General features: G+C 45.1%; 93 protein-coding genes and 2 pseudogenes (2 of these 95 running past the window's edge). 64 read left to right on the top strand and 31 right to left on the bottom strand.

All coding sequences use genetic code 11. The features are described from left to right. Positions 1–189: the 5' end (the start) of a vWA domain-containing protein gene (locus tag WA407_RS12920; RefSeq protein WP_254328714.1), read on the bottom strand. 1,899 nt of this gene lie to the left of the window's left edge; the window shows 189 of its 2,088 coding nt (coding positions 1–189); it begins with the start codon at positions 187–189; the stop codon falls past the left edge of the window. Positions 190–826: 637 nt separating this feature from the next. On the opposite strand from WA407_RS12920, the gene WA407_RS12925 reads away from it, so the two are divergent. The 18 genes from WA407_RS12925 (at position 827) to WA407_RS13010 (ending at position 21,604) form a co-directional block, all read left to right on the top strand. Next, complete coding sequence (locus tag WA407_RS12925) at positions 827–2,995, top strand: hypothetical protein (protein WP_023989860.1); 2,169 nt, start codon at positions 827–829, stop codon at positions 2,993–2,995. A 119-nt stretch (positions 2,996–3,114) separates the two neighbouring features. Beyond that, the gene (locus WA407_RS12930) at positions 3,115–3,540 is read left to right on the top strand and encodes a hypothetical protein (protein WP_025685506.1); all 426 of its coding nucleotides are present in this window, start codon (positions 3,115–3,117) and stop codon (positions 3,538–3,540) included. A 130-nt stretch (positions 3,541–3,670) separates the two neighbouring features. Continuing rightward, positions 3,671–4,120, top strand: a complete 450-nt coding sequence (locus tag WA407_RS12935) for a J domain-containing protein (RefSeq protein ID WP_336077497.1) — start codon at positions 3,671–3,673, stop codon at positions 4,118–4,120. Positions 4,121–4,152: 32 nt separating this feature from the next. Further along, entirely contained in the window at positions 4,153–4,701 is a 549-nt protein-coding gene (locus WA407_RS12940) for an FHA domain-containing protein (RefSeq protein WP_023989858.1), read from the top strand. Between the two features lie 65 nt (positions 4,702–4,766). Beyond that, a complete protein-coding gene (locus WA407_RS12945; protein WP_028542470.1) occupies positions 4,767–5,294 on the top strand; it encodes an FHA domain-containing protein in 528 nt (175 codons plus the stop codon). 35 nt (positions 5,295–5,329) lie between these two features. Beyond that, a complete protein-coding gene (locus WA407_RS12950; RefSeq protein WP_254328715.1) occupies positions 5,330–6,160 on the top strand; it encodes a PP2C family protein-serine/threonine phosphatase in 831 nt (276 codons plus the stop codon). Positions 6,161–6,182: 22 nt separating this feature from the next. Beyond that, positions 6,183–8,060 carry a serine/threonine protein phosphatase gene (locus WA407_RS12955; protein WP_254328716.1) on the top strand — a complete coding sequence of 626 codons (1,878 nt, stop codon included), beginning with the start codon at positions 6,183–6,185 and terminating at the stop codon, positions 8,058–8,060. A 47-nt stretch (positions 8,061–8,107) separates the two neighbouring features. Next, the gene (locus tag WA407_RS12960; protein ID WP_039272928.1) at positions 8,108–9,427 is read left to right on the top strand and encodes a hypothetical protein; all 1,320 of its coding nucleotides are present in this window, start codon (positions 8,108–8,110) and stop codon (positions 9,425–9,427) included. Beyond that, a complete protein-coding gene (locus WA407_RS12965) occupies positions 9,424–10,113 on the top strand; it encodes an iron-dependent peroxidase (protein ID WP_235308896.1) in 690 nt (229 codons plus the stop codon). Before WA407_RS12960 ends, WA407_RS12965 begins: the two co-directional genes overlap by 4 nt. A 31-nt stretch (positions 10,114–10,144) precedes the next feature. Beyond that, entirely contained in the window at positions 10,145–12,796 is a 2,652-nt protein-coding gene (locus tag WA407_RS12970) for a molecular chaperone (RefSeq protein ID WP_336077498.1), read from the top strand. Positions 12,797–12,858: 62 nt separating this feature from the next. Beyond that, a complete protein-coding gene (locus WA407_RS12975; protein WP_336077660.1) occupies positions 12,859–13,371 on the top strand; it encodes an RDD family protein in 513 nt (170 codons plus the stop codon). A 60-nt stretch (positions 13,372–13,431) separates the two neighbouring features. Continuing rightward, positions 13,432–13,584 (top strand): hypothetical protein, encoded by a 153-nt coding sequence (locus WA407_RS12980; RefSeq protein ID WP_235308902.1) that lies wholly within the window; start codon positions 13,432–13,434, stop codon positions 13,582–13,584. An 18-nt stretch (positions 13,585–13,602) separates the two neighbouring features. Next, positions 13,603–14,373: a DNA and RNA helicase gene (locus WA407_RS12985; protein ID WP_235308905.1), complete on the top strand. Its 771-nt coding sequence runs from the start codon at positions 13,603–13,605 to the stop codon at positions 14,371–14,373. A gap of 95 nt (positions 14,374–14,468) precedes the next feature. Further along, positions 14,469–15,086, top strand: a complete 618-nt coding sequence (locus WA407_RS12990) for a hypothetical protein (RefSeq protein WP_250260704.1) — start codon at positions 14,469–14,471, stop codon at positions 15,084–15,086. Next, entirely contained in the window at positions 15,083–16,507 is a 1,425-nt protein-coding gene (locus WA407_RS12995) for a phage baseplate assembly protein V (protein WP_235308909.1), read from the top strand. Before WA407_RS12990 ends, WA407_RS12995 begins: the two co-directional genes overlap by 4 nt. A gap of 26 nt (positions 16,508–16,533) precedes the next feature. Further along, entirely contained in the window at positions 16,534–16,956 is a 423-nt protein-coding gene (locus tag WA407_RS13000; protein ID WP_010347323.1) for a DUF4280 domain-containing protein, read from the top strand. A gap of 68 nt (positions 16,957–17,024) precedes the next feature. After that, positions 17,025–20,375 (top strand): ADP-ribosyltransferase, encoded by a 3,351-nt coding sequence (locus WA407_RS13005; protein WP_336077499.1) that lies wholly within the window; start codon positions 17,025–17,027, stop codon positions 20,373–20,375. Beyond that, positions 20,375–21,604 (top strand): ADP-ribosylglycohydrolase family protein, encoded by a 1,230-nt coding sequence (locus WA407_RS13010; RefSeq protein ID WP_235308915.1) that lies wholly within the window; start codon positions 20,375–20,377, stop codon positions 21,602–21,604. The genes WA407_RS13005 and WA407_RS13010 overlap by 1 nt, the downstream gene beginning before the upstream one ends. 1,362 nt (positions 21,605–22,966) lie before the next feature. On the opposite strand, the gene WA407_RS13015 is transcribed toward WA407_RS13010, so the two are convergent. Then, on the bottom strand, positions 22,967–23,998 hold the full coding sequence (locus tag WA407_RS13015; RefSeq protein WP_235308917.1) for a PocR ligand-binding domain-containing protein: 1,032 nt from the start codon (positions 23,996–23,998) through the stop codon (positions 22,967–22,969). A gap of 189 nt (positions 23,999–24,187) precedes the next feature. On the opposite strand from WA407_RS13015, the gene WA407_RS13020 reads away from it, so the two are divergent. From WA407_RS13020 to WA407_RS13035, 4 genes are all read left to right on the top strand, one after another. After that, positions 24,188–25,321 carry a glycerol dehydrogenase gene (locus WA407_RS13020; RefSeq protein ID WP_336077500.1) on the top strand — a complete coding sequence of 378 codons (1,134 nt, stop codon included), beginning with the start codon at positions 24,188–24,190 and terminating at the stop codon, positions 25,319–25,321. A gap of 1 nt (position 25,322) precedes the next feature. After that, the gene (gene dhaK / locus WA407_RS13025) at positions 25,323–27,083 is read left to right on the top strand and encodes a dihydroxyacetone kinase subunit DhaK (RefSeq protein WP_336077501.1); all 1,761 of its coding nucleotides are present in this window, start codon (positions 25,323–25,325) and stop codon (positions 27,081–27,083) included. A 226-nt stretch (positions 27,084–27,309) separates the two neighbouring features. Next, positions 27,310–27,561, top strand: a complete 252-nt coding sequence (locus tag WA407_RS13030; RefSeq protein WP_025723818.1) for a hypothetical protein — start codon at positions 27,310–27,312, stop codon at positions 27,559–27,561. A gap of 404 nt (positions 27,562–27,965) precedes the next feature. After that, on the top strand, positions 27,966–29,597 hold the full coding sequence (locus WA407_RS13035; protein WP_336077503.1) for a cellulase family glycosylhydrolase: 1,632 nt from the start codon (positions 27,966–27,968) through the stop codon (positions 29,595–29,597). Between the two features lie 321 nt (positions 29,598–29,918). On the opposite strand, the gene WA407_RS13040 is transcribed toward WA407_RS13035, so the two are convergent. Beyond that, complete coding sequence (locus WA407_RS13040) at positions 29,919–30,923, bottom strand: LLM class flavin-dependent oxidoreductase (protein ID WP_235308923.1); 1,005 nt, start codon at positions 30,921–30,923, stop codon at positions 29,919–29,921. A 152-nt stretch (positions 30,924–31,075) separates the two neighbouring features. On the opposite strand from WA407_RS13040, the gene WA407_RS13045 reads away from it, so the two are divergent. Further along, the gene (locus WA407_RS13045) at positions 31,076–31,399 is read left to right on the top strand and encodes a DUF3817 domain-containing protein (RefSeq protein ID WP_069290154.1); all 324 of its coding nucleotides are present in this window, start codon (positions 31,076–31,078) and stop codon (positions 31,397–31,399) included. A gap of 168 nt (positions 31,400–31,567) precedes the next feature. Here WA407_RS13045 and WA407_RS13050 read toward each other — a convergent pair whose 3' ends face one another. Then, positions 31,568–32,518, bottom strand: a complete 951-nt coding sequence (locus WA407_RS13050) for an acetylxylan esterase (protein ID WP_235308925.1) — start codon at positions 32,516–32,518, stop codon at positions 31,568–31,570. A 36-nt stretch (positions 32,519–32,554) separates the two neighbouring features. Further along, complete coding sequence (locus WA407_RS13055; protein WP_196245371.1) at positions 32,555–32,818, bottom strand: YkgJ family cysteine cluster protein; 264 nt, start codon at positions 32,816–32,818, stop codon at positions 32,555–32,557. Positions 32,819–33,119: 301 nt separating this feature from the next. Between WA407_RS13055 and WA407_RS13060 the strand changes: the two genes are divergently transcribed. Beyond that, complete coding sequence (locus WA407_RS13060; RefSeq protein ID WP_025686368.1) at positions 33,120–33,377, top strand: GlsB/YeaQ/YmgE family stress response membrane protein; 258 nt, start codon at positions 33,120–33,122, stop codon at positions 33,375–33,377. A 127-nt stretch (positions 33,378–33,504) separates the two neighbouring features. Here the strand turns inward: WA407_RS13060 and WA407_RS13065 are convergent, their stop codons facing one another. Then, a complete protein-coding gene (locus tag WA407_RS13065; RefSeq protein ID WP_336077504.1) occupies positions 33,505–34,806 on the bottom strand; it encodes an MFS transporter in 1,302 nt (433 codons plus the stop codon). A gap of 278 nt (positions 34,807–35,084) precedes the next feature. Here WA407_RS13065 and WA407_RS13070 point away from each other — a divergent pair, with 278 nt between their 5' ends. From WA407_RS13070 to WA407_RS13080, 3 genes are all read left to right on the top strand, one after another. Next, complete coding sequence (locus tag WA407_RS13070; protein WP_235308929.1) at positions 35,085–35,936, top strand: amino acid ABC transporter substrate-binding protein; 852 nt, start codon at positions 35,085–35,087, stop codon at positions 35,934–35,936. 73 nt (positions 35,937–36,009) lie between these two features. Next, on the top strand, positions 36,010–36,678 hold the full coding sequence (locus tag WA407_RS13075) for an amino acid ABC transporter permease (protein ID WP_023989825.1): 669 nt from the start codon (positions 36,010–36,012) through the stop codon (positions 36,676–36,678). A gap of 14 nt (positions 36,679–36,692) precedes the next feature. Then, positions 36,693–37,445, top strand: a complete 753-nt coding sequence (locus WA407_RS13080; RefSeq protein WP_336077505.1) for an amino acid ABC transporter ATP-binding protein — start codon at positions 36,693–36,695, stop codon at positions 37,443–37,445. Positions 37,446–37,565: 120 nt separating this feature from the next. Here WA407_RS13080 and WA407_RS13085 read toward each other — a convergent pair whose 3' ends face one another. The 3 genes from WA407_RS13085 to WA407_RS13095 form a co-directional block, all read right to left on the bottom strand. Next, positions 37,566–38,720 carry an MFS transporter gene (locus WA407_RS13085; protein ID WP_336077506.1) on the bottom strand — a complete coding sequence of 385 codons (1,155 nt, stop codon included), beginning with the start codon at positions 38,718–38,720 and terminating at the stop codon, positions 37,566–37,568. Between the two features lie 260 nt (positions 38,721–38,980). After that, positions 38,981–40,261, bottom strand: coding sequence for an AAA family ATPase (locus WA407_RS13090; protein ID WP_250239969.1), 1,281 nt, complete (start codon positions 40,259–40,261; stop codon positions 38,981–38,983). 1 nt (position 40,262) lies between these two features. Beyond that, positions 40,263–41,720, bottom strand: a complete 1,458-nt coding sequence (locus WA407_RS13095; protein WP_336077507.1) for an RtcB family protein — start codon at positions 41,718–41,720, stop codon at positions 40,263–40,265. Between the two features lie 542 nt (positions 41,721–42,262). Here WA407_RS13095 and WA407_RS13100 point away from each other — a divergent pair. From WA407_RS13100 to WA407_RS13120, 5 genes are all read left to right on the top strand, one after another. Further along, entirely contained in the window at positions 42,263–42,592 is a 330-nt protein-coding gene (locus WA407_RS13100; RefSeq protein WP_061828729.1) for an ArsR/SmtB family transcription factor, read from the top strand. 29 nt (positions 42,593–42,621) lie between these two features. Then, a complete protein-coding gene (locus WA407_RS13105; protein ID WP_235308936.1) occupies positions 42,622–44,403 on the top strand; it encodes a SulP family inorganic anion transporter in 1,782 nt (593 codons plus the stop codon). Between the two features lie 519 nt (positions 44,404–44,922). Continuing rightward, complete coding sequence (locus WA407_RS13110) at positions 44,923–46,536, top strand: S8 family serine peptidase (protein WP_336077508.1); 1,614 nt, start codon at positions 44,923–44,925, stop codon at positions 46,534–46,536. Positions 46,537–47,101: 565 nt separating this feature from the next. Further along, positions 47,102–52,606, top strand: coding sequence for a S8 family serine peptidase (locus tag WA407_RS13115; RefSeq protein ID WP_336077509.1), 5,505 nt, complete (start codon positions 47,102–47,104; stop codon positions 52,604–52,606). Positions 52,607–52,785: 179 nt separating this feature from the next. Continuing rightward, on the top strand, positions 52,786–53,133 hold the full coding sequence (locus WA407_RS13120; protein WP_023989817.1) for a prenylated flavin chaperone LpdD: 348 nt from the start codon (positions 52,786–52,788) through the stop codon (positions 53,131–53,133). An 11-nt stretch (positions 53,134–53,144) separates the two neighbouring features. Here the strand turns inward: WA407_RS13120 and WA407_RS13125 are convergent, their stop codons facing one another. Beyond that, the gene (locus tag WA407_RS13125) at positions 53,145–53,732 is read right to left on the bottom strand and encodes a hypothetical protein (protein ID WP_336077510.1); all 588 of its coding nucleotides are present in this window, start codon (positions 53,730–53,732) and stop codon (positions 53,145–53,147) included. A 223-nt stretch (positions 53,733–53,955) separates the two neighbouring features. Between WA407_RS13125 and WA407_RS13130 the strand changes: the two genes are divergently transcribed. Continuing rightward, complete coding sequence (locus tag WA407_RS13130) at positions 53,956–54,327, top strand: DUF4190 domain-containing protein (RefSeq protein ID WP_025720792.1); 372 nt, start codon at positions 53,956–53,958, stop codon at positions 54,325–54,327. Positions 54,328–54,420: 93 nt separating this feature from the next. Beyond that, positions 54,421–54,660, top strand: coding sequence for a hypothetical protein (locus WA407_RS13135; protein WP_336077511.1), 240 nt, complete (start codon positions 54,421–54,423; stop codon positions 54,658–54,660). Positions 54,661–54,833: 173 nt separating this feature from the next. Here WA407_RS13135 and WA407_RS13140 read toward each other — a convergent pair whose 3' ends face one another. Together WA407_RS13140 and fabV are read right to left on the bottom strand one after the other, a co-directional pair. Further along, positions 54,834–54,986 (bottom strand): DUF1540 domain-containing protein, encoded by a 153-nt coding sequence (locus WA407_RS13140; RefSeq protein ID WP_013311427.1) that lies wholly within the window; start codon positions 54,984–54,986, stop codon positions 54,834–54,836. Positions 54,987–55,284: 298 nt separating this feature from the next. Beyond that, positions 55,285–56,472, bottom strand: a complete 1,188-nt coding sequence (gene fabV, locus WA407_RS13145; RefSeq protein WP_336077512.1) for an enoyl-ACP reductase FabV — start codon at positions 56,470–56,472, stop codon at positions 55,285–55,287. Between the two features lie 189 nt (positions 56,473–56,661). Between fabV and WA407_RS13150 the strand changes: the two genes are divergently transcribed. From WA407_RS13150 to WA407_RS13170, 5 genes are all read left to right on the top strand, one after another. Continuing rightward, on the top strand, positions 56,662–62,382 hold the full coding sequence (locus WA407_RS13150) for a WIAG-tail domain (RefSeq protein ID WP_336077513.1): 5,721 nt from the start codon (positions 56,662–56,664) through the stop codon (positions 62,380–62,382). Positions 62,383–62,539: 157 nt separating this feature from the next. After that, positions 62,540–63,046, top strand: coding sequence for a hypothetical protein (locus WA407_RS13155; RefSeq protein WP_336077514.1), 507 nt, complete (start codon positions 62,540–62,542; stop codon positions 63,044–63,046). Between the two features lie 168 nt (positions 63,047–63,214). Beyond that, on the top strand, positions 63,215–63,925 hold the full coding sequence (locus WA407_RS13160; protein WP_061828739.1) for a response regulator transcription factor: 711 nt from the start codon (positions 63,215–63,217) through the stop codon (positions 63,923–63,925). A gap of 2 nt (positions 63,926–63,927) precedes the next feature. After that, the gene (locus tag WA407_RS13165; RefSeq protein ID WP_235308952.1) at positions 63,928–65,307 is read left to right on the top strand and encodes a sensor histidine kinase; all 1,380 of its coding nucleotides are present in this window, start codon (positions 63,928–63,930) and stop codon (positions 65,305–65,307) included. A gap of 214 nt (positions 65,308–65,521) precedes the next feature. Beyond that, positions 65,522–66,589 carry an ABC transporter ATP-binding protein gene (locus WA407_RS13170; protein ID WP_013311421.1) on the top strand — a complete coding sequence of 356 codons (1,068 nt, stop codon included), beginning with the start codon at positions 65,522–65,524 and terminating at the stop codon, positions 66,587–66,589. Between the two features lie 147 nt (positions 66,590–66,736). Here the strand turns inward: WA407_RS13170 and WA407_RS13175 are convergent, their stop codons facing one another. Further along, positions 66,737–68,020, bottom strand: a complete 1,284-nt coding sequence (locus WA407_RS13175; RefSeq protein WP_336077516.1) for a pectate lyase family protein — start codon at positions 68,018–68,020, stop codon at positions 66,737–66,739. A gap of 362 nt (positions 68,021–68,382) precedes the next feature. Between WA407_RS13175 and WA407_RS13180 the strand changes: the two genes are divergently transcribed. Continuing rightward, entirely contained in the window at positions 68,383–69,120 is a 738-nt protein-coding gene (locus tag WA407_RS13180) for a cyclase family protein (RefSeq protein WP_336077517.1), read from the top strand. A gap of 160 nt (positions 69,121–69,280) precedes the next feature. On the opposite strand, the gene WA407_RS13185 is transcribed toward WA407_RS13180, so the two are convergent. Beyond that, positions 69,281–69,694 carry a DUF4183 domain-containing protein gene (locus WA407_RS13185; protein WP_235308957.1) on the bottom strand — a complete coding sequence of 138 codons (414 nt, stop codon included), beginning with the start codon at positions 69,692–69,694 and terminating at the stop codon, positions 69,281–69,283. 447 nt (positions 69,695–70,141) lie between these two features. On the opposite strand from WA407_RS13185, the gene WA407_RS13190 reads away from it, so the two are divergent. From WA407_RS13190 to WA407_RS13205, 4 genes are all read left to right on the top strand, one after another. Then, positions 70,142–70,792 (top strand): DUF4183 domain-containing protein, encoded by a 651-nt coding sequence (locus WA407_RS13190; RefSeq protein WP_268820010.1) that lies wholly within the window; start codon positions 70,142–70,144, stop codon positions 70,790–70,792. Between the two features lie 439 nt (positions 70,793–71,231). Continuing rightward, positions 71,232–71,816, top strand: coding sequence for a TetR/AcrR family transcriptional regulator (locus WA407_RS13195; RefSeq protein WP_254328743.1), 585 nt, complete (start codon positions 71,232–71,234; stop codon positions 71,814–71,816). 73 nt (positions 71,817–71,889) lie between these two features. Beyond that, positions 71,890–72,471, top strand: a complete 582-nt coding sequence (locus WA407_RS13200; RefSeq protein ID WP_103049409.1) for an NAD(P)H-dependent oxidoreductase — start codon at positions 71,890–71,892, stop codon at positions 72,469–72,471. Continuing rightward, positions 72,429–72,623, top strand: coding sequence for a hypothetical protein (locus WA407_RS13205; RefSeq protein WP_254351073.1), 195 nt, complete (start codon positions 72,429–72,431; stop codon positions 72,621–72,623). The genes WA407_RS13200 and WA407_RS13205 overlap by 43 nt, the downstream gene beginning before the upstream one ends. On the opposite strand, the gene WA407_RS13210 is transcribed toward WA407_RS13205, so the two are convergent. From WA407_RS13210 to WA407_RS13220, 3 genes are all read right to left on the bottom strand, one after another. After that, positions 72,620–72,949 (bottom strand): hypothetical protein, encoded by a 330-nt coding sequence (locus WA407_RS13210; protein ID WP_061828748.1) that lies wholly within the window; start codon positions 72,947–72,949, stop codon positions 72,620–72,622. The genes WA407_RS13205 and WA407_RS13210 overlap by 4 nt on opposite strands. Before the next feature lie 271 nt (positions 72,950–73,220). Continuing rightward, the gene (locus tag WA407_RS13215; RefSeq protein WP_336077518.1) at positions 73,221–73,856 is read right to left on the bottom strand and encodes a LysE family translocator; all 636 of its coding nucleotides are present in this window, start codon (positions 73,854–73,856) and stop codon (positions 73,221–73,223) included. Positions 73,857–74,069: 213 nt separating this feature from the next. Further along, the gene (locus WA407_RS13220; RefSeq protein WP_254328744.1) at positions 74,070–75,263 is read right to left on the bottom strand and encodes a glycoside hydrolase family 5 protein; all 1,194 of its coding nucleotides are present in this window, start codon (positions 75,261–75,263) and stop codon (positions 74,070–74,072) included. Positions 75,264–75,601: 338 nt separating this feature from the next. Here WA407_RS13220 and WA407_RS13225 point away from each other — a divergent pair, with 338 nt between their 5' ends. The 10 genes from WA407_RS13225 to WA407_RS13270 all read left to right on the top strand — a co-directional run bounded on the left by WA407_RS13225 (position 75,602) and on the right by WA407_RS13270 (position 86,635). Then, entirely contained in the window at positions 75,602–76,624 is a 1,023-nt protein-coding gene (locus tag WA407_RS13225; protein ID WP_336077519.1) for a substrate-binding domain-containing protein, read from the top strand. Positions 76,625–76,957: 333 nt separating this feature from the next. After that, on the top strand, positions 76,958–78,196 hold the full coding sequence (locus WA407_RS13230) for a PTS ascorbate transporter subunit IIC (protein WP_336077520.1): 1,239 nt from the start codon (positions 76,958–76,960) through the stop codon (positions 78,194–78,196). Positions 78,197–78,270: 74 nt separating this feature from the next. After that, the gene (locus tag WA407_RS13235; RefSeq protein ID WP_023989787.1) at positions 78,271–78,612 is read left to right on the top strand and encodes a cupin domain-containing protein; all 342 of its coding nucleotides are present in this window, start codon (positions 78,271–78,273) and stop codon (positions 78,610–78,612) included. A gap of 216 nt (positions 78,613–78,828) precedes the next feature. Then, the gene (locus tag WA407_RS13240) at positions 78,829–79,272 is read left to right on the top strand and encodes a HEAT repeat domain-containing protein (RefSeq protein ID WP_013311410.1); all 444 of its coding nucleotides are present in this window, start codon (positions 78,829–78,831) and stop codon (positions 79,270–79,272) included. Between the two features lie 212 nt (positions 79,273–79,484). Next, positions 79,485–80,477, top strand: coding sequence for a Gfo/Idh/MocA family protein (locus WA407_RS13245; RefSeq protein WP_336077521.1), 993 nt, complete (start codon positions 79,485–79,487; stop codon positions 80,475–80,477). A 266-nt stretch (positions 80,478–80,743) separates the two neighbouring features. Next, the gene (locus WA407_RS13250) at positions 80,744–82,510 is read left to right on the top strand and encodes a cache domain-containing sensor histidine kinase (RefSeq protein ID WP_336077522.1); all 1,767 of its coding nucleotides are present in this window, start codon (positions 80,744–80,746) and stop codon (positions 82,508–82,510) included. Between the two features lie 2 nt (positions 82,511–82,512). After that, complete coding sequence (locus tag WA407_RS13255; RefSeq protein WP_025723251.1) at positions 82,513–83,313, top strand: response regulator; 801 nt, start codon at positions 82,513–82,515, stop codon at positions 83,311–83,313. A gap of 134 nt (positions 83,314–83,447) precedes the next feature. Then, positions 83,448–84,791, top strand: coding sequence for an extracellular solute-binding protein (locus WA407_RS13260; RefSeq protein ID WP_336077523.1), 1,344 nt, complete (start codon positions 83,448–83,450; stop codon positions 84,789–84,791). A gap of 26 nt (positions 84,792–84,817) precedes the next feature. After that, complete coding sequence (locus WA407_RS13265) at positions 84,818–85,699, top strand: carbohydrate ABC transporter permease (protein WP_039273005.1); 882 nt, start codon at positions 84,818–84,820, stop codon at positions 85,697–85,699. Between the two features lie 54 nt (positions 85,700–85,753). Further along, entirely contained in the window at positions 85,754–86,635 is an 882-nt protein-coding gene (locus WA407_RS13270; RefSeq protein ID WP_235308975.1) for a carbohydrate ABC transporter permease, read from the top strand. Positions 86,636–86,984: 349 nt separating this feature from the next. Here the strand turns inward: WA407_RS13270 and WA407_RS13275 are convergent, their stop codons facing one another. From WA407_RS13275 to WA407_RS13305, 7 genes are read right to left on the bottom strand one after another with little or no spacing between them, the layout of a single operon-like run. Next, a complete protein-coding gene (locus WA407_RS13275) occupies positions 86,985–87,518 on the bottom strand; it encodes an SMI1/KNR4 family protein (RefSeq protein ID WP_250266435.1) in 534 nt (177 codons plus the stop codon). Positions 87,519–87,547: 29 nt separating this feature from the next. Next, the gene (locus WA407_RS13280; RefSeq protein WP_336077524.1) at positions 87,548–90,685 is read right to left on the bottom strand and encodes an HNH endonuclease; all 3,138 of its coding nucleotides are present in this window, start codon (positions 90,683–90,685) and stop codon (positions 87,548–87,550) included. A 25-nt stretch (positions 90,686–90,710) separates the two neighbouring features. Further along, positions 90,711–91,166, bottom strand: a complete 456-nt coding sequence (locus WA407_RS13285; protein WP_023989777.1) for a DUF4280 domain-containing protein — start codon at positions 91,164–91,166, stop codon at positions 90,711–90,713. A gap of 31 nt (positions 91,167–91,197) precedes the next feature. Next, positions 91,198–91,827 (bottom strand): hypothetical protein, encoded by a 630-nt coding sequence (locus WA407_RS13290; RefSeq protein ID WP_336077525.1) that lies wholly within the window; start codon positions 91,825–91,827, stop codon positions 91,198–91,200. Between the two features lie 12 nt (positions 91,828–91,839). Beyond that, entirely contained in the window at positions 91,840–92,352 is a 513-nt protein-coding gene (locus WA407_RS13295; protein WP_336077526.1) for an imm11 family protein, read from the bottom strand. A gap of 12 nt (positions 92,353–92,364) precedes the next feature. Next, positions 92,365–93,468 (bottom strand): pentapeptide repeat-containing protein, encoded by a 1,104-nt coding sequence (locus WA407_RS13300; RefSeq protein WP_336077527.1) that lies wholly within the window; start codon positions 93,466–93,468, stop codon positions 92,365–92,367. 14 nt (positions 93,469–93,482) lie between these two features. Continuing rightward, positions 93,483–94,985, bottom strand: a complete 1,503-nt coding sequence (locus WA407_RS13305; RefSeq protein WP_336077528.1) for a hypothetical protein — start codon at positions 94,983–94,985, stop codon at positions 93,483–93,485. 280 nt (positions 94,986–95,265) lie between these two features. Here WA407_RS13305 and WA407_RS13310 point away from each other — a divergent pair, with 280 nt between their 5' ends. The 4 genes and pseudogenes from WA407_RS13310 to WA407_RS13325 all read left to right on the top strand — a co-directional run bounded on the left by WA407_RS13310 (position 95,266) and on the right by WA407_RS13325 (position 98,967). Then, positions 95,266–96,228, top strand: a complete 963-nt coding sequence (locus tag WA407_RS13310) for a helix-turn-helix transcriptional regulator (protein WP_336077529.1) — start codon at positions 95,266–95,268, stop codon at positions 96,226–96,228. Positions 96,229–96,337: 109 nt separating this feature from the next. Then, positions 96,338–96,964, top strand: a complete 627-nt coding sequence (locus WA407_RS13315; RefSeq protein WP_336077530.1) for a type 1 glutamine amidotransferase family protein — start codon at positions 96,338–96,340, stop codon at positions 96,962–96,964. 51 nt (positions 96,965–97,015) lie between these two features. Continuing rightward, a pseudogene (locus WA407_RS13320) lies at positions 97,016–97,539 on the top strand (VOC family protein). 306 nt (positions 97,540–97,845) lie between these two features. Then, positions 97,846–98,967, top strand: coding sequence for a serine hydrolase (locus tag WA407_RS13325; RefSeq protein ID WP_336077531.1), 1,122 nt, complete (start codon positions 97,846–97,848; stop codon positions 98,965–98,967). 504 nt (positions 98,968–99,471) lie between these two features. Here WA407_RS13325 and WA407_RS13330 read toward each other — a convergent pair. The 7 genes and pseudogenes from WA407_RS13330 to WA407_RS13360 form a co-directional block, all read right to left on the bottom strand. Next, a complete protein-coding gene (locus tag WA407_RS13330) occupies positions 99,472–99,831 on the bottom strand; it encodes a putative zinc-binding protein (protein WP_013311396.1) in 360 nt (119 codons plus the stop codon). Positions 99,832–100,090: 259 nt separating this feature from the next. Then, complete coding sequence (locus tag WA407_RS13335; RefSeq protein WP_336077533.1) at positions 100,091–100,423, bottom strand: Imm8 family immunity protein; 333 nt, start codon at positions 100,421–100,423, stop codon at positions 100,091–100,093. Positions 100,424–100,989: 566 nt separating this feature from the next. Beyond that, positions 100,990–101,565 (bottom strand): hypothetical protein, encoded by a 576-nt coding sequence (locus WA407_RS13340; protein ID WP_336077534.1) that lies wholly within the window; start codon positions 101,563–101,565, stop codon positions 100,990–100,992. Next, positions 101,558–102,499 carry a zincin-like metallopeptidase toxin domain-containing protein gene (locus WA407_RS13345; RefSeq protein WP_336077661.1) on the bottom strand — a complete coding sequence of 314 codons (942 nt, stop codon included), beginning with the start codon at positions 102,497–102,499 and terminating at the stop codon, positions 101,558–101,560. The genes WA407_RS13340 and WA407_RS13345 overlap by 8 nt, the downstream gene beginning before the upstream one ends. A 215-nt stretch (positions 102,500–102,714) precedes the next feature. Then, positions 102,715–104,699, bottom strand: a pseudogene (locus tag WA407_RS13350) (contractile injection system protein, VgrG/Pvc8 family); the annotation flags it as partial. 924 nt (positions 104,700–105,623) lie between these two features. Further along, the gene (locus WA407_RS13355) at positions 105,624–106,499 is read right to left on the bottom strand and encodes a copper amine oxidase N-terminal domain-containing protein (protein ID WP_336077535.1); all 876 of its coding nucleotides are present in this window, start codon (positions 106,497–106,499) and stop codon (positions 105,624–105,626) included. A 244-nt stretch (positions 106,500–106,743) separates the two neighbouring features. Next, on the bottom strand, positions 106,744–106,902 hold the full coding sequence (locus tag WA407_RS13360) for a hypothetical protein (RefSeq protein WP_336077536.1): 159 nt from the start codon (positions 106,900–106,902) through the stop codon (positions 106,744–106,746). A 359-nt stretch (positions 106,903–107,261) separates the two neighbouring features. Here WA407_RS13360 and WA407_RS13365 point away from each other — a divergent pair, with 359 nt between their 5' ends. The 6 genes from WA407_RS13365 to gdhA all read left to right on the top strand — a co-directional run. Continuing rightward, entirely contained in the window at positions 107,262–108,140 is an 879-nt protein-coding gene (locus WA407_RS13365; RefSeq protein ID WP_336077537.1) for an AraC family transcriptional regulator, read from the top strand. Positions 108,141–108,575: 435 nt separating this feature from the next. Continuing rightward, a complete protein-coding gene (locus tag WA407_RS13370; RefSeq protein ID WP_442952032.1) occupies positions 108,576–108,881 on the top strand; it encodes a hypothetical protein in 306 nt (101 codons plus the stop codon). A gap of 386 nt (positions 108,882–109,267) precedes the next feature. Next, complete coding sequence (locus tag WA407_RS13375; protein ID WP_336077539.1) at positions 109,268–110,662, top strand: TldD/PmbA family protein; 1,395 nt, start codon at positions 109,268–109,270, stop codon at positions 110,660–110,662. Positions 110,663–110,665: 3 nt separating this feature from the next. Next, positions 110,666–112,009, top strand: coding sequence for a TldD/PmbA family protein (locus WA407_RS13380; RefSeq protein WP_336077540.1), 1,344 nt, complete (start codon positions 110,666–110,668; stop codon positions 112,007–112,009). A 215-nt stretch (positions 112,010–112,224) separates the two neighbouring features. Next, a complete protein-coding gene (thrC, locus tag WA407_RS13385) occupies positions 112,225–113,616 on the top strand; it encodes a threonine synthase (protein ID WP_336077541.1) in 1,392 nt (463 codons plus the stop codon). Positions 113,617–113,996: 380 nt separating this feature from the next. Next, a protein-coding gene (gdhA, locus tag WA407_RS13390) for an NADP-specific glutamate dehydrogenase (RefSeq protein ID WP_235309024.1) crosses the window boundary here: on the top strand, positions 113,997–115,343 show its 5' portion. Its footprint extends 30 nt past the window's final position; 1,347 of the gene's 1,377 nt are visible here — the first part of the coding sequence; it begins with the start codon at positions 113,997–113,999; its stop codon lies beyond the right edge, outside the window.

Here is a 115,343-nt window from a genome sequence, read left to right on the forward strand (position 1 = left end):
AGGATCGGTATCCCTCATGGAATAACTGGTATCCAGTACAAAAACGGCATCATAACCCTCGATCGGGACAGCACCCAAAGATGCTGCATTAGCCTGATTTACTGTGCAAATGACCCCATTTAGGCTCATTTGTAAAAATAGTACAAAAGTCACGAAAACGATAATCCCTAGTTTCCTTATTCTGAACATAAGCTCCTCCATCGCCGAGGCCAACGTGGGGGGATCAGCTCTCCTAATCCTTGGGATATAAGGGATAAAGGATCAAAATAGCTGATAACCCTCACATTAGCCATGAATTTGATTCTTTTACGCTTATCAGAAATATCCAATGAACTTCTATCGGTAATTGAGTTCCATTTGTGAATATTTCCCTGAAGAAACAGGTCTAACATATCATAAAAATTACGTATTCACGCATAAAATGAGTCAAAATGCCCTGTTTCAATCTGAGACTACAGAAATTGACAAAACTGAAGGGTGCTTTGTATGATAGCTCTCGTATCAACGGCAAAAATTGGGATTGAAGTTAGGAATACGAAATCATAAATTTAAAATTTCTGTGTTATCTGACTTTTATTTTGGAAATACATCTCACTTGCATGCTTTGCCGTTAAAAGCCGAATAACGCTTCGGACCGATTTTCGAGGTTACATGCCTGTACCTTAAATGTGGTATAAGCTCAATCCTTTGACGAATTTAAATGTTAAGTAGGGGGGAGGAGGCAAAAGAACTAAAAATGAGTTTCGTCCGTTTCAAATTGGACATCCCATGTCCGTATATGGAGCAATGGACCTATAACTCATACTTTGTTCATTTGCCGACAGCGATGGAAATCATTTATCAAACCAACCGGACAATGCTTTTTGAAGAGATTAACCCGGAAAAGCTGGACCTGATCACCATTGTAGGTGATGTGAAGGGTATTGACAGCTTGAGCGATGAGAAGATCAAGGAAATTAATCAGCACCTTCTGGTGCGCAGCTTTGACGAATTTTTGGATAAGTTTTCACCGACCGTGTATTCGTTTTTTAACGCGGCCAATCAAAAAGTCGTCTACACCCTTAAAAAGCCAGAGGGAATTGATGAGGATAGCATTTCTGAAATTCGTGTAAATCAAAGTAATGATTTTCTGAAAATGTTGTTTACGCTCATTGATACCAAGCGCAGTCAAGGAATCACCAATGTAGATTTCAAATTTGAAAATCTGCTGGATATGATTTCACCGAAAAAGGTTATGGATGATATTCGTCAAGTCCGCAAAGAGATTCACTATATGTACGGTGAATACGACAAGCTGGATGATGGCGATCCGAAGAAACTCGACATGGGTGACAAGCTGAATGGAATGTTCGAGGAAGCGAGTCAGAACTATAACAACGTTATGGCTATGCTCCCACTGGCAATTGAGGACATCAAAACCCGCCTTCTGCTCGGTGGCGCCCAAGAGGAAAACTCCGGTGAGCTGATCCAGGTGGGTATGCTCTCCATTGGGGAAAGCGGCGAACTGAAAATTATTGAAGCGCCGAAGAGCGACAGCACTGAGCTGATGCTGTTGGATGAAAACAGCACTGGCGATCTCTCCCAAGTATTCGAAGAAGATTATAACTCCATCACAGATACGCCTTCTGACTATGTGAAGGATTTGGTGGTTCGCACATTTGTGCCACTGCCAGCTGTTCAGACGAAGGTGGATACAGCGGTTGAAGTTCAAAACTACAACACGTATCTGGAGTTCTATAAAAATGCCAAGGACGATTTCGTAAAGGCGGTTAAGCCGCTTGTAGAGAAAATCCTCGGTGTCAAAATGTTCTTCGATCAATATGCAACGAAGAGCAAAGGCATGCTGCCGACAATGCTGGTGGCGAACAACAAGTTGGACATGCTGGTGAAAAGCAGCAATATCCCGCGCCTGGAAACGTACCTGAACACTGTGAATGCTAAGAATGAATTCAGCGACACGATCTGGTTCGGTATCGTTCCATCTGTCGAGCTGGAGGCAGCCGGTAAGGTAAAGGTTTCACGTGAACGCTTCAAGGGTAACGAGAAGGTCGTTAAGCAGGGCGGAAATTCTATGGAATCGCTCTCGATGCTGCTGCAAGTCGTGAAGGATTACAAAATTCAAATGTTCTTTAACTTTGAATCCGGTGAAGAAACGACTTTCAACAGTATGGCGACAGCGGGCATCGACAAATATGTCGATAAATGCGCCAGTCTCGTTCGCAGAGAATATAGCGAATTTGCCATTCCTTGTGTACCGAACTTTACGATTATTCCGAAGGACAAATCGGGTGTCATTATCGACAGCAAAATGCTACAGACCGAAGACGGTGTACAGCTCTCTAAGGAGAAAGAGGATATTCTCAAGCTGTGGATCGAGGGCGTTTATGTGGGTGCAGCCTACGTTGCTGCTGGCTTGGTCGCTTCCTATCAGTGTCCTGAATACCTGCGTGAGACGTTTAAAACCGTCAATAAGAACTTCCCTGGCGTACGCTTCGACATCGAAGCAGGAGACAACAGCCTGCGCACGGTAACGACGATGGCCAAGGAAATCACCGGATTCACCAACACGATCAAGGATGCCATCAACCGTAAAAACTTCGGCTTTGTATTCTCGTCGGAGAATGCTCAGATCCAGGATAAGGATATCCGCCGGATTACCGTCTACAAGGCGAGAAGCATGGCGATGTCCGAGGACGGTTTTGACTCCATCTACAAGACGCTGGTCAGCACGTACATTGAACGTATTTTGCGCTACCAGACAGGGGACTTCAAACACGAAAATATCGTCCGCTTCTTCAGTAACAATCCGAGTAGCCAGAAGAGCAAGTGGCTGAGCAGCAGAGGATCTGTTAACTCGATCATTCAGGACGGAGACGATATGAGCTTCATTATTGATGAGAAAAGCAATATGTGCCATATCGATCTGGTCTTCAACGGTAATGTGAAGAACCTGGAAGTCATGATCACTAAGGGAACCAGCTCGGTCAAATCATGATCCGAGCACTACGAAAGATGTTAGAGGCGTTTCTATCCAGAACCGCCTTTATACATAAATCGCGGAGAAGCTTTGCATCTCCCGCCATCATATTACCTAATTTCAAGGAGGCAACACACATGGGATTCAGATTGAAAGTAGAAGGACAAGAAACAATCGAGCTGGGCTTGGATAACATCCAAACGGTTATTTATGACACCGATACACCGGACGATTCCAATGCACGCTCCACTGACGTAGGCTCCACGCTGCGCATCAGCGGTAAAATCATCACAGCAGTAGACGGTGACAGCGCGGATGACACGCTGAAACTGGCTTTGTGGTCTCTGGTTCCTGCTGAAAAAGCAGACAGCTACCGTAAAGTAACACTGGAAGTTATCGCAGCTGATCAAGTTGTGCGTAAAATCCACTTCCCGAATGCTTTCGTTGTAGACTACACCGAGCACTTCGGCGACACAGAAGGTGTAGGTGCATTTACACTCTACATCAAACAAAAGAAAGACAAAACCGAGCTGGCTACAATCGACGGCGGATATCCGGTTTAAGCTTAACGTCTTCACGTTAAGTGCAGCTTAAAAACACACTCACCCGGCACACAAGTGCAGGGTGGATAAATATTAAGAGGCCTACGGGTCTCTTAATATTTATTTTTTTCGGAGAGGGGAACATCACACAATGACCAACTACTATGAGCTGCTCGGTGTCAGCCGGGATGCTTCGGAGGCAGAGATTAAGCAGGCTTACCGTAAACTGGCCAAAAAGTATCATCCTGATACCAACCAGGGAAGCGAGGAAGCAACGCGCAAGTTCAAGCTGATTCACGAGGCTTACAATACCTTGCGTGACGAAGCATTGCGGCAGGCATACGATGCCGAGCTCATCCGAAAAACTGAGGGAGCTGGCGGGGAACAGCAAGAGAGAGGGAGAGGGTCTGCATCCTCCAGCGGTGAGCGTACGGCAGCCAAAGGATTCAATCCGGCTGATATAGGAACTGACTTTGAGCAATTTTTTGGTTTTCATCCGAAAACGAAGGAGGGCTCACCAGGGAAAAAAACGAAAAAACCCGGTGATCCGACGGATACCTCCGCGATGTTTAACCAATTTTTCGGTATTCGTAAAAAGTGATGATTTCAGGATAGAAATGGGGGAAGCAAGCAGTGAAAACGGCGCAGAACAGATGGGTTTTCATCATAGATGTTGCCATGTTCGGGCTGATGCTAGCGATCGCCTTTTATGTGTTTAATCGTACAGGCTACAGCGGTTTGAAAACCGTGGTCGCGATAGGTATTGGAATCGGCGTGCTTGTATACATATTGCGCAATCTGGTGTCCGTTGTACCCGTGGCCAAGCCAAAGGCACAGCGTCAACGGATTGCCAAGCTGGTGTTGATTGATGAAGAGGGCGAGTCCATTAAAGAATGGTATATCGAAGGCGAAACGTCGCTCTTAATTGGTAAAACAACGTCGCGTTCGGAGGCGGATATTGATTTGGTAGGTACAGACTATGCCTCCTTGGTAAGTGTGGAGCATGCGGTACTCAACCGGGTGAACAGCGACTGGTTTGTGGAGGATGTGGATTCCGGTAATGGTACAGGCTTGCGGTCTGCCAACGAAAGTGTAACCAAGAAGTTGGAAAGCGGTGAGCCATACCGGATTTACTCAGGTGATTTATTATATATTGCCAATACGAGACTGCTCGTTAAATAGATGAGGGCTACAAAATCCTCAGATAGCTAAAAAGACAATCATGACAATGGGGGAAGGAACCGACTATGAGTTTGACAAGATGCCCGAACGGACACATGTTCAGTACACGAAAGCACGGAAATACGTGTCCATATTGCAACACGGTAGTAAATATAGCTGCACCCAAGAGCGCGGAGCCAGCAGCGAAAACAAACGTCGCAGGAGATAACGACAAAACAATGCCGTATTTGGGCGAGACGGTGGGCATTCATCCGGTAACCGGATGGCTGGTATGCATCGAAGGAGCACAGGTGGGTCAGGATTATCGCATTATGGCGGAGAAAAACTTTATCGGGCGCGCAGAGGAAATGCATGTCCGCATTATCGGGGACAACACGATTTCCCGTAGAAATCATGCGGTCATTGTGTATGATCCGAAGAAACGTAACTTTTACTTGCTGCCAGGCGATTCATCAGGTTTGGCGTACCACAATAACGAGGCGGTATATTCACCAGCAGAGCTGGCTGCCTATGACGTGATTCAGCTGGGACATAGCAAATTTATCTTTATCCCGCTGTGTGGCGCCCATTTTGAGTGGGATAACGAAAACTAGGACGGAATTGGGCAATGGTGCAGGGAGGTAACGATATGCAACCTTATTTTGTTGTAAGTGGAGCTGCGGTACTATTCGCTGTTCTGCTCATGATCCGTATACGACTGACGCGAAGTTCCGGTAGCCGTATCATGAGTGGAATTGAGATCGGAAATGGTCAAACGATCGGGAGCCGGAGCGAGCAGGATGATTATTTCGCCAGTATGACGACACCTGTCGGTACGCTGGCTGTTGTCGCAGACGGTATCAGTGGGCTGGCCAATGGGCGTATGTCCAGCACCTTGGCTGTGACGACTTTTACGAAGGCGTTTGCCAAGCTGGAAGATGCAACGAATTTGAACGGATATTTTGCAGAGGCGGCAACTCAAAGTAATCGCGGCATTTTGCAAAATTTGAATGGACAGGGCGGAGGAACGACGCTGGCTGCGGTCATTGTGTGCGGCTATCAGCTGTATTACGGAGCGGTGGGCGACAGTCTGATTACGATTTACCGCAATGGTCATTTCCAGACAGTCAATTCCAAGCATACAGCAGAAACACTGCTGGAGGAACGAGTGCTTGCTGGACAAATGACTTCGGAGGAAGCCAAAACGAGTCCAGTGCGCAATCAACTGGTCAACTACTTGGGCTATGAGGGCTTTGAGAGCATGGAACTGGGTAATGCACCGATTCGTCTGTATTCAGGAGATCATGTGCTGCTGTGCAGCGATGGCATTCAGGAGGCGCTGACGGAGATTGAATTGGAAGAGATTATGCGCAAGGGTGGAACACCGCAGGAAACAGCGGATGCCATGATCGACGCCATTAATGATAAAGGCTTTAAAAGTCAGGATAATGCGACAGTACTTATTTTGGCGATAGGATGAAACAAGAAAGACGGGGGTAGCGATGCGCAAGGACAACAGCGATTTTAGTACCGCCTTTGTGTCGGAAGCGGGCTCTTACATAGACAACCGGGACTATTTTGCATTCATGGAGACGGACGACATGGCCTGTTATGTCCTCGCAGACGGTCTGGATTCGGATCAGGAGCTGCGCAGCGCAGAAATGGTTGTCAAAACGGTGCTGGAAAACTTCATGGAGAAGCCTTCCATGTCCAAACGGCGCTTGATGAGAGATCTGCGTGAAGCGCAGGAATGGCTGCAATTTGAAAGCCGTCGCGTTCGGCTCAAAGCCAGTCTGCTGATGGTAGTGACCAACTATAACAAAATGGTGTATGTTTCGTGCGGTAATGTGCGGCTATATCATTTTCGCAATGGAAGGCTTAATTTTCGCAGTAAGGATCATAGTCTGGCTCAGTCATTGGCAGATGATGGACGCATTCCAGACGAAGCGACCAGCACACATGAGGAACGAGGTAATCTGCTGGAATACTTGGGAAATCCGAATGGAGTTCATGCCCATTACGCCAAAAAGACCCAGCTTGCAGATGGAGATGTAATCCTGCTTGCCACCTCAGGGATGTGGGAGGACGTCGAGCTGGCGGAAATGCTGGGGGCGCTGGAGGAAGCGAAGGACCCGGTCATGCTGACGGACACCTTGGAAGAGGTTCTGCTAAGCAAACAGCACCGGACGGTGAATAATTACACGGCTGCGGCCATTTATGTAAATAAAGTTTTTCAGGAAAAGCCTAAAAACCGCCGCAAGTTGATCAAACGGATTTTGATTGCGTTGCTTGTCTTTATTGTTGTGGGCGGGGGAGCATGGATTACGCTGGCTCGTATGGCTGCGAATAAGGCAGCTGCACTGGAAACGATGATCGAATCAGCTCAAGCCGCAGATGATTATGCAAGGACAGGAGATTATGCGAAGGCGCTCAAGTCCTACAGCGAAGCGAAAAACGCGGCGGTTAAAATTAACGATAAGATTCATAAGCGACTGTATACAGCCGAGCAGAAACTATCTCAATTGCTGGTGGACGGAGACGGCTACGTGGAAAAGGCGGACTTTACCAAAGCTGAAGCCAGCTACGAGAAAGCACGGAAATGCGCCGGGCTATATCCACCGTTTAATGTGAAGGATATTGAGCATAAAATCGACCAATTGGACAGCTATGCCGAGACAGCGAGCTGGATGAAGGACGGAGATTTAAAATTTCAGGGCGGCGATTACACGAATGCGCTTAAGCTATACAAGAAAGCAAACAAAGCTGCGATGGAATCCGGTTATACGTCCGCGCAAAAAGAACTGGAGAAGAAAATTACCGAGGCCAACGATAAATTGACAGCTATTCAGCAGCAGCTCAAGGAGATTCAAGCTGGCAAACTTCAGGCCAAAGGGGATCGGATGATGAAGGATCTCGATTATGAAGGAGCCATTGATGCCTATAGCGGGGCACAGGAAATTTATCAGGAGATCGATAAGCTCGAAAGTGTTCTGGCATTGGAGCGGAGCATTGCCAAGGCGGAGGAAAAGCAGAGCGCGGAACAGCAGAAAAATGGTCAGCTTCCTGCTGGATTGGGATTGTCTGATGGAGCATTGAACGACACGGACGCAGGGGACACAGCGGGTGGAGCTTTATCTTCCGCTGCTGCAACCCCTGCTGCAGAATCGCAAACGAAGGCTGCGCCAACGGCTTCAGCGGGAACTACACCCGCGAAGAAGGAAGCCTCTTCGGCTGCAAAGAGCAGTGGTACAGGCGATGGAACTGCCCCTTCGGCCAAGGTGGATACCAACAAAGAGCAAGGAACTGCTGATTCCGCTTCTAAAGCAGCAGGGGCGTCTGATTCAGAGAACCAAGATCGGGCTGCTGCGAACGGAGGTTAAGTTTTTCATGTTCAATGAATGCTGGAGCCGGAAAGGAGTGAGACGTCGTGAAAGAGCTGGTACAGGACCGTTTGAGCAAGATGGACGATTTAGAGCAGAGACGTTTACTGAAAAATATGATGGCGGGGGTATTTATGAACCTCGTCGAATATCAGGAAGAAATGACCCGCCAGCTAGAACGGCGGGTATTTGAGGAAATTGAGAATACAGAAGAAAAGATTGATGTGTACGTGTCATTGACATCGCGTGAGGACTATGACCCGATTCATGAATTTTTATATCCTGTGTTACCGTCTGATACGGAGGAAAAGCAGATGGACATCAGCCGTGTGGCAGAGGTAGTACGCGAAGGCGGTGCGATGCCGTTGTTTACGCTTTTTCTTGAGATGGAGACCGAACGTATCTCAGCGCTGGTGCGCAGCAAACGAATTTTCTCAGGAATGTTGGTCACGGAAACCGGCAATTATCCGATTCGTTTTCGTCTGGAGCATAACCGTTCTTATATTTTGGAAATTGAGCAGTTATATCACACGTTTATGCAAAATGGCATGCCGTGGAAAACAATTAATCATCCGTACGCTTATAAGTTTGTGGACTGTGTATTGATTGGTGGAGACGGCGAGCCGGCCGCCCATGAAGAAATTCATGAAATTACAATTTCATTGGAGGAATTCGACGTTTTTAAGAAGGGCGACGTTTTTCCGCTTTGGAACATTGAAAGGCTATCTCTAAAGAACAGCGGTTTTCCTATACCCGCTATGGATCGTGTGAACTATGAGCATGTGCTGCCTTTGCGAAAAACAGGTCCTGAGCATGGTTATTTGATTGACGGGACTGAAGGCGATATCCGGTATATCAAGCGTACAGAAGAGGAACTGACGATTGTCACACCACGCGATAAGTCTGGCGAATGGAATGTGTTGAAGGTTACGAAGCCTGTTACAACGAGACTTAGTCGTCAGACTTATCCGTTATTGTCTAATCGGCGACAGGACAGCTTTTTGGGCCGCTATGCAGGGAAACAGGCCGTGATTGTCCGTGCCAAGGCGGAAATCATGCGCATCGTAAACTCGTTTGAAGCAGCGCAGGGGCTGGAGCTGGAACGTGTGGACATCTGGGGAGGTGCAGGGAGAAATGATGTAAGCAACCTTGTAACCAAAACCCAGACGTATCCGTTAAATCCGTTTGTCAGCGATAACGTACGGACAGAGGAAGGCAAGCAGATCATGCGTTTGGGGTTCAGACGTGGTTCTGACGATGTTTCGCCAACCGCGCCTGCTTATATTTTATCCGATTTAATGAGCTTTCTGGTATCGGAAGTGCAGATGTATTTTCCGGAGTACAAGTGTGAAGGAGAATGGGTGTGAATTACGTCTGGGATTTGCTCATGCGCGCGAGGGAACAGGGGCTGGATGTAGATAAATTCCGCTTCGTACCCGCTGTCAGCTACTCTCCGTATATGGAGCTTAGTCTGGCAGAGTTGAATACTTCCCATTTGGAGCAGGTAGTGGAAATCAATCCGTACTACCGCTTTTATTCTATTTTTCGGGATCTGTTTCCACCGGATGCTGAAGAGTATCTGGAGCTGAGAGAATCGCTATTTGATATTATGATGCATTTTCTGGCGGAAATGGACTTGTATCAAGGGATGAATCGGCGGGAGTACCATATCCGGTTTGTTCGGCGTGATATTGCAGAGGGCATTTTTGGCCTGAAGGTAAAGGAAGGCTTTGGACAATTAAACCGTGAGGATCAGGACGCGATTGCTGAAGGACTGCTGCGCCTGTATGAGACGGGAGAAGCCGTACATCTGCTAAAAGAAACGATGCGGCGCGTCTTTCATCGCTCAATCATTTACACCAATTGTGAGGAAAAAGACGAATTACTCATCTATATCGGCCAAGAGGAGACGCCATTGTCACGGATTAAAGTGGATTTGATTCTGGATTTGTTTCTTCCGGCACGTTTTACGACGGAATTGTATTGGACAAGTCATTTCGGCATTTTAGAGGAAGATCCTACGATGAAAATAGACGCTATCGCCCTCTATTAAGACTAAATGGCTAAGAAAGGACATGTGAACGATGAACGGACCTTATACATACAGGTTGCTAGACCCGCTCACCGATCGAAAAAGCATACGCTTCACGGCGAAATACACGCGGGCGGAATTGGAGCAAATGACGACCTTTCAGTTACGCGGAATATGCGATAAGGAACGACTGGTCGAGGGATTTGCCAATCGCCTGGCACGTGAAGAATTGATTCGCGTGATTTTGCGATTTCGGAGTGCGGAAGAGCATTTACTCATCACAAGGCCGAATCCTGGTGGTTTTGAACGCATGGAATCGGCACTACAGCGAAACTGGAACGACCGTCGGCAGGAGAGCAGCGGTATCCGGGTTCCCGCTAAAATCACACTGTATCAGGGTGTACGCACAGGTCGCATGGACAACTACCGGATCGAATCCGATTTGCCTTGGCTGAGCTCATCTAATGTGCTGCTGGTGAATGCGACAGGAGAACTGTGCGGTGTTTTGAATTTGGTGAAGGATGAGGGACGAACAGGCGTATATTATCTTTCTCGTCATCGCGACGCTGAACTGCGAGAGACGTCCAATCATAGTTATAGCCTGCTATTTCTGCGAAGACAGGAATCAGAATATTTTTATAACCTCTACTATGGAGATAAGCCAATGCTGCCGCTGAAGCTTCAAGGTCACCGGGTTCCGGTGGCAGAGCTGATCATTCGGGGCACGGAAACAACAGATGCGGTACTTGCGATTGATTTTGGCACCTCGAACACCACAGCAGGTGCCTATTTGGATAGTTCCTACGTTACGGCTCCTGATACAGGTATGAGCAGCACGGTAAGGCTGAACGCCATCAATTATGTGTCATTCCCCGGCCCAGAAGGGGCAGAAGGCGACTGGATTGAAGTATTGCCGACTGCTATTCGCGTCGCAGACTGCTCCAATGCAGAACATATCCTTTATGTATTTGGGGAGGATGCACTACGTGGATCTGACGTGGCAGGCAGCCGTGCGACAGTATTGCGGGGGATCAAGCGTTGGGTCAACGATTATAAGCGAATCGAGGAATTAATGGATTCCGAGGGGAATACGGCAACTGCTTCCCGCAGCGATATTTTAGCTGCTTTTATCCGTTATGTGATTGCTACAGCCGAGCAGCAATTTAAGTGTCGGTTCCGCAACCTGCACTTTTCTGCTCCGGTCAAGCTGCAGCCCCAGTTTATAGAGATGTTTAGCGATATTTTGCCGGATTACCAGATTGAAGCGGAGGATGCGTTGGACGAAGGGCTGGCTGTGCTGTACAACACGCTGGCAGACCAGATGGAACGAGGGACTTTTGCGGACGGTGAGGAGTATCAGGCACTTGTCATTGATTGTGGAGGAGGCACGACAGATTTGTCTTCCTGCCGATTCCGAATTGAGGACGGACGTATTGCTTACAAGCTGGATATTCACACAACGTATGAAAATGGGGATACCAATTTTGGTGGAAACAATCTGACGTATCGGATTATGCAGTTTATGAAAATTGTATTTGCAGGTTATTATGCTGCCGAGACTCGTTTGCCTGACACCGATATTGATGCCCTGATCGGCATTCCTTCGGGAGATTTATACCGTCATGTGGATGAGTTTGGTGTAGATGCTGTATATGCGGGACTGGAGGAACGCTACCGTGAGGCAGAGGCCATCTTGCCCACCGCGTTCAAACAGTATGAACATGCTACACGGGATGAATATCAGCGGGTACTGAGTAATTTTCATCTGTTATGGAGCGCGGCAGAAAATATGAAAAAGGAATTTTTTCTGCGTACGGGAATCTTGCGCAGCCGCTTCGAATCCGAGCAGGTATTATCTGCTGAAAGCGACCTGAACATTGCAGTGATGGACCGTTGGCTGGTATCAGTCATCGAGAACGGACGATTTCGTGATGAATATGGGTTGCCTGATGTGGTGTTTAACATTCGGGAGATACAGCAGCTTCTTAAGGCAGACATCTACAATATTGTGCGCAAGTTTCTGGATGAGTTTTATATGGAGGGGCGCTTGCAGGAATATTCGATTATCAAGCTAACCGGGCAGTCCTGCCGGATTGACGTATTTCGCGAAGCACTCAAGGAATTTGTACCGGGGCGCAGTATTGAGTTTCGTCAAAAGGCAGAGGACCTCAGCAGAGTACCTGAGTTGAAAATGGCCTGTCTGCGCGGGGCTATCCGTTACCTGAACGCTAAAAAAATGGGCACGATTGAGCCTGTCATTACCAATCATATTCCGGCTATTCCGTACACGGTCAGCGCATGGACACATACGGGTCGCGAGAAGGAGCTGATTGCGAGTTTGGAAAGCAACCGGGTACGCGGTTCTATTTCCCGGCCGTCTCATGCGGCTGAGGTAGAGTTCTTCCTAACGGCCGACGGCGGCAAGCTGCGTCAGCGTCATGTGTACCGTAGTCGGCCAGAAGCTTTTGAACCCATGCCGTATGAGGAAATTGCCGTGCTGTACGGGCGGGATATCCCGCAGGATGATACGGACTCCATCCGTAATGGGGAAACGAAATATTTTGTTTTTGTCGGAGATAGCCGCTGGGGCTTTTATGTAGTCCCGATTACCCGCCGAGATGAATTGCTGCATCTGGGACCCAAACGCTTTTTTGCTTTCGAAAATGATCTCTCCGAGCTGGATTTCTTTGACGGTACGAAATAGTAAATTAAGGATTTCACAAAATGCTGAAATCAGAAAAGTACACAACACTTGGAGGGGATAACGTGCTGTATGCAGGTTTTTGGAAACGAACTTTGGCTTATATCATCGATAGCCTTATTCTATGGTTTGTATTTATGATAATTGGATTGATCTGGCTTGTGATTCGGACCTTAGGGGATTGGGTACCGTCTCCGGCAGAAAGCTCTTTGCTCTCAGATGGATCGACTTATATTTTTACAATGAAAACAATAGGACAGACCTTGCTGAATTGGGGAGCTATATGGCTATATTATGCGCTTATGGAATCGTCCAAATGCAAAGCAACGGTGGGCAAGCTGGCTCTCGGCATCGTTGTGGTAGATGAGTTTAACCATAAGCTCAGCTTTGGACGTGCAAGTGCACGCTACTGGAGTAAGCTTCTATCAGTCATCATTTTGTTCGTCGGTTTTATTATGGCAGCCTTTACGGCGAGAAAACAGGCCCTCCACGATCTGATTGCCCGTACCTATGTTGTGGACAAACGCGAGTTGAAGTATATCCTTCGCGAGCAGGCTGGGCGCGGAGTTGGGATGTAAAGGTAGATAAATAGATTCTAAGATCATAATGAACCGTAGTCTTCAAACAGGGGGAGCAAGATGAATATACGCAGATTTTTAGAAAAGAATATTCGCCTATTTACTGGACTACTTGGAGTAAGCAAAGCTCAACCCATCGATGATGCAGTTCCTGTTCCACCTCCTGCGCCCGGTGTGAATCGGCTATCTGTTCCCCTAAATAAAGAAGAATAGAGAAAGGAGGGGAGCACCATGTTAACACATATCGTTCCGAAGTTTGAGAAGGGCCGTATTCTAAAAACCGAGATGCTGGAGAACCTGCGAGACTACCCACGCAGTTTTCTGGATATCCGGTATCAGGATTTTTCGGATGGTATTATCACCGGAATGAACGTAACTGTCGGGGAGAACACGCTGACCATTGGTAGAGGCATCGTGAAGCACAAGGATAGACTATACCTGCTGGAGCAGGAGCAGGAAGTGCCGTATGCGGCCACGGGGCGGCTATCGGTGTTGAAAATCAAATTTCAAGAAGAGCAATCCACTGCCGATTTTCAGCGTTATTTGGGTGAAATTGCTCTCGAAGAGGAACAAGTTAATCAGCGTGAGCTGGAATTAGGCAGATTTAAGCTCAAAACAGGCGCTCTATTACGATCTGATTATGTGGATTTTGCCGATTTGGCAACAGAGTTCAACACATTTAACCTTATTCAAGTACAACAGGCAGGTACAACTTTGCCGACGCTACCTTCCTGTATTTTCAAAATGTTCGCACGTGAGCTTATCAGTCGTGGAACGTCAGATCCACTTGATCTGTCCTTTGCGATGCTGTGTCTAAATCAAGGCTTTATTGAACGTGAAGCCGTTCTTCATTATTTGTCATCCCGATCAGGGACAGCTTACCGAGACTACGATTCCAGTAAGTTACATCAGGTCATGTCTCGTGTATTGGAGGAAAAAGGGGGACGCCGTATGAACATGGGTGTCGCTCGCTCAGGTGGTCAACGGATGCTGGTAGATTAGCAGTTTAGAGTCATAGTAGCTATTGAGTAAGAGAATCAATTTGGAAAACGGTCATATTATCGATGGGTTGATAATGAGGCCAAGGAGCTGATGATATGGAGTATATGGACGAGCAAATCTTAGCATTAATGAACTCATTAAAGCAAGAGAAGTTATCTGTATCTGTAAAAGACTGGTCAACGATTTCACTGCAGACGTTAATACATTTAAACGGTGAGACTGTTTCTTTAACTGAACGCATTTTGCTGAATGAGCGTATATCCATGACCATGCCGAAAACGTTTAAGAAAATGGAGGAAGAAGATGCTTTGTTAAAGTATCCATCTTGCCATCGACCGGGACTTATTTTTACGAATAATACGGGTACAACAAATCTTACATTTAACCATACATCAAGTGAGCTTTCGGAGTCCGAGATGGAGCCATTTAAAAATGAAATGGTCAATATTCTTAAAAATACAGAAAAGCTTATGGAATGGTACGGAGACGGCATTATCAATATTAAAAATCAGTTGGCTGGATATTGTGAATTTATAACGCCCACTTTGAGTACACCGCTCTACAATCTGGCTTGTTTTGTCACATTAGAGGAGCGTGCTCTTATCATTACTTTTAGCTGTATGGAAGAAGAGGTTAAACTGTGGCGGCCGATAGCAAAAGGTATGATGGGGTCTTTAGAAATTCAGGCCAACAGGGAAGGTGAACTAATATGAAGGTTTTAAGTACAACATACAGCAATGTGCAAATTACACCCTATCAATTAGTTAATCTACAGGAGTTGACAATTGAGAAGCAATTGAACCATCACACACGTTTAAAATTTACTGCTGTTGTACCCGAAGAACTGAAGGACACCTACGTAGAAATGACTGAGGCAGATTCTTTAATCGAGGTATCCCAGATTACAGAGGAAGGCGAGTATTTATTGATATTTAGTGGTACAGTGTTGGAGATTGAAGTGAAATTCGTACGAGGGGTATACTATCTTGAAGTTGAGGCTATATCTCATACCTACAAGCTTGACATATGTAAGAAGAGTCGTTCATTTCAAGATAAACATATGAAAATGGCTGGATTATTGAAGGTTATTGCTAACGATTATCCTGGAATTGATATTATTGACTCAGCAACCGCAGGAGCATCATTAAATCAACTAACAATACAGTACCGCGAAACAGATTGGGAATTTCTTAAACGGATCGCTTCACGTTATCATACATCTCTCATGCCAGCTTCTACGTTTAGCACCCCTAAATTCTATTTTGGTGTGGAAGAAGTTAATGCCCCAGTGAACTTGGAAAATTATCATTATACCATTAGTAAACGTATGTCTTCCTTCCGCTATTTTTCTGAAAATGGTACAGCTACTATCCAAGAAAACCATTTTATAGACTATATTGTAGAGACTAATCATGTCCTTGAACTAGGGAATCAGGTTACTTTTCATGGGAAAACCTTGTTTATATATAAAGCACTAACTGAAATGAGTAAAGGAATATTGAAGTGTATTTATACATTGACCTCACATGAAGGTCTTCGCCATAGGGAAATTTTTAATGAACAAATGATCGGTTTATCGTTGCAGGGTAAGGTTATAGCGCTTCAGAGAGACAGAGTTAAGGTGCATCTTGAAATAGATGTAGTTCAAGCTAAAGATAAAGCGCATTGGTTCCCTTATGCAACAGGTTATACAGCTGAAGGACATAGTGGATGGTACGTTATGCCTGAAATAGGTGATACTGTAAGAGTGTATTTTCCAGCACATCAGGAGCAAGAGGGTTTTGCTAGTAGTTCGGCCCGTCAAGATCGCACTAAAGATGGATACAACAAGATTGACAGTCCTGATACCAAGATTTTTCGTACACCGCATGGCAAGGAAATTCGAATGACACCTGATGAAATCGTAATTACAGGTAAAGATGGGGCCATTTTTATCCAGTTGAATCAAGGAAGTGGAATTCAGATTGTAAGTGACAAGGCTATCAGTTTTTCTGCTGGAGGAAATATTCATATGAGTGCCGGTAAAAAAATAAAAATTTCTGCTGGAGAGGAAGTTGCCCTATCTAGCCAGAGCAGCAACATCGTGCTCGGTGGTGATACTAGTGTAATCGGTAGTGAAGTGAAAACAAACTGATTGCTTAAAGTATAGGAGGTAGTAGGATGGCAGAAGAACAAATGATTTTACAGGCCAATTCAGCTGACAAGAAAGGTTACGTTGTTGCAGGAGCAATATTAAAATGTAGCTTTGGTACGCAACCGACGCGACTCAAGCGTCCATTTAGTCATGGAGTGTATATCAAGGATAAAGCGCAGATGAATGTGAGTGACTATTTGCCGGGTGATAATATTTCAGGTTTCGGACGTTGTTTCAGCCTTACTAATCCCGCAGTTTTAAATAGCAATATGGTTGATATTTACGGTGTGAAAAAAGCCCCCTGTATTCCAATGATTACAAAGCCATGGATAGGTGGAAAAAAAGATGTCTTGGTAGAAGGACAGGCTTCGCTAACAGACCAGTGTTCAAACTCATGTTTATACTGTGGGTTCATAAGTATTGAGAACGATGGCCAGAATTTGGATTGAATTTTTAATCCCAATAGATATTTTGCAATTTTTTTAGGTGATGTTGTAAGAGAGGGGGAATATACTCAGTGAGCCAAGTTGAGAAAATATCGAGTTATCAGAGTTTAGAATTTGTCGGTATTTATCCTATACAACATATAGAACAACTGCATATTGAACGAAATTTAAATGATCACGCCTTCCTACGAATTCGGGGGATTTTTCCAGAAGGAGAGCAGGCTCGTTTGATTCAAATGGAGGGTGCCTCCGAGTCTGTAGAAGTGTTTCAAAAAGATGAACTTGGTAAGCGTGTAAGGATATTATTTCATGGAGAAATTACGCATGTGGATTTGAAAACAGTTCGTGATATTTATTATATTGAGATAGAAGCGGTATCACATACGATTCAACTAGATATAAAGCCTATTACCCGATCCTTTCAAGATCAGAATCTAACCTATGATAAGTTACAAAGACAGATTCTTTCCAAGTATGAAGGATCGGATATTATTGATACTGTATCTCAAAATACCAAATTAGGAGAATTTACTCTACAATATAGAGAAACGGATTGGGCTTTTTTAAAACGTATGGCTTCCCGGTTCGGAGGTGTTTTGGTACCAGAAGTTGCTGCTGAAACACCTAAGTTTTGGTTCGGTATACCTGAAGGGAATGTAGGTGAATTAAATGAGGTGGTATACAGCACAAAACGAAGTTTTGCAGCAATAGGAGAAACAGAGGACACGATTGAGACATCAGCCTCATTACATATGACCTGTTATACTGTAGAAAGTGGACAGTATTTCCGACCGGGAGATCACCTGCGGTTTCGAGGCAAAGAGCTTGTTGTAACCCGGATTGTATCCAAAATACGAAGTGGATTACTATTGCATGAATACACATTGGTCCAGAGCGAGGGAATACATCAAAACCTCTATTGTAATGCCCAAATTTGTGGGGCGTCCTTGGAAGGTAAAGTTGTCGAGGTTATGGGAGACCAAGTGCGTGTACATCTGAGCATTGATGAACGACAAGATAAGAGCAAGGCAACGTGGTTTCCTTACGACACAGGATTCTCAGCAGAGGGGCATACCGGATGGTACGTTATGCCTGAGCTAGGTGATACAGTACAATTGCAATTTCCAAATGAACGAGAGTCGGAAGGATTTGTGAAGAGTTCTGTACGGCGTAGTAAGTCATCCACTCCCAAATTGACTGATCCTGACGTCAAGTATTGGGGGACAAACCGAGGTAAGGAACTGAAGCTAAGTCCATCTGAAGTTTTGGTGACGGCGAAGATGAGTAAGGTGTATATCCAACTAGATCAAAATGGAGTGCAAGTTCAAAGTGAAGGTGAACTGTCCATCTACGCTGGAAGGACGTTGACGTTGGATGCAGGTACTAAACTGAGTATGCAGGCTGGGGAGTCTATATATATGCAGGCAGCGAGAAGCAGTTTGATACTTGATGGAGAGACTGATTTTCGCTCATCTCAAGTCAATCTGGATGGAATTATAAAGCGTCCTGTATATGTTGCCGATCTAGCTCCTGTACCAGAACCTCCACTCATGACGGTACAAGCCTATAATGAAATGAAGGCATCTCAGAGCAAGCCTGCTCCTGGGAAAACCGTAGCCAAGATGAACCCGAAGTCGGGGATTTTGGACGGAATACTTAACAAGGTACAAACGTGTCTAAGTGTAGCAGGTATGATTCCCATAGTTGGATCTGTGGCAACGGCTTTAAATACGGGCGTAAACGTATATAAAAAGAATTATACGAAAGCAGGTTTATCGCTACTGGCAAGCGTACCTAAAAATGTTGCTCCTCCTAATCCATTGAATGCCCATTATCTATTGACTAATTCTTTACTAGCTCGTGGGGCTGCGGGGGATAAGAAAGCATTAGATGAATGGGTAAAGAGAGTGAATGCACTACCTAAACCACAAGAGAAAATCTCAGAGTATGAGAAAAGACAAAGGGAGCTAACAGCCACTTACCCTTCAAACCCTACATTGAAATGGATGAAGAAGAATATTCTAGTTCCTGGGGTTGATGGGATTAATTATTTTCTACTAGAAACTACTGCGGGTAAAGCAATTGAGCGTTTCAGTACTTCATCTGCTGCTGCTATTGGCAGTCCCGTAGAGTATGAGGTAGCATCAACGGGAAATGAAACGGTAGATAAAATAGGTGATTTTGCAGGGAACGTTGCGGGGAACTTTTTAACTCCGACTGGATCTGGTATCAAAGGGCAAGGATTTTATTCAGGTACAGTCAAAATTGCAGAAAGCACTTTGGCCACCAAAGCAGGACAAGCTGTTGAAAATAAATTAGCAAACGGTATAGGGAAAGTAATGAATAAAGAGGTATCCCAAAAGATTTCTAACGGGGTTCTTACAGGGAGCATATCTGGTGGATTACAATCTGTTGGCCTTTCTCTGACCCATGATCGCTCAAAGAGTGACGAATTAGCAGAAGCCTTAGTGACAGGGACGACACTTGGAGGGGCGTTTGGTGGAGCTTTTGCTGGATTAGGCCCTTTAGTGAAATCGAACATGGGAAAAGTGTACACATCGGCAAGACAACTCACAAGTAACGGCAAGACTGCTCAAATGCTATCGTTGCTCAAACAAAGAATGAAAGTTCAAGCTTCTCCCAAGATCAATCCAGCTAAAGCTATCTCCAATGAGGTGAAAGTTACTACCAAACCAGCCAGAGTTAGGCCTCGTCTTAGCACAGGCGGAACAGGCAAGTATAAGGTTACTTCTCCCGAGATTAATCAGACGGGATCTATCTCCAAAGGGAAGATTAATATAGCTGCCAAGCCATCCAGTTCAAGTATTAAACTTACAGCTCCCAAAGTGAGCAAACCACAGGAGATGCCGCTTGAAACTAAGGGGACGGGGAAAGTTGAAACTCATGATCCAATTCATAATCCCGAGAGTTGGATTAATTCGTTAAGCGAAGCTGAAATTAATGCGTTAATAAAATATAAAGGCAATGATATTTATAAGGAGTTAAATAGAGGGCTTCGGTACGACAGTTTGAATGAAAATCTTAAAAAATATGTACCATTATTAGATTCAGCAATAGTCAAAGGTATATTGTCAGAAGACATGATATTATACCGAGGTTTTAGTAGTAGAGAAATAGGGGATAATTGGAATAGGATTATGGAAATTCAATCCTTTAAGTATTCTGATGACGCTTTTGTCTCTACAAGTACAAATCCAGGTGTAGCAGAGATGTTTGCTATGGCTCACGATGATGGAATTTTTGCTATAATTAAAGTTAAAAAGGGTACTTCTGTAGCTAATATTGGGGCTCTTGATGACATCGAAAGTGAAATATTACTTGGACGGGGACATAGCTTTAAGATTACAAAAGCTTGGGAGGAAGACGGGATGAAAAATATTGAATTGGAGCTCGATAACTAATGGTACCAGAGTCAAAAGATAACAAAAAATTGACTATGACTCAACGATGGGAACTTGATGAAGATATTCAAGTAAGTAGTGTTTCGCAGTGTTTTTATTGTACTAGTTTTAAAGGCAATGACAGTTGTTTAGCGTTTCCACAAGGGATTCCTAGGGAAATTATAAATAATTTAGTCCTTCATAGATCAAAATATTTAAATGATAATGGTATAAGCTTTTCTCCAATTGAGGAAAGATACAGAACAACTAAATTTAAGCCTCTGAGTAGTAAAGGGAATACAGTAATACCTAATACAGTATTAGATGGTTTGATGGGGGTGTGTGTCGGAGATGCATTAGGACTACCGGCGGAATTTAGTTCAAGAGCTAGTTTGAAAAAATCCCCTATTTTTGATATGATTGGTTACGGAACTCATGAACAACCAGCAGGAACTTGGTCTGATGATAGCTCTTTGACTTTCTGCCTAGGAGATAGTCTATGTAATGGTTATTATATTACTGATATTGCTGATAAAATGAAAAAATGGTATGAACAATCATATTGGACTCCGCATGGTGAAGTGTTTGATATTGGAAGAACTACATCAGAATCTGTAAAAAAATTAATTGAAGGTAGGCATCCTTCAGAGACTGGTGGTAAGCAAGTTAATGATAACGGTAATGGATCATTAATGAGAATTCTCCCGTTATCATTTTATTTACAACATGTTGGGGATGAAGAATATAAGTATCAAGTTATTCATGATGTATCAAAGATTACACATGCTCATCCTAGATCAATTTTAGCATGCTCAATATATGTTGAATATGCTTTATTACTTTTAAAAGGGCTCTCCCTTCAAGAAGCTTTTAATATTATGAGGAACAACATTTTGAATTTCTTTTACAAGAAAGAACCTTTTTCCCTTGAACTTGAATTTTTTAAAAGGATACTTATAGAAAACTTAATGGAGCTTGATGAAGAAGAAATAAATTCCTCAGGGTATGTTATTGACACATTAGAAGCAAGCTTTTGGTGTTTGTTAACAACAAATGATTATAAAAGCGCTGTATTAAAGGCTGTGAATTTAGGTAATGACACTGATACTACTGCTGCGGTAACTGGTGGTTTGGCTGGTATATATTATGGAATTCAGCAAATTCCCATTCAATGGATTAACAAGATAGCAAAACGAGAGATGATTATTGAGTTAGCAAATAAAATGAATAATATATTTAAATGTATTTAAAGGAAAAAATAATATGTATTAATTTTTAGTGTAAATTAAGAGATGATATTGAATATAATAAAAATCCTTGTGAGAATGGTCGTCAATACCTAACTTTGCTGACATTAAGAGAATAGCCCTTCAGCAATAAGCTAGCCGTGGTTACTTAACGGGCGTCAGTTTCTTTACTTGATCCTTGCTAAATTTTTTAGTATCGTAAAAATACTGATGGATAGCGTAAGTTATACATTATGAGTACATCTTGATTTCAAGAAAATGTTAATTTGTTTGTCATTTAGTAGTATTAAGAAGTTTGTGTAAATTTAATTGCATGAAACAATAAGTTTGTCCAACATATACAATAATCCAATCACTTAAAACCTGAATAATAGGCTTGGTAACTTTCAAAGGCTTATTCCAACTTGAACAAAGAGGAGGAATGAGTCTTTTTGCATGTTCAAAATCACAAAAAGAAAATAACAAATCAGGTACTAGAAGTAAAAGAAACATTGGGGTTAATCGCTCAAGCCCAAACAGAGTATGAAGCGATTATAGGGCAGTTAGTGCGGTTGCTACGACGGTGGAAATAACAACACTGAAACAGACATGTTAAATAGACGATGAGAATAGATATGTATGCCCCCGATAGTAAAAAGGGCATCACGAAGATTCTGACTAAGGAGGTGGAGACGGGAAAGAGGTCCATTGTATGGTTCTGTGGGCAAGGACAAGCTGGAAAGTGCGCCTCTCAAGGACCGAAAGCTCAAGATGAGACTAGGATTTTTTTAGGAAAGTTTGTTATGCGTCCAGAAGCATTTGCAAAGCCTTTAAGCAACGTGTTGAACGAAGGCTGGTAGTTGGCCGAATGCAGGTGATTATGCGCTTCCACTGGGGATAATGCTGAAATACAAATTGCACTGTATAAGCTAACCGATTAAAATGTGGTCTTTTTTGGCTCGTTTCTCAGTCCCGGTGGCTGATTACATAGACTCCACTCAGTGCCGAATAAATAGATTTACCCTAGATTCACCAACATTAATTGTTTTACCTATAGGAAGTTTTCATGAAATAAGATGCAGGTACAGAATGTCTGGAAAAAGTTCTATTAAACGCAATAGCCTTACATAAGGTGTGTTAATTAATATCCAGATACCACCATGATTGATCTGTTTTTCTACGTTTACCGACGCCAACCATGTGCACAATGCACCTCAAAATGAGCGGGGATGAAGGGATTAAGCAGTGCAGATTCAGTAAACATGACGCAAAACATAATCTCAGGCAGCCTGAGAAGCACGAGCTGGATACGCAACTTGAGCACAACAATATGAACAGATGATCATGGTGACGTTAGACCCGTGAATCATCTGTTTTTCGTTTATTTTATCCTTTGTAATACTTTCGGTACACCGCGGGCGTTGTGCCTTCATACTTTTTGAATATTTTAATGAAATACCCCGGCTCATTGAAGCCGAGCTCGCTACTGATCTGGGATACCGGAATATCTGTAGCTTCGAGCAACTGCTTCGCCCATTTAATCTTCAGGCGGGAAAGATAGCTGGAAAAGTTCTCTCCCGTTTCCTTCGCAAACAGCCGACTAAAATAGCTTGGGCTAATGTGGCATAAGTCAGCCAAGGCTTTCAGAGAAAAAGTTTCACCTTTGTGCTCAAAAATATATTCGAAGGCGGGTTTTAGTACGGGATTTCCGCACGAAATATCCACATCTCCTGAGGAATTCAGATAGGCATCTGCTAAGAAATTATTCATTTCTTTCTTAAGGTTTTCGATATGCTCCAACGAGTAGCCAGGAAGGATCTCGGACAACTGTGGAGTGGACTGTGTGGCCGACGCCTTCTCGAACATTTCTGCGAGAAGATTTTTGTTCATCGCTTCTTCAACAATATAATTACACAATAAGGATAACATGCTGGAGATCGTCTGAATTTCCTGATAGGTCATGGACGGCAGATCGGCGTAGTCGTTCTTAAGTTCTTCCCATTTGGAACTGTACAGTTTTTCATTTTTTGAGGTGAGGATTTGCTCGAGATGTAAGGCGCTCGAAGGATCGGCTAAGCGGACCTGACCTGCCATGACGGCGCCGATGTACTTATCGTCGATAATGATCGGTACCGCGATGTCGATGATATCATAATGACAGAGATAAATATAAGGTTTGTTGGAACGCACCGCTTCAAGTCCACCGCGAGAGTCACATTTTTGGCAGTAGGGAAGGAGATTCTCATCTTGGCGAACCTTCTTGCAAAACGATTGGCATTGGCTGTGGCTAGTTACGGGATTCCCTTTATAATCGACGGTGAGAATGGCTAATTTGGTAACGGATGCTAATGAATCTTGCAACTGCTCCCACTTTTTCAAATCAAAGATTTTCTGGATGCTCAAATGTTCACGTATCAAGATTCTCATCCCTTATAGGTAAATTATTCTGTAAGCAATAACAAAAAAGTACAATTCGTGATCTTCAGTGCAAAAAAATACGATTGTAAATTATAATATATTCCTTGATTCCTCCAATGTAAAGTTTACATGGTTCGGTTATAGTCTTAATCAGAACGAAGCCAACACAATCATAAGGAGGAATTATAGATGAGAAAAGCTTTTATCAGCCCAAGCAAATATGTACAAGGTGAAAACGAATTGTTGAATTTGGGTTACTATGTGAGCACCTTCGGCAAATCCGCTTTACTGATTGCGCATCCTGACGATGTGGCGCGGGTAAAAGATAAGCTTGATTCCACTTTGGGTAAATATAACGTAACCTTTATTGAAAGCGGTTTTATGGGTGAGTGTTCCAGACAGGAAGTGTCCAGACTTCAGGAAATTGCTACTGCAAACGGATGCGATTGTATCGTAGGTCTCGGCGGTGGAAAAGCGATCGACGCGGCGAAATGCGTGGCTCAAGGGGAAGCGCTAATCATCTGTCCGACGATTGCTGCGACGGATGCACCGACAAGCCACTCGGCCGTTCTTTACACCCCAGAAGGCGCTTTCGACGATTACGCCTATTTTAAGCAAAGTCCGAGTGTCGTATTAGTCGACACCACCGTTATCGCTAATGCACCAACCCGATTCCTTGTATCAGGTATGGGTGATGCACTGTCAACTTACTTTGAAGCCCGTGCGACTTCTCGTTCTTACTCCAGGGTCAATGCCGGACTGCCTAACGGAGTGCGCGAAGGACAGTGTGCGCCAGCAGTAGGTACGAATGCGGCGACTGCACTTGCAACGCTATGCTATGAAATGCTGTTGAAAGATGGTGCCAAAGCAAAAGCGGCATGTGATGAAAACCAAGTTACGCAAGCACTCGAAAATATCATTGAAACTAATATTTTACTCTCAGGCCTCGGCTTCGAAAGCGGCGGACTTGCGGCGGCCCATGCAATTCATGATGGACTCACGATTTTGGAAGGCACGCATCATTATTATCATGGAGAGAAAGTTGCATTCGGCACGATCGCACAGCTGGTGCTCGAAAACGCACCCACGGAAGAATTACATCAGGTCCTTGATTTCTGTTTAGCCGTCGGTTTACCGGTCTGCTTGGCTGATATCGGCGTCGATCATATCAGCCAGGAAGAACTCATGGAAGTAGCTGCAAAGGCTTGCATTCTGGAGGAATCGATTCATTCCATGCCGTTTCCGGTCACAGTGGAGCAGGTTGCAGCGGCAATCGCTGCGGCCGACCGTATCGGGAGCCAGTACAAAGCGGAGGTAAAGTAGCATGAAAAAGGTCATCAACCGTGCGGAAAATTTGGTCCTTGAGATGTGCAGTGGTATTGCGCTTGCGCATCCCGAATTGGAATTTCTGCCAAAATACAAAGTGCTCAAGAAAAAGGAATTGAACGCGGAGAAAGTAACGCTCATCAGCGGCGGTGGCAGCGGGCATGAGCCCGCCCACGCCGGCTTCGTTGGCAAAGGGATGCTCGATGCCGCGGTCTGCGGTGATGTCTTCGCCTCTCCTTCACAAATTCAAGTATATCAGGCCATCCGAGCAACAACTGGGAAAAAAGGTGCGCTGCTGATTATTAAAAATTACAGCGGCGATATTATGAACTTTAGAAACGCCGCCCATTTGGCCACTGAAGACGGTCTGGAAGTGGACTATGTAAAGGTTGAGGACGACATCGCTGTAGAAGACAGCCTATATACAGTCGGACGGCGCGGGGTGGCGGGAACGGTACTCGTCCATAAGATCGCGGGTGCAGCGGCGGAAGAGGGCCGGAGTCTGGCGGAAGTTAAAGCAGTGGCCGAGAAAGCTGCTGCGAATGTACGCAGTATCGGATTCGCCCTGACTTCGTGTACCGTGCCGGCGAAGGGCACGCCAACAGTAGAGCTCGGGCATGATGAAATCGAGTACGGCGTCGGCATTCACGGCGAGCCTGGGACCAGCCGCGAGAAGCTGACGGATGCGGACACGCTGGCAGGCAGAATGGTAACCGATCTCCTTCGAGACATGCAGATCGAAACTGGCTTCAGCGGAGAAATCGCCCTGTTGATCAATGGTTTCGGCGGTACGCCTCTGCAAGAACTGTACCTTTTCAACCATTCGGTCACTCGCGAACTAGCAGCGAAGGGGATCACGATCGATCGCACTTTTGTCAACAATTATATGACGAGTATCGATATGGCAGGTATCTCGGTTTCCATCATGAAGCTGGACAACGAACTGAAAACGCTCCTCTCCTATGAAAGCAACGCACCTGCGTTCAAGGTGGCTGGACCTGTTGATCATGTCGAATTCATGGATATTTCAACTGTAGCAGACGAAAATCGGCAAGTATCCTTTGAGGTAGAAACGGACCCTGCCTTCGCGGTTATTGAGAACAACAAAGTTACGTTGAACAATCTTATCTACCTAGTCGATAAGATGAGTGAGGTTATCATCAAGAATGAGGTATCTTTCTGCGATCTTGACTCTCATGCAGGTGACGGCGACTTTGGAATGAGCGTTGCTAAGGGATTTCGTCAGCTGAAACGGGAATGGAGAGACATCCTGAATCAAGATTCTTTGACGATGGGAGCCTTTCTTCATTCATGCTCGCTCGTCATCATGGAGTACTGCGGTGGGGCTTCGGGTCCGATCTGGGGCTCAGCATTTCGCGCAGCGGCACGATCTGCGGGCAAACTCACCGAACTCACCGTTTCTGAATTCGCAAATATGATGCAGGCTGCGGTGCAAGGCATACAATCGACAGGCGAACGTTCTTTCGGCAGAGGAGCCGCCGTTGGCGATAAAACGCTTATAGATGCATTAGTGCCATGTGCGGATAGCTGGGCGGAGAGCGCGAAATTAGATTTTGACGTGAAGACAGCCTTTGTAAGAGGTGCTCAAGCCGCTGTATCAGGGGCCAAAAAGACGGAAGACATCGTGGCGCGCATGGGCCGTGCCGGAACGGTAGGAGAGAGAAGCCTTGGTTATCCAGACGCGGGGGCTTATGCGCTTGGAGTGATTTTTACGGAGCTTGCTGAATGTTTGAACTAATTCTATAAATCCAAAATTACTGGCGCGAATACTTCGTTTAGATATCCATTCCTGCCTGTAACACTCGCTAATTCTTAAAAGTTCAAGGTTTGTTCATTGCAATTGATGTGCATTAGGTTTATAATTTCAGACGGATTCAAAGGGCTTATCCCGGAATCCATGGGAGTTCATCCCATCTGAGCTAGCTTACTGCATGCTCAAATATGAATTAAGCGAGGGATTTACAATGAAAACCTGCTGCACCATCCAAGTTGACGAAGACAGTTTAGTTATTGATTTGCCAGAAGAAGGAACCACGCTAGAGTCCCTGCTCGGTGATATTGAGAGCTGTGGAGGTAGTGAAGAACCTTGGCTGCAACTTATTGACAAGGTAATAGGTAACTCATCTGAGACTGTACTGACAGATCAAGCGACGGATGGCGGCGATATGAAGGAAGATCAGACGACCAAAGAACCTCAAGCAACTGCTCAGGGGTAATAGGGAGATCCTACGTTAAGACGAAATTTGTAACATTATTCGATCACATATAAGATCATCTATAAGACTGCTACCGAGCCAAGGCACGGGAAGCAGTCTTTTTTTATCAAACAACTAAAAATTCTCCGAATTTTGCTATCGGTAAATGAGTCTTTTGTCCCTTTAGTATTCTATAGTAGCCAACCAAGCAGAACTCATCCCAAAACCGTGACTTCCTGTTCATTTTCAATCATAGAGTCGAAATGTAACATGAAACTAACTATAATAGTAGTATCATCCATATACAGGTAAGTGACATCGATGTTTGGACCTGATCCTCTTGTTGTATGAAGGAGGGGGCGAAAGAGCGGAGAACAACGTACTGATAAGTCTCATCTACTTTATAAAAAGGAAGGAATGTGTAAATGATGAATGGGCAATGGGTCCTCCCAAGGATCGCAAAAAGAGTAGCGGTGATGCTAACAGCAGTATTGCTATTAACGTTAACGAACGGATTCAACTGGAATACGCAAACAGCGGAGGCTGCCGGGACGACCCCTGTGGAACGTTACGGACAACTTTCAGTAAAGAATGGTAAACTGGTGGATAAAAACGGTAAACCTGTACAACTCAAAGGGATTAGCTCTCACGGTGTCCAATGGTTTGGGGATCTGGTAAATCAGGACTCTATGAAATGGCTACGGGACGATTGGGGCATTTCCGTATTCCGGGTTGCACTGTACACTGAAGAAAATGGTTATATTGCCAACCCTTCTTTGAAAAATAAAGTGAAGGAAGCGATTGAGGCAGCACAGAAACTGGGCTTGTACGTCATTATTGACTGGCACATTCTTTCAGATGGCGATCCGAACATTCATAAAAATGAAGCCAAAGCTTTTTTTAATGAATTTTCGACTCAGTACGGCCATTTGCCTAACGTAATCTATGAACTTGCCAATGAGCCGAATGGGAATGTGAACTGGAACAATCAAATCCGACCTTATGCGTCTGAGGTATCTCAGGTTATTCGAGCTAAGGACCCGGACAATATTATTATTGTAGGAACAGGCACATGGAGTCAGGATGTACATGATGCAGCAGATCATCCACTTCCAGACAAGAATACAATGTATACCGTACATTTCTATGCGGGTACGCATGGACAGTACTTGCGCGATCGGGTCGATTATGCGCTGAACAAAGGCGTGGGCATATTTGCTACCGAGTGGGGTACAAGCGATGCTTCGGGTAACGGTGGTCCGTTCCTGAATGAATCCAAAGTATGGACTGATTTTCTTGCAAGCCGTGGAATCAGCTGGACTAACTGGTCTTTGGCAGATAAAAATGAGACCTCTGCTGCGCTGTTGCCTGGTGCTGACCGTAAGGGCGGATGGCCTGATTCGCAATTGTCGGCTTCCGGCAAATTCGTAAAACAGGCGATTCTGGAAGGCTCCAGCAACAATGGTGGAGGCGGAAACAACGGTGGGGATAACGGCGGAGATGGCAATACTGGCAATACTGGCAATACTGGCGGTGATAACGGTGGTGGCAACAACGGCGGCAATAACGGCAACGGAGGAAGTACACCAGGCAGTAACGATCAAGGGATTGTGCTTCAGTATCGCACTGGTGACACGAACGCCAAGGATAACGCAATCCGTCCTGAATTTAATATCAAAAACACAGGAAAAACAGCTGTAAAGCTGAGTGATCTAAAAATTCGCTACTATTACACAGATGAAAGCAAACAAGCTCAACAGTTTTTTGTGGACTGGGCTAGGATTGGCACTGAAAAGGTAAAAGCAACTTTTGTAACATTGCCGAATCCAAAGTCCAAGGCTGATAAATATGTGGAGATTTCTTTCACAGATGGAGCGGGAACGATTCAGCCTGGCGAGGAAAGTGGAGAAATTCAACCCCGGATTCATGCTGCAAATTGGAGCAATTTTGATGAGACCAACGATTACTCCTATGGTGCTACCCAAACAGCATTCGCAGACTGGGACCATGGCACTGTATATCAGCAGGGTAAGCTGGTTTGGGGTATAGAACCTTAGAATTTAACCGTTACTAACTTTATCGAAACGAGTAAAGATATGGGACTTTAGGGTGCAATCTTTCTAAGCTTTGGAGTATAAAGCATACGTCTTTGGTATATGGATACTGGAACTTTAGGAGTGGACGACCCACCCTTTAGTGTCGGTTTATATACTACCAAAGTACCATATGATATTCGACTTTTGTGGTGCTTGAATTACTTCCATAGTGCAGAGGGGTTGGTTCCAATGAACCCTTCTCTACGACAAACCCCCGCTGTTGCCATCATAGGCAGGCGGGGGTTTTAATGTTTCAGAAGCTCAGCCTCCGTTCAATTGCGTCTATACCAAAGCAAAAGCTTTGGCCAGCAGACGGTAGGACTGAATACGTTTATCAAAGTCATGAATGGATGAAACGACCAGTAACTCATCGGTACGATACTGCTCAGCCAGTCTTAGCAGTTGTTCTTTACACTGTTCAGGGGTACCAACAACGCGCCAGGCTGCAGACTGACGCAGCCGCTCACGATCCAACTCCGTGTACGGATAGGACATTGCTGTTTTCACCGACGGAAGAGAACTCATTTCTTTACCTTGCATGAGCAAAAGGAAATACAAACTAGCACTGGACGCCAGCTGCTCAGCTTCCTCTTCAGTTTCCGCGCAGGCCACCGTAACTGCCGCCATGGAATGGGGCTTATCACCCAGGATCGAAGGCTGGAATTGCTCGTGGTAACGTGCGGTAGCTTCTACACCACCTGGAGTCCCGAAAAATTGGGCAAAGGCATAGGAGGCACCCATCATCGCGGCCAATCTGGCGCTCTCTCCGCTGGAGCCGAGCAACCATAATTCAGGAACGGTCGATATCATCGGGGAGGCATGAAGACCGGCAAATCGATGATTGTCAGGCACCGAATCATGGAAGTAATCGATTAAATCGAGAATCTGCTGTGGATATTGTTCGACAGATTGATACTTGCCTTCCTGCAGGGCACGAGTAGCCAGGGGTAAACCACCGGGAGCACGCCCTATTCCCAGGTCGATGCGTCCTGGATGGAGCGCCTCCAGCAAGCGGAAGTTTTCGGCGACTTTATACGCGCTATAGTGTGGCAGCATAATACCGCCTGAACCCACACGAATGCGTGATGTGTGAGCAGCCAAATGCGCAATCAGCACCTCAGGGCTGGAGTGCGCTAGTGTTTTGGACGCATGATGTTCGGATACCCAATAACGGCTATATCCCAGTTGATCAGCTTCACGCGCTAAATCTGTTGTATTGGATAATGCATCCTGAGCAGTACCGCCTTCAGGAATATGAGATTGGTCCAATATACCCAATTTAAGCATTTATAATCACCTCTTACACAACTGTATCAGACACAACTCATTAGGTCAAAACTCAAAAATGGATAGGTTGGAGTTTGGGAACCTTTTCGTTATAATAAAGGATGTGTAAAGGATGAGAGAACATCCTTGCTTATGGAGAGGGGATTAAATTTGTGTTAAGAACACCTTTGGGGCGTGTCCGACTCATGCTCTGGATTCAAGCTATAGCTTATTTGGCGATACTATTCACCCACCAGCCCCTGCAAGCTGCGGGCATGACCCAGGCGGTTATGGTGATTGGTAACATATACCGGGTGAGCTTTTTGTTGCTCCTCGTTGCTTTAATCTATGGAAAAACAGCACTGCACTGGTCTATACGGCGGCCTCTTTTTATTATGTTTGCCTCCTTCATCCCGTTTGGTCTGATGATTATGGATTTTGTTTGGGTGCGAAAATGGGCAGGGGATTCGGCAGCAGAACAGCGAGCTGCATCGTAATCTTAGAAGATTTGTTTCGTGTGAGTTGTCGAGGAGTTTGTCGGGCGTAAGCGGGACTGGCCCCGATGCAGTAGAAAAGAACATTACGCAGTTTGATGCGTGGTGTTCTTTTTTTGTGCACCGGAGGAATCATTCTATATATTGTACTTTCGAGCGTTGGAAATCGAATTAAGAAAAATGCTGAACTAAAAATTCTGCCGTTTTGCGTCTTTGAAAGCCTTCAACCCAATGTCCGGTAAACGGATAAATTTCAATCGTTTTCGGTGATTCAATACGGTTATAAGCGGCGAAAATCGTCTCTGGCATACACACCGTATCCTTGAACCCTACCGATACCATGATCGGGGTACGAATGCGATGAGCCAGATTCATCACGTCAAAATAACTTAATGTATGTAGTACCTGCTCCAAATGCTCCGGAAATCGGTTGGCGAATTCAGCTGCTTCCGTCAGGGAACTGGTAGAATTCATCATACCAAAATCCATATGACACATATTGGGGATATCCGCTACCGTAATGGCAGCTTTATCGCTGAGCGCAGCCACCATTAATGAAAGTCCGCCGCCTTGACTGGCGCCACTGATTGCGATTTTAGCCGAATCGACATCCGACTGCTCCGCTACCCAATCTACGGCTCTAAGGGCATCGGTTGTAATCGTTTTGTAGTAGCAGGTATCCTTGTCCAATATTCCTTTCGTTACCCAGCCTTTAACCGTACCATGAGGATCACCCAGACGGTCTCCCGTTTCTCCTCCCTGGCCACGCACATCTACGGCCAATACCGCAAAGCCAAGCATGAGCCAAGAGGAATAATCTTCAGGATAGCCTTTTCCGCCTGTATAGCCATGAAACAGAACGATACACGGCAACTTTTGATCTCCGGCAAATCGGGGGCGTACATACCAGGCATGCAGAGGCGTATCATCGACACCCTCAAAAGTAACTCGGTAAGCAAGAATATGAGGATATGGCGTTTCTACGAGAGTTTTGAACGCATGTACAGGTTTGGCGTGAACTTCTTCCAATGTTTTGGCCCAGAATAAATCTATATCCTTCGGGGCGGTAAGATCGGGCCGATATTGCTTCAATTCGGCAATTCTTTTTTCAATAACATTCATAATTAAAATTCTCCTTCATATAGAATGAACTTCTCCTTAAGATTTACCCGGTAAAGTTGACTCCTCCAGCTCTCTTAGCAGCTCAAATGCTCTTTCATTAGTGCTTCCACACGTATCCTCATCAGCATGGAATCCACTGCATACAACTGGGCGCTCAGGTTTGCCAAACAATCGGCAACGGTAATCGGAAGTTAACTGAGGGCAAGGAACACCAGCTGGTTTTCCATCTGGCATGCCAGGAATAGGGGAAGAAATCGTAATGGCAATACAGCAGGCGGCACATCCTACTCGACACTCCAGTTGGGGTCACTCCTTAATTAATCTGTTATTTTTGTAACTTATGCATGAAGTGACATTAATGAAGCCATAATGTGAGGATGGCACAAAAAAAGCAGGAATACAAGGATAAGCGCATATTAGACACACTTTTCACACAAGGGGTGTATAAATAGTCGTAGAGGCACGTAGGATGGTATCATAGCCCCTAAATCAGTGTTTCGTTCGGTGGTAATATTAACCAATTGTCTTCTGTGTGTTCAAAAGGAGTTCGAGTGGTTAATAATAGAACACAACGATAAAAACTTAAACGAGGTGACGCAAAATGAGTTGGTTATGGGCATTGATTGTTGGTGGTATTATTGGTTGGTTGGCAGGAATTATCGCAGGTCGTGATGTTCCGGGTGGCGTGATAGGTAACATCATCGCTGGTTTTATCGGTGCATGGTTGGGTAGCTTGATTCTGGGAGACTGGGGTCCTGAAATCGGATCGTTCTACATCGTTCCTGCATTAATTGGTGCGATTGTGCTGGTCGTGATTGTAAGCTTGATCTTCCGTTCCGTTGGACGGAGTAGAGGCTAACTTTACGAATCATTGAATAGACTAGCCCTATGGGGCGCAAGGCTAAAATGGAAAAGAAGCTGCTTCCGCAAGGTTCGAAAATGAACCTGTGGGAGCAGCTTTTTTTGAGGAAAATGACGAATTTTTCCTATTGAAACCGCCTGATATGAGGAACACTTAGAACGCCCAGCACGATACACATGCCGATGGTTGCAAACATGCCAATTGTGAACATACCACCAAGCTTATCTGCCACAGCACCTACTGCCAGATAGCCGACAGGGAGCAGGGCAAAGGAAAACATTAGATCCAGACTAGCTACACGTCCAAAAGACTCGGCTGGGACTAATTCCTGGAGGCTTGTCTCCCAGATAATCGCAAATATCATAATGCCAAATCCTTCGAGCATCATGCTCATAATCAGTCCTGGCATCCAGGTGACTACAGACAACAGTAGTAAAGCAAGACCGCTAACAAAAGCTCCTAAGTAAGCGAGTAGACCGCGATGCTTCCAATGCTTGCGTGATCCATACACAAAGGCCCCCAGCATAGCGCCAATGCCGCTACTTGCCATCGCAATGCCGTATACGACTGGATTGTAGCCATGATGAACCTTGAACAGCCACGGAATGAGTACAGCGATAATGCCTGAATAACAAATATTAATGAAGGAAAAGGCGAGAATCGTAATCCATAGCCAAGGATGGCTTTTGAGAATGGTAAAGCCTGTGATAAAATCCTTGAGAAAATGCTGCCTACCCTGATCTTGCTGTTCTGGATCTACCTGACCTTTGCCGATGATGGAGGCCAAATGAGCGCTCAGCATCCAAAAGCAGGCAAAAGATATCAGATAAGCGATAGAATCCAGTCCAAAGCCGACACCAGGTGAGGAAAAAGATACAATGAAGCCTCCTAACGGAGGGCCAAGTAGACGGACGGCTTGTATACTGATCTGACTAAACGCGTTGGCTGCATTGCGTATGTCAGGTGTGAATACCTGTGCACGTAAGGCAGAATAAGCAGGATTAAAGATACCGTCCATCAATCCGTACAAAGCTAGGCCAACGAATAGAACCGGCAATTTCATCCCGCCTGTAAACATCAATACCGCCGCAATGAACATCAGTCCAAACCGGGCGATATTCGTAAACAGAAGGAGACGAATTCGGTCAATTCTATCCACGATCATACCTGCGAAAGGCAGAATAAGTACGTTAGGCAACATATAAACAGTCATCGCCAGTCCCATGATAGTAGTCGAGCCTGTTAGGGAATAGATAACCAGTGGCAAAATGACTGTGGTGACTGAGCTCCCCAACATTGCGATCCAATGTCCAAGCCACAACAAGGTGAACGCTTTGGATTGTTTTAAAGGTGAAGTGAAGGTAGCCCAGGCCGAGTGACTTCCTTCAGGTGATGTAGAGGATAAGGTTGAATTTTGGGTATCCATGATCACACTCCGGTATATTTCTAAACTGCATATTAAAACCTATTATACGAAATCTCTAACGTAAGGGTACAGAAAAAGTTGCTGTGAGGGGAGTTGTAATGAATAGCCTGCCAATGAAAGAGTCAACCTAGAATAACTTCAGGGTGCAAAGATATATAACTTACCTTATGCATAGGGATTATTGGATAAAAGCATTGACGCGTGAAAATGAATGATGTACTATTCAATGACCAGCCGCGTGTTAGGTTATCAAGAAAAAGGGAAAGAGTGTGGATACAATGAAAAAATTTAGTTTTTTGCCGATTGTACTCATCGTGATGGCATTGCTGGTTTCGGCATGCGGTAACAACGATAAAGGCGCCAGTACCAATAATGCATCTACCGGAGATAACGGATCTAATAATGGAAAAGCAGATACCACTGCTACAGCTACTCTTGAATCTGTAAAAGCAAGCGGCAAGCTGAGAATTGGCACGGAAGGCACCTATGCTCCGTTTACCTACCATGATGCTGCAGGGAAACTGACAGGCTTCGATGTCGATATTGCGACTGAAGTGAGCAAACGCCTGGGTGTACAACCGGAGTTTATCGAGACGCAATGGGACGGCATATTCGCAGGGTTGAACTCCAAGCGGTTTGACACGGTGTTCAATGAAGTATCCATTACAGATGAGCGCAAGCAAAAATATGATTTTTCTGATCCGTATATTGTCTCCAAGGCAGTTCTGATCGTAAGCGAAGACAATACAGACATCCAGAAATTTGCTGATCTAAAAGGGAAAAAGGCTGGGCAGTCCCTGACCAGTAACCTGACTCAAATCGCGAAAAGCAACGGCGCAGAAATTGTGGCAACAGAGGGATTCAACCAAGCCATTGACCTCCTGACTTCCAAACGGGTGGATGCGACCGTCAATGATGGATTATCCTATCTTGATCTGAAGAAGCAAAAGCCTGACGCACCAATTAAAAAGGTGGACGAATCTTCAGATGCTTCACACAGCGCAGCTGTATTCAATAAGGGCAGCGAAGATTTGATCAATGAAGTAAACAAAGCGCTGGCTGATATGAAGGCTGACGGTACGTACCTGAAAATTTCCGAGAAATATTTTGGAGCCGACGTATCCAAATAATAAATGAAGACCCAACGTTCGCCAAGTCGAACCGAATCTTCTCAAACCTATCTTTTCAAAGGATGTCTGTACAATGGATGATCGCCAAATACAAATCATTATCGATTCATTATTGCCTCTGCTAAAAGCAGGGGTTTCTTTTACGATTCCGCTCACGCTTATCTCCTTTGCTCTTGGACTCGTGCTGGCGCTGATTACAGCGTTGGCCCGGCTGTCCAAATGGAGAATACTCAAGCTGATTTTCGGCTTCTATGTATGGGTGATTCGAGGAACTCCTTTGCTGGTGCAATTGTATATTATTTTTTATGGTTTACCTTCCGTAGGTATTACACTGGACCCGTTTATTGCTTCAGTGATCGGCTTTACCCTCAGCGTAGGGGCTTATAGCTCTGAAATTATGCGTGCGGCTATCATATCCATTCAGGAAGGCCAATGGGAGGCGGGGTACTCCTTGGGGATGACGCGCTGGCAAGTATTGCGTCGTATCGTGCTTCCGCAAGCATCCCGTGTGTCCGTACCTCCGTTGGCTAATTCATTCATCAGCTTGGTGAAGGATACCTCACTGGCTGCGACCATCACCTATGTGGAAATGTTCAGAACGGCTAACCAGATTGTAGCTACCACATACGAACCGCTATTGGTGTATACCGAGGCGGGAGTTATTTACCTGCTGTTTAGCACCATTTTGACTGTGCTGCAAAATTACCTGGAGAAGCGACTAGGCCGTTTTTCCGTCAGATAAAGGAGATTGTACCGGTGATCCAAATTCGGAATATACACAAATCGTTCGGCTCGCTGGAAGTGCTTAAGGGTGTTGACGTGACGTTGGATAAGGGGAAAGTGCTTGTTATCATCGGTCCTTCCGGCTCTGGTAAAACAACGCTTTTACGCTGCTTGAATTTGCTGGAGGTTCCTGACCAAGGAGAGATCCAAGTAGGGGATATTGCACTGAATTTTGCGAAAGGAACGAAGCTCCGGCAAGAAAACATTTTGGCGCTGCGCAAGCGGACAGGGATGGTATTTCAATCCTACAACCTCTTCCCGCATATGACAGCCGTACAAAATGTGATGGAGGGACAAGTCACGGTTCAGAAAAAGAGCAAGGACGTGGCGCGCAAACGTGCATTGGAGTTGCTTAAAAAAGTGGGGTTGGCTGATAAAGCGGAATCCTATCCGCATCAGTTATCGGGAGGACAGCAGCAACGGGTCGGTATTGCCCGGGCAATGGCGGTCGAACCTGAGGTACTATTGTTCGACGAACCGACTTCTGCGCTTGATCCTGAGTTAGTAGGCGAGGTGCTCAAGGTCATAAAGCAACTGGCTGCTGAAGGGATGACCATGGTTATTGTCACCCATGAAATGAAATTTGCAGCCGAGGTGGCGGACCATGTGATTTTGATGGATCAGGGTGTAATCGTTGAGCAGGGTACGCCGCATGAGGTCCTGGAGCAGCCGACCAGTTCGCGGGCTATTCAGTTTTTGAATCGTCTAAGCGGGGAAGCAGAATAAAGGGAATTTGAGTGTTTGTTAAATATAAGCGATTAGACTGAATAAAAAGGCAGCTACAGGCGGGCATTGAAAAATAAGCCCCGCACCCGTAGCTGCCTTTTACTCATCATTTGTCCTCTTTTATTTCATTTTTAATGTAAGCAAAAAAGTACCCAATAGGATACAACAGCCTGCTATGAATGGTGCGAACATATTTGTATCAAATAAAAATCCCGCTAGAGTGGGGCCGACAATATTCCCGACACTCATATAGGCATTATTCATACCAGCTACATATCCTTGCTCATTCCCTGCCATCTTCGATAATTGTGTATTAAGAGCTGGACGAAGCATAGCGGTAGCAAAGAAAATAAGGGAAGTGAGAAGGAAGATACTCCAAAAATCTATGGCGAAGAGAAACAAAATATAAGCAGCTGAGGTGAAAAGAAGCGAACCTTTGATCACCCTTTGTTCACCAAACTTATTAATTATTTTAGCAACAACTAGTGCCTGCATACCTACTCCGATCACAGCACCTGCGGTTAGAATAATTGAAATATCTTGCGGCGAGAATTGGAAGCGGTTCGTTACATATAAACCAAGAACAGATTCAAAATTAGCGAGTCCAAAGGTCATCACCAGAACAAGTACAAAGAGCATCGCATACTTTGACCTTAACGATCTCACATATTGTTTGTACATAGATTCCTTCCGAGAAATTCTTGCCCGAGCTGCCTTCATTTGTTCTTTCGTCAAACTTTCAGGTAAACAAATCATTGAAAAAATAACTGCAATAATAGCCGCACCCGTTGCTATATACAGCGGCACTCTCGTTCCATATCCTGCAAGAAGACCACCAAGTCCAGGACCGATGACAAATCCGAATGACATGGCTGCGGCTAGCAGGCTATTTCCTTTGGCGCGTTCTTCGGTTGTTGTAATATCCGCCACATATGCCATCATGGGCGGAATAATCAGGGCTGCTGCCATTCCTTCCAGAAGTCTTGAGGTATACAGCATCCATAACTCATCACCGATAGCAAAGATAAATTTAGCTACAGCAAAAACAATGCCACCTACGACAATGAATGCTTTTCTCCCATATCGATCAGACAGCTGTCCAGTCATTGGAGAGAGCAGGAATTGTGTCACTCCATAGGCTGCTACCAATAAACCGATCGCCCGCCCACTGGCACCAAATTCAGTGATCAATTCTGGCAGGATGGGGGTAATTAAACCAACGCCCACCATAACGATGAAGATATTAATCATTAGGATTCCAAGTATTCTTTTCATGCAAAAAACCTCCTGATCCATTGGTTTCTGGATAGGAGGTAGACGTATGAACAAGAAGATACACTGCTCCCGTCAAAGAAGCAAGGCGCTTATTGTTAATACCCAAAGCCTACACTAATCCTATCCAGAAAATTCGTAAGATTACGATTTTTTCTTTGGTGGGATAGGATTAGTAGATCATTGGCTTAAGGTCACCCTTTCGATACTTTATTGTTTATCAACATAACATAAATTTCTTTATAAGGCAATGAAAGGATGAATCAGAAGAACCCAACACGTCCTTCGGCCACGTTTTTTAACCAGTCCTGCTTACGGCTCTTATCGAGCTCGCCTCGCATACCTTTAATAATCAGCTCAATATCGGCTTTTCCCTGCTCATGCCACTCCAGAGCAGTGCTGACATACAGTTCTCCGAGCTGTGCCAGCGAAAACCCGTCAGTCATGGCTGCCGCCTTCTGTGTACCTGTTTCCCCTGCAAAAACAAGGAAGTTGCGCAGCTTGAGATATGCCAGTCGCAGCGCTTCGTCAGGCAGACTGATTTCATAGGCCCGATCGAAACGCCCTGCCCGGTTCATCAGACCCGGGTCGATTTTTTCGGGATAATTGGTCGTTCCGATCAGGAAGATGCCCTCCTTGGATGTAGCACCGTCGAGGGTATTCAGGAAAAAGGAACGCACCTCCTGAGGCATGGAATCAATGTCCTCAATCACTAGCACCATCGGAGCCAGGCGAGTAGCCGCCTCGAACACCTCTTTGACCGATTCACTGGTTGTATACTCCGTAATTTGCCAGTAGGCTGCCGGACCCGGTACACTGCTGGCAATAGATTTTACAAGTGTTGTTTTACCGTTGCCCGGATGGCCATATAGCAAAATACCACGCTTATAAGGAATGTTATAAGTCTGATAGAAGGTACGATCCGCTTCAAAAAACTGATCAAGTGATCGGAAAATATCCCGTTTGATTTCCGCTTTCAAAATCACGTCATCCCGCGTAATTGCGCGGGTTATCGGCTCTGCCTGCCGAGAAAGTCCACGGCTTGTGTCGGTAAAAACGGTGACACGCTTCATATTCTGCTTACGTTCACGACCGCGTACTCCCGCGAGGAAGCCTTGCAGCTCCTGGTCGCCTATCGCAAATACGTAATCTTCATTGTACACGCCATTCTCACGGAAAAAGGGAACTCGCGCCAGCGCGATGCCCCACTTGGGGTAGGCGAATACATTATTACGCATCGACAGATGCACGCCGTATTCAGGAGTCGGTCCGTCATCGTCATACTGGATGGTGCGTTCCTCCAAACGATCGAAGACTCGTGCCACATGCTCCAGATCGGGACTGCCTGAACGAATGTCCTCCTCCAGCAGATCCCAATACTCAATATTGGGATCATCGCTGGCATACAGCACGTATTTTACGCCGTAGCGGTTATAGAGTGCTTCACTGATACCGTCAATCAGACGAGCATAAGCGGCATAACCGGTAATGCGTCCATCTGTACGTTCATCAAATTCGTAGATAGCTGGGATGTCTATACTCAAATTATTTGGCTCCTTTCAGGGCGGCCAGCGGCTTGCATTTGGCTACAACTGCTGCGAGTCCTGCCCCGGTGACACTTTCGATAATATCATCTACATTTTTGTAGGCCTGTGGAGACTCGTCGATAATGCTTTCCAGTGATGCCTGATTGACCACAATTTCATCGTCTGTCCCTACACCCAGGGCCCCTGCAAAATCGTCCACACTGACGAGTCGTTTGGTCGCAGAACGCGAGCGAATCCTGCCTGCTCCATGGCAAATGGAGTGGAAGTTATCCTGACCGCCCGGTAAACCTACCATAATATAAGAGGCTGTCCCCATAGAGCCGGGGATCAGGGCTGGATGCCCTGTCGCCTGATAAGGCCGCGGATTGTCAGGGTGTCCTGCTGGAAGAGCACGCGTAGCACCTTTACGATGCACAAACACGCTGCCGTGATCCGGATGGGATTCCTCCCAAGCATAATTGTGCATTAGATCGTACAAAGTACGCAACTCGCACTTTGTACCAAAGACATCGCGGAAGGCTTCACGCACGGAGTATGCGATGAGATGTCGGTTCACCACAGCATAATTCAGCGCCGAATACATCATATCGACATAATGTGCAGCCTCGGGGTGATCCAGCGGTGCGAATACTAGTCTTGGGTCGGAGGTACCGAGCCCGAGACGGCTCATTGCCTTGGCAATGGCAGATGAACTGGCCTGGCTGACTGCTCCACCCCAAGCCCGTGATCCCGAATGAATCATCACAGCCACCTGACCGTCGAACATACCCCAAGCTTCAGCTGTTTCGCGGTTTTCCTCCGCGATTTCAATCGCCTGAATTTCGACGAAGTGATTGCCTCCACCCAGCGTGCCAAGCTGTCGGTGAGCCCGATGCCACGTACGATCTTCGACAAGATTCAGCACCTCCTCGTCAAAGGAGAACTTACTGTGCTCTACATGGGTGAGTGAGGTGGATTTCTTAGGAGTGTAGCTGTCCGGAATATATTTGTTGGGTAAGCCGTGCAGACCCTTGCGTACAATATGCTCCAGTCGGATATCCGAATAATGCCCGCGCTGGTGGGCTTCCATGGGCAAGTATTTGTCAATGGTTTTGACCAGCTTACGGCGCAGCTTGGTTTCCTTCAAAGCATCCTTGTGCAGATTGGTCAGGTGTACGCGCATGCCGCAGCCAATATCACTGCCAACGATGGAGGGAGATACATAGCCGTCCTCCATTCCCCATACAGCAGTCGTACCGATGCAGGTTCCGACGCCTACATGTACATCTGGTGTGTATCCCATATAGCGGATGCCCGGAATTTGTAAATTGTTGTTAGCCATCTCGAACACCTTGTAATCTAGTGAGGAGAAAAGTTGCTGAGAAGCATATACGGTCAGATCACCTGCCGGAAGCTTCATCAGATGGCTGTATGGTCCTTCATGCAAGGACGAGTCGGTTGTATGTTGTATATTCATATAAATGGGTAGTTCCCTTCTTCAAGTAAATTCATAAATACTTGCATAAAAGATTAAAAAACAAAAAAAACCGCAGACTTGTCGTCTACGGCTTCCTGCACCGAAAGTGTCATTACATTTTATGATCAACACATCATAAATACGTAAAATAACCTGTTCTTCCAATAGCATAAAAAAATAAAAAAGCCTGGCTAATCACGCCGTCAGACAGCGTGATATCACCCATCATGTCGCCCGAACGGGGCCGATGAGACGAAAACTCAAATATGTGGTTGTATCATGCTGTCTGTCTGTCGTTATCATGTAAAGCTCAGTCATGTCTGTCGGCCCCCTTTTCTTAAAGTTAACTGCTATATTAATGGAAACCTGTGGAAGCTGTCAACCCTGAAAGGTAGAAGTGTGGGAAAATGTGACTTTACTCACGGTGAAGTGTGAGTAACATCATAGTTCAATTGGCCCAAAGCTGTTATTGTACTAAATATTCAAATATTCAGATATTGTTGAACGTTTATAGGACATTCTGTGAGGGGGACGGAGCAGGCATGGAAGGAGATCTCCAGAAATTTAAGGCCGACTTTTTCAAAGCATTGGCTCACCCTCTGCGCATCCGCATTTTGGAGGTGCTGAGTGAAGGGGAACGGAATGTGAACGAGCTACAGACTGCGCTCGGTTCCGAAGGTTCTGCCGTATCGCAGCAATTGGCCGTTTTACGAGCCAAAAATTTGGTGAACAGTTTCAAGGAAGGTACATCGGTCGTGTATTCACTACGTGATCCGCTTTTGAAGGAGCTGCTTGCGGTGGCGCGGCGGATTTTTGACAATCATTTGGTCGAAGCGATCTCGTTGCTGGAAGGTATACGTAACGAGAAGTAATGCTATTACAGAAAAGAAGGGTTACAGGAATGAAGTGGATAGGAAGGTTCGAAGGCTATAACGCAGGGGCTTTGCGTAAGGATCTCATTTCCGGAAGTATTGTAGCGATTGTGGCGATTCCGCTTGGTATGGCGTTTGCCATTGCATCAGGAGTAAAGCCGGAATATGGGCTGTATACGACCATTGTTGCGGGAATTTTGGTTTCGCTGCTGGGAGGGTCAAAATTCCAGATCGGAGGACCTACGGGTGCATTTATTCCGATTTTGCTGGCTATTGTCATGCAATACGGTTATGAGAACCTACTCATAGCCGGTTTTATGGCGGGTATTATGCTCATTTTAATGGGAGTGCTAAGGCTGGGGGCACTGATTAAGTTTATTCCCAAGCCAGTAACAATTGGCTTTACGGCCGGTATTGCCGTGACGATATTCAGCGGTCAGATTGCTAACTTTCTCGGCTTGCGTGGGGTAGAGCGGCATGAAACTTTTCTGCCTTCCATGGCAGAGCTCATCCATCGACTTCCTTCACTGAATGTATATAGTATCCTGACGGCTTGTATCTGTCTTGCCGCGCTTATTTTGGTGCCTAAAAAATGGCCCAAGATACCCGGCTCACTGGTTGGTCTACTCTTGTCAACACTGGTGGCAGCTTTACTTTTTCCAGGGCAGGTGGCTACGATTGGCTCTGCGTATGGCGCAATTCCAGCATCTTTGCCTGAGCTACATATTCCTGTGATGACGTGGGATTTGATCGTGAAACTCTTGCCGCCAGCACTTGTTATTGCAATGCTGGGAGCTATTGAATCTTTGCTTTCAGCGGTGGTAGCTGACGGTATGACGGGAGCCCGGCATAACAGCAATCGTGAACTGGTTGGACAAGGGATAGCTAATTTGCTGACACCGCTGTTCGGCGGAATTCCTGCGACAGGTGCAATTGCCCGCACCGCCACAAATATCCGTAACGGTGCTGTTTCTCCTATGTCAGGCATCGTACATGGGTTCGTGGTGCTCCTCATCCTGGTGCTTTTCGCACCTTATGCGTCTAACATTCCGTTGGCCAGTATGGCTCCGGTGCTGATGGTAGTAGCTTGGAATATGAGTGAGCGCAAGCATTTTGCACACATTCTCAAAACGCGGACAGCGGATTCTATTGTGCTGGTTGTCACCTTTTTGCTGACAGTTTTTACGACGCTGACAACGGCTGTGGAGGTAGGTTTAATTCTGGCAGTTGTATTGTTTGTTAAACGTATGAGCAGTACACTTTCAGTAGATAAGGTACTTCCTGATCCTTCTGTAAAACATGAAAAAGTAGGCGCCCATATGGTCACAGATCAGCATGATTGTCCACAGGTGGCTATTTACAATGTGGAAGGCCCTTTATTTTTCGGTGCAGCCTCGGTATTGGAAAACTCAGGTGTGGGAGGTCGGACTGACCACCTACAAGGGATTTTGTTGTTGCGTATGGGGAAGGTCCCTTTTATGGATATGACGGGAGAAGGTAACTTTACCGCATTAATTCAGAAATACCGGCAGTCTGGCGGAACGGTGCTTGTTTCCGGGCTCCAGCCTCAACCGCTAGCATTACTACAGAAAACCGGATGCTACGACATGATTGGACAAAAGCATTTTTTCGAACATACAGGAGAGGCCCTGACGGCTGCCCTTGCGCTGGTGAATCAGGATCATTGCTGTGGATGTAGGCAAATGGCTTTCCGAGAATGTACGAGTCTGTGCCGCAGATCGCTGCAAACCAAATCTTCCTTTCCAGATGGAGCCGTTTCGGTTCCTATACCTGTAAATAGCGGCAGATAACACTCTTTTAAATTTGTTGCTGAATGCCGAAAAATCTCTTCTAATCCCCGAAACCAAGTGCATAATGAAGACTTGCATTTGCTTCGAAAATGGAAGAGGTTTTTCTCTTCTTCAAGAAAAAAAGGAATAAAATTCAAAAAAATGCTTGAATATCTGATTTTATGACACTATACTAGATTCAAAAGATACCATATGTTTCATTCTTTTGTTTTAAATTGTATTTTAATACTTGCACATTAACCTCCTCGATTATTTCTAAATTTCTTATCCTACCTTTCTCTTCATTTTTTTCACTTATCATTTTCAAACTTGTCCACCTGTTTCTACCCGATGCTCGTTCTTTACGGTCTGCACCAAGGGTTGTTCACCTCAGAATGATGACCTATGGATATCACCCCCGCGGAATCTATATTTTTTAAAGGAGGTGAGTACCAGAGGCTATTTTGTGAGCTTTTGACGTAGCTGCTCGGAAGGTTGTCCTTGAGAATTAAAAAACCAAGTAAAGGGAGATGGAAAGTATTGATTAAGTCGAAAAATATCAAAAAGACGCTGTCGGTCAGTTTTACCGCTCTTCTTGCTTTTTCTCTGATTTCTCCGGTATATGGTGATTCCAGCACAACCACCTCAGCAGGAGCATCGACGATTTCTGCCAAGCTGAACCAACAATTCAGTGCCAGTGAGTATGTCACCTATCTGGTTAAACTAAAAGATCAGGTGGATACGGAGTCAGTTGCCAAGCATGCTTTCCAAAAGGCCTCTGCAGAGCAAATTTCACCCGCTGCTGCTAAGCTTTCTGTACGTACAACGGTTGTGAACTCTCTCATGGATACAGCAGAAAAAACGCAACAATCCGTGGAGGAATACTTAAAGAAGGAAGTCAATAACGGAAACGTCAAAAAGTACAAGAGTTACTTTATCGTGAACGCATTTGCGGTAACCAGCACCAAAGAGGTCATGGATAATCTCGCCACACTTCCTGAGATCGACAAAATTTTACCGGATGAAAAGCGGGAACTGCAAAAGGTAGAAATAGATAAGGATGCCCAGCCCGTAGTTGAGGAATCTACAGCTGACCAAGCAGTTGCAGATCAAGCCGCTGTAGATACGGCTGTGACGGAAGAGAATGCGCAAAAATCAGTGGAAGAATCCGTGTATAAGGATGCGGTAACACCAAGCCGTGTCGAGTGGAATATCTCTAAAATCAAAGCACCACAGGTCTGGGCCAAAGGCATTGACGGCAAAGGCATTGTAGTCGCCAATCTGGATACAGGCGTTGAATATACTCACCCGGCGTTGAAAAGAAAATGGCGTGGTCTGAATGCTTCCGGTCAGGTCGTTAATCCAGAACTGAGCTGGTATGATGCGGTTGACGGAGCATCGCTGCCGACTGATTCAAATGGACATGGTACACATACGATGGGTACGAGCGTTGGCTCGGACAGCAACGGTACGAATGAAATCGGTGTTGCTCCTGGCGCCAAATGGATTGCGGTTCGAGTATTCAATCCAGATACGACCGACTCCATCTTGCTGGATGGTGGACAGTGGATTCTTGCTCCTGTAGATAAAAACGGTAAAAAGCACCCTGAGCTTGCACCGGATGTGGTGAATAACTCTTGGGGCGGTGGACCTGGCCTGGATGAATGGTATCGTCCAGTCACCAAGGCGTGGAGAGCGGCTCAGATTTTCCCTGAGTTCTCCGCAGGCAACACAACATTGTCCAATCCGGGTGGACCTGGGTCTGTAGCCAATCCGGCAAATCTGCCGGAAGCCTATGCGACAGGAGCCACGGACATTAACAACAAGCTGGCCAGCTTCTCACTGCGCGGTCCTTCTCCTTATGGCGAAGTGAAGCCTGAAATTTCGGCTCCTGGTGTCAACATCCGTTCTTCTGTACCGGGCGGAGTGTATGAGGGGGGATGGAACGGTACCTCCATGGCAGGCCCGCATACTGCTGGATTAGCGGCATTACTGCTTCAGGCCAAACCATCATTGACCGTGGATCAACTGGAGGATGTTATTTCAAAAACAGCGACGCCGCTGACAGACAGCCAGTATCGGACTTCACCGAACAATGGTTACGGATATGGTCTGATCGACGCGCTTGCTGCGGTGAACTCCGTACTTAAGTGAGGATTTTGCAAAAATCCCATAAGCGACTTCCAATGAACAAGATATAGAGCGAAAGATAGGATTAAGAAAGACCCCCGAAATCCCTTTGAGCGGCTCGTACAGAGATTGCATACACCTGTTAACCGTGTAATGCACTATTACGTAGCCGCAAAAAAGGGGTTTCGTACATAAAAGAATATAAAAGTCATAGAATTTCAAGAAAAATGCAAAAAAATGACTTGTATATCTGTTTTGATAACTTTATACTATTCCATAATATATGATTATATATCAATTTTTAATATAAACTGTAATGATATAACATGTTTTTCTTCGAAGTTCTCCTGCTTTTTCTCCTTGGTTTCTACTGAATTTCATCGCTTCCTATTGGGATAGTAAACTCACCTATGAAGTACCACCATCTATGAACAGCCAAATATTTTTGTGCCTCTATATTCTATGAAGGAGGTGGTCGCCAACCACATCGTGTTGCGCAACCCGTGTGTTTGATGTGTAAGGTATGAGGTCTTACTCTGTACAGGTTATTCCAGAAACATTAAACCTAGTAAAAGGAGTGGAGAAGTAATTGATTAAACCTAAACGATTCAAGAAACCACTATCTATCGGACTATCTTTGCTAATGGCCTTTTCCTTTGTTCAACCTGCTTTGGCGAATAACACACCGGATGGCTCCAAGCTGGAGCTGAAATCAGCCTCGCACAAGGTCACGACCGCGAAGGTATCCCCGAAACTGACCAAACAGTTTGAGGAGAATAACTATGTTACCTATCTGGTCAAATTAAAAGAACAGGTAGACACCAACAAGGTTTCTAAAAATGCACTCCAAAAGGCCTCGCTTGAGAAAATAACACCTTCCGCTGCCAAAATGGCTGCACGCAGCCATGTGATCAGTTCTCTGCGTGAAACGGCTTCAAGAACCCAATATGGGCTTGAAAATTATTTGGATAAGCAATCAGAGAGCGGCGGAGTGAAGGAATATAAAAGCTTTTTTATTGTCAATGCATTGGCTGTAACAAGCACCAAGGAGGTGCTGGATCATATTTCACAGCTGCCTGAGGTCGATAAAGTCTTGCCTAATGAAACGCGTTATCTGCAAAAGGTGACGGTTGACAAGCAAGCAGAGGGAGCAAATGCCAAAACGGCTGAAACAGCCACAGCAACAACGGCGAAGTCTGCAACGGTAGAGAAGGCTGTAGAGCTGGAGAAGGACGATGGCAAAACATCGGCAAAGCCTGGCAATGCAGGTAAGAACGCTGTAGACCCATCTACGGTGGAATGGAACATATCCCATATTAACGCACCACAAGTGTGGGAAAAAGGAATTGACGGAACCGGAATCGTGGTTGCCAATCTGGATACAGGTGTAGATTATACACATCCGGCCCTTCATCGCAAATGGCGGGGTTTGGACGCGGCAGGCAATGTCGTGAATCCCGAGCTAAGCTGGTACGATCCGCATAGTCATGCGACGCTTCCGGTCGATCAGGAAGACGATTCCCATGGTACACATACGATGGGCACGATGGTCGGCTCTGAAGAAAACGGAACGAATCGAGTTGGCGTTGCACCTGGTGCGAAGTGGATTGCGGTTCGGATTTTTAATCCGGAAACGACGGATGCTATTATACTGGATGGCGGTCAATGGCTGCTTGCGCCAAAAGATGCCCAAGGGAATCTTCATCCCGAGCTTGCTCCAGACGTAGTGAACAACTCGTGGGGAGGCGGACCGGGTCTTGATGAATGGTTCCGGCCTGTGGTTCAGGCATGGCGGGATGCTCAAATCTTCCCCGAATTCTCCGCAGGTAATACCTCTCTTTCCAATCCGGGTGGACCTGCCTCGGTAGCCAATCCGGCAAACTATCCGGAATCTTTCGCTACTGGAGCCACGGATAGCAATGATAATCTGGCAAGCTTCTCATTGTTAGGACCCTCACCCTATGGTGAAATGAAGCCCGAAGTTTCCGCGCCGGGTGTAAATATCCGGTCATCTGTTGCTGGCGGCGCCTATAAAGGTGGATATAACGGTACTTCCATGGCAGGTCCGCATGTTGCGGGTCTTGCAGCACTGTTGCTGCAGGCGAATCATTCTCTTACCGTAGACCAGCTTGAGGAAATTTTGATGAACACAGCTACACCGCGTACAGATAGCACATATCCTACTTCGCCAAACAATGGCTACGGACATGGTGTCATTAATGCGCTGGATGCAGTCGGTTCGGTCATGCAAGGTCTGGGCTCCGTGTCTGGTAAAGTTGTAACGGGTGGCGACGATCTGGAAGCACCTGTTCTCGAGCATACACCGCCCGCAGCCGCATTCGAGGGTATTGATATACCTCTGACTGCTCATGTAACGGATGATGTCGGCGTGACAGCCGTTGAGGCATTTGCCAAAACAGCAGGTACGTCAAACTATGTATATATTCCGTTGGAACGGACTTCCGGCGACAGCAAAGATGGTACATATCAAGCATCCATCCCGACTTTTTTGGTGGACAGCGCTGGTCTGGAATACTATATTCGTGTAAATGATTACGGAAATAACGGATTTGAAACTGAAGTATACAAGGTTAAAATCTCCAAAGGCGTAAAACCAGGCTACACACAAGACTTTGAAAAAGACATTGCCGGTATTAATGTCGGTGGACAGGGCAGTGTTTGGAAATGGGGAACTCCGACAAGCGGCCCTAAAAGCGCACATTCGGGTACAAAAGTCATCGCGACTAATCTCGAAGGTCAATATCAGGCTAACTCCAACAGTTATTTTATGGCCCCTCCGATTGATCTGACCGAGAGTTCAAAAGGGGCATTGGTCAGCTTCAAGCATTGGTACGATCTTGAAAATAATTCTGATTTCGGCAAAGTGTACGTAGCAACCACAAACAATCAGAATGCGTTTGAACAGGTATTATCGTTTACCGGCACCAGCAATGGCTGGAAAACACAATATCTTGATTTGCGGGCATTCGCGGGTCAAAAGGTATACCTCCTGTTCAACTTTACTAGTGACAATACGGTTGTGAAAGATGGCTGGTATATTGACGATCTGTCGATTCAGGAGCCAGACACTGTTGCACCTGCTGCGCCGAGCAATTTGACTGCTGAAGCAGATACTGTAGGCAACGTCACACTGGCCTGGAATGCTTCCTCCGATGAAGATGTGAAGCAGTATAAGGTGTATCGTTCTACCCAATCAGGCAAAAATTATACTTCCATCGGTACAACCTCAGCACTGACACTCACAGATACCATCACGGTCGGTGGAGCGACCTATCATTATGCAGTGGCGGCTGAGGATTATAGTGGCAATGAAGGAATCAAGTCGAATGAGGCTTCTCTGAGAGTAGACGTGCCGGATACGCTGTATAGCGATCATTTTGACGGCAGCTCGGATAATGGCTGGACTCATTCCGGTACTAAGGATGAGTGGGAACGCGGCATTCCCAAGGAAGTAGGACCAGAGAGCGCAGCGTCCAGACCCAATGTGTGGGCAACCGATCTGGATAGCAATTATGAGAACGGAGCTGAATTTTCGCTGGTTTCTCCAAAAATTAATTTGCAGGCTGTACGCAACGCAACACTGACCTTCAATCACTGGTTTGAAATTGAGGCCGGCTATGATTACGGTTATGTGGAAGTGTCCAAAAACAATGGCGACACGTGGAGCGAGCTGGGCAAGTTCTCTCACAACACGAATGGGAAAAAGTGGACTCCGGTTTATTACAATCTGGATAGCTACACCGGCAATGAGATCCAAATTCGCTTCCGTTTGAAATCGGATAACAGTGTCAACAAGAATGGCTGGTACATTGACGATTTCCGTGTGCTGGGTATTCCAGCTGCGACAGTGACCAAGGATATCGTACCTGAGTCGAATATCAAGCTGGAAAAAGCGGAAGAACAATTCCCGCTGTACAAAATTACAAGCACTGAAAAGAGTGAATTCCAGGAGAAAGTGAAGCCGGCAGAAACAACGGTGGATAGTGGACGTGTCGGTCTCGACAGTCTTCCAGCCAGCGCTACGGTTACGGTATTGGAAACCGGACGTTCGGTGAAAACGGATCCGACCACGGGCAAATACAGCTTCACCCATGTGGCAGGCGACTATACGCTGAAGGCTGAAGCCTATGGTTATGTGCCTCAAACGAAAGCAGTCACGATTGAGAATAACAAAGTCATAAGAGCAAACTTTAGTCTTCAGGCCGTACCTCACGGTACGATTCATGGGGTCATTACCGACAAGCAATCCGGTGAACCGATCCAAAAAGCGAAAGTGTTGGTGCTGGAGGATGCGCGTATTGCTCCGGTAGAGACGAATGAGGCTGGAGAATTTACGCTGGACGTGCTGGAAGGAACATACACATTGTCCATTTCAGCTGAGAATTATTATAGTGACAGTGTATCCGTTACTGCTCCTCCGAACGGTAGTGTGGTAGCGAATGTCACGTTGAAACCTTTCATCGGGTTCCAGGGAGGCATTGCCTACGATGATGGGACAGGAGAAAATGCTAGAGCCTTTAACGCGGCAGGCAATTCATGGGCAGTCAGAATGACGCCTGAGTCGGAAGTGGCTCAAGTGACAGGAGCATCGCTTTTGTTCTGGAACTCTGCCTTCCCGAATCCGGGAGGAACGGCATTCCAATATTCTATCTATGACGCCTCCGGTGCGGCAGGAGCACCTGGACGATTACTGGCTGGTCCATTCGACGGGACTGCCGTAAGGGATGAGACACAATGGACGACGGTGCAGCTTCCAGAGCCGGTGACGGTTCAAGGTGACTTCTATATCGTATATACACAGTCTGCTGTAGGCACACAGTCGCCAGGTCTTGCTACAGATGAGAGTGGCCCGAATGCACTTCGCAGCTGGCAAGGTGTAAGCGGGGCGTGGAGCCAATCACCTGAGGAGGAAGGGAACTACATGATCCGGGCTATCGTCAGATATCCGGTGAATGCTCCAACGATTACGACTCCTACGAAGGCTACGTATACGCAGGAAGAGTCGATTACCGTAACAGGAACTTCCCCGGCAGAAGGAGCCGATATTCAGCTTTTTAACGGTAAGGAGCTGGCTGGCACAACGAAAGTGAAGGATCGTCAGTTCAGTTTGTCGGTTGATCTTCAGCCAGGTGCTAATCCGCTAAGTGTTCAAGCAGCGGTATACGGCAAATTAACGGATCGTTCCGAAACGGTAGTTGTGACGCTCGATCAGACTAAACCGGGTCTGATCCTGACTTCTCCTGATGAAGGAGCCCGTACGAACGCAGGTGTAGTTAGTGTTGTTGGTACCGTGTACGACGAGTTCCTCACCGAATTGTCGATTAACGGTGAGCCTGCTGAATTTGGAAGTGATGGCAGCTTTAACAAGAGATTGCTTATCAACGAAGGTGAAAATCAAATTACGGTGACGGCCAAGGATCTTGCCGAAAACGAAACAACCGTTACGCGCTCGGTGTATGTCGATACAGCTCTGCCGAAGCTTGAAAACATTAGCCCTGCTGAGGATGTGCGTATTACTCCAGGGCAGCCGGTACGAGTATCCTTTGACAGTGCATCCGGTTTGGAGGCATCCTTCCATGTGGAGCTGCCTTTCAACCTGTCCACTTTGGGCCGCAACGATATTCCATTAAATGAAACTTCGTCAGGCCACTATGAAGGTACTTATTTCACTTCATCTTCTCTGAATCTGGAAGGCGGAGTCATCGTGATCCGGGTAAGGGATGCAGCGGGAAATGAAGTGGAGACGGAGGCGCCAGGAAAATTGTATGTAACCAATGGTGGAGGACAGAACCCTGATCCGAATCCACCTACATCCAATGAAAAGCCAGTAGCCATTATTCAGGCTAATGAATCAGCTAAGAAGAACAAAAATGTACAATTTAACGCCAAAGCTTCCCGTGATATAGATGGTGAAATCGTCAGCTACAGCTGGAATTTTGGCGATGGCGATACGGCAGTCGGTTCCAAGGTGAAGCATAAATTCACCACAGCTGGAACGTATACCGTAGAGCTAACGGTGACGGATAATGACGGCGCAAGCGGTAAGACTGTGCATACGATCACAATCCGTTAACAGCCAGTAGGAAAGGGAAGGCTTCTTTTAGAATAGCAATGAAGGCCCACAGCAAGCCACGGTTTATAGAGGCTGCTGTGGGCCATTTTTAATTGTCGAGCCGTTCAGGAAGCGATACAATGAATAATGCTCATAAAGTGAATCGTTTCACAATAAAATTTTTAGCAGGAGAGGATTATATGATTCATTTGCAAAAAGAAAGCGGACGTATCCGTCTTGTGCTGGATGCCTATTTTATGGGAGAAGATATCATTGTACTCATTTCTGGCGGTGATCAGCCCCATTTGGGAACGATTACAGCAGGGGCCAGGCTCGAGCCGATTCAAACTGTGCAATTACAAAACCATAAGGAATTTTATATTACCGAGGAAATTGCAGTTCGCTTGCGAAAAGAGTTTGCGGGCAATTTTGCCATTTGCTGCGGGGCACATTTGGATCATGCAACCAAGGATGAAATCCGAGTGCTGACAGATATGGCTATACAACTGGGAAAAGAGCTCATTGGAGAACTCAAGCAAGCACGCTAGTAGCGACCTTTTTAAGTGAACTCCTGAAAGAGCAGATTGCGATAGGGATACTTGCTAAAGGGATACTTAAAAAGCAAGGCAAAGCCATCATCCTCAATTTGTACGGATTTCAGCGCAGAGGATGGAATTAAACTACGGATCATGACATGAACTGCACGCTGGTCTTGTCTGTTGATCGCTTTAGCTAAGGCAGAAGCAAAACATGGATTACGTGCCAATTCGCGATACAGCGGAAAAACGGCTTTTGCGATGGCGCGATGAACTCTCGGCTCAAACGTAAACTGCACAGTCCCTGGTGGAATCGTCGTTCCATTCGTATAATAGAGCATCGGTGGCTGAGCTAAAAAGGAAATGAAGTAGCCGATGCCATTCGTGCCTAAGCCTTGTTTGGCGGCAAATGGCGCTACTGAGCAGAGAAGGGATTTCATCCGATCCAAATTGCCCTGAACGACAGCTCGTGACCATTGGACGGCAAAAGCACGTCGGGTTGCAATAGCTTTGTAAAAGGGCAGCATGACAGCGGATATTTTCCTAAGTGTTTCTGCATTTAAACGTTTGTGAGGCGAGCCCTTTCTGCGGGATGTTGCACGATATAGCATAGCTCCGACCTCCTTGGCAGGATGCTCTCATGGAGCGCAATTGATCTGTACCAGGTAAAATACTGTATGCCCGGTTACCTCAAAAAGTGCTAATATCGCTATGTTTCTTCTTTTTAACGTTCTAATTTAAAAAATTGAAATAAGTACTGTCCTGATTTGTAAGATTGTGGTACCCTAGAACTTATATAATTGCTATTTTTCGTATTGGAGTTGAATTTAACAGATGAGTGATTTGTACAAGGAGCCTCGATCTTCCGATCCTTTTCAGGAGACGAACGATTATAACGCCCCATTTAACCCGCCCCCAGTAGTTCCACCTACGAATAGTAAAGCTGTTGCCTCGATGGTGCTCGGGATTTTATCTGTGGTCATTCCCTATATCGGGTTGATTATCGGAATTGTGGGTATTATTTTGTCCAGTCTTTCCCTGAAGGAAATTAACCGTCATGGCGAGCAAGGCAGAGGTATGGCCATTGCTGGATTGGTATGTAGTATTATCGGTACACTGATTTATACACTGATCATCATTTTTATAGTTATTGTTTTTATTGTAGCGGCCTCCAGTGGCGATCCGGATATTTTTTCAGACATTTAATGAATTGAAGAATGCTTGAGTCAGACAAACCATTCACGATTTGACTATTGGATGTTATGATAAAAGGAGTCCAATGAAGGAGAGTGAAGCCGTATGGCACGTACTCAAACACAAAAAGCGCTGAGCAAGGCAAAGCGCGCTGGAATCTATTGCGCGGCACAAAGCCGCAAAACGAATGACCATTATGGCGAGATTTCACAGCACATACGAATGAAGCCGACCAAGCAAGAACAATTACAAAAGGTCAAGCACAAGAAGCGAATCGTTCAGAGCGACGCTTCTTTTTTTGTTTTTAGAGAGAACAGCAAGGTCCTTTTCGGCATGACTTTATAAAGTAAGCCTGCAACCAAACGTTGAGCAGAGAAATGATTGTATGGATCGAATAGCGTTTTTCTGTACCGAAAAAGGACTTGATAATAATTATCATTCTTGTTAGAATATCATAAGAAAGAAGGAACCCGGGCATGGGCTCCTTCATTATAAAGCTTAGGCTTGAAATCAAAGATTTACTTGGCTTCGAAGGTTTTGCAGTCTGTTTCTTCGGATTTGTGAGTGTCTTCAGGTCTGTTGCTTACGATATAAATGGAGCTAGCGCTACATTTATTTTCTTGGGCCCAGTACGTACATGAATTGACTTCACACAGCACGTCTTTTGCCATGTTGTACACCTCCTTATATGGTTGTGATGGGCTGAGCAAATAGTATCACGGTCAGTCAAGGTAGGACTTGTCCAACCGTGTTTACCCTCTTGTCAGGAAGAGGGACTTTGCTATGCCTACTGGTACAATATCAAATGAAATTTAAAATTGCAATGTTTGCTTCATTTTGCAGTTTGAAGCGCACACAAGTGTCCCTTTTAATTAAAAAATAAAAGCTGTCCTCCATGCAGACCGAAATGTTTCTCTGCTGGAGAACAGCTTTTTTTGTTTTTCTGACATAATGACGATATGAAAAGACTTAGCGCACGATAGGAATATTTACGATGGGATCGATGTCAGCATCATAGTCTACGCCCTCAAACTCAAAGCCGAACAGTTGGAAAAATTCGTGACGATATCCTTCAAGATCTGACAATTCGTAGATATTGTTGGTCGTCAGCGCCTCCCATATCTTCTCAACCTCTGCCTGTACGTCTTCGCGCAGTTCCCAATCATCAATACGAATACGTCCTTCTTCATCTACAGGAGTTTCTGGTGCGTATAGACGCTCAGCAAACAGGCGGTAGCTCTGTTCTACGCACCCTTCATGCAACCCTTTTTCCTTCATTACCTTATATAAAGCAGAAATATACAGAGGAACGACAGGGATAGCGGAGCTAGATTGGGTAACGAGTCCTTTGGTGACTGCGACGAAGGCGCGTCCGCCTGTAACTTTCAGCTGATCGTTCAGCTGATGCGCTGTCTCCTCCAAATGATCCTTTGCACTTCCAATACTGCCTTCTCTGTAGATGGCTTGCGTAATATCTGAACCAATATACGAAAAGGAGAAGGTTGTTGCAGTATCAGCCAATACACCGCCTTCACGCAAGGCGTCAATCCACAATTTCCAGTCCTCACCACCCATAACCTCTACCGTTGCTTGTACTTCTTCTTCTGTTGCGGGTTCAAGCGTCACGCTGCTGACTTCCCCGGTGTGGAAGTTAACGGTCTTGTTTGTGTAAGGCTTACCAATAGGTTTGAGCACGGAATTAAACGTTTCGCCTGTGCGAGGATTTGTACGACGACCTGAAGCGACACTGTAAACCACCAGATCGACTTGTCCCAGTTCTTCGCGAATGGCTTCCACCGTTTTGGCTTTGACCTCATCCGAGAAGGCATCGCCTGTCACGCTTAAGGATTTAAGCCCAGCTTCCTGAGCAGCTTTTTCAAATGCAGCAGAATTGTACCAGCCTGCCGATGCTGTACGTGTGGCCGTAGCATTACTAGGGCGATATACACCAATTGTATTGGCACGCGCACCGAAGGCGGCAGTAATGCGAGAAGCCAACCCATATCCGGCAGATGCCCCGATCACAAGTACATTACGGGGTCCCTGGATAGCAGGAAGGGCCTGTACATAGTCAATTTGCTCCTGAACATGTTGGGCACAGCCCACCGGATGAGCAGTGGTGCAGATAAAGCCACGTGTTCTTGGTTTGATAATCATGTTATTGTAATTCCTCTCTTCTTGTAGCGATCTTCACCCTTACTATTTTAACTTTTAACTATTTTTTTTCAAACGTGGATTTCAGTAAGTATCCTTTTTACCCAAAAGTGTATCCTTGCACGGGGTGGCAAGTGCCTAAGGGCCTGCATATGATGCTGTAACGATAAATACGAGAAGGGAGAGAGCTGCTTGAAGAATAAGAGCCGCAAAACCATAAGAAACAAAAAGCCGCTCTATAGTGTAATTGACCCGGATATGAATGAATTAAGTATGATACAGCGCGTGAAGCCACAGCCTGCGGAGAGGGAGACAGAAGCAAGACTTCATCAAGTTGCTTCTCCGCCTCCCCCAACCAAAGAGGAGCCGGAGCTACAGACTGTTGTCGAACCTGAAATCGAGGTTTCGCATGAGACAGAGGTTGAAGGTGCGGATGCTGAGGAGACTCAAGTGTCGATAGAGGAACCCCAAGAGCTAGAACCAGAACCAGAGCTGGAGCCAGAGCCAGAACCTGATCCAATTGATGTGGAGGAAATTTTGAGCAATAAGAAGGCCCCACATGTAAACAATGCTTTCATCTATACAGACGATTTGAGCGATTTTGCTGTGACGGGTGAGAAGATCGCTCCCGCTTCCATAGATTTCAGCAAGCTGAAACAAGAGAGCATCCACACGGAATCTCTGGCGGATTATGCCGTTCAAACGATTAAGATAGCCGACGGTGCTGTGACTTCTTCGAAGATTGCCGCAGACTCCATTACGGTGGAACATCTGTCGGACGCATCGGTGTCAGGCAGTAAATTGCAGGATCGCTCCATCGGTGGTGAAAAACTTCGAGATGGCAGCATCACTCCTGAGAAGCTGGCTGATAAGATTATCAGTGGTGATCATATTGCGAATGGCTCCATTGAGAGCCGTCACTTCAAGCAATGGATCGTGTCTTCAGATATGCTTCAAGATCAGTCGGTCACCTCGGATAAAATTCGCAGTGGTACGATTCAATCGAACAATTTGGCTAATGAAGCTGTCGACAGCTCCAAGCTGGGCGATCAATCTGTGACCACTTCCAAACTGCGGGATGGTGCTGTGGATGGAGCTAAAATCCAAGCTGGCAGCATTGAGAGTGCACACCTGACCGAGCATGCCGTTCATGCAAGGCATCTGGCCCCCGGTTCGATTAATCGTAAGCAGCTATCCAATGGAATTGTGGGCAAGGAACAATTGGAGGAAGGCGTTGTCAGCGGGCGCCATCTGGAGTCTGAGGCAGTGACCAGTGCGCACATTCAGGCTGGAGCGATTGAAAGAAAGCATCTGAGTCCTGGCTCCATCGGGGAAGAGCAGCTTGGAACGGGCCAAGTGACAGCCCGCCACCTGGCGGATCGGAGCATTCAGTCCAATAAACTGGCAGATCAATCTGTAGGCTCATTGCAAATTGTCGATCAATCCGTCACTTCATCCAAGATATCGGATCAGAGCATTTTACCACACAAAATTGCCGACGAGGCGGTACTTACCAGACATATTGCTACAGCAGCCATACAAGGTCCCCAAATTTCTCCGGAGGCAGTCTCTTCCGTACACCTCCAGTCCGAAATCATTCGAAAAGATCATATTGCATCGGAGGCGGTTACGGAACAACATTTGCATTCCGGGGCTGTGACGAGCGAGAAATTAGGGAAGGGGGCAGTGCTGGAACACCATGTGGCGAATCAGGCTGTCAAGGAAAATCACATTGCTTCGAGCGCGATTAAGTCTGACAAAATTGCTGACGAAGCAGTGACAGAACCTAAAATTGCCACAGGAGCGGTAACTGGAAATAAGATTGCCCCTCAAGCCATTACACACGCACACATTGCAGCGGGGGGAATTCGTGAAAACCACCTTGCCGACAACAGTGTGGGTGGAAAGGCATTGCAGGCTCAATCCGTCGATTCGACCCATCTGGCCCAGAGTTCTGTGCTGAGCAAACATCTTGGGGAAGACAGTGTTGGAACCTCAGCTTTGCAAGAACAGTCCGTTACCGCAGACATACTAGGGGAAGGCGCTGTTCAAACCGCGCATTTGGCCAGCGGAGCGGTGTACTCCCATCATTTGCAGGATCATGCCGTTACTTCACTGAAACTATCGCCGGAAAGTGTGGCCACGGATAAAATCAATGATTTGGCGATTACAGCTCCTAAGTTAGCTGAGGGTAGTGTCACTTCCTCTAAGCTGTCTGCTCGTTCCGTGCAGCCGTGGCATATTACGGATAAAGCGGTGCAGAGTAACCATCTGGCTGTTGAAGCGGTGGAGGCGAATCATCTCGCTCCGGAATCCGTCACCTCTAATCATTTGCAATCTGCATCGGTCCAAACCAAACACCTCGCCCCTGACAGTGTATCCGGTCATGCACTTCAGTCAGAAAGTGTCACCTCTGAGAAGCTAGCGGCCCGTGCTGTGCAGGCTTCCAATCTGGCAGAAAACAGCGTGGGTCCCGGACATTTGGCTGCGCAAGCCGTACACACTCAGCATTTGGCTGCAGGAGCAGTACAGGAGACGGAATTAGCCCAGAACGCTGTAAAGTCTGTACATCTTGCGCCCGAATCCATCCAATCGGAGCACTTGCAAAGCGGGGTCATTCAGGGAGAGCATATCGCATTGCAGGCTATAGCGACTCCGGCCTTACAGGATGAATCGGTCACCTCTGCCAAACTGTCGGAGGGAAGCGTAACTCCCACCAAACTGTCTGCCCATGCCGTGCAGTCCGGACATATTATGGACGAAGCTGTACAAAGCAACCATTTGGCTGTGGCGGCCGTGGATTCGGCACATCTGGCTGCAGGAGCGGTCACCTCGGTGCATCTACAGGCTTCCTCGGTGCTCACGAGACATTTGGCCCCGGATAGTGTGTCCGGTCGTGCGCTTCAAGCGGAAAGCGTCACCTCGGAAAAGCTGGCAGCCCGCTCGGTACAAGGAATGAACCTCGCGGAAGGCAGCATCGGCCCTTCACATCTTTCTGCGCAGTCGGTGCACACTCGGCATCTGGCAGCTGGAGCAGTACAGGATAGAGCACTGGCAGAGGGGGCAGTGAAGTCCGTGCACATCGCACCGGAATCCATCCAGCCACATCATCTGCAAATTGGAACCTTTCAGGGAGAGCACATCGCGTCACAGTCCATATCGACAGATTCTTTGCAGGATGAGTCCGTTACATCCGATAAACTGGCGAATGAGGGTGTGACTGCCGCCAAGCTGTCAGCCCACTCGGTCCAGCCGTGGCACATTACAGACGAAGCGGTGCAAGCCAAACATCTGGCAGAAGAAGCCGTCCAGTCCAATCATCTGGCCCGGGAATCTGTCACCTCTGCCCATTTGCAGGCTTCAGCGGTGCTTGCGAGCCATCTGGCTCCAGATAGCGTATCTAGTAGTGCGCTTCAAGCAGAAAGCATCACCTCGGAAAAGCTGGCGGCACACTCGGTGCAAGCGACGAATCTCGCGGAAGGCAGCGTCGGCCCTCCACATCTGTCCACGCAAGCGATACACAGCCGGCACTTGGCAACGGGCGCAGTACAGGACAGAGCGCTAGCAGAAGGGGCAGTGAAATCCGTGCACATCGCACCGGAGTCCATCCAATCGCATCATCTGCAAACGGGAACCATTCAGGGTGTGCATATCGCCTCACACGCGATATCGACCGATGCTTTGCAGGATGAGTCCGTTACGTCCGACAAGCTGGTGGATGAGGGCGTGACTGCCGCTAAGCTGTCAGCCCACTCGGTCCAGCCGTGGCACATTACAGACGAAGCGGTGCAAGCCAATCATTTGGCAGAAGAGGCTGTCCAGTCCAACCATTTGGCCCGGGAATCCGTCAGATCTGCCCATTTGCAAGCTTCGACGGTGCTTGCGAGCCATCTGGCCTCGGATAGCGTATCCAGTAGTGCGCTTCAAGCAGAAAGCGTCACCTCGGAAAAGCTGGCGGCACACTCGGTGCGAGCGTTAAATCTCGCGGAAGGCAGCGTCGGTCCTTCACATCTGTCTGCGCAGGCGATACATCCCCGGCATTTGGCACCCGGCGCAGTACAGGACAGAGCGCTGGCAGAGGGGGCAGTGAAGTCCGTGCATATCGCACCGGAGTCCATCCAGTCGCATCATCTACAAATTGGAACCATTCAGGGTGTGCATATCGCCTCACAGGCCATATCGACCGATGCTTTGCAGGATGAGTCCGTTACGTCCGACAAGCTGGCGGATGAGGGCGTGACTGCCGCCAAGCTGTCTGCCCACTCAGTCCAGCCGTGGCATATTACAGACGAAGCGGTGCAAGCCAATCATTTGGCAGAAGAGGCCATCCAGTCAAACCATTTGGCCCCGGAATCCGTCAGATCTGCCCATTTACAGGCTTCCTCGGTGTTTGCGAGACATCTGGCTGTGGACAGTGTGTCAGGTCGTGCGCTTCAAGCAGAAAGCGTCACCTCGGAAAAGCTGGCGGCACGCTCGGTGCAAGCGGCGAATCTCGCGGAAGGCAGCGTCGGCCCTTCACAGTTGTCTGAGCATGCCGTATACCCCCGGCACTTGGCAACGGGCGCAGTACAGGACAGAGCGCTGGCAGAGGGGGCGGTGAAGTCCGTGCATATCGCACCGGAGTCCATTCAGCCGCACCATCTGCATCTTGGAACCATTCAGGGTGTGCATATCGCATCCCAAGCAATATCAACCGATGCTTTGCAGGATGAATCCGTTACGTCCGACAAACTGGCAGATGATGGTGTGACTGCTGCCAAAATATCTCCTCATTCGGTCCAGCCGTGGCATATTACGGACGAAGCGGTGCAAGCCAATCATTTGGCAGAAGAGGCCGTCCAGTCGAGCCATCTGGCTCCTGAATCTGTCACCTCTGCCCATTTGGAGGCTTCGGCAGTGATGACCCGGCATATTGCACCCGGGAGTGTATCAGTTCACGCGCTTCAGGCAGGCAGCGTGAACGCTGAGAAGCTTGCGCTTCGGGCGGTGCGTGCTTCGAATCTGGCAGAAGCTAGCGTAAACTCCGTGCATTTGACGGAGCATGCCGTACACGCTCAACATTTGGCCGATGGGGCGATCCAAGGGTCAGCACTGGCAGAGGGAGTGGTGCAGTCCAGGCATATCGCGCTGGATTCAATCCAGTCGGAACATCTGCAAGCAGGGGCAATTCAGCCACAGCATGTAGGCTGGCAGGCGGTAGCTGAGGATGCTATACAGGAAGGTGCGGTGACGTCCAGCAAGCTTGCAGATGGAACGATACAGTCCCGCCATGTGGCTGAGGAAGCTATTGAAAGCCACCACATTGGAGAGGAAGTTATTGATTCGCATCACCTAAAGTCGGGCTCGGTGACACTGGCTCAGCTGTCCACAGATATTCATCTCTCCGGACTTTTGCCAGAGGAAGGTGTCAGTGGCGACAGACTTCAGGCAAACAGTATATCTCGCAGCCATCTGCAAGCTCAGGCCGTCGACAGCGAGGTACTGAGCCCGGAAGCTGTGGGTCCAGAGCATCTGCAGGCTGCTGCGGTACAAAGCCATCATGTGGCAGAGCAGAGCATTGAGGGTCATCATCTGGTGGAAGGCTCTGTAGGCTCACGTGAGCTGGAGCTGAACGCAGTGAAGCCGGAGCATTTGAGCATCACTCCGGTCCGTACTTGTGCGAATCAGCCCGCATTGCAGCAGTTTGGCAGAGCGCCGTTTCTTTTGAAAGGTAGTGAAGGAGAGACGGAAGTGACCATTGTATTCGGGGAGCCTTTTGTAAACCCAGACTACACGTTGGTAGCGATGACGAACCACCCTCTCTTTCATGCGACGTTGAAATCTCAGACGCCGAATGGAGCAGTGATCGTCGTAACCAAGTGGAACGAAACCGCGCATAACTATGGTATTATTTCCTGGATCGCCATTGGCTAGTGAAGATGGTTATTGTAGAACTCATAGCGTGCAGACTCATGTATTTTCTAAATACAAAGCTGCACGCTTTTTCATATACTTTTCACACAATTGCTCCACAATTATCCCGAATTCTCCTGATAAGCTAAAGATACTTTAAAGGAGAGGTGATTCAATCATGAAAAAATGGACTAAAAATGCAGCAGCCGTATTGACCGTAGTAAGTGTACTGGGAGGAGCAAGCAGTGCATTCGCAGCTACAGCAACAACGACTCCAGCGAGCACTGCACCAGCGATCAAAGCTCCCGTGGTTACGACTCCGGCTACCAAAACACCGGCAAAAGCACCTGTGACGAAAACACCTGTGGTGAAAGCACCTGTTAAAAAAGCTGTAACGGCTCATAAAACAACAACCCAAGCGAAGAAAGCCCCTGCTAAAAAATCCGTTGCGAAAAAAGTGGCTAGCCACAAAACAAAAGCAGTGAAAGTGCAGCACCGTACAGTTAAACATCATGCAAAAAAACATAATGTTGTTAAACACAAAGCAACAGCTCATAAAACTCGTGCACATCATGTCGTAGCTAAAAAAGTGACTCACAAAGCTCCAGTTAAAAAAGCAGTCCCAGCAAAAACAGTGAAAACAGCGCCAAAAACAGCTGCTAAAGTAGTAACAACCAAGAAATAAGATTGATGTGTAATTAGCTTTCAGCTCGCCTGGCATATACAGCAGCGATTCATGATAAGAAAGACGGGACCGGGAACGGTATACCCGTCTTTTGTCTATTCTGCTGGGCTTCTGTTAAGCTTAAAGAGAGGATGGAAGCATCCAGAACAACGGCAAGGGGTTAAGGCCATGACAAAAATAGTAGTAGTGGATGACGATGTGTTCATTTTGCAATTAATATCTGAATATTTGAAAAAAGAATCCTACGAGGTCACTTCCTTTTCCAGTGGTAAAACACTGGTAGAGCATATCCGTACGAACCGTCCGGATTGTCTCGTTCTTGATATTATGATGCCTGGCATTGATGGGCTTTCTCTACTGACTCAGCTTCGTGATTTTACAGAAATGCCGATCATTATGATCTCTGCCCGTGGAGAAGAAAACGACCGTATTCACGGGCTGGAGCTGGGATGCAGCGATTTTTTGACCAAGCCCTTTAATCCAAGAGAGTTGGTAGGAAGGGTTAAAGCGATGCTGAGACTGAGCAAGGCCGGAATGTCTGCATCGGACGATAGGCAAGCGGCAGGAAGCGCAGATCTTTGCCATGCGGGCAATCTGTGTATTTTTGCTGACTTTCGTAAAGTCACAGTGGACGGACAAGAGCTAAATTTGACCTCACGTGAATTCGACCTGCTGCTGTTTCTTGCGAATCATCTGGAAAGACCTTTTGGCAGGGAACATCTGATTCAGCAGGTGTGGAGCTATGATTTTATAGGTGATGTGAGAGTCGTGGATGATCTGGTCAAACGGATTCGTAAAAAGTTAGCTGAATATCACTCTACGCTCGTCATTAACACCGTATGGGGGTTCGGATATAAAGCAACGGTTCAGGAGTTGTAACCATGCGTACGATGAGAGCTAAAATACTGCTTTCCCTGTCCATCGCCATGCTTATTACCGTCTGTATTACGGTTGTTTTATTCATCAGGCTTATCGACGACATTCTGGTGAATCAGGCTAAATCCAAGCTTCATGAGCAGGCGCGTAAAGCCGTCCATATTATGAGCGACGGAGGCTTTGATCGACTGGATAATGCTGAATTCAACTATGTTATCAAGGGCGTGCTTTTATCTGCCGACTACTTTATTTTAAGCACGGATAACCGTATCATCGACTCAAGCGTCTCTGGAATGGAAGGCAAAAAGATCGAGCGTTTGCTTTTGATCCGCCAGGGATTTTTTGCATCGGTTCATCCGTCTCCCCAGGATCTGACCGCTACACATGAAGGGGTAGCTGTGCTTCAAGGTAAAAAGGTACTGTTTACGAATGAAGAATTGCCCGGACAACCTTTTCGTATTTTTGTATACTCACCCTTATCTTCCTTGAGAGCACTGTATGTACCGTTAATGAGAACCACATTACTGTCTATCATCGCGGGATTTTTGGTGATTCTCGTCATTGGTCTGATGGTTGTCTCACGTCTGGTGCGTCCACTCAAACGATTGAAAGAGGCGGTAGGCAACTACGAACCGAATCAGCCACAGGATAGTGATTTTCCGCAGGCGGATAAAAGTGAGATTGGCGAGCTGATCGGTACCTTTCATTCCATGTCTGCCCGTATTCAGCAGCACCATCAGGGTCAAATTGAATTTCTACAAAATGTATCTCACGAGCTAAGGACACCGTTAATGTCCATTCAAGGCTATGTATATGCCATTCAGGATCAAGTGGTATCCCAGGACGAGGGGCTGAGTATCATCAAAGTGCAGTCCCAGCGGTTAATTGATATGGTGGAAAAGCTGCTGCAGCTATCAAGGCTGGAAGCGCTGAATGAGGAATGGCCTGTCTCTCTGGTTGATCTTAAAAGCATGGCGGAGGATGCTGTTCATCTATTGATGCCGGTGGCTGCTGAACGTTCTATCTCGCTTCGAGTGGAGGGAGAGGGCCTGCATGTGGCCGTTCCGGCCGAGCAATTGTTCCGTATGATGTTGAATTTGTTGCAAAATGCAGTTCGGCACACCTCTACGGAGGTTGTCATTCATTTGGAGACAGGGACAACACCGGAGGTTGTATGGGTTATGCATGTGGATGATGATGGAGGAGGGCTGACCGAACAAGAGGCAGCCGAGGTGTTCGGAAGATTCTATGCGGGCTCGAATGGTGTCACAGGTCTTGGATTGGCTATTTGTCGTCAAATTGCTACCCGATTGAACGGAGAACTACTCTGCACCCGTTCGCCATTGGGTGGAGCACGCTTCAGCTATATCCAACACATGTTATAAATGAGTACAAAAATGGGTAAAAATGATCGTTTTTTCGGCCTAATATCCCATTTATCTAACATAGTATGAGAGGTTTTTGGTGATATTTTAGATATAGCTTGACTGGTAGGTACTAAACTGAGTAAAATTAATCGTATATACCTTGACTCTTGGACGTCGTTTTTTTAGATAGTGGTCAATAATAGTGATGAATAATAAATGAAAGAGTGATGAGATGAACCGCCTTTTGGAAGTGAAGGACTTAACGATATCTTTCAAGACCCGTCAGGGACTAGTGCAGGCCATTCGTGGCGTAAACTTTCATGTCAATAAAGGAGAGACGCTGGCGATTGTGGGCGAATCCGGCTCAGGCAAAAGCGTAACCTCACAAGCTGTTATGAAGTTGATTCCGACCCCTCCGGGCATCTATCAAAAGGGTCAAATTATGTTTGACGGACAAGAGCTGATTAATAAAACAGAAAAACAGATGCAAAAAATTCGTGGTAAGGAAATTGGACTGATTTCTCAGGACCCAATGACTTCGCTTAACCCGACGATGAAAGTCGGCAAGCAGATCACGGAAGTGCTTTTCAAGCATGAAAAAATATCCAAGGATGCTGCTCGCAAGCGGGGTATTGAGTTGCTGAATCTGGTAGGTATTCCACATCCTGAACAGCGTTTTAACCAATATCCGCATGAATTTAGTGGCGGTATGCGTCAACGTGTCGTCATTGCGATGGCATTGGCTGCTAATCCGAAACTTCTGATTGCCGATGAGCCGACGACAGCGTTGGACGTAACGATTCAAGCTCAAATTTTGGAGCTGATGAAAGATCTTCAGAAAAAGATTGATACTTCCATCATCTTTATTACGCATGACCTCGGTGTTGTGGCGAAGATGGCGGACCGTGTTGCCGTTATGTACGCAGGACAAATCGTGGAAACAGGTACGGTTAATGAAATTTTCTACAACCCGAAACATCCATATACATGGGGCCTTCTCGCTTCTATGCCAAGTTTGGACAGCCATGGTCAGAAGCTGGCAGCTATTCCGGGGACGCCTCCGGATCTGCTTCACCCACCTGTAGGGGATGCTTTTGCAGCCCGCAGTTCTTATGCTATGAAAATTGACTTTGAGAAAGAGCCTCCACTCTTTCAATTATCCGATACGCATTTTGTAAAATCATGGTTGCTGCATCCAGATGCGCCTGCGGTTGAGCCACCAGAAGCGGTAAAGGCTAAACTTCGCAAGCTGGATAACGCATTTGAAAAGCCGGTTTTGGTAGAACAATACGGCAGTTAATGCGCAACGTAATTTATAACTAAACCAATGAGAAATAAAAAAAGGCTGTTCTCTCCGTGTGGAATCATTCTACGGAGGAAGCAGCCTTTTTGGTGTAAAATCGCAGGGTTGTATGCGCCTGTGGTTATTGGTATTAGCGGGCAGAGTTTACAGCTTACCGGAACCGGCTTGGGAAGTGACTTCTGCCTTCACACTGGCGGATGGGGAAATTTTATCGTTCAGCGATGGTTTCCAGCCTACAGAGGAGCTAAGACCCACGCTGGAGCCTGCGTTAACAGCTTGTCCATTCAGGATTGTGCCCGTATCTGACAGGGCAGTTCCTCCAAAGACAGTCACGATTTTAGCTGCAGATAAACCGGCAACGTCAATGACATTGTTTTCGGCGAAGATTTTGGAGGATTTACCTGCACCCCATATATACAGTGAAGGATATTCGGAGCGTTTTACATCACCTGTATAGTAATTGTTGTACAGATGGACTTGTCCATACCGTACACGTGGTGTGCGTTGTACCGTGTTTTCATAATAGTTGTGATGCAAGGTTACACGTAAAGCTCCTTCATCTGCTGTTTTGCTGTCACTGTTGCCAATAATCGACGATTTATCATGATCGTAAAAATGATTGTAAGAAACCGTAACCAGATCGCCTTGGTTGATCACATCGAGAAGTCCATCATGATGCTGGTATTCTTGACCGTAAAAGGTGCCATTTTGGCTATCGGGGTGAGACCCATCATTGAAGGTATTGTGGTCTACCCATACATGTGTGGCGCCGTTAACTGTAATACTGTCATATTCCGAATTCCAATTGCCTGTGCTGCCGTCTGTTGGGTCCCACTGAGGGAAATAATCGTAGGCATCCTGAAATTCGATATTACGGATAATAACGTTGTCTGTCCCTTTTTTCAGCTGGAGGTTTGCACCGTTAATGACGGCGTCGCTACCCAGCCCGACAATGGTTGTATTGGACGGAATATCAATAATAACACGACTGGCTTGATTTTTTTGTGAAGCCTCACGTGCCTTTTCCAAAGTGCCGGACGGAGCCTTTTTCCCCCAGGTGGATGGGTCATACGCTTTGAGGTAGGCGTCAAAATTATATTTAGGGTCCTTGTAGTCGTCCAATCCTAACGGTTTATTATTGTCATCGACGTTGGCATTGATCGTGCCTTTGACATAAATAATTTTAGGCGCTGTGTTGCTGCTTTTGCCTAAGGCATCGACAAGTTGCTTTCGATTCGTTACGGTGAAAATATTGGAGGTAGTCGCCGTAGCTCCACCTGTTGTGCCTGTAGAAAAGGCTGCCCATCCGTTTTTGCTGCCGAGCGTCTCCTTGCCAATATCGCTGGCTGCATGAGCAGGTGCACCTATAGGAGCCAGAGTAGTGAACAGTAGAGCCGCTGCGATTCCGAGTGAAAATCTCTTTTTCATAAAATACCTCCGTATATTGGATTAATGGAGTAGATGAACGAAGGGAGTCCCGGGTGCTCCTGTGGTTTCTACATTTTCTATCATACTTTGTGTTCCAGTATTTGTTAATATAATAAAAGTTACATACTAAAAATTTTGTCGAATTTTTTATATAATTCAATATACCCCTTCTTTTTCCAATCAAGACGTATATGTAAAAATGAAAACGTTAACAATCACACGGAATAGGAAATGTATATATGAATATATGGAATTGTTTATGTGTTTTTCTCAGAATGTTAACGATTTCATTTCGATTTATAGATTATTGAAGAATCCTCAGGTAAAATGGCTTGTAATAAAGCTGAGGAGGAATGGGCATCATGGCAGAGCATTTAGTAGATATCTTGAAGTTGTTGAAGCAAAAAGAGTGGGTAGATTTGTCTCACGCTTTTTATCCTGAAATCCCTCATTTTCCAGTATTCGATAATGTTCAGGTGGATACCCTGTTTACCCACGACGATGGCTTTTTTGTAAAACAATACTGCTTTCCCGGTCAGTATGGGACTCATATTGACGCACCCGTTCATTTTGTGAAGGGCAAACGTTACTTGCATGAGCTTTCGTTGAAGGAACTGGTTTTGCCGCTAGTTGTCATTGACCGTTCAGCAGCCGTTGCAGCCAATTCTGACTATGAACTTACGGTTGCGGATATTTTGGACTTTGAGAAAGAGCATGGACGCATTGCTGATCAGTCCTTTGTCGCTTTTCGCAGTGATTGGAGCAAACGTTGGCCTGATTCAGATGCCTTCTCAAACAAGGACGACGCTGGAGATGCACACTGTCCGGGCTGGTCGCTGGAAGCGCTACGCTTTTTGGTAGAAGAACGGAATGTAGCTGCCATCGGACATGAAACACTAGATACTGATTCCTCTGTAGCTTATCGCAATGCTGGCAAGCTGGCAGGGGAATATTACATATTGGAGCAGGATCGGTATCAAGTTGAGGTGCTGACGAATTTGGACAAGCTGCCCCCGACGGGCGCGGTTATATATAATATCGTTCCGAGCATTCAAGATTCCCCTGGATTTCCGGTGCGCTCCTTTGCTATTTTGCCTTAATCATACAGTACCCAGTCATTTGAAAACGATTATATAATCATCTTGAACTAAAAGACCGATTCAGATATCGACATCTGAATCGGTCTTTTCTAGCTTATATGGGGTAATGTACAGCGTGAATGACCGTTCAGTCCATCTTGAATCAAAATGATGAAACGTCTTAAGTGATAATCGTTACGGTAGGGGCAGAGATGGTGGGCTGAGTTGATATGGTGGAGGTTGTACTGCTAAAATCTGTTATTTCTATAACAACTGGGACACCTGGTGTAATATCTACGGAGGCAATGACCAAACTTGCTGTGGTTAGAGTGAATAAGGAGCTCTGCTGAATAACTCCGTTAATATAATAATTAGAAGAATCCGTAGCCGCTAATGTCGGCAAAGCAACAACTGGAGCATCTGCGTCATCTACAAAACTTGCGGCAGGAACAGTTGTTGTTGTTGCGCCGATCATCCCGGCTGTAATGGTTGCAAAAAAGCGAGTCGTGGCTGGGGCTATAGTAGTGGTTACGGCACCACCTGTTGACACTGGAGCTGTAGCTACTGCTGTGAACACAGGTTTTATGATTGGCATAGTTCTCATCTCCTTTCTTTACTGGTAATGAGCCATTCGCTGGCTCATAATCAATAAATGATTTTTCAACCTATTTGGAAACGGCATATTAACCTTTCTATTAATAATAGGGTAAATGGAGAAGCCCTATTTTGCTACAAATATAAATGGAAGCGGATACTTGGGATCGGCATGCTACAAATGCCTAAAACCCTAAAGGGGGATATGCATACAATACATAAATAAGCATGTGAGAAGGAGGTGTATACGGCTGGTATGAGGAGACGCGATTCATCACTAAGAAGGCAAGGAAAGAGAACCGTACATTGCAAGATCAACAAACGTAAAAAGTGTAAAACAAGTTATTCATTCAAAGGTAGAACAAAAACGGGCTTCCATGCCAAAAAGCATCGAAAACTAATCATGCAACGACGGTGTAGAAATATTCCTGTCAAGCGGAGGAAAAGAATGGGCCAGACAGGAAAGCGAGGTGTTCCGGGTTCGGCAGGAGCACAAGGCATTCCCGGTTTGACAGGGTTACAGGGTGAAACTGGTTTGACAGGAGTACAAGGCATTCCAGGTTTAGCAGGAGCGCAAGGCATACCGGGAACTGCGGGAGCACCGGGAGTCCAAGGAATACCAGGAATACAGGGTCCAGCAGGAACACGGGGAGCGCCAGGAGTGCCAGGTCCGGCTGGAGTTCAAGGTATTTCAGGTGCAACAGGTGCACCTGGCCCTACTGGAGCACAGGGTATAGCGGGCCCTACTGGAGCCCAAGGTATAACAGGCCCAACCGGCCCGGCAGCTGACATTTCAAATATTGAAATTGTTCCTACGGCTGAGCGGTATTTTTATTTTGCGCCTGCTACAATTGAATCTTCAATCACGATTATGGCAGATCAATTTTCAGTAGATGGTGTACAGGAGGTCTTTCAGCGTTTTAATGTCGGAAGCAACAGTTACGCCAATCTATACATTAATGGCATGATACAAGAAAGCACATTGTATAGCCTAACACCTTCATCGCTGACGATTCGCCTTAACGAAGGAGAGGCAATTCTCTCCGGCACACCTATTATTGTGGAAATTGTCCAATTTAGTGTGCGATCCAGTGGATGATACGGTTTGCGGTGAGGCAACCCAGAGACAGATACAGCTGTTTCTTGGGGCAACGAGCCTTTGCGTCTGACATGCCAAAGCTGAAGACCGACTTTGGAGCCTTGGTCATGGATAGCTTGCACGATTTTTTTGCAGCGGGGAAATGTGCTCGTCGCTCCATAGGCTAAGACTGCCTGAGTCTTTTCCCTGCTGGGTGACTGCGTGCATCTCAAGCATAATGAGTCCCACCTGTTCTAGCGCCCGTTTTATTCGATTACATATCTATTTTATATGAATAAAATGGGGTGATACACGTATGATTTAAGGTATTTATAATCATTCACTTATAAAACATATATTTTAGGTTAAAACCAATATATTTTAAATGAAGGTATGAAGGGGGAATGAGCCTGCATAAATATAATTTGCATTTTAGTTAGTTATCGCTTACTATAAGCTTATGAATAAGAAAACACATATAGACAGCAAAAAGAAAGATATTCTGCAGGCAGCGATGTGCTTATTTGCAACCAAAGGAATTGACGGGATTTCAGTCAAAGAAATTGGAGAGGCTGCCGGTGTGACGGATGCCGCGATTTATAAGCATTTTAAGAGTAAAGATGCGATGGCTTTGGAAGTATTCGGGCAATATTGCAATAGCTACACCACATTAATTGACTTCTATCGCAAGCAGAGTGGGAGCTTTGTCAGTCGTTTCCATCAACTGGTGGATGAAGTGCTGAATATGCATGATGAGGACCAGTATGGCTTGCTTCTACTATCACAGCATCATGAGCTGTATGTTGAAGCAAGCCAGAGCCAAAATGTCCGTCAGCCGCTGGAGGCGTTGACTGAATTCATCGAACAGGGGATTCAACAAGGTGAACTGCCGAAGCAGGATGTCCAGCTATCCGGTGTGCTCATCATTGGAGCTATTACACGCTTGTCCGTGTCCAGCCTGGAAGGTGAACTTCCACAGCAGTTGGTCCCATTTGCAACAGAGGTCAAACAACGTTTAACTGCTTTATTAAGTAAAGGTCAGTAGTGACCTTTTCTTTTTAAATATAAAGTTAGTGTTTTCTAACTAAAAACATAATATGAAGGTAGGAATAGTTTATATGTCTAAAAAAATATTGGTAATTCAAGGGAATCCTGTCGCTGGCAGTTATGGAGAAGCGTTGGCTCAATCCTATGTAAAAGGGGCGAAGGCTGCAGGGGCAGAGGTTCGTTTGTTGCAGCTATCCGAGCTTGATTTTAATCCAAATCTATTAGGTGGATATCGTAATAAATTGCCGCTGGAGCCTGATTTGATTCAAGCACAGGAGTCGATTAAATGGGCAGAACATCTCGTTTTTGTCTTTCCGATCTGGTGGGGCAGCTTGCCTGCATTAATGAAAGGATTCATTGACCGTACCTTTATGCCGGGATTTGCGTTTAAGTATCAAAAAGGAAAACCCCTGCCTGACAAGCTTCTAAAAGGAAGAACGGCCCGCCTCATTACAACGATGGACGGTCCACACTGGTACTACCGATTTTTCCAGGGACAGCCTGGGCATCGAATGATGAAGGATTCCACGCTGCATCTATGTGGTGTCAAACCAGTGCATTCTACTGCGATTGATCTCATGAATAAATTATCGGATCAGCAGCGCAACGATTGGCTGAGCAAGGTGGAGCAGCTGGGACGAAGCATGAGCTAGGTTTTCGCCTGCCTGCCCCAAATCCATTGGCTACAGGTAAACCATGGTGGTATCTGATCATAATTGACCTTCAAAAAGAAAAAACACCGCAATGGGAGCAACTGGCTCGCATTGCGGTGTTTGGAATCGCTCATGTTTGCAATCAACGTTAAATAAATATCGATGCAACGATTAAAATAAATCCGATCGCTAGACCGGCAGGGCCCCAATAATGCATAGGGATAAAAAACAGACTGTGCTGGGTTCCCATTCGATAACGTTGCCCCGTTTCCATATCGACTAGCACTTTGTCCGAGTCGGCGTTAAGCGCTTTTCCCAAGTACCAGATAATAACCCCCGACACAATGAACACAAAAGCCATCGGTAGCCGGGAATCTATGGAGTCAAGCCCTAGAGCGGATACTAAACTCCCGACAATAACAAATAAAATCCCTGGAATAACGATGTTTAAAATACCGAAACCCTTCCAAATAATCACATGAAATCTTCCTTCCTAAATTTAAATCCAACATATGTATTTATCGGTTAAAAGAGAGATTTAGTTTACAAAATGACCCATTCATTGTGGGATTTACAATGTGTAAAACTGGAAGGGATGTGTCAAAAAGGGGAGAAAAAGCTTAGTTTGCTATTTTTTTATTGTGTCGATTTTTGAAAAAAAATATGACCACCATTTAGCTATGTAGGTGGTCATATGATGAATTCAAAAATGTTCCTGTTAGTGGAACACTGTGAACAATTAATCAAGTTTATTGAGGAGCCTTTGCTCGAAGAAGATTTAATCCTAATCCGATGAAGATTATCCCGGTTATTTTGTTTAAATAGCTGCCAAGCCTTTGGTTGACTTTTATTTTTTGGGTAATGTAAGAGGAAAAATAGGCAATAAACAAGCACCATAATAATCCGGTGAACGAAAATGTAAGTCCTAAAATGATAAATGGAATGGGCCCAGAAGCCTTTGTATCAATAAATTGTGGAAGAAAGGCAATGAAAAACAAAGAAACCTTGGGATTTGTAAGACTGGTCAACATCCCTTGTAGATATGTTTTTCTGTTGCTGTGTTGTTTATTGGATTCAGATGCTCTAAAACTTGCATTTGTTTTATCTAATAGCATTCTAGCCCCTAGATAAACTAAATAAATAACTCCAATTATTTTAATCATGTTGAACAAGATAATTGACTTTGTAAGTATAATTGATAAACCAAAAGCAACTAACAACGTATGGATCAAAGAACCACTAATGATACCGAAAACAGAATACACACCGGCTTTTCTGCCCTGTGCAATGCTTCTCCCGATTATATACATGGTGTCTGCACCAGGAATTAGATTTAGGAGGATTCCAGTAAGCAAAAATACTTCATAATTTACGATTCCAAACATTTTGTGAGCACCACCTCTTCATTATGAAATACATTAAAAGGTAATGATAATTTAGTAAATAGCTCATTGTCAATCTTCAATATCTATTATACGTATATGTAAGTTTACCTAAAAAAACCGCTTTTCACCTCTTCATAGGTCTGGTATAACCTGATCCTGAAGGAGGGAAAGCGGCTTTTACAATGAGTATACTACGCGGAGCAGGCGATAGGCTTATTCGGCGGTCGCTTTCGCTTGTTCCGCTACGAAAACAACAGGCTTCATAATTCGACTCAGCATATCTTGCTTCGGACGATTCCAGGTAGTCCAGTCATCCAGCAGCAGACCGCCTGTGTCGCCGCTATTCGGATTCAGGGACCAGTACGTAAAGTACAGGTTGTTGGCACCAATATAGTCTACGAGTGCATTTTGCCATTTCCCCTCAGAAGAAGACAAATCAACATTACGACCGCCGAATTCACCGACCAGTACCGGAGCTATGTTTTGCTTGCTGATGTAGCCCCAGGTTTGATCCCAGATCGCTGGCAAGTTGGACGGGAAGGCCGGATCGTTGAACCATGGCTGCGAAGACACACCAGGGCCGTAATCATGTGGAGAATATACGACACGGTTCGGTACGTCCAGAACGACAGGATAGTTGGCTACACCTGTCAGGTTGCCACCCCACCAGTATTGGCTATTGTTGCCTTGTACATTGTGGTCTACACCTTCTACGAGAATCAGCCAATTCGGATTCACGGACAGAATCGCATTCCCTGCACGTTGTGCCGCCAGACGCCAGTCTGTGGAGGCATTGCCTGTGCCCCAGCTTGCTTGACCGTGTGGCTCATTGTGTAAATCCGCACCAATGACGGTAGGGTTGCTTTTATAACGATCAGCCAACATTTTCCAGTCGCTAATCCAGCGAGACTCAGGGTACTGGGATGTGTACCACAGCTCGGATTGCCCACCTGAGCTTGGACGGTGACGGTCAAGGATAATCTGAATGCCGCGTTGTCCAGCTTTTTCGATCAGCTTGTCCATAATTTGAATCGGAGTTAATCCGACCAGATCAGGGTTTTTGTGATAATCAATACTGTCTGGACGAGAACTGGAATCGAACAACTGATTGCTGTAAGGCAGACGAATCAGATTGTAGCCTTCTTTCTTCACTTGATCTAGCATGTCGTCCATTGAACGGCTCCACAGTCCATGCAAGGTATAATTAGGGGTTTCCAAACCGAACCAGTTCAGACCGTTAAATGCCGCCTCTTTCCCGGATTCGTCTACAATCTTGTTTCCTTGGGTGTGATAATATCCTTTCACACTGGCTGCATCTGCTGAAGCGGGAGTATAGCCATACAATGTGAAGCCCATTACGAGGGAGGCAATGACGAAAAATGTTTTTTTCATTCCTTTTTTCTTCATAATTCTGCTTCCTCCTTTATTTAAAAGAAATTGTAACCGATTACATTTTTATTTTATGTTGAAATCTTCCATCAAACAAGTTCATAAAATTCGTATCTTTCTAAGATTTCGTTCGAATTCAATAGATTCGTAACAACGGATGGTTAAGCTAAGTGTCCAGCTTTTGTGGGAGCGGTTGTTTATGGGCTGGATGGCTCGCTCTAACTCTTTATTTATTATATTTTCCTGCTGTAAAAGAAGGTATATAATAAAGTGAAATTCACTTTACATACAGGTTGCAGAATATATATTTGATAAAATAACACGCCTGACATGCAGAAAAAGAAAGGAGGGTAATTATGGTAACAACGATGAAGGAAGTTGCAGAACGTGCCGGGGTGTCGAAGAGTACAGTTTCGCAGTTTCTACAAAAGAGATACAACTATATGAGTGAAAACACCAAGAAGAAGATCGAGCAAGCGATTGAGGATCTCAGTTATATACCCAATGAGGTGGCACGTAGTCTCAAGCAGAAGAAGACCTTCATTGTGGGAGTTATTTCTTCAACCATTTTATCGAGATTTACTACAGAAGTCGTGCGTGCCATTGAAGATGAATGCCAACTGGAAAATGTCCAGGTCATTGTCTGCAATACCGATGATGATTCGCTCAAAGAAAAAAAGTATGTCCAGTCGATGATTGCTCGGCAAGTGGATGGACTTATCATTTTCCCGACGGAAGAGAACAAGAAATTATATGTTTCTCTTGTCAAGAATGGCTATCCTTTCGTATTTGTGGACCGAAAAATCGATGAAATCAGCGTAGACACAGTGCTATTGAATAATGAAAAGGCCAGCGAGCTTGCGGTTGAAGCACTCATTGAGCATGGTCATAACAAGATTGGGATTATCACATTCCCCTTAGGCAAAAAAGCGATCACTACACGAAGTGAGCGACTGTCAGGTTATCGAAATACGTTGGGCAAACATGACATCCCAGTGAATGAAAACTACATCAAAAGCGGCAGGTTGGATGAAATGCCTCATCTGATTGGACAACTATTCCACATGGAGAATCCGCCCACTGCAATTATTGCTACGAATGACATGATTTTGGAGCAGGTACTGATTTATGCAAAAAATAATCATCTGACCATACCTAATGACTTTTCCTTGATTGGCATAGATGATGTATCCTTTGCGTCTTTTTATAATCCGCCGATCACAACCGTTTCCCAGCCGAGTTTTGAAATGGGGAAAAGAAGTGCCAGGCTACTGCTGGAGAAAATTGATCAAAAAGAACAGGATCATAAGGAACTGTCAGAAATCATCCGAATGAATCCGGTCATTAACCACAGGGAATCTGTCCAAAAACTGAACTGAATGATTGAATAAGTCCTTTTTATCTTTTTGAAAACGTTTTTATGAATTCTATTGTAAAAAGGAAATAAAGAGCTATAATGATCTTATGATTCGAGTCATGAATAGCCTTTCATTTATGGTTGTCCTGAATTTAGTGATGATTGCGATTGAAGAGAGGGGGGGAATAGAGCTTAAACGAATAATGTATGGAGTAAGTTGTGATTTAATTCACAAAAAATGATTCTGCTTCTTTTTACATTCCCGGAAGGGAAATTTTTTTCGAGTATTACTAAATCGATTTAGTAAGAATGGAAAATAAATAAAAGAAAGTCGGAGATCACTATGGAAATGTTTATGAGCATTATCAGGGAGCCATCCATCATTATCGCGATTGTGACATTACTCGGCCTTATATTCCAGAGGAAGAAAGTATCAGAAATCATTACGGGAACTACCCTTTCTTTTATGGGTTTCACCATGATCAAGGTCGGCGGCGGAATTTTAGGTGGCGTTCTCACTAACTTCAGCCAAATTTTTTCTTATGCGTTCAACCTTAAAGGTGTCGTACCCAGCAATGAAGCCATTATGGCACTGACCATTGATCAGATCGGGGCGGATGCTGCGCTCATTCTCCTCTTTTCCATGATCCTTAACATCGTGCTTGCACGCCTGACCAAGTTCAAGTACATTTATTTGTCTCTTCACTTGATTTTGTTTATGAGCTTTGCCGCTACAGCCGTTATGAAAGGTCTGGGTCTCAGTTCGCTAACTACGATCATCGTCGGTTCTTTGGTAATCGGGAGCTATATGGCGGTGTTTCCTTACCTACTCCGAAATGCCAGCAAAAACATTATTAAATCGGATGAATATACGATTGCTCATGCTTCCATGACCTCATACATTCTAGGTACCTATTTAGGGAAAGTTTTTGGCAACCGTGAAAATGACACTGAAAATGTGAACATTAATGACCGCATCAGTTTTTTGCGCGACCCTAATGTTGCAACGACCTTGACGATGCTTGTGCTTTTACTGATATCTGGACTGGTTGCTGGTTCTGATTATGTCAGCAAATTATCGGATGGCAAAGAATATATCGTCTTTATCCTCGAACAGTCAGCTATTTTTGCTGCCGGCTTGTATATCGCAAAAGCAGGTGTTAAGCTGTTCACAACTGAAATTGTACCCGCTTTCAAAGGCTTCTCCCAAGTGTTCGCACCTGGAGCAATCCCTGGTGTGGATGTTCTGGTACTGTTCGATAAATCACCCAATTCCGCGCTGGTAGGCTTCTTGGTCAGCTTCTTCACAGGCGTTGTCTGCGTCTTTCTTTTTCCGTTTGTTGGATTGCCTGTCATTGTGCCGGGGATCATGGCCTGCTTCCTCGCTGGTGGTGCAGCCGCGATATTTGGCAATTCCAGCGGTGGTTTCAGAGGAGCTGTTATTTCCAGTTGTCTTAATGGATTCTTGCTCTGTCTGCTGCCGGCTCTCACCTTGCCGCTCTTTTCTTTTTTGGGTGCCGAAGGGGTAACGTTCGCCGATCCCGACTTTACTACCCTTTCCGGAGTACTTTGGCTTATTTTTCGCTGGTTTTAAACTAAATCGATTTATGAGATTTTTCAAAATAACTTATCTAAATCATTTGTGCTTAAAAAGAGGAGGAATTATCCATGTTTTTTAACGACCAAGATATTCAAATTGACATCGTTGACAGTAATACCACCCGGAAAGTGCTGGCCCACAGCGACCAGCTTATGTATGTCAAAGTGATGTTTGCTAAAGCCCAAACAGGGGAGATCCTGTTGCATAAGCATGTCCATGAACAAGTTACTTATGTAATAAAGGGAAGTTTTAAGTTCATGATCGATAATGGCGAAACCAAGGAAGTCCAGACCGTCAAAGAAGGAGACAGCATTCATTTTCCATCCGATACTCTTCATGGCTGTATCCCACTGGAGGATGGCGGTATTCTGCTAGATGCATTTACACCAGCACGTGCAGATTTTCTGTAAATCCCCTTACAAAATACGGTTTATCTACCCCGAGATCTGGAGGGATATACGAAGCCTTTCCACGGCAGCCAACTGAGGCGGATGATGCCTTCTGGCATGTCCGATACATTTCATTTTTATCTTTTTTAGAAGAAGACCTGCAAGTATGTTATATTTAACAAACGGCAATCGTGATGAACAGTAATATATTGATTTTTAGAAAAGGATGAGATGATTTTGGAAAACAACGAAACTCAGCAAGAATTTGCAGAAGTATATGAGCAGCTTAAAGTAGCTGCAAACCGAACCTCCGATTGGAAAACACGCCTAGCTGCGGTAAACGATCTGGGTGCATGGAAGAACCAGCAGACGATTGACTTGCTGACACACCGTTTGAATAATGATACAGTATATGCCGTTCAGGAAGCCGCTTACCGCAGACTTCAGGAATGGGGCGAGAATGTACAGCCGCCTGTGCGCAAAGAGGGTGAACTTGTTAAGGGTCTGACGAAGATTCTGGTGCGGATTAAAAAAAGCCTGCCAGCCGACCATACCTATAACGATTTTCGCGAGAAGCTGCACAAGATGAGAGTCGATATTTATGACATCTACGAAGGCGACAAGGGTGCTGAATTTGATCAGTGGCTGGAGCAAAAATGGGCTTCGTTATCTACAAGATAATGTCTGAACCCTGTAATTGAATGTGTATTTAAGGATCAATACTGGTGATGCAGACAGAGCCTTAACAAGGATAAGGGATTATCTTTGTTAAGGTTTTTTTAGCTTGTTCTTCTTAAGAATCACGCCCTTTATCTTTATCCACTGTATATATACTTCAACATTATGGTACGATGGGATCGGATTATTTTAGTGTGTACATGGGAGGGACTAACATGAGCAAGGCGAAGTTGTGTTTTATCGGGGCTGGCTTTCACGCTTCAACAAATATATATCCTGCTGTCATTGGGGCAGGGGCTGAAATTCAGGCGATTTCGACTAGAGATCTAAGCAGATCGAAGATAGCACTTCAGCGGTTTGGAAGCAGCGGCACACCTTATGACAATTACAAGGCTATGCTGGAGCAGGAAGACTGTGATGGAGTTGTCGTGATTGCACAAGCGGCAGATCATCCTTCGCTCGTACTAGACTGCATTAAGGCTGGAAAACATGTCTTTGTAGACAAGCCACTGGGTTGGAATGCGGAGGAAGCGGCCCAAATTGCAGATGCGGCAGAAGCAGCAGGCGTTGTCCTGATGGTCGGCTTCATGAAGCGCTACGCACCTGTATACATAAAATTAAAAGAATTGATTGAGGGTGGCTCGCTTGGAGCCGCACGCTCATTTCAGGCAAAATTTCTCGTGGACAGTACCCTGTTTTGTAAAACCGGCGAAGATTTCATGAAGCTGGCGGCGGTTCATATGGTCGACCTGGTACGTTATTTGTTCGGGGAAGTGGTGCAGGTTACCGGATTTGCGAACGATAACGGTGAGTGTATTTCCCATACGATTGCCCTGAAATTTGAAAATGGTGTAGTGGGCAGCCTGTACTTCGCAGGAATGACAGCATGGACACGCGAGAGTGAAGGGTTCACGGTAACCTTTGATCACGGTTTTGCGAACGCGGATGAAGTGAACACACTGATCATTCACAAGTCGGAGAGTCATACAGAGCTTCCTTGGAAATCCCTTGCGGAAAATGATACGGTTCTGACACCGTCAGCCTCCGCGATGTCGGGCGGATACCGTGATTTGTACTTGCGCGGTTTTGTTGGTGAAATCGCACATTTCATGAACTGCTGCCAAGAAGGACGGACGCCTGATTCAAGTGGACGGGACAACGTGAAAACGATGGAGCTGTGCGACCGCATTTTGGCTGCGCTCCAATAGGATATCTATTTTTATATCCAAGCTTTGGAGCCTGGACGGTACCTTAGTTTGGGTGATTTGAAAGAACTTCAGTAGATGGCTCCTGCATTTGTCGGGAGTCATTTTTTTCGTTTACCCTACGATCTTTCTATTTCATAGCATTCCTGCCCATTTTGATTAATCTCTGCTGAAAATACGCCAACAAAGACGAATGATGCGATAGAATAGGAAAAGGAAAGCGTTATCAGCACCCATTTTTTCTGCGATGGTTCAGGGGGAGAAGGCATATGCGTTCAAGGTCAAGGTTTCAGCCATTAAACACATTACGTAATCAGATTTTTATCGGATTTATACTAGTGATGCTCATTATGATGAGTGTGGCGGGTGCGTTCATTTATCTCAATGTATCTCACCTGTTAAAAGACAGTGCCGAGCGACATATTGGTCAGACCGCGGTACAAGCAAGCGGTAGGCTGGATGCATTAATCGGCCAGATGGACAACTTGACGGAGCAGGTCGCGAATCACCCGTCTGTTCAGCATATTTTGCTGGAGGAGCGTAACGGGGGCAAGGTAAATTTCGGACAGCGCCAATCCCTGCTGCAAGTGATGCATAGCTATCAGGCATATATGCCGAGTGTCGGCTCGCTGGAGCTGTATACCGCCGAAGGAAAGATGTTGTTTCCGATTAGAGAGGGCAGTCTGGAGGAACGTATTGGACAGGCAGACATCCGTGAAGCGAATCAGATGAAAGGAAGACTGGTATGGATCGGTATTGATCCCGAAGACCCTCGGTCACTGCTGGCAATTCGGCAGGTAAGTCTGGTGGATCGCTGGTTCTCACGTGGAGGGTACTTGATTACCCGTATGGAGCGAAGTTATTTTGGACTGAATGGTGCGTCAGCGGTCAATGAAGAAGCGGATGAAACCATGCTGCTTGTAGATCGTCAAGGCCAGCTTCTGTCGGGTGAACCAATGAACCAGACGGATTTGTCAGGTGTACTGCATAGCAAGACACAGACGGTTCATATTGGGGAGCGGGAATATGTGAAGGCGGTTCAGCAGTCGGAGCGGACGGGCTGGTCGCTGCTGATTCTGATTCCGGTTAGCGTCGTCACAGACGGAATTACGGTTTTACGAACTACACTTATCATTTCCGCGTCTCTTGGTGCCGTGCTATTTCTGTTCATGTCCTTTATGTTGTCTACGTTGATTACAAGACCGATAGGTCACTTGATTCAGGCGATGCGTCGTTCACGGGAAGGGGCATTGGCCCTGAATCCAGAACCGGCAGCAGCAGTCGAGCTGCGAGAATTGAACGCAGAGTACAATACGATGATTGTCGATATCAATGAATTGATCCGTGTTATTTGCGAGAAGGAGGTTTTACAAAGCCAGACCGAGCTTAAAGCTCTGCAGGCGCAGATCAATCCGCATTTTCTTTTTAATACGCTAGATGCTTTCAACTGGTCGTTACAGGAGAAGGGAGAGGAGGAGCTTGCGGGACTGATGGTGTCCATGTCGCGGCTGTTTCGTTATGTTATCGAACCGGCTCATCATGACTCTTGGGTGACCCTCGGGGAAGAAATGGCGCAAATCCGTCGTTATCTGGAACTGATGGAGATGCGTCTGGGTGAACGTCTGAGCTGGCAAATTCATATGCCTTCAGAGGCAGCCAGAATTCCGCTTCCTAAACTGCTGATCCAGCCTATTCTAGAGAATGCCATTTTGCATGGTGTCGAAAATCGCATCGGCAACGGCCGCGTTGAAATCAGTGTCACTCCTTCGACCAGATCGGGTTGGACCAAGATCTCGGTCATAGATAACGGACCTGGAATGACAATGGAAGAACTTGCAGCTGTGCGTACAGCGTTGATGGGGGGAGCAGCCTGCCAGAGCAAGGGAACCGGTATGGGACTAGTGAATGTGCAGCGCAGGCTCACGCTCTATTATGACAGCGCATCTTATCCAACGGACGGTGTGCTGATACATAGTGCTGAGCAGGAAGGAACTGTGGTCGCTTTTGAAATTCCTGATGAATATGGAGGGCGGTAGGAATGAGTGTTTCATCCAAAACCATTGTCATTGTAGACGATGAACAGCGAACACGTCAGGGGATACACCAGACATTGGAGCAATGGGCCGCCGGGAAATACCGGATTGTGACATTCGATAATGGTTTGGAAGCATTAAATATACTGCGTGCGGAGACGGTTCATCTGTTGATTACGGATGTCCGGCTGCCGGAATTCAGTGGTCTGGATTTAATCCGCTCTCTGGAACGGGATTCACGACGACCAGCGATCATTGTCATCTCGGGTTATGCGGAGTTTGATTATGTCCAGCAGGCTCTTCGTCTGGGAGCCGTCAATTATTTGCTCAAACCGATTGATAAGCAGGAGCTGCTGAATGCGGTCAATGAAGCGCTTCGGCTGGAAGAGGAGCGGCAGCGGTACGAGAAGCTGGACAAGCTGGCTGACCCTGTTCTGCTAGAGCTTGATCTCCAGGCGGCTACTCTTAGTGATCCGGTACGACGTGCCTTCACCTATATGGCGGAGCATCTTCACGAATCCATTACGATGGCGCAGACTGCCGCGCATTCACACCTGAATGCGAGCTATTTTAGTGTTTTATTCAAGGAGCAAAGTGGTTTGTCCTTCAGCGAATATCTGCATCGACTGCGGATTCAACGAGCCAAGGAGCTGCTGCTGCATACCCAGTTGACGATTGCCCAAATCGGCGAGCGATCAGGCTACCGGACAGATAAATATTTTATTAAAGTATTCAAAGCGACCGAGGGGATAAGTCCTAGCCGCTACAGGCAGCAGATGCGTACAGGACCAGAGAATATTGACTGACAGTAGGCAGATCAAACCCAATAAAAGTGGAATTATACCCAATGAGTGTACCCTGTTGGAAGCAGAAATGAAGTGCTAAACTTACAAATGATAACGGTTACAAAAATATAAATACAATAAACGGAGGTCTAACGATGTCCAACGAGTATGGTTTGCGTAAGCGCTCACATCAAAAATGGTTTGCTGGGTTGACCCTGCTGCTGTCATTTATGCTGGTGCTATCCGGTTGCGGTGCTGGTAAGGATGGTCAAGGCGGTTCCAGTGGAGAAGGGGGAAAGGTTACACTTAAAATGATGCACCTGTGGCCAGAGGGAAGTTCGGCACAGCAGAGCAAGCTTGTGACTCAGATTATAGATCAATACCAAAAGGATCATCCGAATGTCGTCATTCAGCAGGAAGTGCTGGAAAATGAACAATATAAAAACAAACTCAAAGTGCTGTCAGCTTCCAATGAATTGCCGGATATCGGCATCACCTGGGCAGCGGGTTTTATGGAGCCTTACGTTAAAGGTGGATTATTTACGCCGATGGATGACCTGTTGAATGGTTCCAAGCTGAAGGACAAATTCGTACCGGGAACGACCGAAGCTTATGCGCTGAATGGCAAAACGTATGCGCTTCCGATTGAATTGAACATTACACCTATTTATTACAACAAAGCCATATTCCAAAAATACAACTTGAAGGTACCTACGACACTTGACGAATTTAAGCAAGTTGTGAAAACACTTACGGATCACGGAGTTGCACCGATTGCATTGGGCAATAAAGACCGCTGGACCGGCTCGCTCTGGTATATGTATCTGGCGGACCGTATAGCAGGTAACGAAACGCTGAAAAAAGCGATTGACGGCTCAGGATCGTTCGATGACCCTGGTTTAATTCAGGCGGCCTCCGAAGTCCAGACGCTTGTGGATATGAATGCCTTTAACAAAGGATTTAACGGCTTGTCCAATGATGAGGGAAAATCCGAGTTTATGAACGACAAAGCGGCTATGTATTTAATGGCTACTTGGGAATTGCCGAATTTTACGACCAATCCTGCAATCCCGCAAGCATTTAAAGATCAAATTGGCTTCTTTAAATTCCCGATGGTTGAAGGCGGCAAGGGCAACGAGAACAGTTGGGTAGGAGGTCCGGGAGTAGGTTTGTTCGTTTCGGAAAATTCCAAGGTAAAAGAAGAGGCCAAAGCGTTCGTTGAATACTTCGTAGTCAAGTGGGGAGAGCAATCGGTCACACAGGCGGGCGTAATTCCGGCGACGAAAGTGGACACCTCCAAAGAAAAATTGCCCAAGCTGTATGTCGATTTGCTGAACGGACTGAATCAAGCCAGCAGCATTACCTTGTTCGCCGATGTACAGATGAAGCCGAATGCAGCACAGGTACATTTGAATATGATTCAGGCATTGTTTGGTAAAGCGGTGACACCGCAACAATTTGCCGAGCGGCATAAGGCTGCCATCGAGAAAGAAAATTGAAATTGACCACCTAAGGAGGTCCGACCGTGGAAAAGGTCATGTCCAATAAGCTTGTCATTGCTCTATATGTATTGCCTTCTCTGCTGCTGTTATTCGCCGTAATATATGTGCCCATCGTACTGACCGGCTATTACGGCCTGAATCAGTGGAATGGAATCGGCTCTATGACCTTTGTGGGGCTGGACAATTATCAACATTTGCTCACAGACAGTGCATTCTGGCAAAGTGCCTGGCATTCGCTGCTGTTGGCCTTGTTTTCAGGCATCAGTCTGATCGGTTATCTGGTCATTGCGATGATTTTATCAGGAAAAATCAAGGGAGCGAATCTGCTGCGGAAAATTTATCTGATTCCCATGCTGTTGTCATCTGTAGCGATCGCACAGCTGTGGCTCAAAATGTATCATCCAACGAACGGAGTGTTCAATTCCATACTGGCGTCGGTCGGAGTCCACAATCCGCCTGAATGGTTAGCTAATCCGTCCTTGGTGCTGTTTGCTTTGTTCATTCCGATTATTTGGCAATATGCAGGCTTTTATATCCTGATCTATTATGCCGGGCTGAAAAACATTCCCGAAACGTTGATGGAGGCTGCCCGAATCGACGGGGCCAGTGCCTGGCAGATTGCGACTCGTATCAAATTGCCCCTGCTGCGCGAGGTGATTAACGTTACGATCATATTGTCTATTGTCGGCTCGCTCAAATATTTTGACCTCATCTACGTCATGACGGACGGTGGACCGAATGGAGCCAGTGAAGTGATGGCCTCTTACATGTACCACCAGGCATTCCGCAGCTTTGATTTTGGATACGGCAGTGCTACAGCCTTTGCCCTGCTGCTCATCTGTCTAATCGCTACGTGGCTGATCCGCAAGGTTACGGCTACGAGTGACACCATCCAGTATTCATAATGCAGCTTGCTAATAGATGAGGGTAACAAAGGACAGGAAGAGGGAGGAACGGATATGAAAACCCAGGCAGCCGCCAACTATCCGCTTGGAGTCGCTACCCGCGGCAAAATGTTAACTCGGGTCGGTTATGCCGCTTTGTATATCATTTTAATCATCTTGGCGGTGACGCAGCTTTTACCGCTGGTGTGGCTGATGCTGTTCTCGCTTAAAAATAATCAGGAAGTGTTTAACCTTCCGCCGTTTGCACTCCCGCCCCAGCCGCATTGGGAGAACTATATGAATGTGTGGACCAGCGGCAATATCGGGCGGTATTTTTTCAATAGTGTGTGGATTACGGTCATATCCGTGGCGTTGACGGTGCTGCTGGCCAGCTTTGTAACGTTTGCCATTACGCGTATGCGGTGGAAAGGAAGTCAGCTGGTTCTCGGGCTATTTATGGTCGGACTAATGATTCCAGTCCATTCCACCTTGATTCCGTTGTTCAGTATGTTTCTCAAACTGCATTTAACAGATACTTCACTCTCCATCATCCTGTCGTATGTTGCTTTTAATCTGCCGACAACGATGATGATCTTGCTGGGTTTCTATTACGCCTTGCCCCGTGAAGTGGAAGAAGCGGCCGTTATGGACGGCTGCTCCGTCAACCGGATGTTCTTCCGAATCGTGCTGCCCATGACAACCCCTGTCATGGCAACGACATCTATTATTAACATGATCTATAACTGGAATGAGTTTATTTTCGTTAATACGTTCATCAGCTCGGACGAAAACAAAACACTGACCGTTGGTGTCCAGAACTTTATCGGACAATATACGACCGACTGGGGAGCTATCGGAGCTACGTTGATGATCAGCATTTTGCCCATTTTGCTAGTGTTCCTCATCATGAGTGACCGGATTGTGGAAGGGATTGCGGCAGGATCGGTTAAGGGATAAAACAAATTCCACAGGGTTAGAAGAGTACCCTCTAGTGTAAACATTGGAACAAACCTCTCGGTTTGTCCGATGAATGCTAGGGGGATGGCAAGTTATTGTTTTGGTGCAGGGAGATTGGTGGGACTGCTATTTTTTATTTCTTCTTTAAATTGAAAAAGTCCATTCCTCTTATGATTCAAATTGGAATGGACTTTCAAAATTTTAGAGTGACCCATCTTAAAAAAAAGAATAAATGCATTTAATATATATTTAATAATGATTTCTCTAAATAATTCACTCCCGAATCTATATAATTAAGTTCATTTATTTATAGCTATGTTTAGGGCAGTAGCTTCAAAGAGTAATCCTTTTAGTCTCTAGGAGAAATTAATTTAAGAAAAGCTGCGAATGATTCACATACAAAATCTAATGTTTCGTCTTGCCAGTCTTCAAGTGATTTTTCTTCTAATTCCTCTTCGGTTATTTCACTTTCTAAAATTAAATCTTCATGGTTTTGAAACAAAATTTGGGGTTCATTTTTATCTTTCCGAAAATCAAATAAAAATTTATCTCCAGATCCATTAATAGCAAAGGGGAATATATTTTTTGGTAACGCCTCGCTCAAAGTATCATACGCCAGCTCAATTGGAGAAATTACTTCTCCAAGAACTTCTTTTTCTATTAGAGATAATAGTTGTATAGACCATGTTAATTTCCCAGGTACTTTTACAACGCCCGTAATCTCTTCACCATTTTGATCTATTATATAGGGTACCGATCCATCATGATTCAGCACAATTTCTACATACTCTTTAGGAAAGCGGATATTCCATCGCTCCTCAAGACCTCTCAATTTGCTTTCATCTAAATTTATATTATCAGACCATTTTAGCTCATATCCCATTTTAATTCTCCCTTTAATTTATTAGAGGTTTAGTCGCCATTACCCCAAATTTTATTTCCACCAGTATGATTTACTTTACCATGAACATTCTCATCTACCAACTGCATTCTTCCTGTTTCTTGATGGTGATGCCAAGTAAAGCCAGGTATTTTATCATCCCCTTTTATAATGGCACGTATTTGTTTCTTATCATATTTTAATACATCCTCTAAATATGTGTTTAAATCCAAATTTGCTGCTTTTGCCTCCAGTTTTAGCTTTTCAAAGTATAACTTTGTTGAAGCTTGTAAATGGTTAGGACGAGACATATTCAGTAGTTGTTTTGATGTGTGACTCTCTAGTAAGGAAATTTCAAATTTGATATATTTTTTGTCGAATATAGGGAAACCTAATGGATCAAATTCCACGCCTTTATATTTTGCTCCTGCATTGCCTGAATTTAAAACATTAGGACGTTTATACTTAGGGTTGTTAAGATAATTACTTTGAAGATTGTTCACTGATTCTTCTAATTTTTGCACATTAGTATAGCCCCATTTTGTAACATCCACTTTACCATCCCTCGCTTTTTTTAGTAAATCCTCAACACTTTCAAATCCGTTTGGAACTATCCACCTTTTAACTACTTTACCGTTGGAATCAATTCCTTCTCTTAAAGTACCTTTAGTTTTAACTTGTTTAACGACGTCTTTTACATCTTCAGGAATGTAATCGTGTTTCTCCAGCGTTTTAGTGCTCTTACCCGTATACTCTCCTGATTCTAACGCATCAATTTGTTTTTGTCTCTCAGGCGAAATCTTTGCACCGGAACCTTTGGAATGCGGAACGTCAGGACCAGGATCATGAAACCGATAATGACCTCCAGCAGTTTCGAAAATGGGTAACCTTTTAGTTATACGGATGTTCATCTTTCTTGCTACACTTTGCAAGTAACTCCCTAAGGATTCAAAATTGGTTGGAAAACGGATGGCATTCGTTTTGAATTTTCCATCTCCAACTTTGGCCAGAGCAGAGTCGGCCTTTGCTGAATCTCCGAATAACCCCGGTGTCCCTCCTTTACCGGCTTTCTTTTCTTCAGCTTCCTTGAGTCCCTTAGATAAGGAGGCTTCTTCTTTACCCAACTTACCCAACTTACCCAGCTTTCTAACTAACTTTGCGCCGCCTTTGACAAACCCATAAATATCTGCTACACGTTCAACGGCCTTGATACTGTCATATCCTGCGTCGTAACTTTCCTGTTTGGTATCGGTCAATGGATTAGGGAAGAAATTATTCAATTTTCGCTCAATCGGATCGGGTATGCTTTTTATGCCGTCCCACACGGTTTCAAGGTCGTGAACCACATCTTTCTTTGTTTTTTTTCCTTGGAATGAATCGGCAATATAGTCCCAGCCAAACTTTGCACCGCCCTTAATACCCTCAAGCGTCTCATTGCGTTCCAGAAAACCTTTACCAGTGTAATTTCCCGGCATAACGAAAGGAGTCATTACCATGGTTCCCATATCCGCTATGTCGACAACTGAGTCCCATACACCGCCTAAAAACTCTATACCCGCATCCCATTCTCCCTTGAGCGTGGCGCCTACGTTTTCCTTAACACGTGCTCCGAGCACACTTTGGATTCCCTTTTCAGCGACTTGCTTCTCAAAGTCAGACAAAATCGGTTCTGGGTAGTATTGATGGAGGGAAGCTTTAAGTTGAATCTCAGAGCTGACGCTGTTGACTTCCTGCTCCAAATCCAACGTATCAGTTGTCGTATTTAAGTGTAAGCCGTTGGTTCCTTGCAGCAGGATGCTACCTGCCGAAAGACTAAGACTGCCTGTGGCTTGAATTTGTATACGTTGGGTGCTGTTCAGGCTGACACCGTTATGGGTATTCATGGAGATGTACAGCGACCCTTCCTGTGCACTCATCGACAGTTCGGAGTTTCCCAAGGAAATTTCTTTTCCTTGCGGGTTCGCAAAGGATTTGACTCCGGGATCGGCTGTTTTACGCTGGTGGCGTACTGCAGGCGATTCGACCACGGCACCTTGAGCTACGTGAGATGAAGGGACAGCAACGCTGGATGGTTTCGTTCGGACCGATTGTATGACCATCGCATCGTCTTCGTCAGCACTTGGAAAATACAGCTTCACCTGTGCACCTTTTTCCGGCATCAGATACCAAACCTGATTCCCTTCTGCAGAATAGGGGAACCATTGGGCATCCTTGGGATTCTGCTGATCGTCTATATCCAAATGCAATCGAACCTGATTCCGGCTGACATCTAGTATTTTCCCTTCAATAGCGGCGCCAATGATCGTTCGATTATATACTTTGGGAACCTTCAAGCCTTGCGACAATGCGCATTCATATGACCATGTCATTAAGCCGCGAATCAACTGTCCTTCACGTTTGGTGATGACGTAGGTTTCGTGATTGCGCTCCACTTCATCTCCCAATTGCAGCATTCGATCCCACTCAAAGGTATATCGAGTATAGTCTGCAATATGGGCAGATTGCCAGCCATTCGCCTCCTGATCCAGATAGGGAGCAATCTTGCGCTGCAACGCAAAAGGAACCTCTTTCAAATGAATATGCTGTCTCGCTTGCGGAATACCGATCCAAATTTGTGCATGGTGTGAAACGATATTTGGGACGAGAAGAGCTCCCACATGCGAAGCCAGCCGTTTTAAAAAAGTCCAATCCGTCTCTTGATACTGCATCATGAACTGGCCTGTCACTTTTTTCTCAAAAGCTTCATCAATCTTGTCCGAGCCCTTATAATCGGCCAGCACTGCGTCGACGATTTCAACATATTTCTGGTTTATGTGCTGAAAGGAGCGGTTTTTGAGCTGCGTATCTAGTTTAAAACTATGAGAAATGACGTCGAGAGTTACCACGATCTCCTGATGTCTGTGCTCCACATCTACGCAGTATAGTTGTCCCATAAATAAGGGATGCTTCTGGTCTTTGGCATCGGAATACCAGAGTTCGACTTTGTCGTCGCTGCTTGCTTTGGTAATGATTGTATCTGCCTGATCGGCTTCTAGACTACCCGTGATCATCAGTCTGGCATGTTCTCCGAGCTCGTGACTCATATGGACGTGACTAAGACGCAGCTTGCCATAGGGCCAAGTGACATGTAAGTGCTGATAGGTAAAGCGGTCTTTCGCTACGATGTTCATCCCTTACTCTCCTTGCTTGATAAAATCAGCCATCTTGTCCGTCATCTGTAATGGAGATAATGCCTCCACCACCCGATCCCGTGCTGTCTGCACCAAAAAAGGAGGATATGGCCTCTTGTACACCTTGACAGCTACACATTAAGGTCGAATTGTTGAGTAGGGCAGGTGCCCCCTCAATCAATACGTCTTCTTTCCCGCCTGTCCACTTGGACCCAAACGCAATCTCCGGTTCACAGGGAAGACCCTGCTTCAATTTACACAATCCAAAAGCATTGATTTTGCTAATATTGGCTCCACAAATGGCATCGTCCACGTTCAGAACAGGCTTATCTTTAATGAAGACACCGTGGCTGTACATCATATTGAGCACACCAGGGTCTGTACCTTGACTGCACTGTAACTTGGCGCCTCTCACCACATAAGAATGTTCTCCGCTGAGTGCACCTTGGGCTAGAGCTTTAATAAGTAAAGGTAAAAACATATAAGTACCTCCTTGGATAAAAGGTATAGAATCAAGAAAGCTCCGACCATGTCGCAGTGTGCAGCATGGCATAGGTTAACGGGACCCAGAGGGGAGCATCCTCCAGCTTAAATTGGCAACTCCCGATCATAGCTTTGCCGCGCCAGGAACGCACAAAGACAATCTGATAATAGGGAGAGGGGGAAACTAGAAAAATAGCTTCATAGCAGCCAATGATGGTATCTTGAATAGAAAGAGCCTTTTCATCCACGAGCTTCATACTTGGTTGTGCACGACTCGTTTGCTCAATCATTTGTTGTTGATAGATTTCTATTTGCGTGGGGTCCAGTTCTTGTCTGCTTTGGTGCAGACCGAACAGAATTCCACCCAGCTTGTCCTGAACAACGAAACTTTTCGACGGATCTACCGTCTGTCCCGCCCGAACTTCTGGAATAAGAGAGTCAGGCAGGGAAATGGTGAGTTGATCTTCAAAGACAGGAAGGGTTTGAAACCGGATTTCCTGTTGATCCGATAGGGTTAGCGAGCCTTTTGAAATTCCCTCCATCGCTTCTTCAATAGTTACCATCATCCAGCTTTCATCGTTTTCCGCTGTACTTAATTGCTCTTTCAATATTTGTTGATGATGCAGTTTTAAAAAAAATTCATCCCAATGCTCCGTCAAGGTTGAACCTCCTTATAAGAGTTCTAGCTTTTGTAGCCGAAAACCACTCAAACTCCGCCGCAGCAAACTTTCAGCAGCCTCCAAGCTAATGATAAAATAAGGTTCCCTCACGTTGGAGAGTCGGAAAAAATGATGTCCATTCACCTTTTGGCTATCCAGCACAAGTCGTTTTAAGGTTTGGTCGTGCGCATAAAATTCAGTCTGTTCTGAAATGCCATCCACAGAGGGAACAGATGAAATCCAATATAATTCCTGACGGCTAGGTTCACGGTTCACGATATACACTTGCTTAAAACGAGCTTGTGTATTGTATAGTTCTAGAATCCGTTTCATAGGATCGGAAAATAGCGGTTGTGAGGGTGAAAACGGTAGCCAGTCCGTGTACTCGGCATCTTCTGTCGCATGAACATCTAAAACCTGAGCCGGAGGCATGCCAACAAATGGCGTTTTAAAAAGGTCTAAATTCATCGGTTTAATGTTTCGGGAAATACGATGATCATCGACCAGCACATAATAATGGCGCATACACATTCCTCCTTATTCAGTCCACACAATAGATTGACGCTGTGCTTCGCTTAGTTTCCAATGCTGTTGGTACTTTCGTGGGATAAGAGTTCCTTGCATCGAAGCCCCCTCAAAATATGCATGTTCAAACGAATGTACATCTGTAAAATCAGCCCCATCCAGGTTGGCGTGTTCAAAATGAAGCCCACATAGCCCCGGCACCCGAACTCCATGTTCCCGATACGGCTGTCCGCTGGCACTATTGAAGTTAGCACCTCTCAAATCGCTATATCTAAAATCCGTATCGGTCAGTAGGCATCCCTGAAAGTTGCCTCCTGCTAGATTCGCTTGTTGCCAGATGCTTCCAATCAATATGCAGCTGTGAAACTGGCTTTCTCGTAAGTCACTGTGACTAAAATCGTTATAGCGCAAATCCTTTTGCATCAGGTGAAGGTGGGGAAGAGAAAGCCGCTTTAGGTTTTCGTAAACATAGGGTTCTTCTTCACTGGAATGTATCAATTGCTCTCTCACATGATCTGCAAGAAGTGCTTCCTGATCTTCGACATATAGATTCTCGCTGATATCCTTGTACTCGCCCGTTCGGATAGCTACACGATTAGCTTTATGAATGGCGAGGTACTCAGGCATTTGAACCACTTCTGCCATCCCTAAGCGCAGGAGGGAGTTCACAAACTGGTGGAAAAAAGGAGCGGATTCCAGCATCATTCGTTCAACGTCTACAGAAGTAATCGTCCCCATATATATTTTTCGTTCCTGTTCCAAGGTTTCCAACATGGTACTCATCGGTGCATAGGCCCATGAAGCGTCATAGGTTAATTTGCAATCGGAATCATCTTCGTACCATTCAGCAGAATAAGCCTCGACCATATACAGGTAGGTTTGCTCCAGCATCTGAGTACGCAAAAACGAGTAGTGGATATATCCAATGGGTTCTTTTTGATCTTGTTGCTGCATGCTCAAAATGTGTATACAAAAATCCCTAAATGATTCTTTGAAATCGAAAATCAGTTGAGCTTGGTAGCGATGAAACATGGCTTCCAGCATGTCCATCTGAATGTCCAGTAAGGGTGTAAAATGATTTTCTTTAAAATGGTGTAACGCTGCTTGTTTATCCATCTACTAACCTCCCGTTAATTCATCTTGATTTCCGTACCGGAGAAGGTCGTTTTATCATCCAGCGTAATGGTGTTGCCTTTACCAGACAACTCAATTTTTCCAGCAGAAAGCTGGATGTTACCGGAACTCATAACAATATCCGAAGCCGCACTAATACTCACATTTTTTCCGCTTACAATATCAATGCCTGTTTTATCGTTAATGACAATGGACATGCCATTCCCGGAAATAACGATTTGATCCGGAGCGAGCATGATTTCTTTACCGTATTTGGTTCGCAGCGTCTTAATGGCAGGGTCAGCCATTCGATCTGGCGCAGGAGCTGCCGCAGACAGTGCCGAAGAAGACTTTGATCCGGCAGACGAAGTAGAAGCAGTCTCATGTCCAGAAGCGGCAGAAGATTTTCCCCCGGAAGGCTGCGGTTCTCTTTTAACCGAGCTGATTGCGTATCCTTCTTCTTCCTTATAACTGGGGAAATAAATGCGAATGCTGTCCCCATCCTCAGGCATACAATACCAGCCCGTGTTATCCGCAGAGGCATAAATGGTAGAGTAGGGAAACCAGTAATCCGTGTTCGGATCTTGCTGATCGTCCATATCGAGCTGGGCGCGGACTTTGTCCCGACGAACGCTCAGTACCTTGCCATGAATGGAAGCGCCGATAATAGAGCGATTATAGTCTTTAATTGGACGTAAGCCGCTTCGTGGTGACAGCTTGGCGGTATGGGTCAGCACCCCGTCTTTCATCTCCGTTAGCACCTCAGCTACGATCAACTTATGACCTTGAAAGGTTACTTCATAGCCAGGTTCCAGTAATTTCTCCGTCTCGACCTCATATTGGATAAAATCAGCATCACGTACGCCAGGGATATGGTTCTCTGAGGCGGTTTGAAAATCCGCAACCCGTTTGGTGACCTTATAATTGGTAGATTTAATTTCTCCTTTGCTGAGTCCCATAGGCAGGCCAAAATAAAACTTCGGCACTCCATAGCCCACCGCAGGAATGAGCGGAGAGTAGAAGTGGGAGGCCATACGTTTCAGAAATTGCCAATCGGTCTCATCATATTGCATGATAAAGGTGCCGATGGGCTTCTTGTGGGACACAACATCCATGGCTTCGGCTTTGGAGTAGTCCGATACAATACTTTCGATCAGACCCGTATAGGTGAGCTTGGGGTTCTGGAAAGAGCGTTGATGCCGCTTAATATCTAACTCGTAGGTATGAGATATGGCTTCGACGGTCAGGTAATGGACCCCATGAACGACTTTTTCCTCCACATCCAAGGCAATGCCTCGAAAAAGGGGCTGTCGATTGCCATTTTGGTCTGTAACAAAAGCTTTGACCTGAGTTTCTTCATCTGAAGCACGTACATACAGCTCTCGATTTTTCTCCGAGATGATACCTGTACAGATCATTCGGGCATGGTCATTGACTGTTTTTAAGATTTTAAGTTCATGAAGGCGGACGAACTCATAAGGCATGATTTCGATATGACCGTACGTCATGATGTTTTCCATAGGTGTCTCCTTCTATAGTTGTTTTTGGTAAATGTTATTATGAGATTCCCAGCTAGTAATGTGGTTATTGATAAATCCAGCATATGTATTTATCGGTTAAAAGAGAGAGTTAGTTTACAGAATGACCCATTCATTGTGGTATTTACTATGTGTAAATCTGGAATTAGAAGATATGAGAGGGAAGTATAAGGTGGAAAAAAGCATATAATAGGTAGTAAGAGAGAGTATAAAAAGATATTTATAAAAGATTGAACTTTAATGAGAGATGAGGGTTCATGTTATGCCAAAAAACGATAATATGCTGGCCATTCTATGGATGTTGAATTCGGGCGTAAAAATGACTGCAAAGCAAATATCCGAAAAGTTAGAAATAAATATAAGGACAGTTTATCGGTATATTGATGCACTATGTGCCAGTGGAGTGCCGATAATATCCGACCCAGGTCATAATGGCGGGTATAGCTTGCTGAATAATTTTATCAGAGCGCCTCTACTATTTGATATGAAGGAAAAAAAGGCACTCCTTCATGCTGCTATTTTTGCAAAAGAGGCTGGATACCCTTTGAGTGAGGCATTAGGCAATGCGACATCAAAATTAAAAATGTATTCGAATCAAGAGCAGGAAAGTATACTTAGCCGTCATTTAGCCGGATTTGAAGTGATTAACCGCATGGTAGACCCTTCTCTTCAGCCGATATTGGCGGAATTGGAGCAAGCTGTAGCCAACGAATTTTCTGTAGAAATGGATTATCGCACAAGCCATGAAGAACAACCCAAGAATAGGGTGATAGACCCCTATGGAATGGTTTACTGGAACAACAAATGGTACACTGTTGCATTTTGCCACCTAAGAAATGAGATCCGTAGCTTTCGGGCAGATCGGATTCTACAAATCAAGCGTACTCCCATCATATTTAAGCGTCCTGAGGCTTTTTCGGCTCGTGAATTTTTTATGCAAAATCTGTTACCTGATTTAGTAGGCAAGGACGGTTTAATTTCTTTAATGATCGAAGGCAGGCCAGAGGCATTGGATGACTTATGTCTGCATTGGTTTTTGGGGCATCATCTGAAAGAGCGGGCATCCAATCAAGCCATCTTTTTGCTTGAGGAAAAATCACTTCATACATATGTCCCTTATTTACTCCTACCCTACGGGAAGTCCATTCAAGTCATCGAACCACAGAGTTTGAAGAAAAAGCTTGTCGCTGTTGCGTCGGAGTTAATGGAATATTATCAACGTTAATAGCTTCACTGACAGCAGATGTCAGTGAAGCTTTTTTATAATGAGGATAATCATAGATTACCGAGAGTTGGTATCACTCGATGAATTATAAAATAAGGAGAATTTGCAAATGAATAATACAGTATATCTTTATGTGTTTGACACCATGGCAGATTGGGAGATAGGTTATTTAACTGCCGAACTGAACTCGGGGAGATATTATAAAAAGGGGCTGGTCCCATCCAAAATAGTTACCGTGGGAATGGAAAAGACCCCTGTAACTACAATGGGCGGATTGAAAATCCTGCCTAACATCAAACTGGATGAGTGCAGCATTGAAAGCACAGATACATTGATTTTACCCGGTGGAGATACATGGACAGAAACCATTCACCAACCCATCTTAAAATTCGCTGAGAGGTGTTTAGAGGAAGGGATATGGGTTGCAGCGATTTGTGGTGCTACCATGGGACTTGCCCAGGCAGGATTGCTGAATTCACGTTGGCATACAAGCAATGATCTGGAATACCTCCAAATGACCTGTCCCACCTACACGGGCGAAAAGTATTACAAAACGGAGTCTGCTGTAACGGATGGAAAACTGATCACAGCATCTGGAACAGCTCCGTTGGAATTTTCCGTACACGTCTTGAAAGCTCTGGGTGTGTTTTCTTCTAAAACATTAGAAGCCTGGTATAGTCTAAATAAGACTCGTGCATCCAGATATTACTATGAGTTGATGGATTCAATCCAATGAAGGTATAAGCATAAAATTGAACTGTTACGATCATTTAAAGGAGGAGTTAAAATGACTGAAAGCAGAGAATATACGGGAGTGTCAGGTAAATATACAAAGAAGGGAACACCCAACGGCTTTACATCTATTACCCCTTTTATTACAGTGAAGAATCCTTCGGAAGCAATAGAGTTCTATAAAAGTGTTTTCAATGCAAGGGTTAAGGATATTACTGAATATCCTGATGAGAATGGCAATAAAATCATTGTTCATGCGGAATTAGATTTTGGAAATGGTTTTTGCAGCTGGGAGCAGCGAATCCGGCATATCAATTGGTTTTGCCGCCAGATGAAGACAATGCGTGTTATTCTTTAGGAATTTACGTGTTGAATGTTGATCAGGTATTTGAAAATGCAGTAGCAAGAGGAGCAAAAGTAAGGGAACCAGTTACAAACTTTGTTTCAGGTGATCGATTCGGAAGTATATTGGATCCTTGTGGAGTAAGATGGTCTATTATGACCAGGATTGAGGATTTGTCAGAAGAAGAAAGTAGTCGTAGGGTTGCTGAATGGGCCAAAAGCTTTAGTGGAGAATAAAGGCAATCACTTTTTAAAAATATTAAGAGTGACGGTTTGCTGAGAGATGTTAAGGAAAGCTTGAATATAGAATGCATTGGTAATTTGCTCTTCAATGAGGTTCTAGTTGATAATGACTCTATTGCACAAATTTGTACAGGGATACCGCATCTTTGGTGGGCGGTTCCCTTTATAATCATTTTTAAAAAATGGGTATAGGTGGTTATTTGTATGATTATATAGCTTCTAAAAGAAAAGTGATTCCCGTGGGGAGCTGTGACGACTTATGTGAACTTCAGTCTAAACGCGTCCATTAAGGAGCAAAGTATGAAAATAATTTTATGGTTAGTAGCTATCATTTTAATATTTGTTCTCATATGTATCCTGTTTTTGTTCATTGCGAAGCGCCAAAATAATAAGAAAACAGAAATGGATGTTCTAAGCTTTTTAAAGGAAAATCCGAGTAAAGCATCTTTGTTTATGATCAAAAATGGTATGGAGAAAATCAGCTATAACTCAGAAGTTAAAATGCCGCTTGCCAGCACGGCCAAAGTGATCATTGCTATCGAATTTGCTCGCCAAGTTGTGGCGAAAATATTAGACGAGCAGGAACTTGTTCCTTTAGAGGAATTAAATAAATTTTATATCCCTGGTTCCGATGGTAACGCTCATCATAACTGGATCCAATCCATTCGCGCAAACCATAAAGAGGTTCAAGGTAAAATTACGTTATTGGATATTACTCACGGTATGTTAGCATATAGTTCCAATGCCAATACAGAATTTCTAATGGCGAAAATGGGTTTGGATAAGATAAATGAGAATATTATGAAGCTCTCACTTTCTTCTCATGATAAAATCTTTCCTTTTTCATCTGCGGGATTCATGTCTCCTTATATCCAAGAGACTGAAAACATAGGCTTTAAAGAGTCGATACAAAAGATAAGTGAGATGAGCTACGAGGAATTTATGAAAAAATCTATTGAAATTCATCAGATTTTAAATCGTGATCAGGGGTTAGAATGTATTCAGAAATGGAACACCAGGCAGAATTATGTACGAAAGCTTCAAGTGCTGGAATCGCGCAAGCTTCCTCGTTCAACGACTAAAGAATATGCTTACCTCATGAAGCTCATACACAAGGAGGAATTGGTTCCTTCTACTATAAATCCATATCTAAAAATGCTAATTCAGCGACAAGTGGATAACTCCAAGTTAATAGAGTTCGGAAACAAAGGTGGATCTACCATTTCTGTTCTAACAGAGGCTTTATATTGTACGGATCGGGAGGGAAATGACATTCAACTAGCCATGTTTATTCAAGATGATTCTGGGGTGGATCATATTTGGCTCAAGCAGAAGCTGGATTTGTTTTTTTACAAATTATTAACGGATACTGCATTTCAAGAAGAGGTAAAAAGCAAATTATATGATAAGGGAAGAAATTGAATGTTTTTTTATTTTGTAAAAATGCTGCTGATTCCGCTTATACTTTACTGGATCATGGCTTACTTTCCATTTTAAAATCGTATTTCGTGTCTCTTTATGGTTTATTAGCGATATATCAAGTTTTATTTAGTATTTCATACATTATCTCCACTCCTTTAGAACGTCGGTTTAAGAATTGGTGTACTAGGTTTCTGGAGGCTGCAGTAAATACCACTACGATCAATGGAACATTACATGTTGAATTAAGAAATAAAGCTTGATATTTTGGGAACAGTTAACAAACTAATTGTTCTTTAAGTCTGGTACATAAAAAATCTTCTTTTGTGCAAGGACGCATAGGAATTTTGTCAATTTTAAATTGTGAGACAAATTCATTTAAACATTCGATGATTATTCTCCTTATTAAAAAGATGTTTCTGTATAAAAAATAATACTGGTGGCCCTTAAAGATGTGTTAGGAGTCACCAGTAAAAATTCGATACACACCTTAATTTTAATTAAGAATTATTGTCCAATTTGTTCTAAGATTTGTGTGTAAGCATTCCTATAATGATCGGGGTTAGGATCTTCTCCTATTATCTTGGGTACGTCAAAGTCGGACAGCAGGAAATGGTGTTTGGGTTGAACTTCATGCCTTGCTAAGCAACTCTTGCAACAGGACAAGGGACAGCCGTCAATTGCAATGATGTCACGTCCCGATTTTGCTGTTCTGACAAGTGGTTTGACATCACCACCAACACCAGCAATACAGGACATTTCAGCAACTTTTTCTCGATCCATTTGTATAGCGATCATGTTAGCGGTTTGTGCTGCGGAGGAACATCCAGAACAAGAATAGACAAGAGGTAAATCAGTTCTTTTCATCTTTGTACACTTCCTTGTTTTTTCTTTGTGATCCATCACGGTATCTTTGGTTTTAGCTGAAATCAAATTTAAATTGTTTATATTTTAACTTAAATTTACAGTCTAAACCGTGATCGTGATCACGACATTATTTTGAAAAATCTATTATAGGGCTAACTGTGTATATACAATTCAGCCAGATCCCCCTTTTTAACTTAATTTTTCTAATAGAGAATTAGCCCTATCTAAATATAAATCTGATTTCCAGGGATATTGTTAATTATTCGTCCATCTCCCAACGAAAATATGCAGATAGGTTTTTGTATGCCTTATTCATATCATCATCTACGCATTTATTAATGATACGGTTTAATGTTGCTTCAAGTATATTTTCATTAAAGTCCCGTGCTATAAAATGACCATGCCCGATAATAATATCACCTTGACCTGTCATCCTAGCTAACCTTTTAGGACTTATTAGTTCAAATGAAAACATGTCTGATGCTCCATTTATTTCACTGGGCCCGATATCAACATTATAAGTAATATAGAAGTCGTCTATATCTTCACCCCAATCCTCATACATCTTTGTTAAAGCCTTTATTATAAGCATTTAATTATCCTCCTATTGAACAATATCAATATGAACGTTACTTATCTGCTTTGGTGCCCATGCTTAACCAGCGCTCATCGCCTCTGAACGAGTAGAACTTCCAAGGGGGGATAATCCTTTTGGTAATAGTTTAACTACGAGAAGAATTTGAGAATTCGTTAAGTCATCTATATATCAGCATGCCACCAATTAGGTTTTGAAGTAACTTCTTGTGTATTCTTCGAACATTAACTCTTGCAAGTCAAACGCCCTCAGATGGGGAGGAGTGGCAAGTTATTGATTTGTGTAGGAAGTAATGCTATGTTATTTAGTTAGTGATTTTGACATGCAAAAGGCTTATTCCAACTCATTGGATCAAGTTGGAATAAGCCTTGAAATTTTACCAAGCATGTTTGTCAAGTTGTTTTATGTTTGGTTTGTTGTTTTGTACGATCTTGCTGTCACAATGTAACTGCCGTATAGCACTACAATAGATTCCGTCCGTTTTTAAAGAAAGTTTTTAGCTATGCTATTCAACCAATAGGTTGGTAGTGACACATTTCAAAAAGTAGCATACAAAATAATTCTTAATCATCTTCATCTTCATCGTCATCATCTTCTAAATGAGGGGTAACCGGGTACCCTGAAGGATCAAACATATATTCAACGCACTCTTTTTCATCTGAAAGAACAAGACTTATCATATCACCACCACCAAACGGTGAAGGTGGTACTTTTATATCAATAATCCAAGAGTACCCTTCAACACCTTCAAATTTCTCGTAAAAAGCTATTGACTCACCAGAATTGGAATTGATTACTCCCTCTAATTGGTACTCGTCATTATAAATTCTAGAAATTTGGAGCAATCTGTCTATGGTTAATTGAGTATATATTTTAGGTAGTTTATTTCTATCAATCCCTAATATAGAAAAGGAAATTACCTCTTCTTCATCAGAAATAACCAGAAACTCTTCAAAATCCTTGAAGTCTACCTCAACAACCCAAGCACCACCAGTCAATGCAAAAAATTTGTCATAATACTGAACAGATTTGTTTGTGTCACTATCAATAGTCCAATGATTGTAGTTATTGTTACGTTTGTTGATGTACTCTTGTGCAACATTTAACGCTTGCAATGCAGAAAATTTTGGATTACTCATCTAAACACCCCCTAAATATTTCAGAATTTGCAGGTGGCCATCCAAATGGCGCCTTACGTCCATTATTCCTCAGTTTATAAATGTATCGTTCAGTAGCAATTAACTCAGCTCTTGTAAAATTCTTTTTATTCTCCATTATTATTTTGTAGACATGTTCTTCTCTTTCTAAGATACTTTGTTTTAAATATTTATTTTTACCCAATTCTAACCATTGCTTTGCATGTACGCTTTCATGAAAAGCCGCTATTTGAGATGGTTTCCCTCTAAAATACATGATTCCTGTTTCAGGATCAAAACCTCCAGCTTTATTTTTTGGTACCTTTTCTTTGTCAATTACAACTTTAATCCCTGATTGATCCATATCTTTTTTGAATTTTTTAAAGTCTGATGCACGTATTTTTCTATTACCATATTCGTCAATTTTAAAAACATTTCCACTTACTCTCTTTGTGTCCCATTCTGCCTGATCTAGATCAGTAGTCCGAGCCTTGATACCACCATTACCAGTCCCCTCATCAATTGGTCTGTTTACACCTGGACCACCTTTTGGATTGGGTTTTACAGGCGGATTCTCTACAATAGGTGGCTGGCTAAACCTAGCAGGAGAACTTCCAGCACTCCCCATACCGATCCGGGCTGCTACAATCCCATAAGTCGTTTCTTCGACTAAATCGCTTAAGCCTGTCCTTTCCATGTAATCTCCAGATTTTTGTCCAATAAAGCCTTGATTGTATCGAGTAATGAGTGCATCCATTTTCTCTTTGTCCAACTCAATAGCATTTGTAGAGTCCACACCCATCGCTACTAAACCATCTTCAATGGCATTGAGAGTTCCTTCATCCCATACGTGTGTGCGTTTTGCATTGACGATACGCTGGATGGCGGCCAATTTATTAGGATCTTTAATATCATACAGTGATAGTTTGCGCTTCATTGTAATTTCAGTGCGCAGTGCTTGCTCTGCTTGTTTTAGCTTATTTTCATCCTGCCACCAGTTGGCTGTAAAATAATCAGTTTGATTCCAATATGAAGTATATTCACTAGTTTTTCTTTCTCTCCATAATGCAAGTTTTGGATTCTCATGTTTCTGCGTTTGTGCTGCTTGAAGGCGTTGTTTTTCCTCATAATCTCGGAGCCATTTCTCCTGAATGTTTTTAGGAACTTGCTGATACGCTTGAGCCATGGCATTTGACTCTTTCAGCAGGTTTTGAATCAGTTCTAATGGGCCACCAGAATGCGCTATATGACGTGCACTCGTAAACACTTTCCCCAAAATCCACTTGCTGTAATAGGCTTCCTTAGCCCGCTCATGCTCGTATTGGCTTATTAGCCCTTGGAGAGCTAAACTAGCCAGATGCTTCAGTGGATGCAAACCACCTTTAGGAGCACTACCTCCAGCGTGACTTGTTCCTTTGCTCCGGACGGGGATCATTGCGGTTGCTTTTAGAATGACACCCGCCGCAGGCCCACCTAAGGCTCCCGCAACAACACCAGCCACTTTTCCCATCACTGGAATGGAGCCTAATAGCTTGGACACCGTACCCATCAAAGAGTTGGCCTGTTGAAGTGCAGCCGGACTTGTCACTTTGGCGGTAGGAGTGCTGCTTGATGATGTCTTAGCTGCTGATGGAGCTTGCGCCGCCTCGTATGCTTTGATGCTCATCAATGGCGGCTCAGGTACAGGAGGGAGGTCGGCTACGAAAACAGGAGCTTTCACCGTACCTTCCTGATAAATCACTGGAGCTTTGGTATCCGTTTCACCATCCAGTACCATGCTGCTGGCTCCGCCTTTTAGATACAGCGCCGTGCCAGCTTCGAGTGAGAGTTCCTCGCCTGCACCCAGCTTCACATGACCACCCTGAATCTGCACATTCCCTGGACTGTCGATGGTAATGCCGCTACTTTCATGCAGTGTAATGGAAAATTCACCGGAGGTGCATAGAGTCAGCTCCTGCTCAGACATTTCGACGCCGCTACCTTGCACATGTTGCCATACCTTCACATTCGGCTGTCCATTGGTGTGGCGTTGTTGTCGCAGTGAATCCGTTACATAGGCATCTTGTTCGAGGTGGGTAGGCAGATACAAATTCCACCTGCTCCCCGATCTCAGGCATATCGTACCAGCCGCTATGCTCTTCCGCGACATAACGGGTGGCTACAGGAAACCAGCAGGCTTTGGCAGGATCTTGCTTCGGGTCGATGTCCAGTTGAAGCTGTACAAAATCCTGCTGTACCTTCAGTATCGTTCCTGTCAACGAAATCCCGGTGGCCTGATCGTTCTCATACCGGGCATAGCGAATATCCTGTTCGGCTTGAAGGTCATAGCGGGTACGCAGTAAGCCATCTGCTAAGGTTGTCATGGCCTGAACCACGACCAGTTCTTTTCCTTGCCCGATAGGTAACGTGATAAGGTCGCCCAGCGCATAGTATTGCAGACTTTCAATCATATAGGTGACATACGAGCCAGCACGTTCGCCTGGCTTTTTCCCATCCAGCTCATGAAACGTTTTTCGTACTCGATAAAATACATCCCGCTCCACCTTATGCTGTTTGCCTTCCGGCATTCCGAAGAAAACCTTGGGCGAGGCTGCGGTTACCTCTGGCACAAGGACGGAACCAAAGCGAGAAGCGAGACGTTTTAAAAACGCCCAATCAGTCTCCTCATATTGTAAAACAAATGCCTCCAGTTTGGCATAGTGGCTTACCGTATCAATGGCATCTCCGTACTGATATTTTCGAACCAGCGCAGTGACCAGATCATCATAAGTGCGGTGAATATCTTGATAGGAGCGCCTTTTACGCTTAATATCCATCTGGTACGAATGGGACGCGGCCTCCAGTTCAAACGTATACACGCCTCGCACGCAATGTACGGACATGCGCGTAACAATCCCATGGAACAGCCTTCTCAACGATTGTCCCTGATCATTCAACTGACGAATCACAATGGGCTCTTGCTCCATATCCTGTCCGATACAAGCTGCTCCCTGTTCTTCGGAGAGCATGCCACTGATATGTAAATAGGCATGATCATTAATGGTGCGTGTTATTTGAAGTTGTTCGATATGTAGTGGCTGAAAGGGACCATAAAAGCGTAGGCTTTCATATCCGATCCCATCTGATAATACGCTCAAGTGAGTTCAAGACTCCTTTCTAGATGCGATGGGTATTTCCAAGTAAAGCACGTCATCTTGAATGCGCTTCTGATTAAAGAAGCCGCAGATGAGTATGACGGTGAGTCAATATAAATATGCATAACAAGGTTTGTACGTTATAAAGGGACGAGAGATGATATTTAATAAACAACCCAGCATATGTATTTATCGGTTAAAAGAGAGATTTAGTTTACAGAATGACCCATTGGTTGGGGGATTTTCAATGTGTATTTTAGAGTAGAGAGGTAAATATAGAAGGGGATTGAGCGTTTATTCTTTCCATCATCCCGACTTAATGGAAAGGGTGATGCAGCATACCTATACAATGGTGCTGATAGGGTAGCAGAGGTCGGTTTTGAAAGTGTTATTTCATAGCAAACTCCAGCAGGGTGGTATCCTGAGTATTCATACTAAGGTCAACAATTTTGAGGTTACATTGGATGCCAATCCTTATATTGAACGAGCGAACAATAACTTATGTCCTCATTAGATTTGTAAAGATATCGCTTGCAAATACTTTGAACATTAAACAAATAGCGCCCAATAAAGTATGCGCACTTTTGCTTACATAAAGTCCTTTGTATAGATTTAAAATCGTTTATTTTAACGTATTAGCATGCCTTGTTTGGGGAGTATTAGAGATGTTCTGGGTACTGGTTCAATGGAAGTACTTTAAACATAAGAGGTATTATGTGCGCTCATACAGGACCTTTGAGGAACTGAAGAAGGATATACATCTATTTTTTACAATAACGAGGTTGCAGACAAAACTAAAAGGCCTCAGTCCAATGGAATTGGACTAAGACCTTTTAACTGATTTTTATTTTTGTAATGTCTATTTGACAGAGTCTGCTCAGACCGGCTACCAAGCCTTTGTGTTAAGTTTAAATTTCCTAAATATTACTATTTTCGTTCATTCTTCGTTTGTATTGTTCTTCCGGCAGTTAGTATATACTGCAAAGGGTCATCATTTATTTTGAGATACGACAGACTTTGAGACACGCTTCCTTCCGGATTAACTTTTGGACGTTTTCGATCCGGGATATCTATAGACGCGAAGTCTGCATCCATATCCAACGTTTGATTAAATAAGCAAATGATGTGCAAATCTTCTTTCCCTTCTCTAATCGTAGAGCCTGTCCGATTTAATCCACTCACCGTAATACTCCCTCTGGTTTCGCCTGCTGAGTTTTTCTCTTCCACAAGCTTGAAATTTTGAATATCCAGTGCAGAAGGATTGTCAAGAATGAATCTTCCTCGGTCCGCTTCTATTACTTCTTGAAAAATCTTGCTTTGGTCAAAAGACGGATTTTTTAAAATCACTTTGTTGTTCCTGTACTCAAACGGGATATTCATACTTCTCAGCAATACTCCAAGCGGAATGACAAAGGCATCCTGAATCACTTCGGGCTGAGTGTCCATCTGTGCTGGAGTATTGTTCAGTTTATATGTTTTTGCTCCCTTTTGAAACACAATTTCATTTGAACTCCACCTGATTTTTGCTTCCTGAAGTTTACCGTTATAATCAACTTTTGCGCCAAGAAGCTCGGCAACGGAACGAAGCGGAACCATGAGACGTTTTTCTTCATTAACGTAGGGACCAATCGGTGTGCAGTACAAAACGTCATAATCATTCACTTTGAGCAAAGAGGTTCCATTGACATGAATAGAGTGATTAATCGGTGCTGCATTAGCGTTATAAGAAGAGGTTCCAAATATAGCACTCACAAGAACTGCAAGAGATAATACAGCCGTTCTATAAAAATATTTTCGTTTCATTTTTCACCCTCCGTTTATATAACGAAGCAAAGTCTTTTTTTGTTGCAAACATTTACGAAACTCTAACCAGCATTAATAAATGAAGTTGTAACTTGCGAACTCGGTACAGTGCAGTATCCTGCAGTTTGTGACGATGTAGTCCACGGAGAATTATTTGTTGAGCTTGTGCCAATATAAGAATTGTACCAGTGAACTCCGTAAATAAACGATCCAGAATGTGGAGAACTTTTAGACGCCATAGTTGTCAATCGCTTAATAGATTGATTATAGCAAGGAGCACATGAAACACTTTGAATTGAGATAGATTGTGTAAGGTCGCATGTTTGCTTGGAGCAATAGCTTGTCCTTCTTTAGTTTTAAATAAATTTTCTCCTACTTGCTCCTCATTAGACCATTGCTCCACTAATTCGGGCTTGTTTGCAAGAATCTCCCCATCATCTCGAATGTATACGACTTTAAAATTCCATGACAGTCAAACGCTTGCTGGAGCTTGTACCATCTATTCCTGATAAGTACCTCAAACGCCAGAATGTGAAGCTCAGTGGTTTCATCGGCTACATGCTGATTCAAATATAATTGAGGATATCAAGTTTTTTTCGAGGCTGAATTGGAAAGTTAAACTGATACATATGGTGAATGGACTCTGATATATATGTTTGTGTACTAAACTTATGAATAAGAATAGACCCTACAATATTGTGCAGGAATTGTCGGGTGGATATATTCAACTACTGCTATTCTATTGATGAAGGAGGTCTTATAGTGGATTTGCTTAAGAGCATGAATGAAGCAATAAAGTATATTGAAGAAAACCTGACTAACGATATTGACTTTAAAGAGGTAGCAAGACTGGCTTATTGCTCCGAATTTCATTTTAAAAGGATGTTTTCTTTTCTTGCAGGTGCTACGTTATCAGAATACATCCGCCGCAGACCCCTCACTCTTGCGGCATTTGAGCTTAAAGATAGCAACGTAAAGGTCATTGATATCGCGATTAAATACGGGTACAATTCACCAGATTCTTTTACAAGAGCTTTTCAAAATTTACATGGCTTAACGCCGTCTGAAGCTAGAATTAATGGCCGTTCACTAAAAGCATATCCACGAATGACCTTCCAGTTATCAATTAAAGGGGGAAGTGAAATGAACTATCGAATTGAAGAAAAAGGGGCATTTCGCATTGTTGGTATTCAAAAAAGAGTTCCTATTATTTTTAACGGGGTTAATCCAGAGATTGCAGCGATGTGGGAAAGTTTAGATGGTGAAACTATCAGCAATCTTAAAAAAATTTCTAATGTCGAGCCTATGGGATTGCTTAGTGCATCCACAAACTTTTCTGAAGGTAGAATGGAGGAAAAAGGGGAGCTTGACCACTATATTGGTGTTGCAACAACCCGGGAGTGTCCGGATAATATAACACAGCTTGAAGTTGCTGCCTCAACATGGGCAGTATTCGAAGCAATCGGATCATTTCCTGATGCGCTACAAGATGTGTGGGGACGTATTTATTCTGAATGGTTTCCATCTTCAAATTATGAACAAATGGAAGGTCCGGAAATCTTGTGGAATGAGAGTAAAGATATAACCTCACCGACTTTCAAAAGTGAAATATGGATCCCCATTTCAAAAAAAGTAACATAAAGCATGTGATTATGAAGTATCCATGAGCTGTTTCGGCAGCTCTTTTTTCAATTATTATAATTGAAGCTTATTTTGTGAAGAAGGTATTTCTTTTAAGGTACAGCCATTTGGTGAGAAAGATCAGGTAATTTATTTTACGGGACTAATGATTTTGAATAGAAATGATACTTACTTATGTAATTGAAAATATAATGTAGCGACAGACTGAAGAACAGTGCAAGGTTTAAGGTATTGAAATAATATTTATTCATTAGTTGTACTTTTATAGCTTCTAAGTTTGATATAATCCTTATCTTGGAATGTCAAAGAGTCTTATTTTATCTTGCACACTAAATTGCCATAATAACCTTATCTATTATTCTCTCTTTATTACGTATCCACGTACCACATCCAGCATCATCCTTTACTACACTTTTTATAAAGGAGATGATAACTTTGGATACCCAATCCAAGATACTACAGAGCGTGGAACATACAAACCCATCTGAAAATACGGCTGAGCAATACGAAAGTTTGGTACAGCAAGAAGACGAACACATAGAGAGACTTAAAACATGCACAAAGCTCATTTTCGATGCGCTAGCTATTATTTCTCAAAAGGCAAGTGTACTTCACATGGAAACCGTCAAAGAAGCAGCCGACCATCTTCATATCATGGAACTGGACCTTCGCAGGGAATTGTTTAAAGTTCGTTTGAAAAAAAGTATTTTGGCGAACAAAATGAAGCAAACCCAAGCATAGCAGCGGAGGGGACGGAATCGTTCTGAAGAAGCGGAGCGTTCGCCTTTGAACCCGGATTTTTACCGTTAAACTATAATCAAAAAAATCTGGGGGCAACAGCGATTGGAAGAATGATCCGTCTACGTAGCGTCCTTAGTTGCACGTACAACCTCTTTAAAAAGCCAAACCCGACATGACCCTTCACGGTCTGATCGGGTTTTCTCATTTCAATCCCTCCATCCCCACGCATAAATCTTCACTCCCCTCCCAACACTTACCACCCAGATAGTTACACCCCCTCCCAACATCATGTATAGTAAAGTTATGGGAAATAAACATGAACCCGCATATTATCTTGATCGCTTAAACGTACAATATGAAACATGGCAAAAACGAGGAGGAACGTGATGATACATCCAACACAGATTCAGGATATGCTGGAAGCCGCGCTGGAGACGGGCGGGGATTTTGCAGAGGTGTTCGTCGAGGACCGTACCAATGGACAACTGGGCATGACCGGAGGCGTCGTGGATACGGCGCTGTCAGGCCGAGATTTTGGGATTGGTATTCGGATCATGAAGGAGCATTTCTCGGTGTACGCCTACACCAGTGATATGAGCGAACAGAGCCTAATTCGGCTAGCAAAATCGGCCGCCAAGGCCATTCGCGGAGGTGGAGCGCCAGGTACACACACCCTTACACTCCATCCCCATGCGATCCCTAACCAACATCCAATTGCGATCATTCCTGACGGTTCGCAGAAACGCGCCAAGATTGACATGATGAGACGGGCGCATGAGGCGGCAAGCCAATACGATCCTTCCATTACGCAAACCTCCATTGGGATTAGCAACTCGCTCCAGAACGTGCTGATCGCCAATAGCAACGGACTGCTGGTGGAGGATACCCGTACGTATACACGCATGAGAATAAGCGCGATTGCGACCGATGGGGAGCATAGACAATCTGGCTTTCGCGGGCCGGGCGCATATGCAGGGACTGAATTTCTGGAGAACCTGAATATCGAAGAGAATGCGAGACACGCCGCTCGTATTGCGACCACAATGGTCAAAGCGGGATATGCACCTAGCGGCAGATTACCCGTAGTGATTGAGAATGGCTTCGGCGGCGTTCTTTTTCACGAAGCATGTGGACACGGGCTGGAATCTACGGCGGTGGCTCATGGAACCTCCGTGTTTGCCAATAAGATCGGGCAGCAGGTGGCTTCACCGCTTGTCACGGCTATAGATGATGGAACGATTCAGAACGCGTGGGGCTCGCTCAATATCGATGATGAAGGAGCGCCGACACAGCGCAATGTACTGATTGAGAACGGCATTTTAAAAGGATATCTGATCGACCGCATGGGCTCGCGCCAGATGGGTGTACCTGCGACAGGGTCAGGACGAAGACAGTCCTATAAATTCGCGCCTGCTTCCCGTATGAATAATACGTTTATTGCGAACGGAGATTCTACGCGTGAAGAAATCATTGCCAATACGGAGTACGGGATCTATGCCAAATCGCTGGGCGGCGGTTCGGTGAATACCTCGACGAGCGAGTTTAATTTTGCGGTTGAAGAGGCATATATGATTCGCAACGGCAAAATTGCCGAGCCGGTCAAAGGCGCAACGCTAATCGGCAAAGGGATTGAAACCCTGCAGAATATTGATATGGTCGGCAACAATCTGGATCATGGTCAGGGGATGTGCGGCTCGGTCAGCGGAAGTCTTCCGGTCAATTGCGGACAGCCGACAATTCGCGTGTCCGAGATGACCGTCGGCGGACGGAAGGGAGAATAGGCGATGAATATTCAGCAATTTCAGGAAGCGTTGTTCACAAAAGGCCGGGAAATCGGCTACGCGGATATGGAAATCTACTATGTAAATGGACGTTCTACCTCGGTGAAGGTACTGAAGGGAGAAATTGACCAATATACCATCGTTGAAAACGGTGGGCTTTCCTTCCGGGGTGTCATTAACGGGAAAATGGGCTATGCCTCTACAGAGAAGCTGGAACCGGACGTGATCGACTTTTTATTGGAAGAAGCACGCAGCAATGCGGACATATTGGAGAGCGAGGAACAGGATGAGCTGTTCGCAGGCTCTGAGAGCTACCCTGAGCAGCCTGCCTATGCCTCAGCGTTGGCTGACACGGCTCCTGAGATTCTGATCGAAGCGGCGCTAGAAATGGAGCGCACAGCGCTTGCCGCAGATCCACGGATTGTGATGGCTCGGCATTGCTCGGTCAGCATTCGTGAAAATGAGGTTCTGATAATGAATACAAAAGGACTACACTGCCATCGTCGCAAAAGTCTAGCGAGCGCTTATGTGTATGTGATTGCAGCAGACCATGACGAGACGGTAACTGGGGGCTGGCATGATTATTCGCTGCGGAGTGTGGAGGAAATTGATATCGCGAATGTGGCGCATAAAGCCGTAAAAGAGGCTGTTTCCAAGCTGGGTGCGCACACGATCCAATCGGATAACTATCCAGTCATTTTCCGTCATGATGCAGCAGCGCAATTGCTGGCTGCGTATACATCGGTATTTTCAGCGGAGTCGGTGGATAAAGGCTTTTCGCGATTGGCTGGGAAACTGGGGCAAAGGGTGGCAAGCGAGCGTATTACGCTAATTGATGATCCGCTGATGGAGAACGTTCCCGCAGGCAGTACGTTTGATGCCGAAGGCAGCGCAACCCATCGTAATGAGATCATCAAGGACGGAGAACTACGGACGTATTTCCATAACCGCAAGACAGCCCGCAAGGCTGGGGTGGAAAGTACTTCTAATGCTTCCAAGGGCAGCTATAACGGTAAAATTGGTGTGTCGTATCATAATCTGTATGTGGAACCAGGCACGTCTACGTTGGAGGACATGATTCGCAAGACGGATCGCGGGTTGATGATCGTAGAGCTGCAAGGGCTGCATGCGGGTACGAATACGGCGTCCGGTAATTTTTCGCTGGCTTGTCTGGGATACTGGATTGAGCAGGGGCAAGTGATCAGAGCGGTCAATCAGATCACCGTATCGGGCAACTTCTTTGATGTGCTGCAGCAGGTAGAGGAAGTTGGCAACGATTTACGTTTTACGGGAAGCTGCACATCGCCTTCGCTCAAGCTGGCTGCACTCTCGATTTCAGGTTCCTAATGACTGGAGCGGCCTTCTTTTTTCAGACTCACGGGCTGTTCCTGACGTTTTAATTGCTTAGCGATGACAGATGCCTGATGCATCGAGGTATGGTAAAGTAGGAGAAAGTCTTTGAAATATGAAAAAAAGGCTTGGTTACAGCACCGCGACAGGGTATTATAGACAATAATATATTCGAAAAAAGGTTCGAATTGAATTTTTATTGGGGGATGTATATGAGATATATTAGCACTAGAGGTCGAGTAGAAGCCAAAGGATTTATTGATACCGTGCTCATGGGGTTAGCTGACGATGGAGGTCTGATGGTACCGGAGCAGATTCCGACTGTGTCGGCGGCTACGTTAGGGCAATGGGCTACATTGAGCTACAGAGAGCTGCTGCTGGAAGTTTTTGCGCTGTATATCAATGATGAGATTCCTCCTGAAGATTTGGAACAGCTGGTGGAGCGCAGTTATGCGAGCTTCCGTCACCCGGAAGTTACGCCAGTGAAGAAGATCAACGATTCCCTGTCTATTTTGGAGCTGTTCCACGGGCCTACGTTCGCGTTCAAGGATGTGGCGCTGCAATTTATGGGTGAGTTTTATTCCTACGTGTCCAAAAAGCAGAATGAGATCATTCACATTTTGGGTGCAACCTCGGGCGATACCGGGGCGGCAGCGATTCAGGGTGTGCGTGGCAAGGAAGGCATTAAAATCTGTATTTTGCATCCACACCAAAAGGTGAGCAAGGTACAAGAGCTGCAAATGACGACGGTTGACGATGAAAATGTATTGAATCTGTCCGTAAAAGGGAACTTTGACGATTGTCAGAAGGTCATTAAGGACCTGTTTGCCGATCTGGATTTCAAAGGTAAACATCATTTGCGGGCGATTAACTCGATTAACTTTGTGCGTATTTTGGCACAAACCGTATATTACTTCTATGCTTATTTCCGGGCACAGGAGTCAGCGGGTACGAAAAAAATCAATATCAGTGTGCCATCTGGCAACTTTGGCAATATTTTTTCCGGCTTTCTTGCGAAGAAAATGGGCTTGCCGATCCATAAGCTGATCATTGCAACGAATGAAAATAATATTTTGGAGCGCTTCGTGAAGACAGGCGAATACAAGCCGGGCGACTTTAAAAGCACATACAGTCCTTCGATGGATATTCAGGTGGCGAGCAATTTCGAAAGATACCTGTATTACTTCCTCGGTGAGGATACAGCCAAGGTATCTGAATACATGGATAACCTCAAAACCGAGGGACGGATTGTGATCAGTGCAGAGGATTTAAAACGGGTGCAGCAGGATTTTGAAGCGCTCGGTGCTTCGAATGAGCAGTGTCTGGAGCTGATCAAAAAATACAAAGCCGAGTACGATTATTTGCTCGACCCGCATACGGCTTGCGGTATTGCCGCGTATGAGGCGTATAATGGCGCGGACGAAGTATGTGTGACCTTTGCGACAGCACATCCGGCTAAATTTGATGAAGCTATTCGTCTGGTGGACATCAAGCAGGAGTTTCCGACGCAAATTGAACAATTATTCTCGAAATCGCAGCATCAACAGGTGGTAGAGCATGACGAGGCAGAAATTGTGCGTCAGCTTGAAGCCTTTTATGTGTAAAAGAATGGGAAAGGAGGCTACGCCCTGCGCGCAGCCTCTTTTTTATTTCCATATTTTCCAGATGTGCTGTATGTTTTAGTTTCAATTTGTTCACATTATAATGCCATGTGGAGTAAGGTGTTAGGGCCTTAGAAATCGTGAAAAAAGCCCGTGAATCAAGGGATTTAGCTTTAATAAACTAACAGGCAATGAGAGGTTCATAGAGTTATTTGATGAAGGATACAAAAATTTTTTATAGGCGAATTAGATGTATTATTATAAAAAATCATGTATAGTTAACTAAATTTTATGAATACATAAAGTTCCACTCTCGAAGGTGCAGAATAAAGTCGTTCCGTCATTTAACAGAGGGGCTAATTATAAAAGGGGTGTATTAAATAATGACCATGATCCGTCCAGAGCAGAGTCAACAAGCAGCAGCCGAATATGTACAGTCCGTTTTTGAGAAGGTTATCGCGCGCAATCCTCATGAGAATGAATTCCATCAGGCCGTCAAGGAAATATTGGATTCGCTAATTCCGGTATTGGCTAAGCATCCTAAGTATATGCAGCAGGGGCTTCTGGAACGGCTAGTGGAGCCGGAGCGAGTCATTACCTTCCGTGTACCTTGGGTGGATGATGCAGGGGTTGTACAGGTCAACCGCGGCTTCCGCGTACAGTTTAACAGTGCGATAGGGCCTTATAAAGGTGGACTTCGCTTCCATCCGTCTGTATATCTGGGAATCGTCAAATTTTTGGGTTTTGAGCAAGTTTTCAAAAATGCATTGACGGGTCTTCCCATCGGTGGAGGTAAAGGCGGCTCGGATTTTGATCCCAAAGGGAAATCAGATAACGAAGTCATGCGTTTTACACAAAGCTTCATGACGGAGTTGTATAAATATATTGGTCCAGATGCCGACGTTCCGGCAGGGGATATTGGAGTAGGTGGACGTGAGATCGGATACATGTTCGGGCAGTACAAGCGGATTCGCGGAGGACATGAAGGTGGCGTCCTGACGGGTAAAGGGATTCATTACGGAGGCAGTCTCACACGTACAGAAGCGACTGGCTACGGTTGTGTATATTTTGTAAACGAGATGTTGCAGGCTCAGGGATCGTCTTTTGAAGGAAAACGCGTCGTCGTGTCCGGCTCGGGGAACGTATCTATTTATGCGATTGAAAAAGCACAGCAGCTCGGTGCTACAGTCGTGGCATGTAGTGACTCGAATGGCTACATCTATGATCCAGACGGTATCGATCTGCAGCTGGTAAAGCAGCTGAAAGAAGTGAATCGTCTGCGGATTAGCGAGTATACTCAAGAGCGTCCAGGCGCAATCTATACAGAAGGCTGTTCGGGGATCTGGTCGATCCCATGCGACATTGCACTGCCATGCGCCACACAGAATGAAATTGACGAGCAAGCAGCCCAGCTGCTGGTAAGCAATGGCGTAAAAGCTGTAGGCGAAGGTGCCAATATGCCATCCTCGCTACAGGCCATTGAAGTGTTTTTGGGCAATGGGGTTTTGTTCGGGCCAGCCAAGGCTGCCAATGCAGGCGGAGTAGCAGTCTCGGCGCTTGAAATGTCGCAGAACAGCATGCGCCTGTCATGGACCTTTGAGGAAGTGGATGCCAAGCTGCATGATATTATGAAAAATATCTATGCTAACAGCGTGAAGGCGGCTGAGGAATACGGTGTGCCGGGCAATCTGGTTGTCGGAGCCAATATCGCAGGATTTGTGCGCGTGGCC

This window comes from Paenibacillus sp. 203, from assembly GCF_037027525.1.
GTDB lineage: Bacteria > Bacillota > Bacilli > Paenibacillales > Paenibacillaceae > Paenibacillus > Paenibacillus polymyxa_B.

Coding starts and splice junctions, on each gene's coding strand:
- WA407_RS13180 (WP_336077517.1), top strand. CDS start 68,383: ATGGCAGAGCATTTAGTAGATATCTTGAAGTTGTTGAAGCAAAAAGAG.
- WA407_RS12995 (WP_235308909.1), top strand. CDS start 15,083: ATGAAGGTTTTAAGTACAACATACAGCAATGTGCAAATTACACCCTAT.
- WA407_RS13355 (WP_336077535.1), bottom strand. CDS start 106,499: ATGAAACGAAAATATTTTTATAGAACGGCTGTATTATCTCTTGCAGTT.
- WA407_RS13375 (WP_336077539.1), top strand. CDS start 109,268: ATGATACATCCAACACAGATTCAGGATATGCTGGAAGCCGCGCTGGAG.
- WA407_RS13235 (WP_023989787.1), top strand. CDS start 78,271: ATGTTTTTTAACGACCAAGATATTCAAATTGACATCGTTGACAGTAAT.
- WA407_RS13070 (WP_235308929.1), top strand. CDS start 35,085: ATGAAAAAATTTAGTTTTTTGCCGATTGTACTCATCGTGATGGCATTG.
- WA407_RS12925 (WP_023989860.1), top strand. CDS start 827: ATGGAAATCATTTATCAAACCAACCGGACAATGCTTTTTGAAGAGATT.
- WA407_RS13100 (WP_061828729.1), top strand. CDS start 42,263: ATGGAAGGAGATCTCCAGAAATTTAAGGCCGACTTTTTCAAAGCATTG.
- WA407_RS13000 (WP_010347323.1), top strand. CDS start 16,534: ATGGCAGAAGAACAAATGATTTTACAGGCCAATTCAGCTGACAAGAAA.
- WA407_RS13255 (WP_025723251.1), top strand. CDS start 82,513: ATGAGTGTTTCATCCAAAACCATTGTCATTGTAGACGATGAACAGCGA.
- WA407_RS13060 (WP_025686368.1), top strand. CDS start 33,120: ATGAGTTGGTTATGGGCATTGATTGTTGGTGGTATTATTGGTTGGTTG.
- WA407_RS13285 (WP_023989777.1), bottom strand. CDS start 91,166: ATGTTTTTACCTTTACTTATTAAAGCTCTAGCCCAAGGTGCACTCAGC.
- WA407_RS13020 (WP_336077500.1), top strand. CDS start 24,188: ATGAGAAAAGCTTTTATCAGCCCAAGCAAATATGTACAAGGTGAAAAC.
- WA407_RS13250 (WP_336077522.1), top strand. CDS start 80,744: ATGCGTTCAAGGTCAAGGTTTCAGCCATTAAACACATTACGTAATCAG.
- WA407_RS13185 (WP_235308957.1), bottom strand. CDS start 69,694: ATGCCAATCATAAAACCTGTGTTCACAGCAGTAGCTACAGCTCCAGTG.
- WA407_RS13130 (WP_025720792.1), top strand. CDS start 53,956: ATGAGTGATTTGTACAAGGAGCCTCGATCTTCCGATCCTTTTCAGGAG.
- WA407_RS12955 (WP_254328716.1), top strand. CDS start 6,183: ATGCGCAAGGACAACAGCGATTTTAGTACCGCCTTTGTGTCGGAAGCG.
- WA407_RS13330 (WP_013311396.1), bottom strand. CDS start 99,831: ATGAAAAGAACTGATTTACCTCTTGTCTATTCTTGTTCTGGATGTTCC.
- WA407_RS13305 (WP_336077528.1), bottom strand. CDS start 94,985: ATGGAAAACATCATGACGTACGGTCATATCGAAATCATGCCTTATGAG.
- WA407_RS12970 (WP_336077498.1), top strand. CDS start 10,145: ATGAACGGACCTTATACATACAGGTTGCTAGACCCGCTCACCGATCGA.
- WA407_RS13195 (WP_254328743.1), top strand. CDS start 71,232: ATGAATAAGAAAACACATATAGACAGCAAAAAGAAAGATATTCTGCAG.
- WA407_RS13215 (WP_336077518.1), bottom strand. CDS start 73,856: ATGTTTGGAATCGTAAATTATGAAGTATTTTTGCTTACTGGAATCCTC.
- WA407_RS13260 (WP_336077523.1), top strand. CDS start 83,448: ATGTCCAACGAGTATGGTTTGCGTAAGCGCTCACATCAAAAATGGTTT.
- WA407_RS13040 (WP_235308923.1), bottom strand. CDS start 30,923: ATGCTTAAATTGGGTATATTGGACCAATCTCATATTCCTGAAGGCGGT.
- WA407_RS12945 (WP_028542470.1), top strand. CDS start 4,767: ATGAGTTTGACAAGATGCCCGAACGGACACATGTTCAGTACACGAAAG.
- WA407_RS13105 (WP_235308936.1), top strand. CDS start 42,622: ATGAAGTGGATAGGAAGGTTCGAAGGCTATAACGCAGGGGCTTTGCGT.
- WA407_RS13165 (WP_235308952.1), top strand. CDS start 63,928: ATGCGTACGATGAGAGCTAAAATACTGCTTTCCCTGTCCATCGCCATG.
- WA407_RS12935 (WP_336077497.1), top strand. CDS start 3,671: ATGACCAACTACTATGAGCTGCTCGGTGTCAGCCGGGATGCTTCGGAG.
- WA407_RS13325 (WP_336077531.1), top strand. CDS start 97,846: ATGAAAATAATTTTATGGTTAGTAGCTATCATTTTAATATTTGTTCTC.
- dhaK (WP_336077501.1), top strand. CDS start 25,323: ATGAAAAAGGTCATCAACCGTGCGGAAAATTTGGTCCTTGAGATGTGC.
- WA407_RS13220 (WP_254328744.1), bottom strand. CDS start 75,263: ATGAAGAAAAAAGGAATGAAAAAAACATTTTTCGTCATTGCCTCCCTC.
- WA407_RS13225 (WP_336077519.1), top strand. CDS start 75,602: ATGGTAACAACGATGAAGGAAGTTGCAGAACGTGCCGGGGTGTCGAAG.
- thrC (WP_336077541.1), top strand. CDS start 112,225: ATGAGATATATTAGCACTAGAGGTCGAGTAGAAGCCAAAGGATTTATT.
- WA407_RS13075 (WP_023989825.1), top strand. CDS start 36,010: ATGGATGATCGCCAAATACAAATCATTATCGATTCATTATTGCCTCTG.
- WA407_RS13270 (WP_235308975.1), top strand. CDS start 85,754: ATGAAAACCCAGGCAGCCGCCAACTATCCGCTTGGAGTCGCTACCCGC.
- WA407_RS13230 (WP_336077520.1), top strand. CDS start 76,958: ATGAGCATTATCAGGGAGCCATCCATCATTATCGCGATTGTGACATTA.
- WA407_RS13340 (WP_336077534.1), bottom strand. CDS start 101,565: ATGAGTAATCCAAAATTTTCTGCATTGCAAGCGTTAAATGTTGCACAA.
- WA407_RS12950 (WP_254328715.1), top strand. CDS start 5,330: ATGCAACCTTATTTTGTTGTAAGTGGAGCTGCGGTACTATTCGCTGTT.
- WA407_RS13190 (WP_268820010.1), top strand. CDS start 70,142: ATGGGCCAGACAGGAAAGCGAGGTGTTCCGGGTTCGGCAGGAGCACAA.
- WA407_RS12990 (WP_250260704.1), top strand. CDS start 14,469: ATGGAGTATATGGACGAGCAAATCTTAGCATTAATGAACTCATTAAAG.
- WA407_RS13200 (WP_103049409.1), top strand. CDS start 71,890: ATGTCTAAAAAAATATTGGTAATTCAAGGGAATCCTGTCGCTGGCAGT.
- WA407_RS12980 (WP_235308902.1), top strand. CDS start 13,432: ATGAATATACGCAGATTTTTAGAAAAGAATATTCGCCTATTTACTGGA.
- WA407_RS13135 (WP_336077511.1), top strand. CDS start 54,421: ATGGCACGTACTCAAACACAAAAAGCGCTGAGCAAGGCAAAGCGCGCT.
- WA407_RS13120 (WP_023989817.1), top strand. CDS start 52,786: ATGATTCATTTGCAAAAAGAAAGCGGACGTATCCGTCTTGTGCTGGAT.
- WA407_RS12985 (WP_235308905.1), top strand. CDS start 13,603: ATGTTAACACATATCGTTCCGAAGTTTGAGAAGGGCCGTATTCTAAAA.
- WA407_RS13295 (WP_336077526.1), bottom strand. CDS start 92,352: ATGCGCCATTATTATGTGCTGGTCGATGATCATCGTATTTCCCGAAAC.
- WA407_RS13125 (WP_336077510.1), bottom strand. CDS start 53,732: ATGCTATATCGTGCAACATCCCGCAGAAAGGGCTCGCCTCACAAACGT.
- fabV (WP_336077512.1), bottom strand. CDS start 56,472: ATGATTATCAAACCAAGAACACGTGGCTTTATCTGCACCACTGCTCAT.
- WA407_RS13310 (WP_336077529.1), top strand. CDS start 95,266: ATGCCAAAAAACGATAATATGCTGGCCATTCTATGGATGTTGAATTCG.
- WA407_RS13085 (WP_336077506.1), bottom strand. CDS start 38,720: ATGAAAAGAATACTTGGAATCCTAATGATTAATATCTTCATCGTTATG.
- WA407_RS13275 (WP_250266435.1), bottom strand. CDS start 87,518: ATGGGATATGAGCTAAAATGGTCTGATAATATAAATTTAGATGAAAGC.
- WA407_RS13335 (WP_336077533.1), bottom strand. CDS start 100,423: ATGCTTATAATAAAGGCTTTAACAAAGATGTATGAGGATTGGGGTGAA.
- WA407_RS13065 (WP_336077504.1), bottom strand. CDS start 34,806: ATGGATACCCAAAATTCAACCTTATCCTCTACATCACCTGAAGGAAGT.
- WA407_RS13300 (WP_336077527.1), bottom strand. CDS start 93,468: ATGGATAAACAAGCAGCGTTACACCATTTTAAAGAAAATCATTTTACA.
- WA407_RS13050 (WP_235308925.1), bottom strand. CDS start 32,518: ATGAATGTTATTGAAAAAAGAATTGCCGAATTGAAGCAATATCGGCCC.
- WA407_RS13170 (WP_013311421.1), top strand. CDS start 65,522: ATGAACCGCCTTTTGGAAGTGAAGGACTTAACGATATCTTTCAAGACC.
- WA407_RS13160 (WP_061828739.1), top strand. CDS start 63,215: ATGACAAAAATAGTAGTAGTGGATGACGATGTGTTCATTTTGCAATTA.
- WA407_RS13010 (WP_235308915.1), top strand. CDS start 20,375: ATGGTACCAGAGTCAAAAGATAACAAAAAATTGACTATGACTCAACGA.
- WA407_RS13030 (WP_025723818.1), top strand. CDS start 27,310: ATGAAAACCTGCTGCACCATCCAAGTTGACGAAGACAGTTTAGTTATT.
- WA407_RS13280 (WP_336077524.1), bottom strand. CDS start 90,685: ATGAACATCGTAGCGAAAGACCGCTTTACCTATCAGCACTTACATGTC.
- WA407_RS13140 (WP_013311427.1), bottom strand. CDS start 54,986: ATGGCAAAAGACGTGCTGTGTGAAGTCAATTCATGTACGTACTGGGCC.
- WA407_RS13315 (WP_336077530.1), top strand. CDS start 96,338: ATGAATAATACAGTATATCTTTATGTGTTTGACACCATGGCAGATTGG.
- WA407_RS13380 (WP_336077540.1), top strand. CDS start 110,666: ATGAATATTCAGCAATTTCAGGAAGCGTTGTTCACAAAAGGCCGGGAA.
- WA407_RS13245 (WP_336077521.1), top strand. CDS start 79,485: ATGAGCAAGGCGAAGTTGTGTTTTATCGGGGCTGGCTTTCACGCTTCA.
- WA407_RS13035 (WP_336077503.1), top strand. CDS start 27,966: ATGATGAATGGGCAATGGGTCCTCCCAAGGATCGCAAAAAGAGTAGCG.
- WA407_RS12930 (WP_025685506.1), top strand. CDS start 3,115: ATGGGATTCAGATTGAAAGTAGAAGGACAAGAAACAATCGAGCTGGGC.
- WA407_RS13095 (WP_336077507.1), bottom strand. CDS start 41,720: ATGAATATACAACATACAACCGACTCGTCCTTGCATGAAGGACCATAC.
- WA407_RS13345 (WP_336077661.1), bottom strand. CDS start 102,499: ATGAAGCGCAAACTATCACTGTATGATATTAAAGATCCTAATAAATTG.
- WA407_RS13155 (WP_336077514.1), top strand. CDS start 62,540: ATGAAAAAATGGACTAAAAATGCAGCAGCCGTATTGACCGTAGTAAGT.
- WA407_RS13175 (WP_336077516.1), bottom strand. CDS start 68,020: ATGAAAAAGAGATTTTCACTCGGAATCGCAGCGGCTCTACTGTTCACT.